The organism is Marinagarivorans algicola (assembly GCF_001292705.1).
Classification (GTDB): Bacteria; Pseudomonadota; Gammaproteobacteria; order Pseudomonadales; family Cellvibrionaceae; genus Marinagarivorans; species Marinagarivorans algicola.
Window position 1 is genome coordinate 1 of sequence record NZ_LGAK01000019.1, and the last position, 99648, is coordinate 99648.

Annotated in this window: 72 protein-coding genes and 1 pseudogene; 50 read left to right on the forward strand and 23 right to left on the reverse strand. The window is 44.9% G+C overall.

The window, feature by feature from the left end; translation table 11 throughout:
- Positions 1–458: 458 nt before the first annotated feature.
- Together AC438_RS07865 and AC438_RS07870 are read left to right on the forward strand one after the other, a co-directional pair.
- On the forward strand, positions 459–2837 hold the full coding sequence (locus AC438_RS07865) for a DUF1592 domain-containing protein (protein WP_053980706.1): 2379 nt from the start codon (positions 459–461) through the stop codon (positions 2835–2837).
- A gap of 22 nt (positions 2838–2859) precedes the next feature.
- Positions 2860–4224: a DUF1552 domain-containing protein gene (locus AC438_RS07870; protein WP_053980707.1), complete on the forward strand. Its 1365-nt coding sequence runs from the start codon at positions 2860–2862 to the stop codon at positions 4222–4224.
- Between the two features lie 162 nt (positions 4225–4386).
- On the opposite strand, the gene AC438_RS07875 is transcribed toward AC438_RS07870, so the two are convergent.
- The 6 genes from AC438_RS07875 to AC438_RS07900 form a co-directional block, all read right to left on the reverse strand.
- Positions 4387–5196 (reverse strand): TrmH family RNA methyltransferase, encoded by an 810-nt coding sequence (locus AC438_RS07875; RefSeq protein WP_053980708.1) that lies wholly within the window; start codon positions 5194–5196, stop codon positions 4387–4389.
- A complete protein-coding gene (locus tag AC438_RS07880) occupies positions 5193–5948 on the reverse strand; it encodes a pyridoxine 5'-phosphate synthase (protein ID WP_053980709.1) in 756 nt (251 codons plus the stop codon). The genes AC438_RS07875 and AC438_RS07880 overlap by 4 nt, the downstream gene beginning before the upstream one ends.
- 89 nt (positions 5949–6037) lie before the next feature.
- A complete protein-coding gene (locus tag AC438_RS07885; protein ID WP_053980710.1) occupies positions 6038–6691 on the reverse strand; it encodes a peptidylprolyl isomerase in 654 nt (217 codons plus the stop codon).
- A gap of 45 nt (positions 6692–6736) precedes the next feature.
- Positions 6737–7423, reverse strand: coding sequence for a TIGR04211 family SH3 domain-containing protein (locus AC438_RS07890; protein ID WP_053980711.1), 687 nt, complete (start codon positions 7421–7423; stop codon positions 6737–6739).
- A 24-nt stretch (positions 7424–7447) separates the two neighbouring features.
- Positions 7448–7744: a YciI family protein gene (locus AC438_RS07895; RefSeq protein WP_053980712.1), complete on the reverse strand. Its 297-nt coding sequence runs from the start codon at positions 7742–7744 to the stop codon at positions 7448–7450.
- A gap of 178 nt (positions 7745–7922) precedes the next feature.
- Positions 7923–8768, reverse strand: a complete 846-nt coding sequence (locus tag AC438_RS07900; RefSeq protein ID WP_238376349.1) for a VC0807 family protein — start codon at positions 8766–8768, stop codon at positions 7923–7925.
- Between the two features lie 59 nt (positions 8769–8827).
- Here AC438_RS07900 and AC438_RS07905 point away from each other — a divergent pair, with 59 nt between their 5' ends.
- The 13 genes from AC438_RS07905 (at position 8828) to AC438_RS07965 (ending at position 28142) form a co-directional block, all read left to right on the forward strand.
- Positions 8828–9664 carry a PHP domain-containing protein gene (locus tag AC438_RS07905; protein ID WP_338011123.1) on the forward strand — a complete coding sequence of 279 codons (837 nt, stop codon included), beginning with the start codon at positions 8828–8830 and terminating at the stop codon, positions 9662–9664.
- Positions 9665–9727: 63 nt separating this feature from the next.
- Positions 9728–10351, forward strand: a complete 624-nt coding sequence (locus AC438_RS07910) for an L-threonylcarbamoyladenylate synthase (RefSeq protein WP_053980714.1) — start codon at positions 9728–9730, stop codon at positions 10349–10351.
- Positions 10352–10429: 78 nt separating this feature from the next.
- Positions 10430–12319, forward strand: a complete 1890-nt coding sequence (gene parE / locus AC438_RS07915) for a DNA topoisomerase IV subunit B (protein ID WP_053980715.1) — start codon at positions 10430–10432, stop codon at positions 12317–12319.
- A gap of 121 nt (positions 12320–12440) precedes the next feature.
- A complete protein-coding gene (locus AC438_RS07920) occupies positions 12441–13073 on the forward strand; it encodes a hypothetical protein (RefSeq protein WP_053980716.1) in 633 nt (210 codons plus the stop codon).
- Positions 13063–14979 (forward strand): Mu transposase C-terminal domain-containing protein, encoded by a 1917-nt coding sequence (locus AC438_RS07925; protein WP_053980717.1) that lies wholly within the window; start codon positions 13063–13065, stop codon positions 14977–14979. The genes AC438_RS07920 and AC438_RS07925 overlap by 11 nt, the downstream gene beginning before the upstream one ends.
- Positions 14979–15980 (forward strand): TniB family NTP-binding protein, encoded by a 1002-nt coding sequence (locus AC438_RS07930; RefSeq protein WP_053980718.1) that lies wholly within the window; start codon positions 14979–14981, stop codon positions 15978–15980. The genes AC438_RS07925 and AC438_RS07930 overlap by 1 nt, the downstream gene beginning before the upstream one ends.
- A 17-nt stretch (positions 15981–15997) precedes the next feature.
- Complete coding sequence (locus tag AC438_RS07935; RefSeq protein WP_053980719.1) at positions 15998–17185, forward strand: TniQ family protein; 1188 nt, start codon at positions 15998–16000, stop codon at positions 17183–17185.
- Between the two features lie 21 nt (positions 17186–17206).
- The gene (locus AC438_RS07940; RefSeq protein ID WP_053980720.1) at positions 17207–18685 is read left to right on the forward strand and encodes a TniQ family protein; all 1479 of its coding nucleotides are present in this window, start codon (positions 17207–17209) and stop codon (positions 18683–18685) included.
- Positions 18686–19234: 549 nt separating this feature from the next.
- Entirely contained in the window at positions 19235–19411 is a 177-nt protein-coding gene (locus AC438_RS07945) for a helix-turn-helix domain-containing protein (protein WP_476638769.1), read from the forward strand.
- A 92-nt stretch (positions 19412–19503) separates the two neighbouring features.
- Positions 19504–22725, forward strand: coding sequence for a hypothetical protein (locus AC438_RS07950; protein WP_053980722.1), 3222 nt, complete (start codon positions 19504–19506; stop codon positions 22723–22725).
- 17 nt (positions 22726–22742) lie between these two features.
- On the forward strand, positions 22743–23660 hold the full coding sequence (locus tag AC438_RS07955; protein ID WP_053980723.1) for a radical SAM protein: 918 nt from the start codon (positions 22743–22745) through the stop codon (positions 23658–23660).
- On the forward strand, positions 23644–24027 hold the full coding sequence (locus AC438_RS07960; protein ID WP_053980724.1) for a DUF6375 family protein: 384 nt from the start codon (positions 23644–23646) through the stop codon (positions 24025–24027). Before AC438_RS07955 ends, AC438_RS07960 begins: the two co-directional genes overlap by 17 nt.
- An 11-nt stretch (positions 24028–24038) precedes the next feature.
- Entirely contained in the window at positions 24039–28142 is a 4104-nt protein-coding gene (locus AC438_RS07965; RefSeq protein WP_053980725.1) for an NACHT domain-containing protein, read from the forward strand.
- A 243-nt stretch (positions 28143–28385) separates the two neighbouring features.
- On the opposite strand, the gene AC438_RS07970 is transcribed toward AC438_RS07965, so the two are convergent.
- The gene (locus tag AC438_RS07970; RefSeq protein ID WP_053980726.1) at positions 28386–28949 is read right to left on the reverse strand and encodes an outer membrane beta-barrel protein; all 564 of its coding nucleotides are present in this window, start codon (positions 28947–28949) and stop codon (positions 28386–28388) included.
- A 202-nt stretch (positions 28950–29151) separates the two neighbouring features.
- Between AC438_RS07970 and AC438_RS07975 the strand changes: the two genes are divergently transcribed.
- The 7 genes from AC438_RS07975 (at position 29152) to AC438_RS08005 (ending at position 40257) form a co-directional block, all read left to right on the forward strand.
- A complete protein-coding gene (locus tag AC438_RS07975) occupies positions 29152–30390 on the forward strand; it encodes a helix-turn-helix domain-containing protein (RefSeq protein WP_053980727.1) in 1239 nt (412 codons plus the stop codon).
- 351 nt (positions 30391–30741) lie between these two features.
- Positions 30742–31950 carry an ROK family transcriptional regulator gene (locus tag AC438_RS07980; protein ID WP_053980728.1) on the forward strand — a complete coding sequence of 403 codons (1209 nt, stop codon included), beginning with the start codon at positions 30742–30744 and terminating at the stop codon, positions 31948–31950.
- Positions 31951–32103: 153 nt separating this feature from the next.
- The gene (locus tag AC438_RS07985) at positions 32104–33321 is read left to right on the forward strand and encodes an AGE family epimerase/isomerase (protein ID WP_238376350.1); all 1218 of its coding nucleotides are present in this window, start codon (positions 32104–32106) and stop codon (positions 33319–33321) included.
- 328 nt (positions 33322–33649) lie between these two features.
- A complete protein-coding gene (locus tag AC438_RS07990; protein ID WP_053980729.1) occupies positions 33650–35509 on the forward strand; it encodes a sodium:solute symporter family protein in 1860 nt (619 codons plus the stop codon).
- A 91-nt stretch (positions 35510–35600) separates the two neighbouring features.
- Entirely contained in the window at positions 35601–36782 is a 1182-nt protein-coding gene (locus tag AC438_RS07995; RefSeq protein WP_053980730.1) for a glycoside hydrolase family 130 protein, read from the forward strand.
- Positions 36775–38019, forward strand: a complete 1245-nt coding sequence (locus tag AC438_RS08000) for an AGE family epimerase/isomerase (RefSeq protein ID WP_238376351.1) — start codon at positions 36775–36777, stop codon at positions 38017–38019. The genes AC438_RS07995 and AC438_RS08000 overlap by 8 nt, the downstream gene beginning before the upstream one ends.
- A gap of 333 nt (positions 38020–38352) precedes the next feature.
- Entirely contained in the window at positions 38353–40257 is a 1905-nt protein-coding gene (locus AC438_RS08005; protein ID WP_082354029.1) for a sialate O-acetylesterase, read from the forward strand.
- 477 nt (positions 40258–40734) lie between these two features.
- On the opposite strand, the gene AC438_RS08010 is transcribed toward AC438_RS08005, so the two are convergent.
- Entirely contained in the window at positions 40735–43008 is a 2274-nt protein-coding gene (locus AC438_RS08010; protein WP_053980731.1) for a glycoside hydrolase family 26 protein, read from the reverse strand.
- Positions 43009–43483: 475 nt separating this feature from the next.
- On the opposite strand from AC438_RS08010, the gene AC438_RS08015 reads away from it, so the two are divergent.
- The 3 genes from AC438_RS08015 (at position 43484) to AC438_RS08025 (ending at position 49529) form a co-directional block, all read left to right on the forward strand.
- Positions 43484–46477, forward strand: a complete 2994-nt coding sequence (locus AC438_RS08015) for a TonB-dependent receptor (protein WP_082354030.1) — start codon at positions 43484–43486, stop codon at positions 46475–46477.
- Positions 46478–46596: 119 nt separating this feature from the next.
- Positions 46597–48324: a cellulase family glycosylhydrolase gene (locus AC438_RS08020; RefSeq protein ID WP_053980733.1), complete on the forward strand. Its 1728-nt coding sequence runs from the start codon at positions 46597–46599 to the stop codon at positions 48322–48324.
- A gap of 269 nt (positions 48325–48593) precedes the next feature.
- Complete coding sequence (locus AC438_RS08025) at positions 48594–49529, forward strand: flagellar protein MotY (protein WP_053980734.1); 936 nt, start codon at positions 48594–48596, stop codon at positions 49527–49529.
- 11 nt (positions 49530–49540) lie between these two features.
- On the opposite strand, the gene AC438_RS08030 is transcribed toward AC438_RS08025, so the two are convergent.
- From AC438_RS08030 to AC438_RS08050, 5 genes are all read right to left on the reverse strand, one after another.
- Complete coding sequence (locus AC438_RS08030) at positions 49541–49783, reverse strand: hypothetical protein (RefSeq protein WP_053980735.1); 243 nt, start codon at positions 49781–49783, stop codon at positions 49541–49543.
- A gap of 369 nt (positions 49784–50152) precedes the next feature.
- The gene (locus tag AC438_RS08035) at positions 50153–50701 is read right to left on the reverse strand and encodes a hypothetical protein (protein ID WP_053980736.1); all 549 of its coding nucleotides are present in this window, start codon (positions 50699–50701) and stop codon (positions 50153–50155) included.
- A gap of 318 nt (positions 50702–51019) precedes the next feature.
- Positions 51020–52168: an ABC transporter permease gene (locus AC438_RS08040; protein ID WP_053980737.1), complete on the reverse strand. Its 1149-nt coding sequence runs from the start codon at positions 52166–52168 to the stop codon at positions 51020–51022.
- Positions 52161–52898 (reverse strand): ABC transporter ATP-binding protein, encoded by a 738-nt coding sequence (locus AC438_RS08045; RefSeq protein WP_053980738.1) that lies wholly within the window; start codon positions 52896–52898, stop codon positions 52161–52163. The genes AC438_RS08040 and AC438_RS08045 overlap by 8 nt, the downstream gene beginning before the upstream one ends.
- Positions 52895–54334 carry an alpha/beta fold hydrolase gene (locus AC438_RS08050; protein WP_053980739.1) on the reverse strand — a complete coding sequence of 480 codons (1440 nt, stop codon included), beginning with the start codon at positions 54332–54334 and terminating at the stop codon, positions 52895–52897. Before AC438_RS08050 ends, AC438_RS08045 begins: the two co-directional genes overlap by 4 nt.
- 473 nt (positions 54335–54807) lie before the next feature.
- Here AC438_RS08050 and AC438_RS08055 point away from each other — a divergent pair, with 473 nt between their 5' ends.
- Positions 54808–55359, forward strand: coding sequence for a DUF3833 domain-containing protein (locus AC438_RS08055; protein ID WP_053980740.1), 552 nt, complete (start codon positions 54808–54810; stop codon positions 55357–55359).
- A 96-nt stretch (positions 55360–55455) separates the two neighbouring features.
- On the opposite strand, the gene moaA is transcribed toward AC438_RS08055, so the two are convergent.
- Positions 55456–56457 carry a GTP 3',8-cyclase MoaA gene (gene moaA, locus AC438_RS08060; RefSeq protein WP_053980741.1) on the reverse strand — a complete coding sequence of 334 codons (1002 nt, stop codon included), beginning with the start codon at positions 56455–56457 and terminating at the stop codon, positions 55456–55458.
- A 128-nt stretch (positions 56458–56585) separates the two neighbouring features.
- On the opposite strand from moaA, the gene AC438_RS08065 reads away from it, so the two are divergent.
- Positions 56586–57278, forward strand: coding sequence for an ion channel (locus tag AC438_RS08065; RefSeq protein ID WP_053980742.1), 693 nt, complete (start codon positions 56586–56588; stop codon positions 57276–57278).
- Positions 57279–57362: 84 nt separating this feature from the next.
- On the opposite strand, the gene AC438_RS08070 is transcribed toward AC438_RS08065, so the two are convergent.
- From AC438_RS08070 to AC438_RS08080, 3 genes are all read right to left on the reverse strand, one after another.
- Entirely contained in the window at positions 57363–58262 is a 900-nt protein-coding gene (locus AC438_RS08070) for a GGDEF domain-containing response regulator (RefSeq protein WP_082354032.1), read from the reverse strand.
- 219 nt (positions 58263–58481) lie between these two features.
- Positions 58482–58685 (reverse strand): hypothetical protein, encoded by a 204-nt coding sequence (locus tag AC438_RS08075; RefSeq protein WP_053980744.1) that lies wholly within the window; start codon positions 58683–58685, stop codon positions 58482–58484.
- Between the two features lie 61 nt (positions 58686–58746).
- The gene (locus tag AC438_RS08080; RefSeq protein WP_053980745.1) at positions 58747–59994 is read right to left on the reverse strand and encodes a ribonucleotide-diphosphate reductase subunit beta; all 1248 of its coding nucleotides are present in this window, start codon (positions 59992–59994) and stop codon (positions 58747–58749) included.
- A 299-nt stretch (positions 59995–60293) separates the two neighbouring features.
- Here AC438_RS08080 and AC438_RS08085 point away from each other — a divergent pair, with 299 nt between their 5' ends.
- Together AC438_RS08085 and AC438_RS08090 are read left to right on the forward strand one after the other, a co-directional pair.
- Positions 60294–60917, forward strand: a complete 624-nt coding sequence (locus tag AC438_RS08085) for a glutathione S-transferase (protein ID WP_053980746.1) — start codon at positions 60294–60296, stop codon at positions 60915–60917.
- A complete protein-coding gene (locus AC438_RS08090) occupies positions 60910–61476 on the forward strand; it encodes a DUF1415 domain-containing protein (RefSeq protein ID WP_053980747.1) in 567 nt (188 codons plus the stop codon). Before AC438_RS08085 ends, AC438_RS08090 begins: the two co-directional genes overlap by 8 nt.
- A gap of 56 nt (positions 61477–61532) precedes the next feature.
- Here AC438_RS08090 and AC438_RS08095 read toward each other — a convergent pair whose 3' ends face one another.
- From AC438_RS08095 to AC438_RS08105, 3 genes are all read right to left on the reverse strand, one after another.
- Positions 61533–64640 carry a phosphorylase b kinase regulatory subunit alpha/beta gene (locus tag AC438_RS08095; RefSeq protein WP_053980748.1) on the reverse strand — a complete coding sequence of 1036 codons (3108 nt, stop codon included), beginning with the start codon at positions 64638–64640 and terminating at the stop codon, positions 61533–61535.
- A 150-nt stretch (positions 64641–64790) separates the two neighbouring features.
- Positions 64791–66671 carry a 1-deoxy-D-xylulose-5-phosphate synthase gene (dxs, locus tag AC438_RS08100; RefSeq protein WP_053980749.1) on the reverse strand — a complete coding sequence of 627 codons (1881 nt, stop codon included), beginning with the start codon at positions 66669–66671 and terminating at the stop codon, positions 64791–64793.
- 265 nt (positions 66672–66936) lie between these two features.
- Positions 66937–68142, reverse strand: coding sequence for a hypothetical protein (locus AC438_RS08105; protein ID WP_053980750.1), 1206 nt, complete (start codon positions 68140–68142; stop codon positions 66937–66939).
- 324 nt (positions 68143–68466) lie between these two features.
- On the opposite strand from AC438_RS08105, the gene AC438_RS08110 reads away from it, so the two are divergent.
- The 7 genes from AC438_RS08110 (at position 68467) to AC438_RS08140 (ending at position 81088) form a co-directional block, all read left to right on the forward strand.
- Complete coding sequence (locus tag AC438_RS08110; protein WP_156317037.1) at positions 68467–71502, forward strand: TonB-dependent receptor; 3036 nt, start codon at positions 68467–68469, stop codon at positions 71500–71502.
- A gap of 322 nt (positions 71503–71824) precedes the next feature.
- Positions 71825–74572 carry a hypothetical protein gene (locus AC438_RS08115; RefSeq protein ID WP_053980752.1) on the forward strand — a complete coding sequence of 916 codons (2748 nt, stop codon included), beginning with the start codon at positions 71825–71827 and terminating at the stop codon, positions 74570–74572.
- Positions 74573–74946: 374 nt separating this feature from the next.
- Positions 74947–75651: a response regulator transcription factor gene (locus tag AC438_RS08120; protein ID WP_053980753.1), complete on the forward strand. Its 705-nt coding sequence runs from the start codon at positions 74947–74949 to the stop codon at positions 75649–75651.
- A complete protein-coding gene (locus AC438_RS08125; protein ID WP_053980754.1) occupies positions 75644–77146 on the forward strand; it encodes a sensor histidine kinase in 1503 nt (500 codons plus the stop codon). Before AC438_RS08120 ends, AC438_RS08125 begins: the two co-directional genes overlap by 8 nt.
- A 120-nt stretch (positions 77147–77266) precedes the next feature.
- Entirely contained in the window at positions 77267–78301 is a 1035-nt protein-coding gene (locus tag AC438_RS08130) for a zinc transporter ZntB (protein ID WP_053980755.1), read from the forward strand.
- Between the two features lie 267 nt (positions 78302–78568).
- Positions 78569–80503 carry an acetate--CoA ligase gene (gene acs, locus AC438_RS08135; protein WP_053980756.1) on the forward strand — a complete coding sequence of 645 codons (1935 nt, stop codon included), beginning with the start codon at positions 78569–78571 and terminating at the stop codon, positions 80501–80503.
- A 105-nt stretch (positions 80504–80608) separates the two neighbouring features.
- Positions 80609–81088 carry an FKBP-type peptidyl-prolyl cis-trans isomerase gene (locus AC438_RS08140; RefSeq protein ID WP_053980757.1) on the forward strand — a complete coding sequence of 160 codons (480 nt, stop codon included), beginning with the start codon at positions 80609–80611 and terminating at the stop codon, positions 81086–81088.
- 167 nt (positions 81089–81255) lie between these two features.
- On the opposite strand, the gene AC438_RS17335 is transcribed toward AC438_RS08140, so the two are convergent.
- Positions 81256–82338, reverse strand: coding sequence for a methyl-accepting chemotaxis protein (locus AC438_RS17335; RefSeq protein ID WP_053980758.1), 1083 nt, complete (start codon positions 82336–82338; stop codon positions 81256–81258).
- A gap of 250 nt (positions 82339–82588) precedes the next feature.
- Between AC438_RS17335 and AC438_RS08150 the strand changes: the two genes are divergently transcribed.
- The 10 genes from AC438_RS08150 to AC438_RS08195 all read left to right on the forward strand — a co-directional run bounded on the left by AC438_RS08150 (position 82589) and on the right by AC438_RS08195 (position 92896).
- Positions 82589–83845 (forward strand): glutamate-5-semialdehyde dehydrogenase, encoded by a 1257-nt coding sequence (locus tag AC438_RS08150; protein ID WP_053980777.1) that lies wholly within the window; start codon positions 82589–82591, stop codon positions 83843–83845.
- Positions 83846–84003: 158 nt separating this feature from the next.
- Positions 84004–84351: a ribosome silencing factor gene (rsfS, locus tag AC438_RS08155; RefSeq protein ID WP_053980759.1), complete on the forward strand. Its 348-nt coding sequence runs from the start codon at positions 84004–84006 to the stop codon at positions 84349–84351.
- Between the two features lie 94 nt (positions 84352–84445).
- Entirely contained in the window at positions 84446–84913 is a 468-nt protein-coding gene (gene rlmH / locus AC438_RS08160) for a 23S rRNA (pseudouridine(1915)-N(3))-methyltransferase RlmH (protein ID WP_053980760.1), read from the forward strand.
- Positions 84914–84973: 60 nt separating this feature from the next.
- Positions 84974–86920, forward strand: a complete 1947-nt coding sequence (gene mrdA / locus AC438_RS08165; RefSeq protein WP_082354033.1) for a penicillin-binding protein 2 — start codon at positions 84974–84976, stop codon at positions 86918–86920.
- The gene (gene rodA, locus AC438_RS08170) at positions 86917–88077 is read left to right on the forward strand and encodes a rod shape-determining protein RodA (protein ID WP_394203308.1); all 1161 of its coding nucleotides are present in this window, start codon (positions 86917–86919) and stop codon (positions 88075–88077) included. The genes mrdA and rodA overlap by 4 nt, the downstream gene beginning before the upstream one ends.
- A 134-nt stretch (positions 88078–88211) precedes the next feature.
- Positions 88212–89216 carry a lytic murein transglycosylase B gene (mltB, locus tag AC438_RS08175; protein WP_053980780.1) on the forward strand — a complete coding sequence of 335 codons (1005 nt, stop codon included), beginning with the start codon at positions 88212–88214 and terminating at the stop codon, positions 89214–89216.
- A gap of 314 nt (positions 89217–89530) precedes the next feature.
- Positions 89531–90406, forward strand: a complete 876-nt coding sequence (locus AC438_RS17340) for a septal ring lytic transglycosylase RlpA family protein (protein ID WP_202904726.1) — start codon at positions 89531–89533, stop codon at positions 90404–90406.
- Between the two features lie 85 nt (positions 90407–90491).
- Positions 90492–91895 carry a sodium-dependent transporter gene (locus AC438_RS08185; protein WP_053980762.1) on the forward strand — a complete coding sequence of 468 codons (1404 nt, stop codon included), beginning with the start codon at positions 90492–90494 and terminating at the stop codon, positions 91893–91895.
- Between the two features lie 4 nt (positions 91896–91899).
- Positions 91900–92331 (forward strand): type II toxin-antitoxin system RatA family toxin, encoded by a 432-nt coding sequence (locus tag AC438_RS08190; protein WP_053980763.1) that lies wholly within the window; start codon positions 91900–91902, stop codon positions 92329–92331.
- A gap of 223 nt (positions 92332–92554) precedes the next feature.
- Positions 92555–92896, forward strand: a complete 342-nt coding sequence (locus tag AC438_RS08195; RefSeq protein ID WP_053980764.1) for an RnfH family protein — start codon at positions 92555–92557, stop codon at positions 92894–92896.
- Positions 92897–92924: 28 nt separating this feature from the next.
- Here the strand turns inward: AC438_RS08195 and AC438_RS08200 are convergent, their stop codons facing one another.
- Together AC438_RS08200 and AC438_RS08205 are read right to left on the reverse strand one after the other, a co-directional pair.
- Entirely contained in the window at positions 92925–94661 is a 1737-nt protein-coding gene (locus AC438_RS08200; RefSeq protein ID WP_053980765.1) for a bifunctional protein-serine/threonine kinase/phosphatase, read from the reverse strand.
- A gap of 136 nt (positions 94662–94797) precedes the next feature.
- Positions 94798–96437, reverse strand: a pseudogene (locus tag AC438_RS08205) (L-lactate permease).
- A gap of 150 nt (positions 96438–96587) precedes the next feature.
- Here AC438_RS08205 and AC438_RS08215 point away from each other — a divergent pair.
- The 4 genes from AC438_RS08215 to AC438_RS08235 all read left to right on the forward strand — a co-directional run bounded on the left by AC438_RS08215 (position 96588) and on the right by AC438_RS08235 (position 99463).
- Complete coding sequence (locus tag AC438_RS08215; protein ID WP_053980768.1) at positions 96588–96890, forward strand: hypothetical protein; 303 nt, start codon at positions 96588–96590, stop codon at positions 96888–96890.
- A gap of 51 nt (positions 96891–96941) precedes the next feature.
- Complete coding sequence (locus tag AC438_RS08220; RefSeq protein ID WP_053980769.1) at positions 96942–97415, forward strand: EVE domain-containing protein; 474 nt, start codon at positions 96942–96944, stop codon at positions 97413–97415.
- 167 nt (positions 97416–97582) lie between these two features.
- A complete protein-coding gene (locus AC438_RS08230; protein ID WP_082354034.1) occupies positions 97583–98938 on the forward strand; it encodes an RHS repeat-associated core domain-containing protein in 1356 nt (451 codons plus the stop codon).
- Entirely contained in the window at positions 98939–99463 is a 525-nt protein-coding gene (locus AC438_RS08235) for a hypothetical protein (RefSeq protein ID WP_053980772.1), read from the forward strand.
- The last annotated feature ends 185 nt before the right edge of the window (positions 99464–99648 follow it).

Genomic DNA, 99648 nt, shown 5'->3' on the forward strand with positions numbered 1-99648 from the left:
CAGCGCATCATGAGAGGATCATATTGATTCGTCCTATTGTAGCCGGCCTTTACCCCTCTAGCGGCATACATCATGCAATCTTGTAGCTCTATTGAAATAGGGCATTATTAAAGTCGCACAATACATTATAAAGGATGCAACATTGCTGTAGTAAAAGCAGGAAGTGGGAAGTTGCAAAACTGGCTTAAAGTCATATGGGATTAACCTTTAACAATAATATGCGGGTAGCGATAAAGGCATTAATGTTCGGTCAGTCATACATTAATAGCTTACTAGCGCATACATAAGTGAGAACTACTTAGCAGCCTTATGACTTTGGTGTGTAATTGGTTGACATAAGAGGCGCGAATTATTAGCTTTAGCTGCATAAATGCAAACGTATTTTTCATTGCATTTGCAATGTTTCACCCCAAATATATTATTTTTAGAGTCCCAACTTCGGTTGGAGAGGACTACCCATGAAGCTAAAATACTTCGTCATAGCCTGCAGCTTAATATTGCTGGCGGCGTGCTCGGCAGAACCCGATGAAAGCTCAAACGGTGGTACGGCGTCGAGCCAAATACCGCAGAGTTCTTCTCAAACTACCTCATCTTCACCGGCTGCACTTGACGGTGCTGCCATTTACGATGCGCAGTGTAAGGTGTGTCATGGTGCCAATGGCACCGACGGGTTCTTCCCGCTAAATAACGATACCTTAAGCTTTGAGCAAATGGTGATCGAAACACGCGATACGATGCCCGATAAAAAACCCGAAGAGTGTGACGAAGCTTGTGCCCGTGCGGTTACAGCCTACATCAAAAATGACTTGTTAGCAGGCGTGACAACGCCGTCATCGAGCCAAGGGCAAAGCTCTTCAGCCGCGACGGTTGATCCAAGCATGCTAACGGGTAAACAGCTGTATGAGATTGACCTAGGTGATGGTTCTTGCGCGTCGTGTCATGGCCTTGATGGCGAAGGCATTGATAGCCGGGGTGGTTCACTGCTTGAACAAGAGTGTGAGTCTTGTCAGGTATCGCCGTCTAATTTGATTGCTGAGGTTGAAGCGACTATGCCTTTGCGCTCAGCGCATTTGTGTGTGGGTGAGTGTGCGACCAAGGTATCACAATATATTTACGAAACGTTTGCGAAAAAGACATGGGCTATTAGCGCATGTACTAATGAAATTAACAAAGCATCGCCGATGCGCCGACTCAATAAAGGCGATATTGCCAACGCGGTGCAAGATGTCTTTGGCACCGGCGCAACCGAAATAAAAGCGGCTTTGCCTAATGAGCAAGAAGTGATTGGTGGTTTTGCGACGGTCGGTAGTGCACTAACAACCTCAACCGATTGGACAAGCGCTTTGGTTAATGGTGCAATCGATGCGGCGGATACAATTGTCGACAGTGGCGCTTTTCCTCAATGTAACGGTGCGGAACCTTCTATGGTCGACACTGGCCCTAAGTTGGGCGAATGCTCAACCACGCCACAGTGCCAACAAATGTATGCCGGAGCCACAGATTGCAGCAATAGCCAAGGTGGCGTGTGCTTATGCGGTAATGGGCTGTGCTCTGCCAGTGGTGGTACACCGTCTACAGGTGCTTGTTTTGATGAGGCTTTAGCCACGGCGGGTAAGTTGTTGTTCCGTCGCACGCTAAGTGCCCCTGAAATGACGCGCTTTAAAACGATCCGTGACAATATCCGCAGCAAAACAGGCTCTGAAGCCGATGGCCATAAAGCGGTGGTCGTTGCACTATTGAGCTCACCTAAGTTTGTGTTTTCTTTGGCGGCCGATAAAAAGACGGCGGCGCGGGCTTTAACGGGCAGTGAATTAGCAGATCGCTTAGCGTTAACATTGTGGGGTTCGGTGCCCGATGAAACGCTCATTGATGTGGCGAGTCGCAACGAGCTTAAAGGTGCGCAACTGGATGCACAAATTGATCGCATGATTGCGGATGCGCGTTTTGATCGCTTTGCAGAATTTTTTGGTGATGCTTGGTTAGGGTTGGACGGTTACTTGATAAAAGGTGCCGATGTGAATAAAACCGACGCTCAGTGGCGCGCATTATTGGCCGATATGAAAACCGAGACGCGTACCTTTTTACAGCACATTATTAAAAATAACCTTCCGGTTAATGAAATTTATACGGCTGAATACTCTTTTTTGAATGCACGCTTAAAAGAGCATTATGGTTTTACCGTTAGCGGTAATAACACGAAATTTGTAAAAACCAATTACCCTAATAACAGCTCGCGTCGCGGTTTGATGACTCAAGCGGCTATTTTGGCAAAGGCCTTTGACGGCTCAAAAACATCGGTTGTTAAGCGCGGTGTATTACCGCTAGAAGCCTTTACATGTACTGCACCTAGGCCACCGACAGATAATGCCGATGTAGAAGAGGCCATTAATGAGCAAGCTAACTCTAATGCCACCGAAAAATCTAAAGTTGCCGATCGCGCCAGCAAAAATGCTTGTGCCAGCTGCCATGCTGTGATCGACCCACTCGGTTGGGTATTTACCGAATACGGTAATGCCGGTGAATCGGTCAACTTAGATCCTGATGGTGACGCGTTAAATACCTCGGGTTCGCTGTATAACCAAAACTTTGCTAATGCACACGGCATGGTCGACATCGTGGTAGAGGAAGATAAGTTTGCAAGCTGTTTTTCGAATAAGTTCTTGATTCATTCGTTAGGTCGTAAGGTGAGCTATACCAGTAGCTTCGAAGACCAATGCGCGATTGACCAAGCCATTAAATCTGTAACGGTAGATGGCAATGTGGGTGCACGTGATTTAATCAAATCACTACTGCGCAGCAATATTGCTACCCTGACCGGTACCGTTGAAGACCTTTAACCTGCGAAGAAGAGCCTTAATTATGAAACGTGATCTTAACCGCCGTACGTTTTTGCGCTCTAGCGCAACCGGCATTAGCACAGCTGTTGGCCTTCCATTACTGGAAGCTATGTTTAACTCATCTAGCGCCTTTGCTGATGCGCCAGGTAAGTATCCACGGTTTTTTGCGATGTATGTGCCTAACGGTATTATCGAAGAAAAGTGGTTTCCAAGACGTAATAGCAAAACAGACTTTAACCTTGCGGCCTCTTCATTAAAGAAATTCGATGAATACGGCCTTAAAAATGACATCAGCCTTTATCGCGGCATGCAAAACGTGTGTCGCTCTGATGGCAGTAACGGCAATGCGCATATGATTGGCATTTCGAGCTGGCTTACGGGTGTAGGCATCAAAAAAGATTCATCACAAACCCATCGCCCATCACTCGATCAAGAGCTTGCCGATGCTATGCAGGCCGAATATGGACGCACTAAAGTGCACTCGTTACAATTGGCCGGTAATTCGGAACTCGATAAACCCAATAATAACAATTATTTCAACCCGCAAAAAAATGCTTTGAACTGGGGCTCAAATAACCGTTTATTACCACTCAAGTCAGCGCTTAAAAATGAGTTTGATAAGTTGTACGCCGGTGGTGGCTCAACCCCAGGTGCGGGTGTAGATCGTCGCTTCGAGACCAAAATTAGTGTTCTAGATGACATCAAAGAAGATCGCCAGGCAATGCTTAAGCAATTGGGCGCCTCTGACCGTGCACGCTTAGATCAATACTTTGAAAGCTTGCGTGACTTAGAAGAAAGCCTGAATGCGCAAATTGATATTGGTGACAATACGCAAGAATGTGCTCAGCCGGCAGGTGTTAATAATATACCTAACCCGACTAATGGTGCGCGCAACAACCGTTTTGGTGATCATGCGCGTATCGCCGCTAAGATCACAGCGCAAGCGTTTGCCTGCGGGCTAACGCATGCTGTGACTTACTGTACCCAAGGTGAGGCTGCAGGGTGTCACTATGAAGATATCGGTATTAATACGCATTTCCATAACAGTATTAGTCACAATCGTGGTGGCCGCCTGAATGATTGGGTCAAGATTGACACCTTCCATGCCGACTTGTGTGCTGAATTTATGTACCAAATGAAAAACACACCACACGGTACGGGTACTTTGCTCGATGGTACGGGCATTCTATTTGGCTCGGGCCTAGGAAATGGGACTAACCACTCACATGATGATTTAGCATTAATGGTAGGTGGGCATTTTGGCAATTGGAAGCACGGTAATTATCATACCTTTAATGGTAATCGTAGCCACGGTGATTTGGTCGATACCCTTCGTGCCGAAATGGGATTACCTGATTTAGGTAAAAATAAAGTGCCTATTCAGTAGTGATAGATCAGTAACCTTTTGGTTAGTTAAGTGAACACAAAAACGGGCTCCTAGGGCCCGTTTTTGTGTTTTATCGGGGGTGCTTATCAAGCTGCTAGCTGCGTTAATATCAGCTGCCAGCCAAGGCTAAAGATGAAGCCATGAGAGGCTTAAGGCGGTTTATTAGGGGGTGCGGTATAAGCGATGAAAAGCCACCAGGCTACCGGCAATGCTGACATTCAGTGATTCAACGTCATTGGCCATGGGAATGCCCAAGGTGTGTTGGCAGGTTTTGATGATCTGCGCGCTTACCCCGTGAGTTTCGTTGCCTAAAACATAAATATTGCGGCCTGTTAAGGGTAAATTTTGCAGTGTATATTCGCCGCCGCCGGCGAGTGCAAAGGCTTGGGCGCCGCTGTTTTGTAAGCGTTCGATGGCGTCGTTTAAATCGGGGCAACGAATAATATTGGCTTTAAATAAGGTACCAGCACTGGCTTTTATCACTAAAGCGTCCAGCTTGGCGCAGCCTTGTTCGGGGAGTAAAAGTGCGGTGCACGGTGAAGCGCATACGGAGCGAATAATCATACCGAGATTTTGCGGATTGGTGACGGCATCTACGGCAATAATATCAAAATGCTCGGGTAAATGATGTTCAAACTCGCTCAGTGTTTGAAAACCTTGGCACTGAATATCTAAGGCCACCCCTTGATCTTGTTTGCTGTTTTTTGAAATGCGACTGAGGGCCGCGCGCGAGTGGTAAAGGACGTCGGCGCCTTTGTCTTTGGCTTGCTCGATCATGGTGTTAATGAGGCCTGCGGGCTTATTGCTGTCGGCAAGGTGCAGGCGGTAGGGTGCAATGGTATTTTGCTCTAGAGCTTCGGCGACCGGTTTACGACCGTAAATGGTTAAAATTTTGGCAAAGGCGGCTTTTTTTTGTAAATACTTGGCGCTGTCTTGTTTAGGGTTATTGTTGTACTTTGGGTTCTCACTCATGCGCAAATATCCAAGTAGGCTTTTAAGGTGTGCTCAATACCCATTAATAGGGAGTCTACGGTAAAGGCGTGGCCTATCGAAACCTCTGCTAAATGTGGCACTTGTTTAAACATGGGCATGTTGTTTAAATTTAAGTCGTGTCCAGCGTTAACTCCCAGGCCTAAGGCATGCGCGGCTTTTGCTGCTTGCTGGTAGGTTTCGAGCAGGCTATTTAGGGTTGTGCTTTGTGCTTGGTGGGCGGCGGCAAAAGGCCCTGTGTATAGCTCTATGCGGTCACCACCGATATCCGCACACAAGGCGATTTGTTCAATCACCGGGTCCATAAACAAGCTGCTGCGCACCGAGAGGGCTTTTAGCTTGGCGACAATAGGTTGTATTTGCTGGCGGTGCTGCGTTAGATCAAAGCCATGATCCGAGGTGAGCTGGCTGTCACTGTCGGGTACTAAGGTACACTGATGTGGACGCGTGTGTTCTACCAAGGCTAAAAGCCCTGGGTAGTCACCTTGGGCGGGAGCAAACGGGTTACCCTCAATGTTAAATTCGGTACCAGGGTAGTCGCTGACCAATGTGCGTAAGGCGTGAATATCGTGCGGTCGGATATGGCGGCCATCGGGGCGCGGGTGCACGGTTAAGCCTTGGGCACCGCCGTCTAGGCAGCGTTTGCCAAAGTCGACCACATTGGGGTAGTTACCCTCGCGAGAGTTACGGATAAGGGCAATTTTGTTTAAATTCACCGAAAGGGCGATGGTCATTGATAACAACCTATAATCTGTGTGTGTATAAATACAAAAACGTATGGGTAACAACCCATACGGTGAGTAGCCCTGCAAGGCTTTATTGCTTACTTAGAGGGGGGCGGTAGCGGCGTGTCAAAAACCAAAGGTGCGCGTGGCTTGAGACGCTTAGCCGAGGTAATTATCACGGAGGCGTTCGGTGCGTTGCGATAGCCCAGTTGTGCATGCTGACCTTGCGGTAGTTGAGTGATTTTAGGCGCGACCTCTTGGCCTTCTATAACGGTGCCAAACACGGTGTAACCGGGTTGGCCGTTGCGGGCGTTTAAATTAGCATTGTTAGCCACATTAATATAAAACTGCGACGATGCACTATCGGGTGCGCTGGTGCGCGCCATTGCTACCGAGCCCTTAATATTGGGTAGCCCGCCAACCGATTCATTCACGACCGTACCTAATGGCTCTTTGCGGATAAAGCCTTCATTAAAACCACCTGTCTGTGCCATAAAATTAGGAATGACCCGATGAAAAATAATATTGTCATAAAAGCCAGCGTCGACATGTTTTAAAAACAACGCGACAGTTTTTGGGGCATAGTTTGGGTGTAGCTGTATCACAATGGTGCCCTGGTTAGTGATCAATTCAATAACAGGCTCGCTTGGCTGCTGTTTACATGCGAGTAAGCTGGTGCTGCTCAAGGCCAATACGGCGGTAATACTTAGGGCTTTGGCGGTTTTTTGGAGTAATGTGCGGCGTAAAAGCATCAAAAATATCCTTCGTTATTTTTATCGGTTTTATCGGTGATCGCGTTATAAAATTTGATTACTGTGGCGTTTAGGTGGGCGCAATGCAGGAATAATGAGCGTGAGTACTACGCCGGCAATGATTAATAAAAAGGCGTAAATCCAGTGTTTCACAGTTTGGTCGCTACGCAGCATGTCGTTTTCGGCTTTTAAAGCGTCTTGTTGAGTCATTAGCACCTCGTGTTCAGCCAGCAAGTTGCGGTAGCGTGTATTGAGGTTGACAGCATCTTCTGACAGCATTTTAAGGTTTTGAAAGCGCGCACTTAAATCGGCAAATTGCTTATCAGTACTGCCGCTATTTTTTTGTAAATCACGGTGTTGCGATTGCAATTGGTTAAGTAATGCGGTGTATTTAACCAGCTGTTCTTCGGCTGCCCTTTGAGCACTTAACGCAGCATTTAGCTGCATTTTTGCGGTGGGCCCATTTAAAATATATTGTTTGCGCATCCAGCCTTGCGTGCCCCCTGGCAATTGTATTTTTGCCCAATCACCCGGCGGGCTCTCTAAGATAATCAGCTTAGTCCCACTGCGGATGCGGCTATTGGTAATGCGAAAGTCGTTGCCCGCACCCGAGCGAAGCGGCACAAAAAAATTATCGGTCACGTAGTTATCGACGGCCTGGCTATTGAGGCTTACAGCGCTTAACATCAAAGTGCACAGTGCAAATAGGGTGCTTTTTAGTGGTGGTATCATGTGTGTTCCTAAAGGGTTGAGCGTTTATGGCAACACTTGTTTAAAAGGCTTAACCGTGACTTTAGCGTAAACACCTGCGCTCACATAAGGGTCGGCATTAGCCCATTGTTGCGCAGCTTGTAAAGACTCAAACTCAGCCACCACTAAGCTCCCCGTAAAAGCGGGCTCGGCATCGACCGCATCAGAGGCCGGATGCGGGCCAGCCAGCAATAGGCGTTGCTGTGCGTTCAGCGTCTCTAGGCGGGCTAAATGTGCTGGGCGTGCACCTTGTCGCAAAGGTAAACTATTGGCAACGTCTTCACTAATAATGGCGTAATACATAGGTATCCTTAATGGTGTATCTTAATTTTGCTGTGTCAGTGTTGTGGTCACTATGATAGCGATACTGTTTTTGGCAGTGCAAGTCGCAAAAATACTTTATCAGCCCTTAGCGTTCGGGGTATCGGCATCACGTAATAGCCACAGTGTATGTGTGTCGTTTTGGTATTTATTCGGTGTGCTATGACTTTGGTTCATCGGGGTTGATGAGTATGTCATCTAGGCCTAAGCCAGTGTGTTTTTTGATTTGGCTAAATAAATAAAACATCGCAATAAAAAATACGATCAGTGTGGGTACAGTAATGACAGGGAAGCTCATGGCGGTCATTTTACCTAGTTCGGCATTAAACGCTTCGCTACCCGGTTCGCTCACAAGGAGGTATTTGGCTAAAAAATAGTTTAAAAAAGACGATAAAAAGAATGAGCTAGCGAGCATAAGAGAAGCGTTGGTCAAGGTGCGCTCAAAGCGTGCTTGGCTTTGGCGTTGTTCTAGTGCATGTTGAATTTTATCGACGTGCATCATTTTGGGGTTGAGCATAAATGTTTTGACCAGCGGATAACGCGTTTTTAGCGAGCCTAACACGGCTAGCCCAAATAATGCCGGAATGGCCGCTTCTTTGATGGCAATGTATTGCGGTGGCAGTTTGAGTAGCGTCATGCCGCCTGTTAGCATGACACTGACAACGCCTAGCGCAGAAAAAAAGTTAAGCTTACGTGTTTTAAGGTAATCTAGTAGGCCATAACCCACCGGAAAAGCGAGCGCCAGCACTAACGCTATTGTCGGCCCCAATTTATCTTCACCGCTAAGCTTCATTAAGATCAGCGTGGGAATCAATACATTCACAATAATATTGACCCACATGTTCTCTTTAGGCGCTTGTGCCTGAGGGGGGGGAGGGGGTGGCGTAGCATCACCTTGCGCATTGCCCAGCTGAGCGCTATGAGGCTCAGAGCGGCTAGGTTGAGAGCCACTAGGTTGATTCGATTGAGAGGTGTTAGATTGAGAGTTGGGAGAAGCGTCGGTCATTATTGGCTCGTAAGCGCCTATATTAAGGCGAAGTTATTCGTGATATTGAGGATTTATTGGTGATTGCAGACTTACACACCCATAGCACCGCGTCAGATGGTATTTTACGGCCCTCTGAGCTGGTGTCGAGAGCAAAATTGCATGGCGTTGATTTACTAGCCCTTACTGACCACGATACTTTGGCTGGGTTCGCTGAGGCACAGGTCGCTGCGGCGAGTGAAGGCATTCGTTTAGTGAGTGGCTTAGAGTTATCAACGCTGTGGCACGGCCGCAGCATTCACATTGTGGGCCTAAATGTTGATGTTGCAAACCCTCAATTGCTAGCGGCCATCGCCAGCCAAGCGTCGGTACGACAAAAGCGCGCGGTAATTATTGGCGAGCGCTTAGAAAAAGCAGGTTTCAAAGGGGCTTATGAGGGTGCCAAGGCTTGTGCGGGCGAAGCTGAAATAGGACGCCCACACTTTGGACATTTTATGGTTGAAGCGGGTTATGTCAAGTCGATTGATCAGGCGTTTAAGCGTTATTTGGGCGCAGGTAAAATTGGTGACGTCAAACAAGATTGGCCCGAAGTGAGCCAAGCTGTGGGCTGGATTAAGGCCGCAGGTGGGCGAGCGGTGGTAGCGCACCCTGTAAAATACAAGTTAACACGTACTAAATTGCGCGAACTCCTTAAAGACTTTAAAAGTTATGGCGGTGATGCCATTGAGGTAATTAGCGGCTTGCAAACACCGAATATCACGCGCGATTTAACCTTATTGTGCAAGCAATTTGAGCTTATGGCCAGTTGCGGTAGCGACTTTCATACGCCGGCTGCTGGCTGGCAAGCACTCGGGAGTTTTGGCAAACTAGCCCCCGAACTCACGCCAGTATGGCATGATTGGGCACAAGCGAGCTAACCGCAGCAGTGCTCAAACCAAAAAGCATACAAAGGCTGCATATTGTTTATTAAGTAGGCGACTATGACAAAAATATTGACGATCCACCCCGAAAACCCACAGCAGCGCTTAATTGACCAAGCCGTAGAGGTTATACGTAAAGGGGGGCTTATCGCCTACCCTACTGATTCTGCCTATGCATTGGGTTGCCATATTGGTGATAAAATGGCGCTTGATCGCATCCGTGCTATTAGGCAGCTCGATAAGCATAAAAATTTCACTTTAATGTGCCGTGATTTATCGGAACTTGCGACCTACGCCAAAGTAAATAATAGTGACTTCAGGCTGCTCAAGAGCCATACGCCAGGTGCGTATACGTTTATTCTGAATGCCACGCCAGAAGTGCCTCGTCGCTTAATGCACCCTAAGCGTAAGACTATTGGTATGCGGGTACCGAATAACCCCATTGCTTTGGCTATTATGAGCACACTGGGTGAACCGTTGATGTCAAGCTCGTTAATTTTACCGGGCGATAGCGCGCCTTTAACTGAGCCGTATGACATTAAAGAGGCTTTAGATCATCAGATTGAGCTTGTTATTGATGGCGGCTTTTGTGGTTTTGATGCCACCAGTGTGATCGATATGACCGGCGATGAACCCGATATTATGCGTCGGGGTTGCGGTGATGTCAGCGCCTTTGAAAGCTAACCAGTGCTCGTGCTGAACCAGCCAGAGTGCGCATCGCCCCGTATTTAACCATTAATATTTGCAATAAAAAATACTCCTATGAGCAATTACAACGCACAAGATATTGAAGTGTTAACAGGCTTAGATCCTGTTAAAAAACGCCCAGGTATGTATACCGATACACAGCGCCCCAATCACCTAGCTCAAGAAGTGATCGACAATAGTGTGGATGAGGCACTAGCCGGTCATGCAACGAGTATCGACGTGGTACTGCATAAAAATCACTCGCTCACTGTGTCTGATGATGGCCGTGGTATGCCTGTTGATATTCACCCCGAGCAAGGCCTGCCAGGGGTAGAGGTGATACTTTCTACTTTGCATGCTGGTGGTAAGTTTTCGAATAAAAACTATCAGTTTTCGGGCGGTTTGCACGGCGTGGGTATTTCGGTAGTGAATGCCCTAACCGATCAGTTATTAGTTGAAATTAAACGCGATGGCCAAGTGCATCAAATTACTTTTAGCAATGGTGAAAAAACCAGTGATTTGACGGTGGTCGGTACCTGCGGTAAGCGCAATACTGGCACTAAAGTCACGTTTTTACCTAACCCGACTTACTTTGATAGCCCTAAGTTTTCGGTGTCGCGTATGCGCCATGTATTGCGCGCTAAGGCGGTTTTATGCCCCGGGCTGAAAGTCACATTCAAAGATGAAGCAAGTGGTGACAAAGACGAATGGTACTACGAAGACGGCCTTAAAGACTATTTAGCCGCGACCACTCAAGGCTTTGAATGTGTACCGGCCTCGCCTTTTGTCGGTCAATTCACGGGTAAAACCGAAGCGGTAGATTGGGCTGTACAATGGTTATTAGAAGGGGGGGAATGTGTTCAAGAAAGCTATGTGAATTTGATTCCTACTGCCCAAGGCGGTACTCATGTGAACGGTTTGCGTACTGGCCTGCTCGATGCGATGCGAGAATTTTGTGAAATACGTACGCTATTGCCTAGGGGGGTCAAGCTTGCGCCAGATGATATTTGGACCGGCTGTGCTTTTGTCTTGTCGTCTAAATTAGCCGATCCGCAGTTTTCCGGTCAAACCAAAGAGCGTTTATCATCACGTGAGGCAGCGGCATTTGTTGCCGGCGTTGCTAAAGATGCCTTTAGTTTGTGGTTGAATCAGCATACCGGCGAAGCTGATCAGTTGGCTGAGTTTTGTATTAATAATGCCCAAAAGCGTGTGCGTAGCGCTAAAAAAGTGGCCCGTAAAAAAATTACCCAAGGCCCAGCCTTACCCGGTAAATTGGCTGATTGCTCGAGTGATGATCCTGTGCGTGGTGAGCTATTTTTGGTCGAAGGGGACTCTGCTGGTGGTAGCGCCAAACAGGCGCGCGATCGCGAAAATCAAGCCATTATGCCGCTGCGCGGTAAAATTTTAAATACTTGGGAGGTTGATAGCCAAGAAGTACTCGCTAGCCAAGAGGTGCACGATATATCGGTGGCGCTGGGCATTGACCCTGGCAATCCTAATATATCGGCATTGCGGTATCACAAAATTTGTATTTTGGCCGATGCGGATTCAGACGGTTTACACATTGCCACGTTATTATGCGCGTTGTTTTTTCAGCACTTTCCCGCCTTGGTTAAGGCAGGGCATGTTTATGTGGCTATGCCACCTTTGTATCGTATTGATATTGGCCAAGATGTGTATTACGCCTTAGATGAAAGTGAAAAGCAGGGCATTTTAGATCGTATTGTGGCCGAAAAGAAAAAGGGTAAGGTCAATGTGCAGCGCTTTAAAGGGCTGGGTGAAATGAACCCATTGCAATTGCGCGAAACCACGATGAGCGCTGATACACGTCGATTGGTGCAGCTAAGTGCTGACGACGACTATGAAGCCCGTCAAATGCTGGACATGCTGCTCGCCAAAAAACGCGCTTCTGATCGAAAAGCGTGGCTAGAGGGTAAAGGTGATTTGGCCGAAGTGGCCAGTTAGTATGCCTTTTGTCGATTTAACTAAAAGCCTATAAAGTTTAACCATAATATTATAAATTCTTTACCATAAGCTTATAAAAAGGCGTATAGTCCGAGCTAAACCGCTCGGATATCGCCTGAAAATGAGAAACCCTGCGCGAAAGCTCAAAAAATCACGTGTTAAAAACATAGTCCGCTTTCCCACGATCAAGGCGAATGGCGGAAAAACGATTCTTGTCGAATCGCTTCTTGAGTCCCACTACTGTATTCACCTGGAATTTGATCCTAATGTAGCGACCTACTTTCCTCAGCCAAGAACGTTCCAGATTCCCGGTGAGGATGGAGAGTCGACCTACACGCCGGATTTCGAAGTCCATTCTGTTGGCGGTGATCGTTGTTACGTGGAGGTTAAACCGCTAAAGCGATCTTTATCGGAGCATTATTGCCAGCTTTTTGATCGTTTCGAATCCGCTCTGGTTAATACCAATTACACATTTCTATTGGTTGACGAGCTGGAGGTATATCAGCAGCCACTTTTTTCCAATTATGAAAAGCTGTATCGATATCGAAAGCGCCCTTCGCTAGACATGAGAAACCTCCATCGCTGTGCTGCATCAATTCTTGGTCCGGTACCACTCTCTTGGCTAATCGCCAAATTAGATAATCGAGTTTCACTAAGGGAGATTTATTCCTGGATTGCATTGGGGTATTTGAGCTTCGATATCGCAGCAATTTCGCTGGATATGACCACAGAGGTTACATTTCATGTTGACTGAGTTATGGGTTGAAGGTGTTATCGTTGAATTTAAAGATGGAATGCCGTGTGAAAGAGCCATTATCCGGCAGGTAGGTAAAAGTGAAATAGTACTCGCAAATATTTTAAACGGTACGATATGCAGGATGGAGCGAACTGCTCTTGATGAAATGAAGGAAGCCGGAGGTACCAAGTTCCTGGCAGAGTCTCGTGACTTTGGTGATTTGAAATTCTTTGACCTTTCTGAGGTTGAGCAACTTGAGGTAAACCGTCGATATAAATATATAAAGGTTCTTCTCGAAAAAGGAATTAGCAAGATAACCGAGAAAAGTGCCGTAGCGATAATTCGGGATACGGCGAATGTGCTGGGAGAAAAACCTCCACACTGGCAATCGGTAAGAGGTTGGCATCGTAATTACATTGAGGCGGGAGAGAGGCTTCGTGGCCTCTACCCAAAGCACCGATTTAAAGGGCGTCGCGAAGCAAGGCTGGATAGTCGTGTAATCGACATTATCCAAAAGGAGGCCAAGTCATTTTTTAAACAGAGTCAGCCGACGATGGCCTCCATCGAAAGAAATATAGAGGCAAAAATAATAGCCCATAATTTGGATCATCCAAATGATCTATTGGAGATGCCTTCGTATTTAACGATCCAGCGCCGGGTATTAAATGCGTCTTATCAGGTTAAGCAAAAATCCAGAATAGGAGTTCGAGCTTTTCAGGCTGAACTTGCGAAAGCTGAAAGTGGTATAAAAACAAGCCGGATATTAGAACGAGTTGAAATTGATCATACCTTGCTCGATATCCATGTTCTCCATGATGACCATAAAACCTTATTGGGCAGGCCAAACATAACAGTCTTAATTGACCACTATTCACATATGGTTCTTGGTTTTCAGCTTTCTTTCGAAAAACCTTCTTTTGCCTCTGTTTGCATGGCGTGTATGAATGCTTTTTTACCGAAAGAGACCTTTTTAGAAGATATGGATTGTGGTGCTTCCTGGCCGGCTCATGGGATTCCGGAGACGCTTGTGACCGATAATGGCAATGAGTTTTGGGGGAAAGATTTTATTGCTATCGCTGACGAGATTGGTTCAATTTTTCAGTATTGTCCGATTAGAAAGGGTAATTACAAAAGCAGGGTGGAACGTTTTTTTGGGATAGTAAATTCCCTGGTGCTCGATGATTTGCCGGGTGTGGTTCGCAAACCGGGAAAATGTGGAGAAAGTTACGATGCCCGGCAGGAAGCCAAAATGACATACACAGAGTTCAAGCAGTACTTTATTACTTGGTTGACGGAGGTGTATCACAATATGCCACTTGATGATACCGGTATGACACCCAATGAGCTGTGGAGTACATCGGAAGAAGAATTACCTGTGCCGGTGGAAGATGAAGTGGAGTTAACGCCCATACTGATGGCTACCGATACACGAGAACTCAGCAAGGGTGGAATAAGAATTTTCGTATTGGATTACAACTCATCCATATTGAGAGATTTGTACCGGCGAGATGGGCCAAGTACGGTCACCATAAAATATAACAAATTTGACATAGGATATATTCTGGTTCTGGATTCTGTAAACAATGTTTATCTGAAAATTAATTGCGATAATTATTCTTATGCATCGGGCTTGTCGGAGTTTGAACACAACAAGATACGTGCGGAAGTGAAGAAAACTGGCAAGTCAAAGCTGGAAAATTCTGATCTACAAAGAGCGAAGGTTAAACTGGCAAAAGAACGTGAAAATGTCCATGCAAGAAATGGCAGGAGGAGGATACAAACAACCACATCGAATGCGGCCAGATCAGAGAAGGTGGGTGTGAATGATATCAAGCTTGTTATCGATAATTCGAAAAAAGTTGTGCATTTGGATGATGATTCGGAAGAGGATGATATAAATCTGGATGGTTGGAGCGTAGACTAATGGAGAGTTCCTTTATTGAGCGGCCCTTTGTAAAGAATCCATTTATTTCAAACATGCTCGATCTTTTTGATTCGCTACGGTATAAAAAAAAGAATTTTGGCGTAGCTTCTTGCCTGTTACTTACCGGTGAGTCAGGAAGTGGGAAAAGCGAACTCGCGAAATACTATGTTAAAAACAACCCTATTAAAGAGCGGCCTGAGCGTACCCATATTCCGGTTTTGCATTTTGAGCTCAAGTCGATTTCCACTCCTCAAGAATTTCTTAGAGCGTTGCTTGTTGCCATAGGCGACCCTCAACAGGGCCTGGGTGCGCGAAATAAAGGTGAACTGTATGAACGCCTTATTCGGTTGCTCACAACTACCATGGTCGAACTTCTCATTCTTGATGAAGTACAAGTCATTATTGAGAGGCGTAGCGAGAAGGTGGTTACCGGAATCGCGGACCTTTTCAAGGATCTTATCAAAGATACAGAAATGCCTATTGTTTTCATGGGAATGCCGTGGAGTGAATATTTAGTGGATTCTAATCGTCAGCTCAGGGGACGAATTTCTTATAGGTATATCATTCCACCCTATCGTATTAGCACTAGGGAATATCGGGCTGATTATCGCCGGTTGCTAAAGCTACTTGCGAGCGCTTATGGGCTTTCGGGGAAAGTGAAAATTGATGACCTGTCATTTGCACTAAGATTTTTTAGCGCAACTAGCGGAAATCTCAGGGCGACAGCGAATTTAATCTGCGATGCTTATATGGCTTCCAAAATGAAAAACAAAAGCGTTGATAGAGATTTGTTTGCTAGCGTGCTAAAGGACTACGGTGTTCATGATGATTTTAATTCATTTGTTTTGCCTTTGGAAAAGATAGAGCTCAAGGAGCTCATCGTACATTCGGATTGGCACTTTGGGTATAGGGCGAATAAAAATGCCATCATTGATGCGGAGTATGCGGTTTTTGGTGTTACCAAAGATAAAAAGGTTTATTCAGCTAGTAGCGTTGCGTAGTAATAAGAGAATTGGGCGTGAAGTTACTTTATCGATCGGAGCAGTATGTTGATGAAAGTTTTTCTGGTTATTTAGCTCGTTTATCATATTGGAACGGGTTCAATAGCGAAAATATCTTTATATCTTGGCTGCATCGCATCTATAAAGAACTTTTTTACTGTTGTGAGATGAATAATGATGAGAGCTTGTTAGCTGAAATAAATAGAGAGCGTAATATTTCCAGGTGGCATAAGTGTAGGATTTCTCTAGAGGCAATTTTGGGGAGGTCTTTTAGTTGGTCTGAAATGAATCTGGGTGAAGCAACGAGGACGAATTTTAGGATAGCAGGGAAGATATGCTCATTGTGTTGGGATGAAACTCCGTATATGAGATTTTATTGGGAGGACAACCGATATACTGTGTGCCATAAACATGATGTTTTATTATTGCCAATGAGGAATATATCTTATAGCCCAAAGTTTAATATTGATAATTCTGTTGACAAATACGAAAAAATTAATCGAAAGAGCAACTGTGAAATTACACGAATATTTTTGAAGGGGCTACGTGGGCAGAATTGCAATAAAAATATTCTAAGGACTGAAAAATCGGTGGCTAGTAATGAATTTCATTTGTGGAAGCATGTGATACGATTTCTTAAGGAAAGATTTTTTATTTCATTCGAATTTGAAAATATTTTTGAATCGATTGATCGTGAAAGTTTATTCGGGCTTCCTGTTGTCGAGAGAATAGAAAAAGTGAGGAAGCTCCTAGTCTTTCAAAGGCCAGAATACGAGAAGTTAATTAATATCGTCATTATATTGTATGTGCGAAAGTCTGGCCTACTTTTTCCCAAATCTAAGAAGAATTGGGTGGCGTCAGAAGCATATTCGCTTAATCCGGTATTTTATTCATACATTTTTGGCGTTGGTCAGCATCTATTTGCAGGTGATGGTGGAAATTCCTCAAAAGTAATGCCGCCAATACCTTTTTTGAAGTTTTCAGATCGGATGTTATGTAAATTTATACTTGAATCATCAATATTGAGTCATTCTGATTTGTTGTCAATACAACATACAGGTAAGAACTTTAATACAGGGCGGTGTGAAGCTCTTGGGGTTTTTGATGATCAGGTGTATGACTATGGGTCCTATATCGAGGCGGCGGGTAACAATATATTTGACAGGAAGCTATGTCGAAGATCGGAGCTGCCTGAGTTGAGCTAAACAGAACGAGTCAAACTATGAATGGGAAAATTACTATCGAGGCCTTATTTTTACTCAGGTGAATGCCAGATTAGCTATTTGATTCGCGTATCTGAGCAAAACGGCTTTAAACATATTGGCCATCTCTTGCATCACGCGGGGCTGGATTGGAAAAATAATCGTGCCCCTATACATCAAATACTAACAGGCGAATTCGACTTGGCGCCTTATTTGTTGGCTCTCAATTTACCTGAGACTCAATCCGAAATTACACCAATTTTCCAGAAATTTAAACGTGTAGTTGATACGCCTTATCTTCTCGTAAAGTATCCAAAGGTGTGCCCTGAATGCTTGAAAGAGCTGGGATACTGTAAATATGAATGGAATATTCTACCGGTTTTGGCTTGCATTAAGCACCGCAAAATTCTAGTAGATATTCATCCTGATTCCGGAAATCGGTTGAGCTGGTATCGTCAGTACCTTAACAAATTTGATAACGATTCTGGTGTTGTCAGAGCGATAAATCATCCAATTCAGCCGGCTGTAATTCAGCTTTGTAAATATGTTGAGTCGCTATTAACTGGCCGCAAGAAAAGTGCAAGCATCCCGGTTATTCTGCATGGCTTGGAAATCAATGAATCACTCAGTTTGATTCATTTTATCGCACATTATCAGGCTAGACTATTGGCTTGCTCGTTTAAGCCAGTGGGGATGGACAATAAAGAACTCGGTCAACATTATCAGAAGGTCTGGGAAATGCTTCATGCTTGGCCAGACAGTTTTTATGCACTTCTAGGTCAATATATTGATAGACCAATGAGCAGCAAGGGCGTTGGCGGGCTCAATAAGCACTACCGAGATCTCTACGAGCGTTTGCACCGGCAGCAGGAGAATCGCGGTATTGCCAGGATCAAAGCCGAATTCGACCGGTACATCGAGCAATATTGGCCGGGCGTGTTGGCTCCGGAACGGCTCACCAGGATAAAGTTAACCAGTCCGAACCGTAATATTATCTCAAAAAAGGAAACAGCCAGGATTCTCGGTTCTCGCCTTGAAAGGGTGGATAAACTGGTTCAACAGGAAAAATTGATCCCAGTGGTTTTTAAAGGAAAGGCGCACTACCTCCGGAATCAGGTGGAAGCATTTGCAAATGAAATAACATCAAACTGGACGATGGCAGAGGCTTGCGAAGCGTTTCAGCTTACGCGATACCAACTCAAACAGCTTCTGGATGCTGACGTTATTTCAGTGCTCCAGAAGCCGGACAGTTTGAATCGTGACTGGGTAATTGATAAGTCTCAAAGTCAGGCATTGATCGATAGTTTGCGAGAAAAGGCTCACAGGACCCTACCGCCTTCAGGGGTTGTCTCTCTGGTAGGCATTCAACGGCAAGGGTATTCAATCGTTCGGTTGATATTGGCCATGCAATCTGGAGAGCTTCAATATTGGTTTGTTCCGGATATCGACCACCCCTCAAGTATTAAGCAATTCACATCCTTTAAAGTCAAAAGGATCGGCTAGCTCTATCGAAACCTTAGCCGTCAGGTGTTGTTTAAGAGCGAATGAACGTGTACTCAAAAGCAATTCTTAATGAGTTAAAGCCGTTTTGGCAATAGGTGGAGCCGAAATCAAAAAGTAGATGACCTGCTGCTCTCAGGCTCAGTAGGCTATTTGCTCTTATCGCAGGCCGCCTCGGGCGCTTCGCAGATCCCATTGCTGTTTAATGACGGAGGAGACTCATACCCAGTCAATCTTTATTTTAGGCGTAGGAACCTGGGGGGTCAATTTCCATTTTACATGCCGCTATGTCACTTTAGCTTGTTTCGAGCCCCGCATGGTCAGAATGTTGCCAATAGCTATGCCGAGTAGTCATGATGAGCGTAATTGCGCATATTCAAGGTAATTACGCGTAAAGCGCATAAATTGAACAACAATTTTAAGTCAACCCTGCATATTTTAAGCTAAACTTGCAAAATGCCGCGCAAATCGAAAAGCCGCAGTATCTTCTTTAGTTATTCTTAGAGCTAACAGTTTGAGGTAGAAACCATGATTCGTTGTCATCTTGCCCGAATGATGGGTGAGCACAAGATGCGTGTTGCCGACGTTTCCAGAGAAGCGGGCCTTAGTCGAGCCACGGTGACTATGCTCTATAAAGAGACTGCACGGAAAGTGGATCTGGAGGCCATTGAAAAGCTCTGCCTACTTTTTGAATGCCGGGTAGGTGATCTCTTTGAGTTGACCCAATGATAAGTGGTGAACGTGATGACGTTCAACGAATACAACTTCAAGCAACTCATATCAGTAGTTGCAAGTGCAACGAGTGTTGAAGGAGGTCAATAATGAGCTATGAACCCGCATTTGATGGATGGGACTCGCTAACCGTTGAAGACCTGCTCGTAGCTTATCGCAAAGCCAAGGCTGATTGCTTCTTTGAAAACACTTTCCCAGCTGCCATCAAGTTCGCTGAATATGAGCAGGACCTGCTGGCTAACTTAAAGATATTACTAAAATGCTTGAAGCGCGACTCAGGCTTTGAGTCGAATAATGACTTACTGGGCGAATATCGACTACTCCCAAAGAAGCTTTCCACAGAGAAGAAGGCAGACGGCGTAGAAAAAGGTCACGTACACTTCTCCAAGCCCGAACGCGCAGTTGAGAGCCTATTTGAGAATTACAGCATTACACCAGAGTTCCGAATTGTTGGTGATTTCCCGGTAGATAGTCATGTGATATCCGCCCTTTGGATCAATATGATTGGTCACAAATTCGATGTAAAGCTTGATAAGTGCTGCTATGGAGCAAGACTAAAACGCATTAGAAATGACGAGCTTTTCAGTGTCGATGATGACAAACCGTTCCACATAAGCTCTATAGGATCATTCGTTCCTTATTTTCAGCCGTATCAAAAGTGGCGTAATGATGGTTTAAAAGCCATACGCGATGAACTTGAGAAGGATCGCGATATCATTGCCGTTTCGTTAGATCTTAAGAGTTATTATCACTTTATCGACCCGACCGCTCTGGCTAATGAAGATCTATTAGAGTCACTTGGGCTGGAACTTAGTGCGTCTGAGATGGCATTTACAAATCAGCTTGCTCGCTTTCTTAACAAATGGGCTGAAGGAGCGTCGGCGTTTGGCAAGTTGGTTGGTGGTAAAAGAGCCAATATTAGTGGCGGTTTGGTTATAGGTCTGACGTGCAGTCGAATCATTTCCAATGCCTTACTTTATAACTGGGATAGACTTGTCCTCGAAAACCTCTCCCCCATCCACTACGGCCGATACGTCGACGATATGTTCCTCGTGCTACGTGATACGGGCACTATCAGTAATAGTGTTGATTTAATGCATATGCTTCAAGCGAGGATAGGCAAAGATTACGTTTCGCAAGATCCCAAAAGTGAAAAGGTTTGGGAGATCCACCAGGGAGCGGATATTCAAGGCGCTACAAAAATATCTCTTCAGTCAGACAAACAGAAGTTATTCATATTGCAAGGCCGAGCCGGCCTTGATCTGTTGGATAGTATTGAGAAAGAGATTTACGAGCTTTCCAGTGAGCATCGACTCATGCCATCGCCGGATCAGCTAGAGCACTCAACGGCTGCCAAGGTACTTTCTGCTGCTGGCAGTGTGGGAGAAAGTGCTGACACCTTGCGAAGAGCAGATGGCCTTACTATTCGTCGCCTGGGTTGGTCACTGCAACTTCGTCACGTGGAAACTCTCGCGCGGGATTTGCCGTCTAATCAGTGGAAAGAGCAGCGCGAAGAGTTTTATCAATTTGCGAACAATCATATATTACGGGCAGACAACCTGTTTGCGCACTTTAGCTACTTGCCACGGTTGCTAGGCTTCGCGATTAGCATGAACGAATGGGAGCAAGCCGAGCGAATCGCGGTTAAGTCCTATCAGGCCATTGATACTTTGGCCTCTGAAGTTGGCAAGGGTAAAAAGGTTAGAGTTAACGGATGTGATGCGAAAGTTCTGAAAGATCTTTGGGGCTATATCAAAGGGACGCTGACTTGGTTATTTATTGACGCAGCAACCCGTTACTACGACCCAAACAGACTATTCCTGGGCGAGCGTTCAACGAAGAAGAAGCGGCTAGCAGATCTATTTCTGAATCAAATTTTTACTAATCTGAACGACTTTGAAGCATTGCTTGACCTTCGCTTTGATGTTGCAGATTTTGAAACTAAAGCTCCTCTAGTCGCGTTAGCTGATCTTGCAAAAGAGTCATACAAGCACATTGTGAATAGTAGCTCGGCTGAGGAATTGGTTGGCAGGCGTGATGCTAAAAAGGAGAAACAAATACTAAAACTGCTTGGCAGCTCTGGACTGGTAGATGTTGATACGTTTGAACAGTTTATTAGCTCTACCCGTAATACGCGGTTGGGCAAGGTGGTAAAGGGGGCGCGAAAGAATGACAGCTACCTACCCTATCTCTTTCCGACCAGGCCTCTATCCCCAGCTGAGATATCGGAGTTAGCTCCGGAGTGTGTGGGCTTGCCCTCAGCATCTAGCAAGCCCCCAAAGTATGGACCTGCTATCACTTGGGCCAAGTACACTCAAGCACTACGTGGCGTTTGGATAAAGCCTACACTTCTTGCAACCGAGCAAGACGCCAACGACAAGCCATCGAACAAAAGAAAGAAATACCTGAGAATTGGAACTAACCAAAAAGAAAAAGTGGTTATTGCATTAACTAATATCCGCACCGAAGACAGTGATTGGTCAGCCGCAGCATGTAACAAGCCAAATTTAAGCCGCAAACGCTACCAAAAAATATCCAAGTTAGTAAACGATACCCTCCAGCTTAAACCAAGACCTGATTATGTCTTGTTCCCTGAGTTGTCAATTCCATTGCGCTGGCTTAATAGTATCGCAGCCAGATTAAGCGCAGCTGGAATTAGTTTAATTGCTGGAACAGAGTATCGGCACTTCGATGGAAACAAAATTCTGAGCGAAGCAGCATTGGTGCTTGCCGATAACAGGCTTGGCTACCCAACCTTTGTGAAGGTCTGGCAACCAAAGCTCGGGCCGGCTGTTGGTGAGGACAAAGATCTCATGGCGAAATTCGGCAGGGAGTGGGCGATATCGGAAAAGGACGCCAGCTCCAGAAAGTTTAACAAGCCTATCTACATCCATAACGGTGTCAATTTTGGTGTCATGATTTGTTCAGAGCTTCAAAACAGTAAAGCGAGAGTACGCTTTCAGGGTGCCGTTGATGCACTAATGGTTTTGAGCTGGAACAGAGACTTAGATACTTTTGCTTCTCTGATCGAATCAGCTGCGCTGGATGTTCACGCCTATACCATCTTGGTTAATAACCGAAAGTACGGTGATAGCAGAGTCCGCTCTCCAGCGAAAGAGTCTTTCTTGCGGGATATTGCTCGTTTACGGGGTGGTGACAATGACTTTGTAGTAGCTGCCACGCTGGATATTTCCACACTCAGAGCTTTCCAGAGCCGAGCAAAACGCTGGCCAGAGGATGGCGACAAATTTAAGCCAGTGCCTGAAGGTTTCAGGTTGTTGGGCGACAGGAAAAAACTACCGCCGAAGTAATCACATATGGATTTTAGATGTCAAAAGTAAGATTAGGGCCCGATGGTGTACACATTTTTGATCGAGATTCAGGCAGTAATGTCCTGTTAGACGAGATTGTTCCACCAAGAGACCGTTGGACTTTTAGTCCAAGGCAAGTTTCGATCGCATTAACTAATGCTTGTGATCTCGAGTGTACCCACTGCTATGCTGCGAAAACGCCGGCAACGTTGAGCTTCGAATCTCTAAAACAGTGGATGCTTGAGCTGGATAGCGCAGGCTGTTTTGGAGTTGGTTTTGGTGGGGGAGAGCCAATGCTCTACCCAAAAATTCGAGAGCTTTGCCAGTTTGGAAGAGCCAATACTAATCTCGCGATAACAATGACGTCACATGGTCATAGGCTTAGTGCCTCGTTAGTAGATTCACTTAAATCATCGATTAATTTCCTCAGAATAAGTATGGACGGCGTTCACCGTAATTATGAAAATATAAGGGGTCGCCCTTTTCCTACATTGCTCGAAAAACTAAGACTGATCAAAGGGGAGATTCCTTTTGGAATTAACTATGTTGTCAATGAGATAACTGTTAATGATTTAACAAAGGCTGCGGAGATTGCGGAAGAGTTTCAAGCTAGAGAGTTCCTGCTTCTCCCGGAGGAGGCTCATGGTCGAGGGAGTGTGGTTGCGGAAAAAACACTCAATACACTTTCGAATTGGGTCGATTCTTATAGAGGCAGCTTGCAGCTATCGATAAGCTCTTTGCATTCTGAGCTAATAAGGCACGAACCTCCGTTACCAAACGAAGTAGAAGAAATTGCATTTGCGCACATTGATGCCAATGGCATCTTGAAGAGATGCTCTTTTGATTTTTCTGGGCAGTTAATAGATGACGAAGGTGTAATTAGTGCATTTAAAAAATTAGTCAATCGGAGGGGGCGGCATGAAAATTTGGAATAGCTATGGGGCTGAGCATTCTCTAAATCTAGTAATTATTGGGCGTTTTAAGGAGAAGCATGAAGCTGAGGAGTTTGAAACCCTAACTAATAAAATAACAGGCTTTTTGCACGAAAACTCGGAGTTTGATGTAGAGGCTGATAGATTTGATAAAAAAACTCTCGATTTTCTTGGTAAAGAGAACCTATTTTCACTGAGTCCTCAGCAGCTAGGACATCTACTATATGACGTCCATCTTACTCGTGATGGCAACGAGGTTCGAATTGGCTCAGATGACGATGTGAACGCATTTATCAGTCTACTGATTCATAAAGGGGCAAAAGTTGAAGTTTTTTCGGCTCATGAATACCCAGAAAACGAAAAAGATTAGGGTTTAGCCATATGCTTCATTGGAGCCGTTTTAAAGAATTACCTGGTGCTGATACGGATAACTTTGAAAAACTATGCCGGGGAGTCGTTAGGCGAAATTTTGGCAGCTTAGGGCCTCTGCGTGAATTGAAGAATCAGCCTGGAGTAGAATTCTTTTTAACTCTAAATGAAGACCACCCACGAATAGGAAGAAAAGGTGAGACCGTTGGCTGGCAGAATAAATGGTTCACTTACAAGGCAAATGGAGAACTGACAAGTTCGGCGAAAAAGCAAATTCTACATTCTTTAGATAAAACTAAGGAACACGTATCTCAAGTTAATCATTGGTTTTTGTGGACTCACAAAACCCTAGCCAAATGTGATCAAGATTGGTTTAGTGGGCTCCAACAAAATTATGGTTTTATTTTGCATCTTTGGAATCAGGATGACTTGGATGATTTGTTATCTGGTCCCGCGTTAGATTTGCGGAACTCATATTTTGGTGAGTTAGCACTGACTGGTGAAATGTTATCTGACCAGCATGAGCGATCAATAGCGCCTATAAGAAGCCGCTGGCTTCACGAGGTTCATCAACGGATGGATGCTGAGCTCCAAGTAAGAAAAGTGCTGGGAGAAAATGAAGCTTGGGGCTCGTTTAAAAACATTGCTATGTATCTAGAGGAGGCCTCCGATGAAATCAATTCTAGTTTTAATATTCAAACGTACCAGCGTTGGCGAGATGAGCTAAGAGTTTTTCACGAATACTGCGCTAATTTGATTCTGAGTTGTAAGATATTTGATAAAGATATTTGTGGCGATGATATTCAAGGCGTAATGGCCATGCTTGACGAAGTTGGTTCAAGCTCAAGGTCGGATATTCACAAAACCTTAATGCAACTTCGTTCAAACAATCTGCCATTATCTTTGACGATAACTAATACCTTGGCATACATAAAAGATGTAAAAAATTTGTTTAAATCTGCTATTGAGCTTCTTTCACAGCAGTTGATTGCCGTTGTGGCAGATGCCGGAGGCGGGAAAACTCAATTAAGTGTTGAACTAACCGCGCCAACTCCAAATAGATCAGCTGGAGTTTTTATTCTGGGAAGAAGCCTTAAAAAGGGTATGACGCTCGATGATATTGCAAGTAAGTTTGTTTTTTATCAGAAGCAGGTTAATAATTTTGAAGCATTAGTATCAGCAGTAAACTCGGTTGGAGAAAGGGAAAATAGACGGATTCCAATTGTTATTGACGGGCTAAACGAAGCACAAGATCCTAGGGAGTGGAAGGGTTTGTTGGAGTCTGCACTTCCTGTTATAAAAAAATACCAAAATGTGGTAGTGGTGTGTACTTTAAGGACGGCAGAAAGAATATCTAAACGGCATTATGGTGGAGCTGTCAGAAGAGCGGGGAGTAATGATAGAGAAAGTAATGCACGTCAGGCTTTGCCCGAATCGACTTACGAAATTTTATCACAAGGTTATAGTGAGAGTTTAACATTCCAAGCGATAAGTGATTATTTCAATCTCTATAAGATTAAAGCTGATCCAATCAGCGCGCCCTTAAGGTTTTTTTCTCACCCGTTGAATCTTAAGATATTTTGTGAAGTTACGAATCGATCAGCGCAAAGTGAAGTTCGTGTTTCGAATTTTCCTTCATCTATCTATAGCCTCTTCAGGGAACAGGTGGATCATACTGCAAGCTCAATTGCTAGTTTTACAAACCTTTCTAAAAAATATCAGTTTGAAGATGTCAAAAAAGCAATCTACTTATTAGGTGAATGTGGTTGGCAGCAAAACGCTAGATCCATATCAGAAGATGGGTTTAGGATTAAATTTAATAATCAGGCGGATGACTGGGATTCAGATATTGTTAATCTCTTGGCGCAAGAAGGGATTATTTTCAGAGATGAAGGGCAGGAAAAATATACGTATGAACTAACGCCTGTTTATGATCGATTGGGTGGGTTTATTATTGCTGAGTATCTTTTAGAAAGAAGCTCGGGAAAACAATTAGACGAATGGATCACTGGGCCAGAGGTTATTGAAAAATTATTTGGAGAGGTGTCAAATCAACACCCACTTGCTCAAGATATTCTACACGCCCTAGTTGTATTGATACCAAAAACACTATTTCAGCAGCAATTATGGAAGGCTCTTCCCGAAGATTATCAACCCATTGCCTTAGCACTTACACCGTTGATTGATACTGGTGACATCTGTACTGAAACATTAGATAGTTACAAGTCTCTAATAACCGATAATGGGCTATCGATAAAGGATATTGAACAGTTATTGGCTTTAAGATATGCGGTAGGACACCCACTAAATGCAGAGTTTCTCAATGATATATTGCTGAATTTACCTGTGGCTGACAGAGATCTTTCTTGGACTGAATATATTCGAAGTCACAACCAGGAAATTGTTGATGCAGTTAATGAGCATTTAAAAAATGTAAAGTCCGGGGCCAAATTTAACCCCGAAACCATACGCCTAAGGATGATTTTTTTATCCTGGCATCTGACATCGACAGTGATCGATTTGAGAGATCGTGTTACGGAGCTGCTGTATTACTTAGGTCTACAGGAGCCTAGCGCATTATTTTCGTTAACTATCGAGTTGCTAGGTGTAAATGATCCTTATGTTTCGGAGCGACTGTTGGCTTCTGGTTATGCGCTTTCGACAGTTCTTATCAATTCATGTGACCACAAGGAAGCGGTCATTGACTACGCGAGAAGTCTGTTGCAGCAAATATTTGCTAACGGTGCTTCTCACGCAACGACACATTTATTAGCAAGAGAATATGCTAGTTGCACTATAAAACTAGTTGCGTTCCGTCACTTAGATAGCATTCAAGACCTAGATCTGAATGCCGTCTGCCACCCCTTTCCGGAGATACCAAGACGAAAGTGGGGATGTGTTGACGTTAGTAAGGAGGAATACTCCCGTTATAATTCTCCTTTAGGAATGGATTTTGAGAATTACACAATCGGGCATCTTATTAAAGACTGCGGAAACTATGATTATTCTCATCAAGGATATAATACTGCAAGGGGAAATATTCTATGGAGAATAAATGATCTTGGGTGGTCTTATGAAAAATTTGAAAAAACTGAAGGGCTAATCGAATCTCAGCGGTATAGATACTCGCGCACTAGTCGATCGCCAGTTGAACGGTATGGGAAAAAATATTCGTGGATTGCGTATTATGAGCTAGCTGGACAGCTCAGCGATGAAAGTAAGTTGGAATACTACGACGAAGAGCGATTCGCTACTGATATAGATCCATTTTTTCCTGAAGTTGTCGAAAAACAGGAAGTTCATACCAATGAATTTCTCTTGGATGAATCTGTGGCGACAAAAGAATGGATTTTGGATGCCGCTCTTCCGGATTTGGCTGGAATTCTAGAAGTTCATCAAGATGGAAGCGATTGGATTCTTTTGCATGGGTATGTTTCTGAGCAGTCTAAAAAGTTAGACCGAAATTTCTATTGCTCTATAGATACAGCGTTTATTTCAAATCAACTTTTTGGCCAGCTTCAAGAGTACGTTGCTGACAAGAAAAATGTAGTTTGGCCACATAGATATAGTAGCTCTTGGGTTTACTCCGGTGAGTTATATTGTGATGTGTTGAATGAGTTCGACGGAGAAGCCGAGCTTCGAGTTCAGTTAGGCACTGAAATCAAAACGTATGAACAAGCTGAAGTAGTTCTTAATGATGAAATATTTATAAAAGGTGGCTTTTTTGAGCGCGAAGTTCCAATTGAGAGCAACTTGAACATTCTTTCAACGGTCTTTAACTACTACTGGGAAAACTCCGGTAGTTCGACGGATAGTGTTAACCGACAGGCGCTGACACCCCGTGTCGTAAAAGAACTAGAGCTTGGATTCAATCCTTCACAATTTGTCTATCTTGATAAAAATGGTGAAAAAGCGGTACTAAATATCAACTTGCAAGGTGATACACACAGTAATTACCGTGACCTCATATATCTTAGAAAGGACTTGCTCGAAGAATTGGGTAAAAAGTTGGATGTGAAGCTTATTAAACATATAGCTGGTGAAAAAAGGTACGCTAGGACCGAAAGCATCTCAGGAAAGGATTCGTATCGCCAATTTGAGATAATCAGTTTCTGATTCAAGCCAATCAAAGACTGGTTATTATTTGATCGCTGCGCCGTGCGAAGCGTTTCAGGGCATATTTTTATAAACTTATGGTAAAAATAGACTTATAAACTTGTGGTTAAATTAAGCTCTGACGTGCCAAAAAAGGCGGCATGTTTATAATCTTTTGGTAAAATCGACACCTTTTATGGATGAAATATTAATAACCAGCCGCTTATACAGCGGCTGGTTATTAATGTATGCCTTATATGGCCGTTAAAATTCAAATAAAAGGCCAACTTGCACTGCTTGAGTGCGGCCAAAATCAGCCTCAGTAATCGCGTAAGAAAGCGACATCATCGTCAGTGAATCAAAGGCAAGATTAAGCCTTAGTTTGTAGGCCACATCGATACCATCGAAGTTTTCTTCGGCCTCGGGGCCTGAATTCAATAGCGCCCCTTCTTTAGTGTCCAAATCCCATTTTGAGAACCCAATCATCGGTACAAGGGTCAAAGCCTGATTTAGCGTAAACGAATACCCAACGAGCCCTTTTAATTCGTAGAGACTATAGCGGTCAAATGCATTTAAAATGTTTATATTTGAGCTGTAAACAAGATTAGCTTCAGCGACTATATCGTTTGCAAAGTGGTAGCCAGCTACATAGCTGAGCGAAAAGGCCGTATGATTACCGTCTTCAGTGTCAGCAACGATAAAATCGTCCTCAAATCTCATTTTATTTTGACCGATATCAAAACCGAGTATCACCTCGCCTTGATCGGCCTGTACGTTAAAGCTGCTTAATAACAATGCGAGGATGCTAAAGGTGAGATGTTTTTTCATGGTTATTCCTGTAGTTATTGGCCTGAGAATACGACGTATCGCGTTGCTCCCAGTGGATACTGGATGTACCATAACAGGATATTTCCTGTAATCTATGGACATCACGGGACATATTTTTGTACCACATTGTGTTTTTATGCACACTGTAGGGCAGTGCTGTCCCAATAAGGGCTTTTTATTATTTTGGATGTAAGAGTGAGATGTGAGTCATTTAAAAACAGTGCTTTTAAATAGAGCACAGCTTAAGCAAATGGTTACTGAGCAAGCGATCAAGCATATTTGGCTGGCTAACGAGATTGGCGTTAGTGAAAAAACACTTACACGCTGGCTTAAAGGCGATGTGATACGGATAAGAATTCATAACTTAAATAAATTAGCACTGGCTTTAAAATGCCCAAAAGAAGATTTGATTGCGACCTCAGAAACGGATGCTTACCCTAGTGAAAAAAATCGCGACTTATTGATTGATGAGCTCAGCAGTGACGGCTTTTTGTATGAACTGATGATGAGTAGTAAAATTAATCTGACGGTTTCTTTAATTAAGTCGACATTTCATCCGCGCCTGCCTAGTGCGATTATGGCTGATTTTTATATTAAGCTAGGGTATGCCTCACTGATTCATCGACAATACAAAAAAGCTATACACTATTTAACTAAAGGTTTGAACAAGGCCACGAGTGTGGCTGATCATACATTAATGTTTTCGGCGAACTTAGGTTTGGCTATTACTTGGTTCTTTCATAGCGAATTGACTAAAGCGCATGTGCATTTGACTTTGTGCAAAAAAACTATCGAGTACGCAGGGCAAGAAAAAGCGCATTTTTACAGTACGTTTGCATTGTATGAATTGTATTGTGGCCACTTTGATGACGCTATGGAAGCGGCTAATGCATGTTTAAATGAATGTCTACCGGGCAAGCCTGCGATCGAAAAAAACGTATTTAAAAGCACTGCGTTACAAGTGTTGGCGGCCTGCTATGTATTTCAGGGTGATCTTGATGCGGCTCATCATGTATGCATTGAGTCGTTGAGCGTCGCCAATCAATCGGGCTATAAGCGTAGCGTGGCTGTTTCTAAGGGGTACCTAGCGGCTATTTACTGCGTGAGAGGTGATTTTGAGTATGCCGAGCAACTCATTGAGCAGAGCTTGTTGCTAGTTAACCCTGAAGATATTTCTATGCCGAGCTTACTGGGTATTGCGGCATATATTACTCATAGTACTAACAACGTCACTCAGTACCATGCCTATCAGGCTGAGATAAATACCATATGCCCAGCTAATACTGTTATCCATGTCTTTGCCTCCTATCTTATGTTTGCTCGTTGCCAAGAGCAAGGTAGTGCGCAGGTAACCACTGTACCCCTTAGTGATCTTGATCAGGCACTGGATCGATTAGGGTTAACTTATTGGCAGCGCTGGCTTCACAAAAGGTATGCTTAGTAGGATTATTGTTGCTGTGTCTTTATCTTGGGCAGTAAGCAGTGAGCCTTAAGTTGTAGGGCGCAAACTTTATAAAAGGCGTATCCGCTGATCAAGCGCAATGATTAATATGAAGGGTAAGTGCTGAGATCATGGTTAATCCTTGCATAATAATCCAACTACTTGCTGGATTATTGCCAAGAAGTGCTGTTTTATTTGGCTAATCGTATGATTTTGTGCTGCACATTGTGCTGCATGCCTTACAATACTGCTAAAAATCATTAACATTAGGTATAAGCCTTACGAGCCGTGTGTGTTTTGGGCTTGCGTGGTCGCTTATGTGTTAAGTGTTGGATTCGTCTGAGCTGAAATATGATACCAATTAGAAATTTTTTAGGGGCTAACCCCATTAATCATTGTCGTTACAATGAAAAGTATTTGTTACATCTATTACGTCTTAAACAGCGCGGTAGTAAGGCGAGCCTTGCGCGCCAAACAGGCTTAACGGCAGCTGCTGTGGGCGGTATTATTAAGTCCTTGCAAGAAAAAGGCTTAGTTGAAACCGTGGGTAAAGTACAGGGTGACATGGGACAGCCAGCTACGCTGTTTTCACTGTCAAAAGGTGGTGCCTACGGTTTAGGTGTGAGTATTAATCGCGGCCATATTGAGACAGTACTGATTAACTTTGTCGGTGATGTGGTGGCGAGTAACAAACATGAAATTATTTTGCCCAGTCCGCAAGAAGCCCTAGCACTGGTTTTAAAGGATATTGACTCGCTGGTGTCCTCGGTGGCGTCAAATATCAGTAGTCGCATTGCGGGTATTGGTGTGGCACAGCCTTATAATATCGGTAGCTGGAAGCAAGATAACGCTGATTGGAGCGCATGGGACAGCTTCAATCTGGCAGCCATGTTGAGCTCTGGCACCGGTATAGCGGCCTATAGCCAAAACGATGTCAATGCGGCGGCTATTGCTGAGATGATTTATGGCGCTAATACGGGGCATGATGATTTTGTGTATGCTTTTTTTGGTGGTTCACAGGTGCAGAGTTTTGGTGGCGGGCTTATTCTTAATGGTGAATGCCATAATGGCGCTTCGAATAATGCCGGTGATATTGGCTTGATTCCTGTTCCTGTGGGTGTGATTCCAACCAGCGCGTCTAAAGATGGCCATTCGACAACTTTCTTGACTAATCGCTGTTCGCTGCATTCGCTAGTACGTCATTTGCGTAGCGAAGGGGCTGTAATTCACAATGCTGAAGAATTCCACTTAGCGATCAACCAGCATCCCAAGGCAACAACCGCTTGGATCAATGATTGTGTAAATGCCCTAGAAAGTGCGGTTTATGCTATCCAGGCAATTGTCGACATTCCTGAGCTAGTTATTGACTGTGAAGACAGTGATTTGCCTATTGTGAAGCGGATTATTCAGCAGTTAGGCATTAAAATCGCTGGTTTTCATCACCGTGGGTTAATTATGCCGTCAGTGCGCAAAGGGACTTTTGGAAGCGCGGCGTCAGCGATTGGTGCGGCCACTTTACCATTGGACTCAAGTTTTTCACCTAAGGCAACAGCGCCTTAATGCACACAAGCCCCTGTATTTTCAGGGGCTTGTGTGAGTGATCCCCTTTTTTTTGCGCTTTAGCCAAAAAAGAGTTGTGGGCAGCGGTCATGTCATCGCATAATTACTAAATCAATTTTAATTAGTTAGTCATTTCCTTGGGATGATTTTATTGTGCGCTTTGCCCTGTGGGTGCAAGGCCTCAGTTTTACAGAGCATTTGGACTCTAAGCGAGAGATTATGGTCAACAACACACTTATTACGGCAAGCCTACGTTTTCAGCGCTGGATGACGAATGAGGCACTCCCCTTATGGATGAGCCGCGGCATAGTGCCCCACAAGCAATGCCACTACGAGCGTTTAAAGGCAAATGGTGAGCCCGATCTAGAGACGAATACGCGTGTGCGCGTGCAGGCGCGCCAAGCATTTGCTTTTGCATCGGCTTATCGTCGGGGCTGGGCACCCGAGGGGCGCTCACTGGCCGTTCAATTATGCGAGTTTATCGAAAAAAATGCGCGCCACCCTCGTGCATCAGGCGGCTATGTTCACCTGATGGACAGCGAGTGGAATATTGCCGATTACAAACAAGATCTCTATGACCACGCATTTTATCTCTTGGCGTTCGCATGGCTTTATACCATCACAGGTGATGCTATTTACTTAGATCGCGCCGAGAGTTTACAGCGCTGGTTGGACGACAGCTTTGCTTCGCCAGTAGGTGGTTGGCGAGAGGGTGATTATGAGGTCGGTGCCCGTCGCCAAAACCCCCATATGCATTTATTTGAATCGTATATGAGTCTTTATGAGGCAACCGAGCAGGCGCATTGGTTAGCCCGTGCAGGCGAGATATTTGCACTTTTCCAAACACGTTTTTTTGATGCCGAGCATCGTGTGCTGCGTGAGTTTTTTGATGATAACTGGCAGCCCCACCCAGATGCAGGCAATATTATTGAGCCCGGTCATATGGTCGAGTGGGTGTGGTTACTGCATTGGTATGGGCGTTTAAGTGGTCGTAATGTTTCTATATGGGCCGATGCGTTGTATGAAAAAGCTTATCAAATAGGCTTCGCATCATCAGGGTTAATGTTTGATGATATGAATATCGATGGCTCTGCACGAGGCAGCACCAAGCGATCATGGCCTATGACCGAGGTCATTAAAGCTAACATTGCACAAGCGAAAGCGGGGCATAAAGATGGCGAAGAGCGTGCGGCTGAAGCGATTGATCTGTTATTCACTTACTATCTTGATTGTGCAAAAGTGGCGGGTAGCTGGGTTGATCAACGCGGTGCCAATGATGAGGTTGTGAATGACTTTGCACCTGCTAGCACGCTGTATCATCTGATGGTTGCGTGTACAGAGGTTCTTGATTACTGCAACGCTAATACGTAATTTGGAATTTTGGAATATAAAGGGTGTTAAGTCGCGCAGTTTTAGAGGGGATTTAATCAGTATTGTTTAACCAGCTGATTAACAAAAAGGGTTACTGTTCAGTCAAACTGAAAAACCTGCCTGATAGGGCGTTGTTGAATTGTTGTCTGGATGTTTAAGGATCGGGAGTGGACAGCGTTTAGCCCAGTATAGGTGTGTGGAGTAAACGCTGTATACGTGCAACATCGCCGATGGCCTGAGCAGTACAGGCAGTGAAATTTAGGCTTTTATCTGGCTAGCGCTGAACAGTGACTAAAAATATAACAATAACATTTAATGGTGCAAATATATGCAATTGGCGATGCTCGATGTAAGTATTATTCTTATTTACATCATAGGTACTTTAGTGATTGGTTTTTGGATTGCTAAACGTGCTTCTAAAAACATGAGTAGCTATTTTTTAGGGGGAAATAAATTATCTTGGTGGACGTTAGGTTTATCGAATGCATCGGGCCAATTTGATATTAGCGGTACCATGCTAATGGTTTTTTGGCTATTCGTTTACGGTATGAAAAGTATTTATATACCTTGGCTATGGCCTGCTTTCAACCAAATATTTTTGATGGTGTTTTTAAGTATTTGGTTGCGGCGCTCAGGTGTAATGACCGGTGCAGAATGGATTCGCTTTCGTTTTGGCGAGAGTCGAGGCGCGACTTTATCTAATATTATTGTGATTGCGTTTGCACTGTGTTTGGTGTTGGGCTTTTTGGCATATGGTTTTATTGGTATTGGTAAATTTGCGGCTGTCTTTTTACCTTGGCAGCTCAGTGCTGATGCTTATTGGAATGAAGTATATTACGGTGTGATTATTACAGCTATTACCACCTTATACGTAGTAAAAGGTGGTATGTATTCAGTTGTTTTTACCGAAGTCTTACAGTTTTTTATGATGACAATTGCGTGTATTGCAGTTGGTGTGATCGCTATTAATTCTGTTAGTCCCGAGATGATCAGAGCCGCTGTGCCAGAAGGGTGGTTTGATGCAGGTATCGCATGGGAGTTAGGACATGATTGGTCGTCGTTATTACCTGCTGCGCAAAATAAAGTGATTGAAGAAGGAATGAACCTATTCGGCATTTTTGTCTCAATGGTTTTATTGCGTGGTATTTTAGTGAGCTTAGCGGGGCCTGCGCCTAATTATGATATGCAGCGAATCTTATCAGCCCGCTCACCGAAAGAAGCAGCCATGATGAGTGGTTTTGTGAATGTTGCTTTATTGATTCCGCGTTACATGCTTATTGCTGGTTTAACGGTTTTAGCGGTAGTGTTTTTTATGCCTGAACTAAAAGCCATGGGACCGGATATTGACTTTGAAAAAATCCTTCCCTTTGCGATCCGTAATTATATTCCGACAGGTTTAGCGGGCTTGTTGATTGCAGGTCTTATTGCGGCGTATATGTCTACTTTCGCAGCGACCACCAACGCAGCACCTGCGTATGTGGTGAATGATATTTACAAGCGCTACTTTAACCCCAATGCCCAAGACAAAACCTATGTAAGGTTGAGTTATTTAGTGTCTATCGCTTTTGTTGTGGCGGGGTCATTAATTGGCTTACTGATTCCGTCTTTAAATGTCATTGTTTTGTGGATTGTGGGTGCGTTGTACGGTGGTTATACCGCAGCCAATGTCCTTAAGTGGTACTGGTGGCGTTTCAATGGTTATGGTTATTTCTTTGGTATGTTGGCCGGTATTTTAGTCGCTATTCCTTTAATGTTTTTAGACATTAATGAATTACACGCCTTTCCTATTATTTTAGGTTTTTGCTTAGCGGCTTGTGTTGTTGGTTCGTTGTTAACCCCTCCCGATGATATGACGGTATTGAAGAAATTTTATTACCGTGTGCGCCCTTGGGGTTTTTGGGGGCCGGTTTATAAAGCGTTACAACAAGATTGTCCAGAAGTGGCTAAGAATAAAGACTTTTTGCGTGATGCATTGAATGTTGTGCTAGGTATTGTTTGGCATAGCTGCTTGACAAGTATCGGCATATTATTGGTTTTACAGCAGTGGAATGCCTTGGTTTTTGTTGTTGGCGTTACGGGATTGATTAGCTTTTTATTAAAGAAAAATTGGTATGACAATCTCGAAAATTATCCGGCGGATTATTCGGAAGATAAATTTCAACATCATATAAATGCACGTCAGCGATAGTATGACGAGGAAATAATAGTAAATATTTTAATATAATTAAAAATTGACGCCGATATTGCTGTCGGCGAATTAGACTGAATGGGTAAATATAATGAGTGATTTTAAAGCAAGACTTAAGCAAATCGTTTCAGAGCATGAAGTATTAATTCAACAGCGCAATAAGCCCAGTGCATCGAGTAATGGTATTTTTCAACGCTGGGAAAACCCTGTCGTCACTGCTGCACATGCCCCAATTATTTGGCGCTACGATTTAGACGAAAAAACGAATCCATTATTGATGGAGCGTATTGGTGTGAATGCGGCACTTAACCCTGGTGCGATTAAATTTAACGATAAGTATGTATTAGTGGTTCGTGTTGAAGGTCACGATCGGAAATCCTTTTTTGCAGTGGCCGAAAGTGATAACGGTATTGATAACTTTAAATTCCGTGACTACCCGATTGTGATGCCAGAAACCTCCGAGCCTGATACCAATGTTTATGATATGCGTTTAACGCAGCATCAAGATGGCTGGATTTATGGTTTGTTTTGTACTGAGCGTAAAGATAAAACACGAATGGAAGATACCTCCGCGGCTGAAGCGCAGTGTGGTATTGCCCGTACGAAAGATTTAGTGACTTGGGAGCGCTTACCTGATTTGATTACCCACAGTGGCCAGCAGCGCAACGTTGTCTTGCATCCTGAGTTTTTTGAGGGTAAATATGCACTTTATACACGTCCACAAGATGGCTTTATTAGTGTGGGTGGCGGTGGCGGTATTGGTTGGGGCTTGTGCGATGACATGACCAACGCCGAAGTTAAAAGCGAAGTGATTGTTGATGGAAAAATTTATCACACCATTAAAGAAATTAAAAATGGCCAAGGTCCTGCCCCCATTAAAACCGATGAGGGTTGGTTGCATTTAGCTCATGGCGTTCGCAACACAGCTGCCGGCTTACGCTATGTGCTTTATATGTTCATGACAGCGCTTAACGAGCCTTGGAAAGTCACCCACGCACCGGGCGGCCATTTAATTGCTCCCGAAGGTAAAGAACGTGTGGGTGATGTGAGCAATGTTTGCTTTAGTAATGGTTGGATACAAGAGGGGAATGACGTTAATATTTATTATGCTTCATCGGATACCCGTATTCATGTTGCTACAACAACAGTTGAGCAATTGGTTGATTATGTTAAAAACACTCCAGAAGATGGCTTGCGTTCTGCTTTATCGGTAGAGACGCGTTGTGCCCTTATTGAAAAAAACTTACGTATTTTAAGTGAAGCCTGTGAATAATTTAATGAGTGAGCAGCTGCTTTCTGACATTCAGCGATTTAAAAAAGAGTTGTTGTCAGAATTTAGCGCTATTAATAACTATTGGCTATCCACGGTTTTAAATGATCAGGGTTTTTTGGGTGAAATTAGCGCCGTTGGTGAAGCAAAAGCCGATGCCGATAAAGGTATTATCTTAACAACACGCATGCTGTGGTATTTTAGTGAAGCGGCGCTTTATGCGCCTGAGCCTTCATTAGTGGCAGCGGCTCATAAAATGTATGACTTTATTGCGCAGCATTTTATTGATCAAGAGCACGGTGGTGTTTTTTGGTCGCTTGATGCGAATGGTGATGTTGTTAACGGGCGTAAACAAACCTACGCTCAGGCTTTTGCGGTGTATGCACTGAGTGCATATTATCGATTATCACGCAATATGGTCGCATTAACATCAGCACGCTCTATTTATGGTTTTATCGAAAAGCATGCCTATGACAGTGTTCACGGTGGCTATTTTGAGGCTTTTGACCGTGATTGGGGTGCGTTAGATGATATTCGTTTAAGTGAAAAAGATTTGCCCAGCGCTAAAACAATGAATACTCACTTACATATGCTAGAGGCCTTTACCGGTTTGCTGCAAGCTGAGCGAGTTGCGGCCAATGTTGCGGCTGCAACCAATGTTGAAAATAGCTTAAAGCGTTTACTGGAAACCTATGAGAACAATTTTATTGACTATAGCAACGGTCATTTAAAAATGTTTTTAAGCCGAGATTGGACAGACGAAAGTATAGAGCTAAGCTACGGTCATGATATAGAAAGCAGTTGGTTAGTGTGGGAGGCTCTGGAGGTATTGGCTGTTCCCGCGCTAACGAAGCGCTATCAATCTCAGGTTGAAACATTGTTTTCAACTTGCTTTAAAGAAGGCATAGCGAAAGACGGCTCTGCTCTTGAGGTGTTTGACCTTGAGAGCGGAAAAGCCATTCATGAGCGCATTTGGTGGGTCCAAGCCGAGGCAATGGTGGGGTATTTTAATGCATGGCAAATGACCGCCGACGATAAATACTGGCAAGCGGTGCTAGCGGTGTGGCATTTTATTAAAGAGCAGGTCATCGATAGCGCGCACGGGGAATGGCATTGGGTAGCGCAGTGCGATCAACAGGCGCAGCAGTCATTTTATAAGGTTGGCTTTTGGAAGGGCCCCTATCACAATGGCCGGTCATTGATTGAATTGTGTCGCCGTATAGAGTCGTTAAAGAAATAATAACCAAGTGCCCTACTTATACCAGAGGGTATTCAATTAATGCTCGCAGTGTCATTAAGGGTCACAATGTATGCAATATTAAAGTGTTTATCATTAAATATTCTATATTTAATTGCTGCCTTTGCGCTGCTGTGTGTTAATTGAAAGATAAAAATAATAGACCTCTGTTGGTTATATTTCCCGCGTGGACTGACAATCAAGAGGGTACGATCTTCCAAATCGATAATATTATCTATTCGCAATAATGACGACAATCAATTAATGTACGTGTAAATTAAAAGCCAGCCAACGATTTTCGTCATTGGTTGGCTTTTGACGTCTAGGGAGCATATCTTGAAAAATACGGTTATTACTTTAATGATGATGTTGCTATCGGCAACGACTTTGGCTGAACCACTGTCGTTTTCTTCTTTATTTGCCGACCATATGGTATTGCAGCGTGAGCAAGCTATAGCTGTTTGGGGGAGCGGTACTCGCAATACCACTGTTACAGTGTCGCTCGGTAGCGTGAGCCAAGTGGGTAAGGTGGATGATCAGGGGCGCTGGAAAGTACACCTACCTCCACAAGCTGCCGGTGGCCCGTTCAAGCTAACGGTGAGCTCTGGAAGTGACACAATTATATTGACCGATGTATTGATAGGTGATGTTTGGTTGGCTTCAGGGCAATCGAATATGGAGTGGAAGGTTGATTGGAAAATTAACAATTTAGAAGCCGAGAAAAAAGATAGCCACTTCCCTAAAATACGCTTTTTTAGTGTCAATACCGATGTGAAATTAGACAAGCAACAAGATGTTTATGGATCTCGTTGGCAAGTTGCAAGCGAGCAAACGGTGGGTAATTTTTCGGCGGCGGCATGGTTTTTTGCTAAAGCGGGTTTTAAAGAGAAGGGCGTGCCTATTGGTATTATCGATAGTACCGTCGGAGGAACCCCCGCCCAAGGGTGGACCCCACTCGAAAACTTACTGACACTCGATGGCTATAAAGCAGTTGCTCAGGATATGAAAAATAATCCGGACATCTGGGAAAAGCGCATTGAGATCCGGGCGCGCAACGAAGAAAATAAACGGAATATTATTCGCAATGACAAGCTGACCCAGAAATTTGGGTTTCATAGGTTATCGTTTGATGATACGCCCTGGAAGGTTGTGAATATTCCTTTGGCCGAACCGTTGAGTGATATTGTTTGGTTGCGAAAAACGATCGAGTTAAACCATATGCCCAAACAGGCACAATTATCGCTGGGCAGTATTACTCAATTAGCAAAGTTTTATGTTAATGGCATACTGGTAGAAGAAAAAACCTGGAAGGATAAAACCAAAGTAATCACTTTGCCTAGTAACCTGCTTAAAAAAGGTCAAAATATCATAGCGCTGCGTGTGGCTAATGATTGGGATAATAAAGTTCAAGTGGGTAAAGATAATGAAGTGTGGTTAAGCCATGACGGTCAAAAAATGAGCCTTGCAGGGCAATGGAAGTACAACAATACGGTTGAGCCGCCATTGCCTGAGGTTGAGCGCATTAGCTCATGGCCTACGGGTCTCTATAACGCAATGATACATCCATTGACGCCGGCCTCTATTAAAGGCGTTATTTGGTATCAAGGCGAGGCTAATGTCGATAGGGCGCAAGAATATCAGACGCTATTTACCGCTTTAATTAACGGTTGGCGCACCCGCTTTGAAAGACCGGATCTTCCCTTTGTTTTTGTACAATTGGCTGGGTACTTGCCCAAAAAAAATGAACCTTCAGAAAGCGATTGGGCACTTTTACGAGAGCAGCAAGCCAAAACACTTGCGCTACCTTATACCGCCATGGCAGTGACTATCGATATTGGTGAGGCGCATGATATTCACCCCAGAAATAAACAAGATGTAGGCCGCCGTCTTTGGTTGGCGGCTAAAACGGTGGCTTATGGTGATGAGGTTGATTATAGCGGTCCGACTTATCAGTCGCTAAATGTCGATGCCGACAAAGCTTCAATACAGCTCACCTTTAAGGCGAATACGCCTTTAGTGATGAAAGGCGATACCCTTAAAGGTTTTGAAATTGCCGGTCAAGACGGTCGTTATTACCGTGCGCAGGCACGTATAACGGGCGATAAAACGGTGTCTATTTCATCGCCCAACGTATTAAAGCCTTTATTTGTGCGCTATGCGTGGGCTGATAATTCGTCGGCCAATTTATACGATGGCTATCGTTTGCCAGCTGTTCCCTTTAGAAGTGATGCGTCGCACTAGATGAAAGCTAGCTCCCTAGCGCTTGAAAGCGATTGGGGGGTGAGTCGTGCTGTGAGCGTGTATTTTCTTAATTGAACTGATATTTGAGTGAGGGCTTAGCGTTCGAGCCGGGCATATCTTTTAGCGTCACAGTGTTATCGGCATTGTCGTGAGAGGTTAGACTTGTCATTTTTTATCATTATGCACGCCAACAACCGTTTTTTGCCTTGTATTGCATATAAATAAGCCAGTGGTTGTACGCGAGCTGCAGAGCTTTTTGATACGTTGGTAATATGAGTGTCGTTGGTGTCGTTTACGGATTGACAGCTTGCTGTTATCAGGCATAAACCGCCGATAAAACTATAAAGTCATAGGGTTTTCATCGTGTCCTATTCTTTTAAGTATAAAAAAACCTTATTAGCTAAAGTAGGCTAATAAGGTTTTAAGGGTCGTGTCAGCGGAGAGCTGACGATAATGTCATGGTTGCAGGTCTAGTACTTACTCTGTGACGCCGGCTTTCACGTAGCGAATGTTATCGAGCTGAAATTTACTGCCTTTTTGGCTGTCGCCCCAAGCCGGTAAAATCACAAGAGGCGAGCTCACCTTTGTAATATCTAAATTGCTAGCGTTTGCTGTGCCGTTAGCGACTTCAGAGTTTTCATGTGCAATTAAATCGTCAACATTAAAGGTGTAGGACTGCCATTGATCAAGTTCTGGAACGGTCATGTCAACATTATCTTGCAGGTTGATATCGCCCGTTGTGCAAGGCCATTGACAATCTACTTTAATAAACCAGCTATCTTCAAGCCCTGCAGGCGCTTCAATGATTTTTAAATCAAACTTTAATTGACCACCAATATAGGCGCTTAAATCTATGCTGCTGGTACCTAAAAGCTCACTGGTTGTTTGGTTTTCGATGTATTCATGCTGCAGTACATCGCCACGGTCGGTATCGCTCTCTACGGTTTCGACAATCTTATTGTTATCGGCTTTTAGCTTCCAGCGCTTAATGGCATCATCAAAGACAAAAAATACATCATCGCCTAGCTCACCGGTACTTGGCGCTGGTGTGCTGGGTTCATCAGTGCCGGGTATATATTTAACATTATCTAGTCTAAACTCGGCGCCAATTTGATTGGGGCCATAAGCCGGAAAAATCACTAAGGGGCTGGTAACTTTTGTAATATCTAAAGAATCGTTGCCATTATCTTTGGCAATAAGATCTTTAACATTGAACTTGTAGATTTGCCATTCGCCCACTGTGGGAGCTATGCCATCGATATTATCTTTTATCGGTACATCGCCGGTACCACAAGGCCAGCCGCAATCGACTTTAATTGACCAGTTACCATCGATGTTGGCAGGTTCGTTAATGATTTTGAGGTCAAACTCTAAGGTGCCTGTTGAGTAACCCGATAAATCAACAGAAGAGCCCTCTGTGATTAACTCAACGGTGGCTTCAGCACCGGTATATTTATAATTGAGTACCTTGCCTTTTGTTGTATCTTCATCGTCGACAATGGACTCTGTAATTTTTGATACGCTACCGGCTTTGAGTCTAAATTGTGTGAAGTCATCTTCAAAAACAATAAAGGGCTCGGTGGGTAAGGCGGGTTCGGGGTCGGGGTCTGTACCTGTACTGCCACCTGGGATTTCGAGAATAAGATGATCGTCGCCGTCATAGTTAGACCACGGTGCTTTCTCGTCGAGTGTCACAATACGGGGGCTATTATAAAGGGCGATAATTTCGGCATCAGTATTTTTTTCGAAGGTTTCTTCTGCCCACGTCATAATGAAAGTCCAAAGCGGTTGCTGCTCTAGGATCTCGGGGGTGGGGAGTTGGTTGACTTCACCTAAAGCAATAGGTTTGCCGTTGGCTTTAGCGACCATAAGGTCGTATTTTTCTTGAGAGAATCCTGTGCCGTCAGTGTTGTAGTTATCGAGCGTTAAAATATCATAATACTCGGGGCCAGGATCATAGGCGTCTAAGTCTTCGGCGAGTGTTGCAAAGTCTTGTAGGTTCCATACAAAAGTTAGGTTGGTGAGCTCTTGCTCTTGCACAAGGTAGTCATGTGTCAGTCTGTAAAGGCGGGCGGTATATTCTGGCGAGCCTTCCTTAGACCACCAAAAAATGGTCTGATTCATTTCGTGAAATGGGCGGAAAAGTACACGCACACCATCATCACTGATCATTTTTAAAAGAAAGGCCATGTTGTCTAGGCGTTTTTTCCAAGCGAGGTTAAGCGGTTCGCCGTCAGTGAGTAAGCTAGACCACTCGGCGTCACTCAGGTTACCTTGTATCGAGGCGATATTTTCTGTTTGCCCGCTTTGGTTTTCCCACGCGCAAGACTCACCGGTTGTGGGGGGGCATACGTGCGCCATGACCTGTACAAGCATACCTTGACGCCAGCGTTTTTGGGCTTCAAAAATCATGTTTAAGCGATTATCGACATCTTCGCCACTGAATAAAAAGTCACCGCTCCAAAGACTAGGCCATTTGCCAACAAGCTTAGCCATTTTGTCTGTTTGTAGGCCTGGCTCGGCATTGGGTTCGCGATTGTGTATACCAATCACGGTTTTTTCACCTTTAATGCTGTTTAAATAATTGAGCATTTCAGGCACGAGTAGTGGCTCAGCGCTCGGTGCGGCACTGCTGGAGCTCTTAGATTCACCGTGCGTAGTTGTGGTGACGCTGACATCGTCACTGCCACAGGCCGCTAAGGCTAGACTGGTAGCGACGGCGATCGCTAGTGGTTTAATATTGATCATCATTTGTTACCTTTATTATTGTTTTGAGCAGCTGCTTTCTGGGGCAATAGCAATTGGGATGACCCGTCGGTGGGCCGCTCAACGGCGATTTATGCGATAATAAAACTAAATTAATTTTATTTAGTTACTTGTTTGATGAGTTAGGCGACAACAGTTCTATGGTAGACAAGAAAAAAAATAATAGCAATTGCCGATTGATACTTTCATGGTAACAGTATTTATTTTTTATAAGCAGCTGATTATTATGTTTATTACTGGTCTTTAGTCCGAATTTACTTGTCTCTACGGATATTTTAGGGCTAAGGTTGTTATCTAGACGGGGAAAATGTAAACTTAAGTTGACTTTATAAATTAAGTTTAATTAGTATGTCGATATATTCTATTGTGAGCTTTAGGCGGCGCGCTGTTGAATGGAGGCATGTGTCAATGTACTCATACCTTCCCAATCCAATAATGAATAATAAAAGAGTTGTGGGATATGATGTTTAAACGATCTAAATTGGCAGCCAGTATATCGGTCTGTTTGGTCACTCTGACGGCCCCTTATATGGCGCCCGGTGCACTGGCGCAAGAGTCGGTGGTTGAAGAGGTGCTCGTACTGGGTATTCGCGGTGCTGCTAAAAAGTCGATTGATCAAAAATGGGAAGCCAATTCGGTTATTGAATCTATAACCGCAGAAGATATTGGCAAGCTCCCTGATGCCACCATTGCTGACTCGTTACAGCGTGTGACGGGTGTGCAAATTAAGCGTGCCGCGGGCGAAGGCTCCAATGTTAATATTCGCGGTTTGTCGCAAGTGACTAGCCTAATCAATGGCGAGCAATTTATTAGTGCTGCGTCGATCACAGGCTTACAAGCTAATTTTAGTGATATCCCTGCCGAGCTACTAAGCGGTGTCGATGTTTATAAATCGACCGATGCAGGGCTTATTGCCGGTGGTATTTCGGGTACGGTTAACCTAAAAACACGACAGCCTTTAGATCTTGATGAAGGTGCCACCGGTGTTGCCAGAATTGAAGCGGCAAACGGGACTTATACTGACCAGTCGGGCGAAAAACTCACGGGTTTTTTTGGCTATAATGCCGGCGATATGGGTGTGGTCGTGACGGTTTCGGCCTCGGATGCGACGTTAGCGAACTACCGCTACGGTATGTATGGCGACTTTATTTATCAAGGTTTTGCCGATGACATCTTAAATTCAACATTTGAGACTGATGCCGACGGCAATAAAGTGATTGTGAGTCAAGAGCCTGGCCAAGATGGCATTGACGAAATTGTATTTGGTAACATTGATTATGGTGTAACCAATAAAATTGCAAACCGTGAGCGTTTAGGCGTTTCGAGTAGTTTCCAGTACCAGCCCAGCAGCAGTATTGAGTTTTTGGCTGATGTCTTTTATACCAAAATGGATAACGAAGATCTTGCTAGCGGTATCGTGAGTGATAGCGCGTGGACTAAAACGCGAGGCTATGTAGTACCGCAAGCGGGTCACTTGATTAATCGCGGTGAAGGTAATTCTGATGAGGGTTTTTCGTTATATACCACGGATAATTTCACCTTAAGCGCCCCGCGCGTACTGTCTAAATCGGCCGCCACCGCGACCAGCACTGAATCGGTGAATATTAATTTACAAGCGAACCTTGTGTTTAATGAATCGCTTGAGGGCTCTGTGCGTTATGTGCACGGCAGTGCCGAGAGCCGTGTCACCAATAATGTGGTCGATGCACACTTAACTAACGGCCGCCAGCATGGCTTGTATCGCCGTGTTGATGGCGTACGTGAGGCGGCCAACCCTAATGGCTATGAGGGCGCTGTTCCCGTTGGCGTTGACTACCGTGGCAAACACCCAACCTTTACATTGCCAGCAGGTTTTGGAACTGACCTCTCAGCGTATGCATTGACATCGACTTTCTCAGAAGGAAACGCCATCGATGAAGCCAGATTAGATGCCGTACGTTTTGATGGCACTTTTTTACCCAGTAATACATGGGTTTTTGATGAAGCGTCTATTGACTTTGGTGTACGTGTTGCCCAGCGCGAAGTGGAGTCTATGAATTATGATTTAGTGGCTCCTTTTACGCGTTTTTTAAATGATGGCCAAGGCGGTATCGAAACCTCTTATGCTAAATGGAAAGACAGCGGCATACCTGTATCGGGTGATGGCAGTGATACGATTGGGCGCTTGATTACTTTTGAAGAGCTACAAGAAAGAGGTTTTATCTCAGAAATTTCTGACTTTGGCCCCGCGAGTGATGGCAACAGTTATTTCTTTATTGACCCTAAAACGATGGTTGATGCTGAAGGGTTTCAAAATGCCATTTACCCAGGTAATGTCCGCGCGCCTAATTGGTTTAACTCGTATAAAGTTGAAGAAGATAACGTCAATCTTTATGTGCAAGCCAATTTTGAAGGTCAGCTAGGCATATTCCCTTACAGTGGTAATGTGGGTGTGCAAGGGGTTGGTAGCGAAATTGCTGTGACCGGTTACGGGAGCGGCTTAACGTCAACGCTGGATATTGCAGGGCAAGATATTAAAGCGATCAGTGGTGCGCCAGGGCCTTTAGTGTCTACTACCGTCACCACCAAAAAAACCTACGACTATTTACCGCGATTAAACTTTTCGATTGATTTACTCGATAGCTTAAAAGCGCGAGTGTCTTATACTAAAAACTTGACGCAGCTTGATGCGAGATTGCTGGGTGCGGGTGCTCAATTAACTCAAATCGCTTATACGCAGCCTGAGCTAGCGGGTGTTTTTGGTGTGAGGCAAATTACTGAAAACGGCAATCCTTTACTTGACCCTTGGAGCTCTACTAACTTAGATATTAGCCTTGAGTGGTATTTTAATGATAATGGCTTATTCAATGTAGGCTTGTATCAAATTGATATTGATAGCTTCCCGACGACAGTTACCGGTACGGTAAAAGGTGTTGCAGATACCGATGGTGTTGTACGCAATAATGGTATTCCTTCAATTACTCAAGAAAATGGTCGCGGTGGTCAGTTAACGGGTATTGAAATAGGTTATCAGCAGGCGTATGACTTTTTGCCTGGCATCTTAAGCGGCTTAGGCTCTAATATTAATGTTACCCTCGCCGATGGTGATGGCGGTACGCCAGACTTTTATGGTAACGAAAATATATTGCCTGATAATTCTAAAGAGCAATTTAACTTTATTTTATGGTATCAAAAAGGCCCTATTCAAGCGCGTATTGCTTACAACTATCGAAGTGATATTTATAACGGTAATGCTGGCGTTACTGGGAACCACCAATTAGCGAGCTTTAATGCGCCGACCGAGTATGTTGATGCTTCTTTTAACTACACTATTAACGATAACTTTGAGGTGTATGTACAAGGGCAAAACATTACTGAAGAGTATGAAGAGTCTTATTTACAGTGGGAAGGTAATCGCGCTAGCCAAAATATTTTTGAAGCACGTTACACTTTAGGGGTGATTGGCCGCTTTTAATCGCACGTAGTTGTTATGAATAACCCCCTTTATTGAGGCTGATATGAAGGGGGTTTTTGTCACTCAATATTAAAATATTGCTCTTTAGTCGAGTACTTTTATTTTTCAAATGGTTTTTTATGATGCAGAATATCAAGTGGCTGATCGCGGCGACGATAGCTTTAAGCCTTTGTGCTTGCGCAACGCAAGGCTCTAAACACAAACACTCTGAGCGCGATGCAAAAATAGTATCATTCAGTTCGTTAGCCTTTAAAGAGAGTCCGCATCAATTTGATGTGGTGGATATCGATGTTCATTTGGTTGCGCAGTGGCAAGATCCTTATGTATCGAGTGATGTCGCATTAGATTTAGAAATAACAACGCCCTCGGGTGAGCAAAAATTATTGCCAGGTTATTACCTTAACGGTAAAAGCCAAGCACCTTCGCACTGGAAGGTGAAGATAGCCCCTCACGAGCCGGGCCTTTACAAAGTGCGCGCAAAACTCACAGATAATAATGTTGTGGTATACGGCGAGTACAAAAATTTAACGGTTACACCATCACCTAAAAAAGGTTTTATTCGCAATTATGATGGTTGGTCATTCGTTTATGATAACGGTGATTTATTTCGCAGCATAGGCCAAAACTTTGGCTGGGAAGCGCGACATAATGATGACTCTAGGTATTTTAAAGCACTGCATGAAGATAAGCGCTTTAGTTATGACGAAATGATTCCAAAATTGCGTGCCAGTGGCGCCAATACTATTCGCACATGGATGATTTACTGGAACTTACCGGTAGACTGGAAAAACACCGCCAACTCTGAGCGATATACCAATACCACCGATCGCTTTAACCAAAGCGGCATTGCACGTCTAGATCAAATGCTAGAAATTGCACAAGCACAAGATATGAAAGTGATCTTATCACTCGATAGCCACGCGGGTTTTATTGGCGAAGGCTGGGCACTCAATAATTACAATACGGCCAATGGCGGCCCCGTGAGTGACCCTGCAGCGTTTTTTACCGATAGCAGCGCCAAGCAGCTTTATAAAGATAAGTTGCGTTATGTTGTGGCGCGCTGGAGCTACTCTTCAGCCATATTGGCGTGGGAGTTTTTTAATGAAATCGATAATATCATCTACTCTGGACCAGAGCATACCGCTATTGTGAGCGATGAAGCCGTTGTGCAATGGCAAAATGAAGTGGGTGAATACCTGAAGGCGATTGATTTCCATGAGCATATTACGACAACCAGTATTTCACACCGCGATGTGAAAGGTTTGTTTGAGTTACCGTCGATCGATTTGTCTCAAACCCATCTGTATAAAGTGACCGACCGCATTCCTGAGATTATTAGTGAAAAAAATGCCGCCTATGCACAGCCTTATTTTGTAGGTGAGTACAGTGCAGAGTGGGATTGGTCGGTTAATTTTGATGAGATTAGCGACACAATGATTACCGATTTTAAACGAGGCTTGTGGTATGGCTTGTTTGCTGAGACACCGATTTTACCCTTGACGTGGTGGTGGGAGTATTTTGATAAGCACGATGTCTCTCGTTACATGAGACACGTTGAAGTGATCAATCGTCTCATGCTCGCCGGTGGCAATTTGCAGCGCTACCCTACACCGGCGGTAGCCGAAGGCATTTATACGGCAGCGGTCGCGAATACCGATAAGGCCTTTATTTACCTGCTGAATAAAACGGATCAAGCGCAGAGCGTGAACCTGAGTCAATTTGTACCTGCTAAACGAGATTACCAAATTTTTGATGGCGATAGTGGGGTTTATTTAAGCGATCATGACCGTCAAAATCTTACACTGAATGCACAAGGTAATTACATTGTGATATTTAGTAAAAATTAGTCTTCCCTTGGGTTAGTTTGTTTAACCTTTACCCCTAGCAATAGGGGTTTTTTTTGCCTGTTATTTGCTGATACGCTGCATAGATCAGGTGCCAATAGGTTGAACCGAGTCTGCGCAAGGGGTTATAGGGTTATTCTTTGATCTGGCATGAGTGCTCTCTATGTGTCAGGCTAGATGGGTTGACCACTACAGTTTTTAATCGCGAATTTACCTTAATACCTAGCACGGCCTGCCGATAACCTATGAAACTGTCCTGAAACGGGTTAACTATGCAGCGCTTTTGTTTTTCCAATCCGCATCGTCAAGCGTTTACCCTGTTGTGGCTAGGGGTTTTGATGGCTGCGATACCGTTGTTTGCAGCATATGCTAATGGGTTTAACTACACCCAAGGTATCGAGACCAGTAGTTGGCGCTTTGAAGGGTCGGTTTTTGAATGCAGTATTGTGCATACTATGCCTTTTTACGGTGATGCGGTTTTCACAGCGCGGGCAGGTGAAACCGCGACTTTTGCACTACAAGCGAAGACTTCACGACTCAAAACAGGTAAAGCGTTACTGCGCATGGAGCCTCCTAAGTGGCGACATAATTTGCAGCGTATTGACTTGGGCTACGTAGGTGTTAGGCAAGGATTAGAACCGGTACACTTGGGCGCACGTTATGCTGAGCGCATATTGACCGAGCTCAATACAGGCTATGAAATGCAGTTAACGCGAATGCCTTGGTATGGTGCAGAAGCTTCCAGTCATATCCACGTTAGCCCTATTGGGTTTAAAGAGGTTTATCAGCGTTATTTAGGCTGCTTGAGTGATTTACTGCCTGTTAATTTTGACCAAATACGGCGCACAGCTATTTACTTTGGCATGGGAACTTTTGAGCCGCTCTCTCAAAGCCAAAAAACGCAACTCGACCATATTGTTACCTACTACCAAGCAGACCCATCGATTACTGAGTTTTATATTGACGGTCATACCGATAGTATTGATACCAGGGCAAACAATTATACGTTAGCTGAAAACCGCGCCAAAGAGGTGAGTGCCTACTTGGTGAGCCAAGGCTTACCAGAAGATCAAATGGTTGTACGTTGGCATGGCGAGCGTTACCCGGCTGCGAGCAACCATACTAAACAGGGCAGGGCGAAAAATCGTCGGGTAACGATTCGGTTAGAGCGATCAGCGACACCGCCTGCCGGTGCTACAGCAAAATAGACGTATTATGTTTACAGTCCAAAAAGTGTAGCAATGGTATAGTAGGTAAAAGCATTGAGTGTTAGTAAGACCACTAGTGCACATGCACGGTTGCGAATGAGACGTTGTCGACTAGCCGGTGGGTTAAGGCCCAAAACTTTAATGTGATGTTGCTTTTGCTCCTGAAGTCCTTGAATGCCTGAATGCTGCTGTGCGGCTACACGCTGAATGAGTTCTATATTGTCTAAGTTAAAATGTCCATCGTATACCAACATGGCGGTTCCTTATTGATTAACTGTAACAAAAGTGAAGCTATGGCTCACACTGTATAGTCATCTTAAGTATTCATGCGGATATTGACTAGATGAAGTTGCCGAGTGAGTGTGTAGGACATTGACCATTGCCAACCGATGGCATAGCTAAGACTGCATGCTATTGGATTGTTTTGAGTATTTAGTTATAGCTCGTCAGTTAAAGACCTTGCATGCTCGATCTTGCATGCTATGTCAGGCTGGATGATTTTAGAGGCGCTGGAGGCAAGTAGGGGAGTTAGGGCGTTAGGCCTATAGGCCGAAGTCAGTGGCCGTGCGCATAAATAATGGTCGCAACCACAATATAAGGCCTAAAACTAGTGAGCATAATGATTAAGAGGGTTTAGTAAAAAACTGGAAGGCGCGGCTCATAAGTGATGCCCTTCTAGGAAACACTGTTTTATAGTGCCTTACTTGATGTTGTTTGGGGTTAACATGGCAATGTACTCTAGCTTCTTCATAGTCATCAAGTGTACCGATATGTGCCACTAAAAACATTTTATACATCCCTGTGCGGGTTTCAAAGCGACTAGAGTGACTATCGAGATAGCTCATGACTAATTGGCTACCATGGACACTTTCGGTTTTTAATTGGCAGATTTTTTGTGCGTCAATTTCATCGAAGGGTGTTAGTGCATAATTGCGCGACAGATTAAACTGGGTAATTGTGCTATTACTGTGAGTAATGTAAAGCTTATTAAAGGTCAGCACGAGTAAGCTCAGTGTTATGCACAGTGAGCCCCCTAGTATGATAGGTTTTAATAGCGCCTTATGAGCAGGCGCTTGCTTGTTATGGGGGCTAATGTGGGTACTGGTGCTGGCTGTACTGTCTTGTGTTGGGATTGCTAATGATGGAAAGTCAGGTTCATTGGTTGTTGCCATGCTGCTGCCTATCGTCGATCGTGTTGTTAAGGGCTCTTCAGTATTATGCGACTGCAAAATCTCATCTTTTAGTCCTTATATCCCTTGCTCGGCCACGGGCTTAACTTGTGCCATCCTTTACGTCGAGTTTTACAGTCCAATAGGTAGTGCATATGTACTCATTTAGTGACTTGCCAAGAGGTTTTTCAAACTGGCCCAACAATGACAGTTATAGTAGATAAAATACACGAATAGCGCTATCGGCTTGTTATACCGTTTTATGCATATCATTGTCATTGTTAGAGGCTGCTAAATGGGTTGACTTGATCGTACGCTGTATTAACGTAATTTGAACGCCATTAAGCCGCCTTTAGCCAGCAGGCTGGCAATGATCAAACAACCCGTCGCATTTAAGATCATGTGTATAGGTGCAATAGCGATACCACTGAGCGCATCGGTAATTAACGCCTGGTTACCCAGCAGAGGAATACTGGCAATCAGCAGTGTTGTTTTTTGACTGGCCAGTAAAACATACAGCCCAGTGGCCGTAGGCAATAGTGTCACTAGTTGCGTATAGGTCTGCGAGTCTTTTAGTGAGCGTGCTCTCAAAGAGATAAACAAGAGTAGCGAGTTAGCCATGAGAATTAAAGGTAATAGCAAAATAAAAACAATCATATAATCACTGATGCTTAGATCAAGCCGAAGGCCCAGTGCTGATGCGGGTGCTAGTGCGATGGCCAGTGCTTGACCAGCTAAAGCCATAAGCATCACAATGAGTGATAAACTACAGGCCATAAGCCATTTACCGGCAAACAATATCGGCTTGGCAACAGGGGTGAGTAGGAGTGTCTCAAGGGTTCTACCTTCGCGCTCGCCGGCAGCCATTTCGGTGGCAATTCCGGCGCAAGCAATAAAAGCAACCAGCACTAAAAATAGCGGAACCGACCCTAAAACTCGCATGGCCATTTGCTGTGCTTGCGCCGTATTGACATCAATAATTTGGCCGACATGTACCGCTTGCGGGCTAACGCCGCGCAAGATTAAGCGCTGTGCGCCAAGTGTTTTAAACCAGCGATTAGCAATGTGTTTAACACGACTGGCGGTGGCGTGTTGTTCGCTGCGTGATAGATCCCATATTAGTTCGATATTGGCAGTGCGTTGCGCGTTAAAGTGTCTTTCAAAGTGTTCAGGAATATGCAATACCATAGGAACTTTGCCAATACGTACTTGCTGGTGAGCATCGCCTTCGAATGTCTTTGTTTGAATACCGTTGGCATGCAGCTGTGCAATGAGCGGCGCGGCGTTCTGAGGGTTAATCACCGGCAGTGTAAACTCGGCAGGCTTTTGTTGTAGAATGACAACAAAATTTAATACGCCATAGCTCGTCAAGGCAAATAAAAGCGGCATAAGTAAAATGGGCAACACGCCTTTAAGGTCTCGGCGGGTATCTAGCCATTCTTTTTTAAAAACAACCCAGAGTTCACGCATGCCGAGCCTCCTGTGCGGCTTGGCAATAATGCGCGAAGGCGCTTTCTAAGTCGTCGCTTGGTGTGCTGGCGATAATGGCTTGCGGTGAGCCGTGAATGGCCACGCGTCCGTGAGTGATAATGGTAATATTTTGGCACAGGTGATTAACCTCGTGCATTAGGTGGCTTGAGAAAATAAGCCCTGTTCCTTGATTCAATTGTTGTTGTAATAGGTGGCGCACGGCACGTGTTGTGAGTACGTCGAGGCCGTTAGTCGGTTCATCCAATATCAAATACGGAGGTTCGTGCACCAAGGCGCGGGCAAGGGCAACTTTCATGCGCTCGCCCTGGGAAAAGCCTAAGGTTTTACGGTGCAAAATATCATCCATATCTAACTGTGCTGCTAGTTCTGAAATGCGCTGTCGAGTGTGTGCGCTTTTAAGGCCATATAAGTGTGCAAAATATTGAATGTTTTCGGCAGCCGTAAGACGAGTATATAAGCCACAGTTATCGGGCAGTACGCCTAGTTTTTTTTGTGCAGCAACAGGGCTCTTAAGCACATTAATACCATCAATACTGAGGCGGCCGGCATCGGGCGCTATCAGCCCGCACAGCATGCGTAAACTACTGGTTTTACCTGCTCCGTTGGGGCCGAGTAAGCCAAGGCTGGTACCAGGCTGTAAGCTGAAGCTCACATCTTTAACGGCCTGCGTTGTACCAAAACTTTTTTGTAGGCTCTGTACTTCAATCATGGTTGGGCCTTTTGATAGCTCGAGCCCGATCGTAGGGCTGGCCCTGCGGCGTTAATAAAAAAGTGTACGGGTTTGATCGTTTGCGCGCAGCGGGTATCGAGTGCTGTGTGTGATCCGAGTTCAATAAAGCGCGCCATCAACTCAGGTATGCAGCCTAAACTCGAAACCCCATGATGACCGCCCTCTACTATGATGTGTCGGCTATTAGACATTTGCTGGCTAGCCCACTCGCCCCAAAATGCGGGGGTCACTGGATCAAAGTGACCGGATAGCACTAATGTGGGTATGGCGCTATTAATTGGGGCAAATAGATCGGGCGGGGGCGAGATGGTTTGTAGGGTGTGACAGATAGGGCTTAAATCGTTAAGAGCAGCAAAGGGCATGTGAGTTAGTGATGATATGTTCTGTCTGGCGATAGGGGGAGCGTGCCGATCTTCGGCACATAAAATAGCGGCGTGCATACCGTAATGCATACCGCTTTGGACACTGTCACTAGCTGCTTGAGCTAAATTAGCCAAATAGGTGAAGTGACCTTCGCCCGCTTGCTGTATCGCTAAAGGCAGTAGTGCGGCTAGCTCTCGACTATAAAGTGCAAAACGTACCCAGTTAGCCACTCGTGCAGCAGTCACGGTGACAGGGGTTACTTTTGTGGTACGCGGGTGGCTGAACGAGGCCTGTACAGGCTTGCCGGTGAGGTCTTTGAGTAGTTGCTGCCAGACAGAAGTTAAATCGCCAAACGCATGCGAGCATTGAGGCTGCTTGGTGCACGCTTCAAAAAGGTTTTTTAAGGCAATGCCGGCATCGTATTCAGCATAGCGAGGCAGTGCGATAGCCGCCGGTGCAACCCCGTCCAAGATCACTGTACGTGCGGTGGCAGGATATTGGTGCTGATAGGCCATGGCGACGCGCGTTCCGTAAGAGCTACCCCACAGGTTGAGGCTGTCATAACCCAGAGCTTGGCGTACGGCTTCTATATCATGGGCCGCTTGCATTGTGTTGATGTGTATCAGAGCTTGGGCTGAATACTCTTTTGCGCATTGCTCCAGTGTACTGTGGATGTGAGCGATTTGTTGCTGTTGAGGCCATTGTGGATGGCTGTCGCCGGCGGCAGCACAGGTAAAGGGTTGTGTTTTACCTGTACCGCGCTGATCAATAAAAAGAATATCACGTTCTTTTTGTACATCACTAAAAAAGCCTAAATATTGCCAGGCGAGACTGACAGCTGAAGTGCCTGGACCGCCAGTAATCACAATCAGCGGGTTATTTTGAGGCGTGCTCAGCGCACGAGCTCTTAAGATATTTAATGTTGTGCTGCCTGAAGGAGATTGAAGGGTGATTTGGGCGCATTGTGCGCCATAAAAGGCGGTACCGTGAATACTGCTGTTGCAGCGAGTAAAGTGTGGCAAGGTTGAGGCGGGCTTTTTGGCCGGAGCCATTGCTAAAGACGCTCCACTGCTACTTAATTGCAGGAGTACGATGAGCCAAAGGAGTAAACGCCTGATGATTGAGAGTTGAAGTACGAAGAGTTTCAATACAAAGGGCCCGATTACGTTTTTCCAAAAGGCAGTTCTTCTGAGTGCCGTTCTTTTTATAGCTGTAGTATTTATCATTAAGTCAGGATACTGTAAAAGTGACGGTTTTTAGTGTGCAGCTGTTTGATGTGTTCTTTTGCCTGCGCCTCAACAGCGATGTTTAATGGCAATGTTTAATGGCGATATTGATCATTAGTATAAACGCCACCCAAGAGAATGCGAAGAGGCGTGTTGAGTCTGTATTGAAAGAGGGCATGAGATCAGTGGCGTTGACCCCCTATCTGGGTAATGTACTTATAACGTATTTATAGCACTCATACATTTGAGTGAACGGGTCGTACACTCTGCTTAACGATCGATAACTGGAACTAAAGAATATGTTGTGTCAAATCGTAAAAGTGGCGCCATGGTGTGTGGCGAGCATCGCCTTTGTTGTCTTGTTAGGGGCGTGCTCGCCTATCACGGTGAATGATTACAAAGATAAAACACCGAAGCTAAATGTCGAAACCTTCTTTGAGGGGCGTTTATCAGCTCATGGGGTTGTGAAAAATCGTTCAGGTAAAGTCATTAGGCACTTTAATGCAAAAATTCATGCCCGTTGGGATAACGGTATAGGCACGCTGGATGAGTACTTTGTGTTTGATGATGGTGAGCAACAACAGCGCATATGGACGCTAACCCCCGATGGTGCGCAGCGTTATATTGCCACTGCCGGTGACGTTGTTGGCCCCAGTACCATGCGCATTGCTGGTAACAGCCTGTTCTTAAATTATGTTTTACAGGTGCCTTATAATGGCAAAATCATTGATGTTGCGGTCGATGATCGTATGTACCTCGTAGATGCTGTGACATTGCTGAATGAATCGGTTATGACGAAGTGGGGATTTAAAGTAGGCGAGGTGCTATTGGTCATTAAGAAGTTACCGTAGCCAATGCGCCAAAAACCAGTGTAAATAAACGACTAACAAGGTCGTTCACATACGCCGCGGTTTTTCGTTGACGTTGCACTGGTTCATGATGCACAGCTAACCTCCGGTACTATTCATAAAGCGAATAATCTGAGGGGCTTCGGGGTCATTAAAGTGGTGCTTTTCTGGCTTTAAATGCAAGGATGCGGTGATGAAGTCTTTAAGCCGTTTCGTATCATTGGGGTACTCTCGTATGGCTTGTCGTAAATCAATACTGTGTTCATTACCCAAGCAAAAGAGTAAACGTCCCTCAGCGGTTAACCTGACTCTATTGCAATCGGCGCAAAAATTATTGCTGTGAGGCGAAATAAACCCCACTTTTGAGTGTGACCCTAGAATGGACCAGTACCGTGAGGGGCCACCCGTACGGTGAGATGATGGCGCCAGCGTGAACTCTTCTTCAATCATGCGCTTAATGGTAGCGCTGCTCATAAACGCGTCGGCTCTGTTGTGTGCCGTTGTATTACCTAGGGGCATTTCTTCAATAAAGCTAATATCAAGACCTTTGCTAACGGCATAGTGCGTCAGAGGTAAGACGGCATTATCATTTTGGCCCTGTAAAATAACTGCGTTTAGTTTAATTTTTTTGAAATTTTGAGCGATGGCGCAATCAATACCGCGAAGTACGTTGTGGAGTGTTCCTGTCCGAGTTAGGGTTTTAAACGCCGCGCTATCTAGGGTATCTAGGCTGATATTAATTCTTTGAATGCCCGCTGTTTTTAACGTGTGCGCAAAGTGCTCGAGGCGGTTGCCGTTGGTGGTTATGGTATAGTCTTCGAGCAATTTTTGACGATTAATTTTCAGTAACAGTTTATCTATATCTTTTCTGATTAAGGGTTCGCCACCGGTTATACGCAGCTTTTTAACTCCCAGAGCTAAAAATGTTTCAATAATAAAGTGCGTCTCTTCAAGGGTCAGTAATTGCGATTTTGGCACAAAGGTCATATCCTCTGCCATGCAATAGGTGCATCTGAAATCACAACGATCAGTCACCGACACTCTAAGGTAGTCGATTTTGCGGCCAAAGGGGTCTATAAGTTCGGAGGGTGTTATATGCATATCGTTATTATCCCCTAGTTTGAGGCTTTGACCAATGAGTATTTCTGAGTCTTTATGATGGGTTTTACTGCTTAGGCGGATTTTTCTACGCTATCAAGGTGTTATCTTCAAGATTTTAGGAGCTGAATGTGTTTGTAGGGATCGGAGTAAGTAAAGAGACCCATGAGTTTAAGTTTGGTTTATTGCTCGCATGTTTATTCGGCGCAATTTTAATACCCCCTTACTTTGAGGGCCAAGCCTTATTTGATGTGGCTTGGAAAGTGGTTTTTTCGTTGGTTTTATTGGCCGCAATGTATTCGGTGACAGGGCGTCATACTTACCTGATACCATCGGCCTTTTTACTGGTGCCCACTGTCTCAACGGTTTGGTTTGACCACTTCAGTGTCGATAATCACACAGCCTTTTACTTGGATAACATAACATCCATCGCGTTCTTAGGCTTTATTTGTTTTCATTTACTTCGCCATATTCTGAATGCTAAAACAGTCACGACTAATGTTATTTACGCGTCAATGTGCGTGTACTTAATGCTTGGACTGATTTGGGCGGCGATTTATGCCAATATCCATCTTTTTTATGGGGAGGCTTTTGTGTCGATGTCAGGCTTAGATATGAACAGTATTGCCAGCTATAAAGTAATGGGCTTTTTTACTTATTACAGCATGATCACTATGTCGACACTGGGGTATGGTGATATTGTGCCAGTCAATAAAGTGGCTCAAGCTTGGGCCTCGGTACAAGCGATGGTAGGGCAGTTTTATATCGCTGTCATTATGGCGCGATTAGTCAGCTTACATGCTCGTGATAGTACCGACACCTAATAAAAGCCCACTGGGTACTCAATAGCGATACCCAGTGGGCTTTAGGTGTATCTGCAAGTCGTATGTGCAAGGTCTGTTTCTGAGTTAGCCTATAACGGCGCAGTTACGGCCCTGTCTTTTAGCGTTGTATAGCAGCTTGTCAGCCTTTTGTATTAATGATTCAAAGTGGTTTTCACAAGAGAGCTGTGCGACACCTAAGCTAACCGTAATGCGGAAAGAATACTCTTGGTAAAACAGGCGCGTTTGCTCACATTGTTGACGAATGCGCTCTGCAATAATTTTGGCACCTTGAATGTCTGCTTCAGGGCAGCAAACGGCAAACTCTTCACCGCCTAAGCGGCCTACAATATCTGATTCTCTCACAATACTTCTACAGCATTCAGCAAGGCTCACCAGTGCGATATCGCCTGCGGCATGGCCAAATTGATCGTTGACACATTTAAACTCATCAATATCTAACATGATCACTGACAGTTCGCGGTCATAGCGTTGGGCGCGTGCAAATTCGGCATGGCTTTGAGAGAAGAAATGCCGGCGATTGTAAACATGTGTGAGGGAGTCGGTAGAGGCCAGTTGTTGCAGCTCGGTATTAGAGCGTTCAAGTGCAAGTTCGCGGCGACTAATCGTCAGCACCGATCTGATCCGAGCAGCAAGAATAGTCGGGTTGATCGGCTCAAGTACACATTCATGAGCGCCTAAATCTAGGCTGTAGATCAAGGTTTTAGGGTCACTGCATGAAGCCAAAACAATTACCGGTATGCTTTTTGTTTTGGTGGCAGACTTGAGTTCAATCAGTGTATTAATTGTCTGATCTTGCCAGTTATCGACCATCAATAAAATAATATTGGGTGTCTGAGCTTGGCAGTTGGCCATGCAGGGGCGGCCAGGTTTAGTTGTTGCGGCGTGATAGCCTTCTTGCTGCAGATAAAACTCCGTATTTTTGGCGCGCTCTACATTTTGATCAACCACTAGTGCCCTTGTCATAGCATTTCCTGCTGATTTAATTTTGGCCCAATTTGATTATAGGAACTATTAAGGATTCTGCTGTTTTTTTTAGACTTTTTTTGACACTTATTGACGATTTAAAAAAAAGGCTTTTAACTCGTTGAGTTAAAAGCCTTTTTAGGTATTTCTATAGTCAATCTATAATCAAATTTGGTAGCGAATAAGATAGCGATCATGCGCTATCGAGCAAAAATTTGCTCAGTGTAAAACCCGAGAGGGTGAGGCGTCGGCTAGCAATGTTTTTTTTGCGGCCTCTTGAGCGGCTACTTTATCAATCATTTTGTTAAGTTTGGTAATGGTTTGATGCAAAGCTGTAATCGCGTGCTCTAAATCATTGTTTGGAGCGGGTATGCTTTGCTCCCGTCTTTCTACCGCTTTATGGTTGTTTTTATAGCGACCCATACTCGTTCCCCCTCTCGTTACTTTTGCCAATTAGCGCCAACCATTTGGACCCGACTGTTACTTAATCCCAGCTTAGCGCACCGCCTGTTTGGTATTCGATGACGCGCGTTTCAAAAAAGTTCTTTTCTTTGCGTAAATCCATAATTTCACTCATCCAAGGGAATGGATTCTTGGCGCCAGGATAGGCTTCGGGTAGGCCAATCTGTGCCAATCTACGGTTTGCAATAAAGTGCAGGTATTCTTCCATGATGCTGGCATTCATGCCGAGTACGCCGCGCGGCATTGTGTCACGTGCATAGTTAATTTCGAGCTCGGTACCTTCTAAAATCATCTGGGTGATCTCGGTGACAAATTCAGGCGTCCAGAGGTGTGGGTTTTCTAATTTAATCTGGTTAATGACGTCAATACCAAAATTTAAATGCATCGATTCATCGCGCAAAATATACTGGAACTGCTCGGCAACACCAGTCATTTTGTTGCGTCGACCCATAGACAGAATTTGGGTGAAACCGCAGTAGAAGAATATTCCCTCGGTAACTACATAAAATCCAATTAAATTACGCAGTAATTCTTGATCGGTTTCAGGGGTGCCGGTTTTAAAGGTGGGCTCACTGATGCCGCTGGTATGGGCGATGCTCCACGCGGCTTTTTTGGCGATGGAGGGTACTTCGCGGTACATATTAAACACTTCGCCCTCATCCATACCCAGCGATTCAATACAATATTGGTAGGCGTGTGTATGAATCGCCTCTTCAAAGGCTTGGCGCAATAAGTATTGACGCGCTTCGGGGCAGGTAATATGACGATAAATAGCTAATACTAAATTATTGGCGACCAATGAGTCGGCTGTTGAAAAGTAACCCAGTGAACGCATAACAATTCGACGCTCGTCATCACTCAGACCTTCTGGGTTTTTCCAAGTGGCGACATCTTGCGTCATGTTGATTTCTTGTGGCATCCAGTGATTGGCGCAGCCATCGAGATATTTTTGCCAAGCCCATTCATATTTGAAGGGCACCAGCTGGTTGAGGTCAGCGCGGCAGTTGATCATACGCTTATCATCAACTTGAATGCGTTGTGATCCTAGGTTGAGTTCCTCAATGCCCGGCGTAGGGTCGAGATTGGCAATGGCTGCTTTGGCCGCTTTTACCGCGTCGGTCAGGGGCGCGGCATTAGCAGGTTCTGGGGCCTGCTTTGCTAATTCTGGGTTCTCATGTACTTTGGGCGCAGCGTGTGCGGTAGCTTGTCTTGGTGCGCTTGGTTGTTCTATGGTGGTGACATCTTCGTCGTATTCGTCCCAGCTTAGCATAATGGTTACCCGTGTTGACCTAATGTATTAAATTTCTTATACGTGACTCAGATGAAAAGGTGTCAATTTTTTTACTAAAAACGCGATGATCACTGGCTGCGTCACTGTTAGTTGATGATACAGTCAGCAATATAGTCATCTGCGCAATAAAACACAATATATAGTGTGTAAAAAAAAACAAAGCACTAGATGTGCACTTTGAGCGCACAGGTTATCCACAGACCTACCATTTTAAATGATTGCTAGCGCGTATGAGTGAGAGGATTATGCAATAATGCCTGCTGTTATGGGGGAGTGAAATGGTACCAATTTTATATTCATTTAGGCGTTGCCCTTATGCCATGCGCGCGCGCCTTTCTTTGCTGCATTGCAATATGCCTTATGAGCATCGTGAAATTTTGTTAAAGGCTAAACCTGCCGCGCTACTTGCGGCATCACCAAAAGGTACTGTGCCTGTGTTGCTGACACACGATGCAGATACGGGGGTAATCGACGAAAGTATTGATATTATGCGCTGGGTTTATTGTCAGCAAGGCATAGCAACCATGTGCGGTCAGGCGTGCGAGGCTTTGATTACTCGTAATGACCAAGAATTTAAATATTGGCTCGATCGCTATAAGTATGCTGAGCGCCATCCTGAATTAACGCTCGAGCAATCGCGAGCCAAAGCGGTATGTTTTATCGAGGCGCTTGAGGCGCGGTTGGCGCAGAATGATTTTTTGAGTGGTGATGTTGAGGGCTTTGTGGATTATGCCATTATGCCTTTTGTTCGACAGTTTGCCGCCGTCGACAGTGTATGGTTTGACGCGCAGCATTGGCCGCGAACGCAATACTGGTTAGCCCGTTTGTGCGCTAGTACATTGTTTGAGCGTGTAATGACTAAACACCCGCTATGGAAGCCAGAAGATACCGTAAATGATTGATATCGATAAAATACAAAAGCAAACCCAGCAGTGGTTTGAGCAGGTAGTACTAGGGCTCAATTTATGCCCTTTTGCGCATGTACCGGCAAAAGAGGGGCGCGTGCGTTTTTGCGTATTAGAAGTGCCTGATGAGCGGGGTTTGTTGATGCTATTAGAGCGTGAGCTCAATCGCTTACGGTGTGTACCAGCGACAGAGCTTGAAACCACTATTATTATTGCTCCTAAAGGCTTTGATGACTTTTTTTATTATATGACAGTCATTGAGTATTTGGCGCAATGGCTCGCCCAAGAGGGCTGGGAAGGTGAGGTGCAAATTGCGAGTTTTCACCCGGAATATCAGTTTGCTCATACACAGCCAGGGGATAGAGAAAACCTCACGAATTGCTCGCCCTACCCTTTGTTTCATTTGATTCGAGAGGCGAGCTTAACGCGCGTGATTGACCAAGGTGCTGATACCGCGGCAATCCCCGAACGTAACATTGCCACCATCGAGGCATTGCCACAGCAAGAATGTCTTAAGCTTTTCCCTTATGTCGAAGCTCTGTTGTGTAAACGTTAATCGTTAAACTGGGCTATGACACATCTATTGCGTGATTCTAATAGCCCATATATTCGTCATTCATTTTGTTGAGCGGCCAGCTTTGCAATGGCTTTTGCTGTGTAGTGTTGTAATACCAGGGGCGACTCGCGGAGCAAGGCATCGAGGTTGCGCGTTGAGCTTTGAGTATCTTCTGGCTCTTTTGCTTGTTTATCACGTACCAGTTCGGTAGCAGCATCTTCGACGATATGGGCAATAATCACGGGTTTGTTGAACTTTACGTCCTTATTTTGGCTGCAAAAATGTGTAAAACTATACAGTGTTTCAATTACAGCGCTTTTGAAGTATGCCGGGTGTATGTGGTATGTGAGGCTGTCAATATGTTGAGCAAAGCTTGCTTCGCCGGGGGTCATAGAGTTTCTGGCGAGCTCACAATCTAGCGTAAAGTCTTGCATGTCTTTGCCGCCAAAGACGATATAGCGGGCTTGGTGTAGGCTTTGCCAAATATCGAGTAAAAAGTCTTCGTCAAAGTTGGTGATTAGCCCACGTTCAACGCGCCATTCAAACCAATCAGTATCGATTGCTTGCGCGGTTTCGGCATCACTATTAGCAATACCCGAATAGCTTGCGTGTTTGTTATTGTACGCTTGCGTGACACCAATAGAGAATAGGTTGTGCTGCGACTCTAAAATACCTTCAATACGATTGAGTATATAAGAGGGTGCATGAGCACTTAAAAGCTCCAAGCTCATAGTGTCACCGTTTTCGCCTTTACAGCACAGCGAGAGCAAATTATGTAGCTGTACCGAGCCCAGACCTTTAAACAGGTTGGGGCGAGTGCGCATTAATGCGCCAATACCTGAGAGCATTTCTTGGAGCAGGGTGTGCTCGAGTTTGCAGTGGCTAACTGCGGTGATGTCTTGGTAAATTTCGGCATTGGGTTTGGCTTGAGTAAGAGAGATACGGTTGTCGCGATCTTTACCGATGTTAATGGAGAGGTGCCTGGCCGCTAGCATGGTAAGCGCATCGCCAAGGTCTCTATGGGTTTCTTCGAGTATGGCAAAACAATAGCGGGCACTTAACCAGTAATTATTGATTTGAGCGGTATAGTAAATGTTCTGGATCACCGTTTTAAGCGGAGTAGGCTCTTGAATATCGAGTGACACATTGTTGACGTTGTCGGTGAGTGTGCGACCCTCAATAAAATGTTGAAGGGCTTGATACAGTGCGTTATCGGTGTCGGCGCTAAATAGCGCTTGACCGGTTTCGATAATATCTTCGATGTTCATTGTTGGCGCGTAGTCACCGATTGATCGTGTGCGACTATTAAAGGGTGTTAAGCACAAGCTCGGTAATTGTAAGCGGTTATTGCGTGCAGCCCTGACAGCAAGATGGGCCGAGGCGTAGCCAACATGGTCGTGCTGGCTGCGCAGTTGCAATTGCCACAAAGCATCAAAAAACTTCTCGGCGCCTGGTGCTTCGCAAAAGCGCTGATCGACCATCCACGTGAAGACGGCGACCTCTTGATTGAGCCAGTGATTGTGGATGTGTGCAATTTCGCGTTCAATATTTTGAGTGGCTAAGGCCATATCGAAGCTGCGATAACCATTTTGTTCGCTCTGCAGCCAAGAGAGGCATAAACATTTATTGCCGTTAATGGTGTAGGTCTGGCTAGTCGCTAAGCTCTGTAAGCGGCGGTTTGGGCGACCGGTTAGCCCCATGGTTTCATTGGCACCTACCTGTGAGTAAGCTTGTACCAAGTGAGGCGCTGAAATGACTTTAATCGGCTTGATTTCATCGATGGTCTCTGCGATGACACCATGTTTCGATAAAATCTCTTTGATATCTTCGTTTTCGGCGAGCACCGTGAGTGCTATTTGGGTTTTGTTAAAGCGCCGTGAGCGTCGACGCATGATGAGCGGGTCGAGATCATCTTTGGTTACATAGCCCTCATCGAGTAACAAACCTGTAATATACAAGCTTTGCGCCCAGACAAGAGGGACATTTTCGTTAGCGACACGTTTTTGGCTACGTGGTTTTTGACGTTCGGCTTCTACGCTCTCTTGGGGCACATAGTAAAGCTCGGGGAGTAAGCCAAAGCCATCGACATTGATCATGAGTGATTCAAGTTTTTTGCGATAAGCGGCAGCTTGCTCTGTTTCGTCATCAAATTGTGCTTGAATGTAGAGGTAAGTATAAAACAGTGGCCACTCTGACTCTAAGTGCTCAAAGTTGGCCAGTTCAGAGTGCTCGTAGTGAATGCGCGAACTTTCCTCTACTGGTGTTTGATGACCGTCCCACAAAAAGCGTTTACAGCCGTACTCACCACCCAGTTTGCTTAGAATTTCGTTACGTGTTGTTTCTATTTGCTTTTTATTACCCACGGCAAAGGCGGGAAAACCAATAATACTGAGTAAAGCGCTATCGACCTCTTTGGATAACGACTCGCGCGGAAGTAAGCTGGCCAGTGTGTTGCGTGCGAGTGAAACGGCATCGGCAATGGTGTGAATAACCGCGCGATCACACGCGTCTTTGCCAAAAACATTAAAGCCATCAAGCGCTTGCAAGGCTGCTTTTGCCATGCCGACCGAGCTCGCGTTGATTTCTGGTTTACCATTATTGATTTTATTGCCGCGCTCCCAAATGCCAAAATCGGGAATACGGTAAGCGCTAGAAATGTAATATACCAAGTTCTGAATAAAATCGACTTCGCCAAAGGTTCGGATAATACGTAGGCCCGAGGCCGTCATTTGTGCCATCATTAACAAAAACAGCGAGGTTGCATCAATTTGTAAATGGCCCCAAGCGTCATCAGCTACGACCGGTAAGCCGGTGGCCGTGTCATATTTGGCATGCAGAGCATCGAGAGGATGTAGCGTATGCTTGAACTTCTCGACTTTATCGGCTTGACGCATCATAGAGAGCAATAAGCCACGCATTAGTTTAATGGTTGTTTGCTCAAGCTGATCGGCACGCTCGCTTTCGTGTTGGCGTCGGTAGGCAAGACCTAATGCCCAGATACTCATAATGGAATACACGTTATCGCGCACCCAAGCATCGGTGTAGTCGCCATGAGTGGTGACAGCGGTGCTCGCAGGCATTAAGCCGGTCACAGGGTGTTGGCGGCTCATAATAACCGTTTCAACTTGCTGGAATATTTGGTCGAGTTTTTCGCGATGATTCATAGAGTATCGGCTTGAAATTAGTCAGGTAAGCGAGAGGGTGCGATGAGCCACGCCGAATACCGGCGCTAGCGTATTTTCACCGCATATTATTCATGTACAGTCAATATTAGCAAGTTAAACATCAGGTTGCTTGATCTTGATGATACATCGCTACAGCGTGCCCTCATTCAGTTCGGCTAGGCGCGTTAAAATGGAGTGCGTGACACCTGTAACATCTAAGCCAATTTGACTTAATTGTTCAGTGCGTTTGGCGTGCTCGATATAATCGTCAGGTAGTCCTAAGGTGAGTATCGGTGTGTTGATATTACGTCGGCTGAGTAGTGCGCACACTGCGCTGCCCGCGCCCCCTTGTACGGTATTTTCTTCGAGGGTCACAATGAGTGCGTGCTCGGCGCACGCTGTGACAATGGCGGTTTCATCTAAGGGTTTGGCCCAGCGCATATCGATCACGGTAAAGTGATGAGCTTGGGCAATAGTGACTGCAAGCGGTAGTAATACGCCGAAATTTAAAATACAGACTTTGGTGCCTGTTATTGATGTATGGCTTTTGCCAATCGTATAACGTGGTTGTTCGGGGGTGATGCTGGCCCCGGGGCCTGTGCCTCGGGGGTAGCGTACGGCAGCAGGGCCCGGGTAGTGATAGGCTGCATCAAGTAGGTGATAACATTCATTTTCATCACTCGGTGTTGCGATGATCATCTCGGGAATACAGCTCAAAAAGGATAAGTCAAAGTTGCCGCCATGGGTGGGACCGTCTTCACCTACCAAGCCCGCACGGTCAATAGCAAAGGTGACGTCAAGTTTTTGAATCGCCACATCATGGATGAGTTGATCATAGGCGCGTTGTAAAAAAGTGGAGTAAATTGCAACAACAGGCTTTTGGCCTTCGCAGGCGAGGCCAGCGGCTAGAGTAACGGCGTGTTGTTCGGCAATGGCGACATCAAAGTAGCGCTCTTTAAAGCGTTGGGCAAACTCTACCATACCGGAGCCTTCGCACATCGCCGGCGTTATACCAATTAAGCGTGGGTCTTGTGCTGCTGTGGTGCATAACCAGCGCCCAAAGATATCTTGATATTTAGGGCCGGCAGGTGTCCTGGGTTTGGGTTCAATTTTATTCAGAGCATGGTAGCCCACAGGGTCCTTTTCAGCAGGGGTAAAGCCTTTGCCTTTTTGAGTGATGATATGAAGCAGTTTTGGTCCAGGTATCTCGCTCAAGTTTTTAAGATCGTGTGTTAGTCGAGGCAGGTCATGGCCATCAATGGGGCCTACATAGTAAAAGCCTAGCTCTTCAAACAATGTGCTCGGTGATACCATGCCTTTCATGTGCTCTTCGGTTTTGCGGACGAGCTCTGAAGCTTGCGGTAGGCGTTTGAGGACTTTTTTACCGCCTTCACGGAAGCTAGTGTAGGCTTTAGAGGCCCAGAGCTTTGAAAAGTAAGTGGCAAGACCGCCCACGTTAGGTGAGATGGACATATTGTTATCGTTAAGCACGACAAGTAAGTCGGCTTTGGTGTGTGCCGCATGATTCAGTGCTTCAAAGGCCATGCCAGCGGTCATGGCACCATCGCCAATCACCGCAACACTTTTTTGTTTCTTGCCGCCCATTTTTGAGCCTAAAGCCATGCCCAGTGCGGCGCTGATTGAGGTGCTCGAATGACCAACGCCAAAGGTGTCGTAGGGGCTTTCAGCTCTTTTGGGAAATCCAGATAAACCGCCTTGCTGACGAATACTGCCCATGTGCTTGCGTCGCCCGGTCAGTATTTTGTGGGGGTAGGTTTGGTGGCCAACATCCCAAACTATTTTGTCATCGGGAGTGTTTAAGGCGTAATGGAGGGCGATTGTCAGTTCGACGACACCGAGTCCTGCACCAAAGTGCCCGCCAGAACGCCCTACGCTAAACAATAAAAAAGCACGCACTTCTTTTGCCAGTTGGGGTAGAAGTTTTTCATCCAGTGCGCGAATGTCAGCTGCCGAGTCAATGGTATCTAGCAGCGGTGTATGGGGTTGAGTGGCTGGTATTTCATCAAACATGCGTACAGCTTATTTAGTAGAAGGAGGCAGGCATTGTATTGCGAGTTGTAGGGGATTTAAAGCGACAGCGTCTATTTGGCGGCGATTGAGAAGTTTAAGCGCCTCTCGATGGCGCTTAATGCCTTGTGCTGGTTAAAAAGTATGCGCTTTTGTGCAGGGCTGCGCAGTATCAGTACTTAAATACCTTATTAAAAACCATTTTGAGTGCTGTGGTGCACTGTGGTACACAGTCTTATTATCGGTTGTTGTTCTGTGCTGCATCGCTTTATTGCGTGGCTTTAAAGCTGATATCGTCCCAAAACGCGGCATACACGCCGACCCCTAATATAGCCTGAGTTAAGCTAATGGTTGCGCTGCGTGCTTTTAGTGTGTTGTTGACTGAAACTTGGAGTTGTTGCCAATGTGCGCTGTCACTACTTTTGGTGCTGCCCGCCACGCGTTGAAGGCCTTGGCAGTTCACCTCTTGATGCCATACGATTCTTAGCTCGCCATACCCTCGCTGAGATGATAATGCATCTTTTTTAAAGGCCGCACGGGCCTCAAAGTGTGTATGAGTACCAATGTTGACGCATTGATTTAAGGCTTCCCCTTGCAGTGTGTGACTCACATTAGAGTTTGCGGTAATGAGTGCGCCGCCACTGAGGCTTTGTCCGCCATATTCTACCCACTGGCCTGGCCACGCTAGATTCCAGCCTGCTAAATGTTGATCAAGAGAGGGGTTTGATAAATAGTTAACACCCAGCGGTGGGGTATTCAGGGTTTCGGCGGAGAGGTTGCTGGCCGTGTTATCCAGTGCGGTGACGGTGAGTGTAATGTGATCCCAGAGAGCAGAAGTTGCCTCGCTGTTCGTTTTGTCGAGATGCTTAATTTCTACCATGATTGATTGCGCACCGAGCGTAGGTTTAATGTTTTCATGACTTAGTTTTTGCCAGCCCGAGATTTCGGTAGGGGTGAGTTTGGCACTATATTGGCCGCCACTGGTGCAATCGTTAGAGGTAAATGATACAACTCGTAATTCACTAGTGTCTGCTGTTCCACCTTCTTTCTTAACAAAAGCGTCGATGCGCGCTCGAGTCATACCCTGAACGGGTAAGCATTGACGTACAAGGTGTTCGTTGTCTGTTGAACCATCTGCTTTTAATACTAGGGCGTTTGTGCTGGCAATACCTTCTTTAGGTTGTATGTCCATCGAGCCTTTCATGGTTACCCAAGCGGTGGCGCCTTGCTCAAAGTCACCGTTGATAATCACTTGCTTACCGACGCTTAATGTTTGTGCAGTATAAGGGGCAAAACCGATAGGGCTGATTGCACGCAGCGTTTGTTTGTTTGCGCTCAGTGCATTTAAGGGGCACCGTGTTTGAAATAAAATTTGGCCATCGGGCAGAACGCATTTATAAATATCCGCATAACTGATGTTTATAGCGCTTGCGAGCGAGATCACTAAAGCGACGAGCAATAAAAATTGGGTCATAGTGGTTTACCATGATTCGACAAAAATATTGATGATAGTGAGGCTCATTAAACGTGAAAATATCTCACAACTCAATGTATAGCTTCGCGACTTATGATCTTCATAGCGTTATAGCAAAAAGGTGTGCACTTATCCTTGTGTTTGTGACGTGACACCGATGTATTGGTGGGTACTTGATGGCATGTTCAAGGCAGCGATTGTATACCCAAGAGTTAGAGTTTAATAAATATGTCATGAACTAGAAATACTATGCGCCTCATCATTTTATAAATAGTGCTTTTAAGTGCCAATTGGCAATTATTTAAGTACTCACTTGAGGGCAATATGAAAAAAAAGTTACTGTCATTGTGCATTACATCGTTGACGCTAAATTTAGCGTCACACAATACCGCTGCTGAAGAGGCTGTCATTTATGTTGCAGGTGCTGATGTGAATACACTCAGCGCGACCATTAATGACGAGTTGTACTTTTTTGATGAAAGCGGCATTGCGGTATTGGATTTACCTGCGGGTCAATATAATGCTTTTCTAAAAGAGGGAAATAAAGCCTTAGGTCAAATCACGTTGGATATTGCCCAATTTAAACATTCAGAGGTCAAAATACAGCATTCAGCCGATGGCCTACAAGTGGAGCAAGAGCAGTTTTCGCCCGACACAGATGCGCAGACAGGTCAATTAATAGGGCGTATTTTTAGTGCTGGGGGTGAGTCAGAATTAGCGGGTGCAAAAGTGCGTGTCGAAGGCTTTGATGCTATGGCTGTGACTGATGCCTCAGGTGCATATGCATTAAATTTACCGCGCGGACGCTATACCGTAATGGTTGCACACCCAGAATATGCTGAAAGAAAAATTGAAGATCTACGTATTATATCCGGTGTTGCTACTGAGGCGAGCTTGAGTTTAGCGAAAGTTTCTGCAGGTGTTATGGAGGAGGTTTTAATTTTAGGTGTACGCGGTACTGTGAATGAATCGGCTTTAGCTATTGAACGCGATGCCTCCTCGATCGTATCGGCGATTACCGCGGAAGATTTTAAAAAATTTGGTGACTCGTCAGCTTCTGATGTCCTTAAGCGTGTAACAGGCGTCTCGGTTGTGGGAGGAAAGTTTGCCGTCGTTCGTGGACTTGACGGTCGCTATGTCTCGACAACGTTGGATGGTGGCATACTGCCCAGTACTGATCCATTGCGTCGTGATGTGCCCCTAGATTTATTCCCTTCGAGTGTTTTGCAGGGTATTAATATTGGCAAAAGCTATGCGCCTAAACTACCAGGCACCTCCACCGGCGGGCATGTTGGTATGGCGCTAAAAAATCAGCCCACAGCGTATATTAATACATTGTCTTTTGATGTTAAGTACAATACAGAGACAACCGGTGAAGAGGTTTTAACTTATCAAGGGGGGGGAGCTGATTGGACTGGCTTTGATGATGGTGCTCGTGCATTACCCGCTGTAATTAATACAGTGACTCGATTTGGCGCTGATGAATTAAGTGAATGTAACCCTCCTCCATTTAGAACACCAGACTGCGATGAACCTGAATATTTGGCTGAGCTAGGCAAGGCAATGCCAACAGATTTTTCGGTTCAAGATAAAACTGCTCAGCCAGCCTATAAGCTAGCTTATACCTTGGGTAATGCCTTTGATTTACCTTTTGCTGAATTCGGTGTGCAAGGAACGCTTGATTACGAACAGCAGTGGGAGCATCGAGATGAATTTCGGTTATCCTATCAAAGTGATGATGGCTCCAATTTTACTGAAGCAGAGAAAACGCGCGTGATGCAGTCTGATTTTAATGTGGACCTCACGGGTTTTGTGGTTGCGGGTTTAACATGGGATGCCGGCCATACACTGACGAGTAAAACGCTGCTGTTAAGAAAAACACAAGATACAACACGCGTCACTCATAAAAACGATATTCAAGATGAAAAACAATTCATCGATACGACGTTGCAATGGGTCGAGCGTCAATTATTTAATCAATCGTTTGACGGCCTTGTTGCTTTAGATGCGATAAATGGTGAGTTGAATTACCGTTTGAGTTATGGCAATACTCAGCGTTCAGAGCCTGATCGACGCACATATTCTTATGAAAATGGCAGTGTACCTGATAGTCAGATATTCAGGACCTATTCAGAACTCGATGAAGACAGCTTGAGTGCTAGTTTCGATTATCAACAAGAAGCAACAGGTGTTTTGGGCTCTGAAGCCGTGTATCGAATGGGGGCGTTAGTATCCGCCAAAGAGCGCGACGTTAAAATTGGACGTTTTGGCTATCGATTCAATGATCCCGATTTAGACCGTACTCAGCGATTAGAAGATTTGTTGAGTGTACAAAATTTTGATAGTCATGCGGTTAAAATTACAACATCTAACTTGAAAAATGATTGGTATAAAGCAACTGATGATGTCATGGCGGCTTATGCTAGTGCGGAATTTAATTGGGCTGATCAATGGATTCTTGCGCTGGGTGGCCGGCAAGAATCACTGGATATTTATTTGGAAAGCACGGGTCCAGACGCGGATGCACCAGCGGTAAAAAAAGAAGAAAATGTTTTTTTACCGGCTATGAATGTGACCTGGTTGCAAAGCGATGAGCTGCAATGGCGATTGGGCCTGAGTCAAACAGTTTTGGCACCAGGGCTTGTAGAAATTAACAGCTCGTCTCAGTTTTCATCTGATGGGATTTTAATTATTGGTAATGCTGATCTTGAGTTTTCTGATATTCAAAATGCAGATTTTAGAGGTCAGTATTATTGGGATGATGAGCAGAGCTTTTCTTTGGGGGTGTTTTATAAAAATATTGAAGCGCCTATCGAAAAGTCGATTGTTGATGGCATTCCTATTGACCGGGCTTACACGTTTAGGCAGTCAACCAGTGCTGAAGTGCTCGGGCTTGAAATTGATATATTACGCAATATTGCTGATACCTCTGATTTCATGTTTTCTTACGGTATTAATTTTTCATATATCGATTCACAGGTGTCTCTCAATGCCGATTCGGCGCGTTTGGAAGGGCGAAACGAAAGGCCGCTTCAGGGGCAGTCTGAATATTTAGGTAATTTTAGAGTGCAGGCAGAGCATCTAAATACCCATCAAAAAATTTCATTAGTGGGTAATTATTTTGATGATCGTATTGATGTCGTTAATAGTGCTGCCAGTGGCGACCGCATTGAGCAAGGACGCATGGTGCTGGATCTTATTTACAGCTGGGAAGCAACAGATCATTTAGATGTTGGTATTAAAATACAAAATATTCTCGATGAATCAGTCGTATACAGTATGAATGGCGATTTACAAAATGCCCAAGAAAGTTATAAAAAAGGTATCGATATTAAAGTGAATGCAAGTTATCGATTCTAATGCATTAATAAGGTGTTAGTGGTTGAATATCTAAGCTTTGGGTATCTAGATTTTGTGTTTTTCAGTGCAATCTCTTTAAATGCGAAGTTTTTAATTATTGAGTACTCGACATGTTTAGTTTTCCAGCAGTGGGATTAGGCTGCGCACCTATATGTAGAATGAAGCATTCGAAGATAATCGTTGATTTCCAATTAATGCCTTAATTAGTTTTAAATTTTTATGCCCTTGGGTTATGGCGAATACTTTTGTCATCTGGGTGTCATAAAGCAGCCTGATAATAGTGTGACTTGGTTGTTAATTGTTTGATCTTAGAGGAAGAGAAATGAAGTTTTTAAATGCAACATTGGCGGCATCAGTTGCTGCTTCAATGCTAGCTCTAGCTGGCTGTGGCAGTAGTAACAGCGGTAGCCCTTCTCAGCAAAGTTCTGGCGCTAGTTCATCGGCGGCAAATGTCACAGTACATCCTAATGTGAGTTGTCTTGATGATGTTTGTACGATTGCAGCGACGGATTCGCATAAAACAATTATGCAAGACTTGCATTTGACTGCCGATAAAAAATGGTTATTGCAAGGCTTGGTAGTTGTGGGTGATGGTCACGGCCAGGTAACCGAAGAAACAAAATCGACAGTCGCAGCTGTAACATTAACCGTAGATCCTGGCGTGCATGTACGTGCTGATGATAGCGGAACGCTGTTGATTTCACGCGGCTCTAAAATACTCGCCGAAGGCACGCTCGATTCACCTATTACATTCAGCTCTGTTAAAGATGACGACTTTGACGGTGAGGGTGAGTGGGGTGGTATTGTTGTGCAAGGTTTTGCGCCACAATATGATTTAGGCAATAAAGCAGTTTGTCACGGTGATACAGGTACAGTATGTAATGTTGCGGGTGAAGGCTTTGGCGATGGTAAATATTACTACGGTGGTGATAATGCAGCCGATAATAGCGGTATTTTAAAATATGTGCGCATTGCTGAAGGCGGCTTAGTTGCTGCGGCTAATTCTGAAATTAATGGCTTAACACTAATGGGTGTGGGGCATGAGACGGAACTTGAATATATTCAGGTGCATGGCAACAAAGATGACGGCATAGAATGGTTTGGCGGCACAGTTAACTTAAAGCATGCGGTATTAACTAACAACGACGATGACGATATTGACTTTGATCAAGGCTATAAAGGTAATATCCAGCATGTTATTGTGCGCAAGCACCCTACTAAAATGGCTCCGACAGGCAGTAATGACCCACGTGGTATTGAGGCAAACAGTAGTGGCGATGAAGCGGTTAAAGAAACAGAAGCTGTTTTAGCGAATATTACTATTATTGGTAGTCAAGTAAATCGATCAGTTAACGCAGAAGGCGGTGGCGGCAATGAGCCAGGCATTCGTTTACGTGGTGATGTTACCACGCAAATTTGGAACTCGGCGGTAACTAATTTTTATGATTGCGTTAGAACTGATAGCGGTAGCAACACATTAAAAAACTTTTTAGGTGACTGCGATGGCAGCTTACATAAAGATAAAAGTGATGGCTCAGCATTAACGCCTATCAATTTTAAAGCATCTGTGATTTCGTTTGATGATGCGTGGGCGATTACCGATGCCAACGCAAAACTGGACAGCGCGATTGAAGATATTAATGCCGTTGATAATGGTTCTGCATTTGTTTTTGATAAAACCGATTATATCGGCGCGGTCAATCCTGATGAAAATGCAGCGGATCGTAACTGGCACGAAGGTTGGACGCTACCAGGTACATTAAGTGAGGCTATGCCTACACTGGATCGTAATAATTTACCTGATTTTGTTTCGTGCACAGATGCGGTGTGTACCATTTCGGGTATGGTGAATACCGACTTTACTTTAACCGCTGATGTCCAATGGGCACTAGATGGCTTAACAATTGTAGGCAATGGTCACACAGCACTACAAACAGCTGAAGCTGTGGCGGCGGTGCAAAATGTTACTTTGACAATCCAGCCCGGTGTGAATGTTGGTGCGTTTGATGACGCCACTCTCTTGGTGACTCGCGGCTCTAAATTAATGGCTAAAGGTACGCGTGCTAAACCCATTACTTTTAGTTCGGCTGCCGATGCTGATTTTGATGGTAACGGTGAGTGGGGCGGTATTGTAATACAAGGCTTTGCCCCGCAAGTCGGTAAAGGATCGGTGCCATGCAGTAATGCAGACGGATTTTGTAACGTAGCTGGTGAAGGTTTTGGTGATGAAACTTATTACTACGGTGGTAACGATGTCGCTGATAATAGTGGTGTGCTCAACTATGTGCGTATAGCTGAAGGTGGTAAATCAACAGCCGCTAACTCTGAAATTAATGGCTTGACATTAATGGGGGTAGGTTATAAAACACATTTGGAATACATTCAAGTACATGGCAATCTCGATGATGGTATCGAATGGTTTGGCGGCACTGCAAACTTAAAGCATGCTGTATTAACGAATAATGACGATGACGATATCGACTTTGATGAGGGCTATCAGGGGAATATCCAATTTGCGATTGTTCGTAAAGACCCTAACAAAACGGGACCTAATGGCTCTAATGATCCGCGTGGTATAGAGGCTAACAGTAGTGGTGATAGCGCTATCAAAGAAACCAGTGCTGTGTTGTCAAATATTACCATTATAGGTAGTGAAGTGAATAAAGCTAAAAACGCGCAAGGTGAAGGTGGTAATGAGCCGGGTATGCGTTTGCGGGGTAATGTGACGACTAAAATTTGGAACTCAGCGGTGTCGAACTTTACTCATTGTGTGCGTACCGATAGTGGTTCTAATACCATGACTAACTTTTTAGGCGATTGCGATGATAAGCTTAAAGACGAGCGTACAGCAGGTTCTTTAACGGATTCAAATTTTAATGCCGTGAGTCTTATGTTCGGTGAGTACTATGAAATCATGAATGCTGAGGCTGTGTTAGCAAGCCCTGTAGCAGCTATTGATTCAGTCAACGACTCTGGTTTTGAGTTTGAATTGACGGATTATATTGGTGCTGTTGACCCTTCTGCTGACAGTGCTTGGTGGTCAGGTTGGATCATTGAAGGATCGCTATAATCTTTGCATTTAATATATTAGGTGCTTGAGTGTCTTAATTTCTCAATGCCTTTATATTAAGACAGACACAAAAAAGGGTAGCTTAGCTACCCTTTTTTGTGTCTGCTAGTATGCGTTTATCGATTGCTTCAGTTTGTTTTGTGGATTTAATGTGATAAAAATGTGATGAATGTGTGACAGTATTGTGAGGATGAGCGGGTAAGCTAAGAGTATAAAAAGCTGTTAAGCTAGCTGTGCGCAAACAGATATGTTTGGTGGGGGCTTTTATCGTAATGCGTTGATTATCGTACGCATAATGATATTTTTGAGCGCTATTTTCATCCGCCTTAAGGTGACTCTATACACCTTAAAGCTCAGTATGCAAAGAATTTTATATGAGTGATAAACCTAAAATCCTGCTCGTCGAAGACGATAAAGACATTAATCAATTGATTTGTTTAAATTTAGAGGCGCTCGATTACGCTGTGACAAGTGTTGCCGACGGTGCAGAGGGGTTTGCCTTAGCGAAAGCTCAGCCGTTTGATTTGATTGTATTGGATATTATGCTGCCAGGGCTCGATGGCTTAACGGTCTGTAAGTGCTTGCGTCAAGAACATATCTTTACGCCTATACTGATGTTAACTGCCAAAAACACTGAAGCCGATCGGGTTATAGGGCTTGAAGTTGGCGCCGATGATTATTTGACCAAGCCCTTTAGTATTTTGGAATTGCGCGCAAGAGTTAAGGCTATTTTAAGGCGTGTTAAGTTTAATCATAATGCACAGGTGGTTAGCACTGGCGAGTGCGACACGTTTGGCGAGTTAATCATTGATCGCAATAAGCGCACAGTTGATTTGGCGGGTAAGGCGGTGCGTTTAACGGCGAAAGAATTTGATCTGTTGCTGTACTTGGCTAGCTCACCCGGAAGGGTTTATAGTCGTAACGATTTGCTCGATGCGGTGTGGGGGTACAAGCATAGCGGTTATGAGCATACAGTGAATTCGCATATTAATCGTCTGCGCTCAAAGTTAGAAAAAGACCCAGCAAATCCTATTTATGTATTAACTGTTTGGGGTGTGGGGTATAAATTTAATGATTAAAGCGAGTAAAACATTGTATACCCGCCTTGCGCTCTGTCTTACGGTGATCTTTTTGGCCATTGGTTTTTTTAGTGCCAATATGTTGTTTCAAGCTTCTAATTCTCATCAGCGTTTAGTGACGCAGCATTTGCATTGTGATTTGGCAAAGTTAGTGGTGAAAGATTATTTACTCTTTGATGATAATGGTTTGGACCTGAATGCCGCGAAAATGATTTTTATGAAACTCATGGTGCTAGGTCCTGATTTTGAATTTTATATCCTCGATGCCAAAGGGAATATTATGACCTATTCGGCAGAACCTGGGGTTGTTAAGCGTAAGAATGTCAGTTTAAAGCCGATTACCGACTTTATTCGAACGAAAAAAATAGACTCGCCTATTCTGGGAGATAATCCTCGTGAATATGGACAGCAAAAGATATTCTCTGCATCACCTATCGATCAAAATGGCCAAACGATTGGCTATTTGTATGTCATTTTAGGTAGCGATATTTTCGATGCCTTTTATGACTCATTGGCGCAAAGTAAAATGTTACGCTCAGGTTTTTGGTTAGTAATTGCGAGCTTGTGCTTTGGTTTATTAGCCAGCTTGGTCGTTATTGCGCTTATTACAAAACCTTTGCGTAACTTGTCAGCGTCGATCCAAAAAGTGCGCGATGAAGGCTTTTCTAAAGAAGGCGGTAAAAAAGCATCACGGGCATTGGCACATTGGGATAGTCAAAATAATAATGAGATTCATGTGTTAGGAAGTAGCTTCAAAGCCTTGCTCGACCGACTAGAAGAGCAATACCAGCAAGTTATTACCGTGGATGAGCTGCGCAAAGAGCTACTCACGCATATTTCTCATGACTTAAGAACGCCTTTGGCGTCATTGTTAGGGTACCTTGAAACGTGGCAGTTAAACGAAGGTAGTGTGGCAAAGGCCGACAGTGATCAGTACATTGAGGTGGCCGCGCGCAACGCTAAAAAGATAGCCAATCTTATCGAGCAGCTATTTGAATTGGCGCATTTGGATTCTGGTAGTGTACGAGTCAATCGTGAGTCTTTTTCGGTGGCTGAATTAGTACAAGACGTATTGCAAAAATTCACTATTGAGGCCAATAAATTAAATATAACACTCAAAGTTGAGCCTAAGGATACCTCTATCTTAGTAAAAGGCGATATTGAAAAGCTTGAACGTGTATTTTCAAATCTCATCGAAAACGCATTACGTCATACACAATCCGGCGGTAGCATTACAGTACGGTTGTCAACAAGTGGGCATTTTGTAGCAATTGATGTGAGCGATACGGGTATTGGTATTCCTGAAAAAGATTTACCTCATATCTTTGATGCTCATTTTAAAGCCGGTAACAGTATACGAGGGAATAGTGCTCACGGAGGAATCGGCTTAGCAATCACTAAAAAAATCATCGACCTGCATCACAGTAAAATCTCTGTGATAAGTGAAGTGAATCGTGGGACCACGTTTAGCTTTTTATTACCCTATGCGAGCTAAAAAACAAGCAGCAATCGTCTTTCTCATAAGTGTCAATCTTGCGTAGTATCATTATGAATGGTTCAGCTGGTGCAATGTCATGGGGCGGGTTAAAGTAGGGTTTTTTAGTGAGGTTAGCTCATGTTAGGTGCTGAGAGCCATTCAGGCACTACTAGTCAGGCTATTAATCAAGAGTTCTCTTCTGATGCGCGTCCATATGGTCTAGTTTGTGGCTATATTTTTAAGGAGGGGCAAGCGAAGGCTATAACTCTGGAGGACTATGCTCGCTGGCAAGCAGGAGATGGCTTGATTTGGCTGCATTTTGATATTCGCAATGCGCGTGCGCGCCAATGGTTGAGTGAGCATAGCGGCCTATCAGAAACTGCGGTACACACACTGTTAAGCGAAGAGACTCGGCCTCATGTTTGGCGTGAAGACGACTCGCTGATTATGGCGCTACGCAGTATTAATTTTCATCCTAATGCTGAGCCTGAAGATATGGTTGCGGTAAGGGCCTATGCAGATAAGCATAAAATGATCACAGCGCGCCGGCGCTCTTTAACTAGTTTACGTGATTTGGCCGGCTCGATGGCTGACGGTGTGGGTCCGGCATCGATTGCCCATATGCTTATTCACTTAACCGGTTCGCTGACGATGCAGTTAGTGAGCGCCATAGATTCTTTAGAAGATAAGATGGATGCGCTGGAGGCCGGAGTGCTTGATGACTTTCAGCAACAGCGGCGTGTACATGTTATGGAGTTGCGACGTAAATGTATTTTGTTACGACGCTATCTGGCACCGCAACGCGAAGCGCTTGCGCGGATTTATATTGAGCCTATTAGCTGGATTGATGAGCGAGTGCGAATGCAACAGCGCCATATTGCAGATCAATTAGTGCGCTATGTTGAGTCGTTGGATGCAGTCAAAGATCGCGCGGCGGTTGTGCAAGAAGAGTTGGCTAGTCGCGTTGCAGACCAATTAAATACCCGTATGTATATTTTGTCTGTGGTTGCAGCGCTGTTTTTACCGTTAGGCTTTATTCTGAGTGTTTTTCAATTGAAAGTGCTGGGTAAACCACTGGTTGAATACCCCTTAGGGTTACCCGCGTTAGTCTTAGCGATAATTATTGCCGTGAGTGCACAAGTGATTATTTTTAAACGCAAAGGCTGGCTGTAAATCAAGTGTAGAACCGAGTATTTATTCGATGTTTTCATCGAGGTGCGATGCGATGACCATTATTTGGTTAACACCGTATGTATTTACAGCTATAGTGGTCTCTAATAATGATCCGGTGATGTATGGGGTGTGCTCTTTAGTCATTTCGACTTGAGTTATGTTTGAACAACAAGCCACCATTTATAGCCGATGCTTCAAAGTTTAACATAACAATAATAAATGCACTGGCGGTCTAATACTGCGCCTCTTTCATGTATAGGATTCTTTATGTCTCAGTCTCTTTATCCCGTGCCCGATATTTTCGCAGCTTCTGCGCTTATCACTCAATCTCAATATCAAGTATTGTATGAGCAATCCATTAACGAACCTGAGGCCTTCTGGGCGGCGCAAGCCCAGCGCTTTTTAAGCTGGACTAAGCCCTTTGCGAAAGTGTGCGACGCGGATTTTACTGAGGGGCGGGCCGAGTGGTTTGCTGATGGCCAGCTCAACGCTTGCGTTAACTGTATAGACCGCCATTTGCTAACTAAAGGGCAAGAGACAGCCTTTATTGTCGAGGGCGATGAGCCAGAGCAAAGTGTGGAAATTACTTATCGGCAATTGCATCATAACGTGTGTAAGTTGGCTAATGTCCTCAAGGCGCAAGGGGTTAAAAAGGGCGACCGGGTATGTATTTATATGCCGATGATCGCTGAGGCTGCTTATGCCATGCTCGCGTGCGCGCGTATTGGTGCGGTGCACAGTGTTGTCTTTGGTGGCTTTTCGCCCGAAGCGCTAAAAGACCGTATTTTAGATGCCGATTGCCGACTTGTGATTACGGCTAACGAAGGGGTGCGTGGTGGTAAAACGGTTCCTCTAAAGGCGAATGTTGATCAGGCATTAGAAGGCTGTCCTAACGTGACAGCAGTCATTGTGCTGGCCTACACCGCCGCGGCATTTAAGCCGCAGCCGCGTGATATTGATTACGCGCAAGCGATAGCGCAGGCCAGTGCCGAGTGTGAGCCTGAGCCTATGAATGCGGAAGATCCGTTATTTATTTTGTATACCAGCGGTTCGACGGGTAAACCTAAAGGGGTATTGCACACGACCGGTGGCTATTTATTACAAGCGGCCATGACGTTTAAATATGTGTTTGATTACCGTGAAGGTGAGGTGTTTTGGTGCACGGCCGATGTGGGCTGGATTACTGGTCACAGTTACTGCGTATATGGGCCATTAGCGATAGGCGGCACGAGTGTTTTATTTGAGGGGGTACCGACCTACCCTACGCCGTCGCGTTGTTGGGAGGTTGTCGACACTCATAAAGTCAGTATTTTTTACACCGCGCCGACGGTATTAAGAGCTTTGATGGCTCAGGGCGATGATTTTGTGACTGCATCATCGCGTAATACGTTGCGTGTGTTGGGTACTGTCGGTGAGCCAATCAATCCAGAAGCTTGGCATTGGTTTTACCGTGTGGTGGGTGAGCAGCGCTGCCCCATTGTAGATACATGGTGGCAAACTGAAACCGGCGCACATATGTTGGTCCCATTGCCTGGTGCCACAGGGCTTAAGCCCGGCTCGGCAGCATTACCTTTTTTTGGTGTTGAACCGGCTATTATGGATGCCGAAGGCAATGAGTTAACGGGTGAATGTGAAGGTAATTTGGTGATTAAGCGCTCTTGGCCTAGCCAGATACGTACTATTTATGGCGATCATCAGCGCTTAATCGACACCTACTTTAGTACTTACAAAGGGCATTATTTTACTGGTGACGGCGCGCGCCGAGATGCAGATGGGTATTATTGGATTACAGGTCGGGTTGATGATGTATTGAATGTGAGTGGCCATCGCTTAGGGACGGCCGAAATAGAAAGTGCATTGGTGTTGCATCCGCAGGTTGCGGAAGCGGCAGTGGTTGGGTACCCGCACGCTATCAAGGGGCAGGGGGTTTATGCTTATATCACTTTAATGTGTGGCGTTGCGCCTGAGGATGTTGATAGAAAAACGTTAATTCAATTATGTCATCAAGAAATAGGGGCTATTGCTAAGCCCGATATTATTCAATGGGCGCCAGCGCTGCCCAAAACACGTAGCGGTAAAATCATGCGCCGTATATTGCGCAAAATCGCAGAGGGTGAGCTAGACACGCTTGGCGATACCTCTACTTTAGCAGATCCCAGTACGGTGGATGCACTTATTGCTAATCGCGAAGGTGGCGAGTAAGGGCAGTTCTTAGATGTAACTCTTTCAAGTCTAGACAGGGGTACGAGCTTGCTTTAGGGTGCGCGCTTAATTAATGATTGCTGTTATTACAGCTGGAGTATTCTTGTGAAAATTGCTAACGATCTCGCCGTGGGTATCCACTACACATTAACCGATGACAAAGGTGAAACCCTTGATAGTTCGATTGGTGCTGAGCCGCTAACCTACCTGCAGGGGCACTCTAATATTATTCCCGGTCTTGAGTCTGAGTTGACGGGCTTAGTGGTAGGTGATAAAAAATCGGTCCAAGTTCAGCCTGCCGAAGGCTATGGTGAATTTGATGAATCATTGGTTCAAGATGTGCCGCGTGAGATGTTTACTGGCGTAGACAGTATTGAAGTCGGCATGGCCTTTGAAGTAGATGGTCCCGATGGTCATCACTTAGTTGAAGTCACAAAAGTTGCGCCAGACACCATTACAATTGATGGTAATCATGTGCTTGCAGGTAAAGTACTCAACTTTGATGTGGAAGTGGTTGAGGTACGTACTGCCACGGTAGACGAAATAGAGAGCGGCCATATCCATAGTGAAGCGTGTAACCACTAAATTGACTCGCGGCCCACTTTATCACTCTTAAACTGAGCACACGTGCTGAGGTGACAGTTTTATAGGGTGCAAGTGTGCTGCTTGTTGTGTTTTACAACTCCCTTTAAAAGGTTTTTAAAGGGAGTTGCAATTTTTTTGCGATAATTGTTAAGGGCTTTAATAAATCCTTAGCGCATACTCTCAGCGAGGCGGTCCAACTGTGCTGTAACGTGTTGGCTTGCACTTTCCATTTTTTGGGCGCAGGCGAGGGCTTCTTTAATATCATCGCGATGATAGGCACTAACGGCGTTTTTACCCTGTGAATGCACTTCGTTATGCGGTGACTCTATGGCTCGAAATGCACTATTGCTGGCATACTTTTGGGCTCCTTCGCCATGTGAGCACCACTGCCCTAAGCGGCATTGATCGGCATTGATAAGATCATTGGCATTCGCTTGAGATTGCCCAATCAATACCTTGTAGACTTCGAGCTTCCAAGCCATATGATCCATTTTAACGGTTTGAATAAAGGCATCGTCAGTCGAGGCATCAATAACAGCAAACATTTTTTTCGCCAATCCGACTAGATTGCCCGTGGTATCTTCAATATCTTGCGTATTACTACTAACGGTATGCGATTTTTCACCCACGCGGTCAATGCCTCCCACTACATTATCCATTTCGGTATTGACTTTATTAATAAGCGCGGCAATTTCGTTGGTGGCCTCGGCAGACCGTTGCGCTAGGCTGCGTACTTCGTCAGCGACTACGGCAAACCCGCGACCTTGTTCGCCAGCTCTTGCCGCTTCAATTGCAGCGTTGAGTGCCAGCAAGTTGGTTTGCTCTGAAATGCCCTGAATCATTGATACAAAACCATTGATTCCTTCGGTGACACTTTTTAGGTTGCTGACGGCGCTAGCGACTTCAGAGGTGTCTTTACTGATAGTGCTGGTTGTGCGAGTTGTGGTCCCTAAAAGCCCCATGATCTGATCAAACATGGCTTGTGACTGCTCAAATTCATTACGGCTTTCTGTCAGTGTGGCGGCAGAACGAGCCAAATCTTGCTGCACGGTATTGATGGCGTCACTCGATTGCAGCCATAGCTGATTTAGAGTATTTTGTTGGTTATTGTCTTCGGCTTTGGGGGCGCTTTGTAGAGCGTCTTGTGTTTGCTTCAGCTCGTGCTGGAGGTCACTTAAGCGCTCTTTGAGTTGACGATTCTCATGCTCTAGCTCGTTGAGTGCTTCATCATCGCGGCGGGCAAAAAACATACAGTATTCTCCATAAAAAGCTATATGGGCTTAAGCGCCATCAATATAGTAGGTTCGAGCAGCCCCTTTAAGGGCGTATCAAGGTGGTTCCTGCTTTTAGATCGTTAATCGTTGTCAATCTTGTAGCGTTATCCCTCATAACTATAGATCGTATATTTCACTTCGCTAAGATTATTGTGCGTTTAGGGTATAGCAAGCGTGAAGCTCTGTTATAATGCAAGGCTTTGCCCAACACCTATCAAGTATTGCTATGAATATTACAGAGTATATGCGCCAAGTTGGCGAGCAAGCCCGTTTAGCGTCACGCGCTTTAGCGCGTGCAACGACCCAGCAAAAAAATGCTGCCCTAGAGGCTATAGCGAATGCCCTAGAGGCTGCCCGTGATGAGTTAATGACGCAAAATGCATTAGACATGGCTGCCGGCAAAAAAAATGGCTTAGATGCCGCTTTATTGGATCGCTTAGCGCTTACGCCGACACGTATAGACAGTATGATCGAAGGGCTACAGCAAGTGGCTGCGCTGCCAGACCCGTGTGGTGAAATGACGGATATGCAATATCGCCCCAGTGGCATTCAATTGGGCAAAATGCGAGTGCCCTTAGGAGTGGTGGGCATTATTTACGAGTCGCGCCCTAACGTGACCATTGACGCCGCTAGCTTATGCTTAAAATCAGGTAATGCCGCTATTTTACGCGGAGGAAGTGAGGCGATTCATTCCAATCAAGCGATTGCTAAGGCGGTAGCCACTGGGTTGGCCAGCACCGGGTTACCGACAGCTGCTGTGCAAGTCATTGAAACCACTGACCGTGCGGCAGTGGGTGCGTTAATTACCAGTAGTACTTATGTTGATGTGATTGTACCGCGTGGCGGTAAAGGTTTGATTGAGCGTATTTCTCAAGAAGCTACTGTACCTGTTATCAAGCACCTAGACGGTATTTGCCATGTGTATATTGATGACCATGCTGATCTCGATAAAGCATTTGATGTAGCCTTGAATTCAAAAACACACCGTTATGGTGTTTGTAATGCCATGGAAACACTGCTTGTTGCGCGCTCGGTTGCATCAGCAATACTACCGCGTTTAGGCAAGGCTTATATGCAAAAGCAAGTCGCGCTAAGAGGGTGTCAAGAAACCTGCGCTATTTTAAGTCAAGCCAGTGCCGCCACGCAGAATGATTGGTCAACCGAGTACCTAGCGCCGATATTAGCCATCAAAATTGTCTCTGATATTGATGAGGCAATGGCACATATTGCTACCTTTAGCTCACAGCATACAGAATCGATTGTTACTGAAAATTATACCTTAGCACGGCGCTTTCTTCGCGAAGTTGATTCTAGCTCTGTCATGGTTAATGCATCAACGCGGTTTGCCGATGGTTATGAGTATGGCTTAGGTGCCGAAATTGGTATCTCAACCGATAAAATTCATGCGCGGGGACCTGTAGGTCTTGAGGGGTTGACCTCTCAAAAATGGGTAGTGCTAGGTGATGGGCATATCCGTGCTTAATTCATGACGATATAACAGGCAAAAGACTAAACGGTGAAAGCCCTATTTATAGGCTTACCGATGTTAAGTCAATTTGATGAGCATTCAATGAGGCTTATCGTATTAACAAGCACTGCCTTTAGGGTGCTTTTATTTTTATCAAAACTGGCAAAATATTCATGACCATAGAATTAAAAGAAATTGTTAAACGTGCACTCGCTGATATTAAAGGCGAAAATATTGTAGAGTTAGATGTTGTTGGTATTTCAGATGTTGCGGATACACTTGTACTCTGTACAGGGGTGTCTAGTCGTCAGGTTAAATCATTAGCGAATAATGTCTTAGATGAGGCAAAAAAAGTCAATATTCGCCCCATCGGTGTAGAGGGAATGGATGCGGGTGACTGGGTGTTAGTGGATTATGGTAGTGTCGTTGTGCATGTTATGCTGCCAGCTTCGCGGGCTTTTTATGAGCTTGAAAAATTATGGTCAAGTAAACCGGTTAACCAGATTCCTGACCTCGACTAGTTATTGTTGAGTCACCTCAGTAGGCTGAATAGATCTATTGGGGTGAATCGATATTTTCATTTATGGGTTTTTAATGGATGAGTAAGGTTAACGCATGAAAGTGCAACTTATCGCGGTCGGCACTAAAATGCCTGACTGGATTCAAAAAGGTTATGGCGAATATTGTAAACGACTGCCTAAAGAGCTAGCGCCAAAACTGATTGAGCTTGCGCCAGGACATCGAGGTAAAAATGCTTCGGTGAGCACTGCGATTGAGACCGAAGGCAAAGAGATTCTTAATGCGATTGCTAGCAATGACTTTGTGATTGCACTTGAGGTTTTGGGTAAGCCTTGGGCTACAGAGCAATTGGCTGGTCATCTGACGGATTGGCGCATGGAAGGGCAAAATTTATGTTTTATTATTGGTGGGCCTGACGGTTTAAGTGCATCAGTATTAGCACGCGCTAATGCCAAATGGTCAATGTCTAATTTAACCTTGCCGCATCCGCTTGTGCGAGTTGTCTTTATCGAACAGTTATATCGTGCGTGGACTATTTTAAATAATCACCCATACCATAAATAGCGATGTTAAATCGCCGTTAACACACCCGATACATTCCGCGGTTTTGCTTGGAGCTCAATCATGCCAGCATTAGGCAAACATCACCGGCATTCAACCATTGCTAACGAAGGTCATCAGCGACGCATCATTCAATGGCGTTTATTGGTAGCCTTTTTGGGTGTGGTAGTGTTATTGGGTGTTTTGGTGACCCGCTTTTACTTACTGCAAATAAAGCAGCATCAAAATTTTGTCACATTGTCTGATCGTAATAGAATACAGGTGCAGCCGGTCGCCCCTACGCGGGGATTGATTTATGACCGCAATGGTATCTTATTGGCCGATAATCGTCCGAGTTATCGCTTGAGTGTTATCCCTGAGCGTGTTAAGAATCTAGATGCGTTATTTATAGAGTTAAATAAAATTATTGATGTCAGCCCGTCGGATATTGATCGCTTTAAAAAACTCAAAAACCGCGCGCGTGCGCCATATCAGCCTACCCCGCTAAAACTCGATTTAAGCCCCGAAGAAATTGCCAAAATCAGTGTCAACGAATACCGTCTGCCAGGGGTTGAGGTTGAAGCAGAATTGGTGCGTTACTATCCTTATGGTGAGCTCTTAGCGCATACCATTGGCTATGTAGGGCGTATTAACGAGCGAGAGCTAAAAGCCTTTGATGAAGACACCAAAAAAGATTACAGCGCTACTTTTAGTATCGGAAAAATAGGGCTTGAAAAACAATATGAGCGAGCACTATTGGGTGCCGTTGGGAGCCGGTTCTTAGAAACGAATGCCCATGGGCGAGCACTGCGAGAGCTTGAACGTGAAGCGCCCGAGCCAGGTCGAGATTTACATCTACACCTCGACTTGCATTTACAAAAAGCGGCCTATGAGGCATTGACTGGCTGGCGTGGTGCGGTTGTAGCTATTGATGTAAAGACAGGGGGGGTGTTGGCGATGGCAAGCTCGCCGAGTTTTGACCCTAATTTATTTGTGACAGGTATTAGTTATACCGATTATAACGCACTGAATAGTTCTAAAGACTTGCCTTTGTATAATCGTACTATTCAAGCGCAATATCCACCAGGGTCAACGCTCAAGCCTATTTTAGGTTTAGGCGGATTGGAGACAGGCTTAATATCAGCGCACACGCGGATTAATGACCCCGGTTTTTATCAGCTGGCTGAAGGTGAGCGCTTATACCGCGACTGGAAAAAGTGGGGGCACGGTAAACATGTTGATCTTCATCAAGCGATTACTGAGTCGTGCGATACCTTTTTTTATGAGCTCGCGGTACGCTTAGGTATTGATAACATGCACCCTATAGGCGCGCACTTTGGGTTGGGGCAGCACACGGGGATTGATGTGCCCAATGAGCGAAGTGGTTTATGGCCCTCTCGACAATGGAAGAAAAAACATCGACGCCAGCCTTGGTACCCTGGTGATAGTTTGAACGTCAGCATTGGACAGGGAGATGTATTAACAACGCCTCTTCAGTTAGCTGTTATGACAGCCACCTTTGCAAGCCAAGGACAGCGCTTTGAGCCTCATTTAGTCAAGCAGCTAGGCAAACAAAAAATTGAAAAAAAAGGTGTTGATATTGTATCAGCATCTAGAGAAAATTGGGCCTATGTTAATAAAGCAATGGAGTCGGTTGTGCACGGTTTACGTGGTACTGCTAAAGGAATTAACAAGGGGTTGTCTTATCGTGTGGCAGGTAAAACGGGTACTGCTCAAGTGGTTGGTATCGCGCAAGATACTGATTATGACCGAGATAAAATATCTCAGCGCAACTGGGATCATGCTTTATTTATTGCCTTTGCGCCTGCCGATGCACCGGAAATAGCCTTGGCGGTTGTGATCGAAAATGGCGAGCATGGATCGAGCGCGGCGGCGCCTGTGGCGAGAAGTGTTTTTGATAGTTGGTTTGATATTGAAGCGGCGCGTAAAGCCAAAATGCATTCATCGCAGAAGATATCGACGCGTCACCCCGCGAAAGCTGATTTTATGGTCAGCGAGGTTAACCAATGAAAATGCACGGTGGTCGAGATTTTGTAAGGCATATGCCAGGTTCGACGCAAACGTTTAAAAAAGGCGAAAGCTTTTGGCGTATTGTGCATGTTGATCCTTGGTTATTGTTAGCATTGCTCATATTAACAGGGACTGGTCTCTCTATTTTGTACAGTGCCAGTGGTACGAGTGAGTTTATGATAAAGCGCCAAATTATCTTTTTCTCTATTGCTTATATTGGTATGTTTGCTATTGCGCAATGCCCTGTTAATTTTTTAGAGCGCAGTGGTAAGTGGTTATATGTTTTTGGCATTGTACTATTGATTTTGGTGCTATTAATTGGTGTCGGTGCAAAAGGGGCGCAGCGCTGGTTAAGCTTAGGGTTTATTCGTTTTCAACCCGCTGAAATTTTAAAGTTAGCTATGCCGTTATGCGTAGCGGCCTATTTGGGCTCAAGAGCATTACCGCCTAAGCTCAAGCATATTGGTGGCTGCTTAGCGTTAGTGGCTTTACCTGCTTTACTTATTTTTAAGCAGCCGGATCTTGGCACCGCTATTTTAGTGACCGCATCGGGGTTGATTGCTTTATTTTTGGCGGGACTGAGTTGGCGTTATATTTTGGGAAGCTTATTGTTAGTGGTAGTTGCCAGCTGGCCAATGTGGAATTTTGTGATGCATGACTATCAAAAGCAGCGTGTCTTAACTTTATTAAACCCCGAAGCTGACCGATTAGGTTCTGGTTGGAATATTATTCAATCCAAAACAGCGATTGGCTCTGGAGGGCTGGAGGGCAAAGGCTGGATGCAAGGCACCCAATCGCAACTTGATTTTCTACCAGAAAGCCACACAGATTTTATTATTGCTGTACTCGCAGAAGAGTTTGGCCTTAAGGGTGTTGTGCTTTTGCTGAGCTTGTATGGCATTATTGTTGCGCGTGGATTAATGATTGCTTGGCGTGCGCAAAACCATTTTGGTCGTCTTTTAGCCGGCAGTGTTACGCTGACCTTTTTTGTTTACGTGTTTGTTAATGTGGGTATGGTATCCGGTATATTACCTGTAGTGGGGGTCCCTTTGCCGCTGGTGAGCTTAGGTGGTACGTCGCTAGTGACGTTAATGGCCGGTTTTGGTTTGTTGATGGCTGTGGCGACCGAGCCTAAAAAAACTCAAACTCAGACTTAATTTATGTGCTTGTGATTATATGATTTATCAATGTCACTTTTTCAATGCCTTAGTGCACTGAATTCCAAGAGGAATGTATGCATCATCTCTTTAATACTTTAATATCTGCACGCTGGCTGCTGATCGTGTTGTGTATGCTAATAGGCTCGGCAGTCTGGGCTGAGTCGACCCCAATGAAAAAGGGTTATGAGACACATAAAAATGCCCAAGCTTTTATTGATACCATGGTGAACAAACACGGTTTTGAACGTGAATACGTAGTAGGTTTATTAAAAAAAGCCGAAAAAAAACCTTCGATATTAGCCGCTATTGCGCGACCGGCTGAAAAAACTAAGCCGTGGCACGAGTATCGAAATATTTTTCTAAAAGAAAAACGGATTCAAGATGGCGTAGATTTCTGGTTGGCACATCAAGATATCTTAGCCGCTGTACAGAAAGAAACGGGTATCCCCGCTAATATAATTGTCGCCATTATTGGTGTTGAAACGCGTTATGGTCAGTATATGGGCAGCTACCGCGTACTTGATGCACTCACAACACTGGGCTTTGACTATCCTAAGCGCGGGGCTTTTTTTACGCGACAGCTCGAAGCATTTTTGCTGTTGACGCGAGAGCAGCATCAAGACCCGCTAACGCTCAAAGGGTCATATGCCGGCGCGATGGGCTATGGGCAGTTTATTCCGAGTAGTTATCGCAGCTTTGCTGTTGACTTTGATGGTGATGGCTTTGCAGATATCTGGAATAACAAAAAAGATGCCATTGCTAGCGTAGCTAATTACTTTAAAGCACATGGTTGGCAAAACGGTGAGCCTGTTGCGGAGCGCGCCTCAAAAGCCGCGCAATTTCCGCGTCAATTATTGAATATAGGGAGTCGGCCTAAAACGCCGGCGAATGAGCTAGCCACTTTAGGTTTTGCGCCATTATCTCGTCAACCTGTTAGCCTAAAGCCTGCTATGGCACTAGAGTTTACAGGTGTTAATGGTCCTGAATATTGGTTGGGCTACAATAATTTTTATGTAATTACACGGTACAATCGCAATAAAATGTATGCGTTAGCGGTGTATCAATTAAGTGAAGAGATTTCCAGTGCAAAGCGCGCTGCCGAAGCAGCTGTGGCTGCCCAACCTAAAAGGCAATAATTCATAGCTGCTTATTTGGGTGTCGCACTCTAACTGGCCTGGCGGTAAAGTGACGTATGCTGAGCTTTAGATGGTACAACTTGCTCGTTTGCAATGGCTGGTGAATCGGGGAGTTAATAGCTCAGCGGCCGTTAACTATGGTCGTCAGTCATAAAATAAACGCGTTATCTTGTTGTTAAAAAATTCAAAACCGATAACCGATAACGATGATTAGCGGTTTTTACTACTCACAATTATATGCATAAGAATATACCTTGATTAATCTAAAAAAGGCAATCGCTCCACCCGTAATCAGAATGTTCAGCAGCGCACTCTTGTTTTTTTTTACTGTGATTTTTTTTACGTTGATGACGGGGTGTCAAAGTCATCGTATCCGTTATGAAATACCGGTTGATATTGACGTAAAAGACAGCGGCCCAGCTGCACCACTGGATGTGGAGCATATTCCAGATGCCGATCCAGTAAAAGAACCTCGTACTAAAGCGGGTAATAAATCACCATATACCGTTTTAGGGAAAACATATCATTTGATGAATGATTCAACCGGTTTTACTCAAAAAGGGTATGCCTCGTGGTATGGGAAAAAATTTCACGGTAAAAAAACATCAAATGGCGAAATTTACAATATGTACGGTATGACCGCAGCACATAAAACGCTACCCATTCCCACATTTGTACGTGTGACAAATATCGCCAATGGTAAAAACGTTATTGTGAGAGTGAATGACCGAGGACCATTTCACGGCGATCGTATTATTGACTTGACCTATACCGCTGCCCGTAAGTTGGGGTTTGCTGGGCAAGGAACAGCTCGCGTTATGCTAGAGGTTGTTGAGGCTCAAGACCAGAGTCATTTTAAAGGCTTTGACGACTCGGCCCTCAAGCCCCATACAGCATCGACTCGCGTTGCTCCAAAACCAAGAAACTCCGGTGGCTATGAAGTTCCTGAGGGCACTTACCTACAAATGGGTGCTTTTGGACAGCCAGCCGGTGCTAGCGCATTCGCGCAAAAGGTCAAAGCACTGACAACATACCCCGTTATTATAGAAACAGTGGCTGAACGTAATATCCAGCGTGTTTTGCTTGGGCCGCTCAAAGATAATTGGGATCTCGTCAATTTGCAGCAATTCTTTAAGCAAGAAGGTTATCAAGAGCCCAAAGTTGTCTATAAAACGTTCAATCTCAATTAGAACAGCATAGCGATTGATTATAATGCCTTATTATAATCAGCACACTTTGATATTATGCGCGCTCAAATAAATTTGGAGATTCGGCGTGGATAATCAAAATTCCCACACACCTAAAAGTATACACGGCACTTGGAGTAGTCGGTGGACGTTTATTCTTGCCGCAACGGGCTCTGCTGTTGGCTTGGGTAATATTTGGAAGTTCCCTTACATTGCAGGCGAAAATGGTGGTGGTGCTTTTGTTTTGGTCTATTTGTTATGCATTGTCATTGTGGGTATCCCCATTATGATGGCTGAGGTTTTTTTAGGTCGTAATGCGCGGCGTAACCCAGTTAATGCGGTAGAGGTTTTTACTCGACAATCTGGCGCCAGTCATAATTGGCGCTATATTGGGGTCATGGGCGTAATCGCAGGCCTGTTGATTATGTCTTTTTACAGTGTGGTAGCAGGCTGGGCTTTGCACTATGTTTTTGCCAGTATCAGCGGTACATTTACCGATATTTCTGCGGCAGGATCTGATGCTTTCTTTGGGGGCTTATTGGGTGACCCCAAAGCTTTGCTCGGCTGGCATTCAACGTTTACCCTAATGACTTTTATTATTGTGGCCAGTGGTGTCAGTAAGGGTCTAGGGGCTGTTGCTAAATATATGATGCCATTTTTGTTTTTGGCATTAGCGGTGCTATTGGTCTATGGCTTTTTGGCCGGAAACTTTAAGGCCGGCGTTATGTTTTTGTTTACGCCTAATTTCTCTGCACTCACCGGAGACAGTATATTAATCGCTATGGGGCATGCCTTTTTTACGTTAAGTTTAGGTATGGGTGCGATCATGGCTTATGGCGCTTACATGCCAAGTAGTGCAAATATAGGTAAAACAATATTGACAGTGGGGATTCTTGATACGCTAGTTGCGTTGGTGGCTGGCCTTGCTATTTTCCCGATTGTGTTTGCGAACCCTACAATTGAAGTGGGTGCGGGGCCAGGGTTGTTATTTGTGAGCCTGCCGATTGCCTTTGGTTCTATGCCTTTAGGTCTCTTGATTGGGACTCTATTTTTTGCCTTAGTGGCGGTGGCTGCATGGAGTTCGGCGGTTTCCTTAATTGAGCCTGCTATTGCTTGGTTAATAGAGAACAAAGGCTGGAAGCGTATAAAGGCTGCAGGTATTGTAGCTGGTTGTTGTTGGTTACTAGGCCTTTTAACCGTGGCATCGTTTGGTCCATTGGCAGAGTTTAAACCGGCTTGGCTCTTGTATTTTACGCCTTTTGATTTCTTTGATTTTTTAACTAGCCAAATCATGTTGCCTTTAGGCGGCGTGCTGATTGCCCTGTTGGTGGCTTGGAAGGCGCCCGCTGCGCTGTTGCAAAAAGAGTTTGGCTTTAAAAGTCAAAAGACGCAAACCCTACTACTATTCTTATTACGTTTTGTTTCGCCGACCTTGGTCTTATTGATTATGGCCATTAAGCTTTTTGAAACCCTTTCGCAATTAGGAGCTTAAAACGGTGTCACGCAGTTTGAATCGTAGTGCGCATGTTGTGTATTCAGCAGAACAAATGTTTGATTTGGTTAATGATATTGAATCTTATCCGCAGTTTTTACCGAATTGTGTGGGGGCCCGAGTCACATCGAGAACGGCAACGTGCGTTGAAGCCGAGCTCACGCTCTCTAAAGCAGGCACCCACCATCGTTTTGCGACCCGCAATACCTTAAGTTTCCCGCACAAAATGACTTTACAGTTATTGAGTGGTCCTTTTAAAGAGTTTGACGGATGTTGGGAATTTAAGGATATTACTGGTGGTTGTGAGGTGTCTTTCACACTGAAATTTGAGTTTTCTAACTTTTTACTCAATATGGCTGCAGGTAAGTGGATGGAAGATACCGCGAGTCAGCAAGTCGATGTTGTATGTCAGCGAGCTAGGGCGTTGTATGGCTAGCATCACTGCAACCAGCCAAGCACAAGCCTCACTTTAGGTGTTTGGATATTGTCTGGGCATTTAGCCGAGAGCGACTTATACGCCGACCCCAGACAATGTCCATTCATACCCAATCTGGGGTCTTGAATAGTTACTAAGCAGGTCTGTTGGATAGCCTGTATAGATGAGGGGTCAGTATGTTGAATATAAAACTCACTGGCAGCAACTTAAAGAGTAATAATACATGACAGATATAGAGCCAATTGCTGTTGAGGTGGCTTATGCGTTACCTAAAAAACAAAAATTATTGAGTGTGTTGGTTAAGCCCGGCACAACAGCATTACAGGCTGCTCAGCAATCGGGTATTACGCAGTTTTTTTCTGAGCTGGATTTAACCACTGCTTCAATGGGTATTTTTGGTCAAACGCTTGGCGTTAAGGGCTTAGCCCCCCCTGAAAGTTATGCTATGCAAGCGGGAGAACGCGTTGAAATATATCGCCCGCTAATCTCGGACCCCAAAGAAGTACGCAAGCGTGTTGCTGCTAGGCAAAAAGCGGCAGCTGAAAAAGCAGGCGTCGATAAGTAAAATGCTCATCCAGTGCCATAACCCAATATCACAGCGAGATTGCCTTAGGAGCGGTGCTTAGCAATAGCATCAAGGCTATGAACCAACCCATAGCCGCTAATACTTGCCAAAATCTCAGCGGGTGACGCTGTAGTAGTGGTTGGGTTTCGGGGTTTTGCCAAAGCGGATTGGGGCGCTTCAAATCGAGTAAAAACTCTGAAAATGACTCATAGCGTTGCTCGGGGTGGATCGATACTGCTTTGGCAATCGCTTTGTCTATCCAATAAGGTACTAGGGGGTTATAGGTTGCTGCGGGCCGATAGCGGAGCTTTTGAAACGCTTTTAAATGCATGGCTTTACCGTATGCCTCGCCGTAAGGGCGCTTGTGCGTAAGCATTTCATACATAAGGATAGCCACACTGAATTGATCGGATCGACTTGAGGCCTTGGCGCCATAGCGATACTCAGGTGCTGAATAATCTAGCGTCCCTAAAACGTGATCGCGCTCAAAAGCGACACCCACCTCGCTAATACCCGCCACCCAGCTTGAACCAAAATCAATAATCACAGGCCCACGGCTTGTCACAATAATATTGTCTGGCTTAATATCTTGGTGCAGTGTGTCTTTGCGGTGAAAGGCGCGTACACCTTTGATAATGCCAGTGATTAGGTCAATGGCATCAGGGATATCCAGCGGTGCTCGCTCTTTTATTAAGTGGGTTAAGGTGGGTCCTTTGAGGTACTCGGTTAAATAATATAAAAAGGTGCGAGGCTTAGGCGGCGTGACCACTTTGACAATACAATCGCTGTTCAAGCGTATGCCAATCCAGCTTTCCATAACAAAGCGTTCAATGTAAGCGATATCATCACTGTAATGACTGGAGGGGGTTTTCATGACGAGGCTATTACCGTCTGCATCTTCGACACGGTATACCTGACTTCGCTCAGACTCTTGTAATATGGCTTTGACGCATAGGCCATCAAGGGTTTGGCCAATACTCAAAAGTGGCGCAAAAGGAAGGCGCGAGAGTACGCTGACGGTATCGCTTTGCGAGGCGGCACCAATATTGTTGACTCTACAAATTTGAATGCTTAGATTATCCTGGCTGTTGTTTTCGAGTGCTTGGTTGAGTAGCCGAGAGCAGGCATCCTCGAGATTATCGCTATAAGCATTAAGCAGCGATTCGATAGACTTGTGTTGAATGTTGTCGTGAATACCATCAGTGGTGAGAATAAACGTGTCCCCAATCATAAGTTCATGGGTTTGCATATCGATTTCTAAAATATCATCGGCCCCGAGCGCACGGGTCAAGTAGGTTGTTTTTTTGTCGATTTTTTGAGTATGGTCACGGGTGAGCTGCTCGAGTTGACCATGGCGTAAACGATAGATACGGCTATCGCCAACATGAAAGCAAAATACCTGATTACTTTTTAAAATAATGGCCGAAAAAGTCGTGAGTAAGCCTTCTTGACGCGGACTATTGGCCCCTAAGCCCCACAGATACCGGTTTAATGATTGAATCACACGCGTAGCGCTTTGTTGGGTACGCCATGTGTCGGGTGTTGCATAGTAGTCGCCCAAAAAACCCGTAATGGCGCTTTGGCTGGCCTGTTTTGCTGCTGCCGATGTACTAACGCCATCGGCAATCGCAATCGCAATGCCTTTGTACGTTAATAGTGTGCCATCAGGGATGCGTGCACCAATAGTGTCTTGGTTTTCGCTTTTGGCACCTGCTTGAGAAAGCTGGGCAAAGGTAATATCGAGGGAGGATTTTAAATGTTCCATGAGCACTCTGCCAAGTATTTAATTGATTAAATAAAAAGCCACGATCGCGTCAAGCAGATAAACATGATCAAAGTGGCTTGGCCAATGACCTACCCGTGCCGCTGTTAGGCTATCTCTTAGGCGTGACAATAATACGTCAAGCCAAAATAGTGAGCGCAAAACCCACGGTGCCAAGGGCTAAAAGATACAGCGCCATAGGGCCTGCGGTATAGCGAATGATTTGGCCTTCACTACCGCTGAGTTTAACCACAGAGGCAGCGGCAACAACATTGGCAACGCAAATCATATTACCGGCATTGGAGCCTAACAGTTGCAGCCCCAACATACCTGTGACAGGCAGTGATAGATCTTGAGCGACGACCATCTGTAAGTTGCTAAACATCATATTTGAAAAGGTTGCCGAGCCGGCGATAAAAGAGCCCAGCGCACCAATCAGCGGGGCAATAAAAGGCCAGTTGTGGGTAAATGCCGCAGCGGCCTGCTCGGCCAGTAATAGCGGCATAGCCGGTACAGGGAGTGCATCGATGCTTAAGGCATTGACATCGGAGTAAATAAAGAGCCGTACCATAGGTACTGAGGCGGCTAGAGCCATAGCGGTTGGTAGCAGCGTTTTGAGGGCATTAAGCCAAGCCTTTCTACAGGATTGCATATGCGTAGCGCCAGGGTTAAGCGCTATCGATATGCCGCAAACCCCGCATGCAACAGCAATAAAAATAGCGCCTGGCGAGTACAGTACAGAAAAGGTAGCTTGTATAGGTGTGCTAAACAGCAAGCCAGTACTCAATGATAGGCTATTGAGTATGGGCTTAATGCCTAAAAACTCAACACGCGTTAAAAGGAGTAATAACACTACGCTAAGGTAGGGTAGCCATGCGTAAAACAGTGTTTTATAGGTGGGGCTGCTTGAAGGCGCGAGTGTTTGCGTGATGGGCTCATCATTAGGGAACCGCCAATATACTGCGGGCATAAGCCATTGTTTTTTAATCAGCACTAGCGCCACTAATAAGCCAGTAAGCCCACCCACTATTGATGGAAACTCTGGACCTAAAAATTTAGCCACTAGCCAAGCGGTGACGGTAAAGCTTAAGCCCATCACTAAGGCAAATGGCCATACCGCTAAGCCTTCGCGAAAGGACGCGTTTTGCCCCCAGAAGCGAGTCAACATGGCGCACAGCAATAGCGGTATAAAACTGGCAACAAGAATGTCCATAGCCGCTGCCTGTATGGCGATAGCGCGGATATGCGCGTACTCTAGGCTGGGGGCACCTTGCACTAAACCCACCAGCACGGGCGTACCTACAGCGCCAAAGGTCACGGGTGCTGAATCGGCAACGAGAGGCATAACAACAGCAGCTAACGCAGGGAAACCCAGCGACAGCAACAGTGGGGCAGCAATGGCTGCTGGCGTACCAAAGCCTGAAGTACCCTCTAAAAACGCACCGAACAACCATGCAATAACCACAGTTTGAATACGGCGATCGGTGAAAGGGCGGTAAAACCTTGTTGAATATATTCAATGGTACCCACGGCCTTTAGCACATTTAATAATGCAATAGCGCCAAATACAATCCATAAAATACTCAGGGCAATGACCAAGCCTTCTACGATGGCCGCGGCCATATACGGCAGTGGTATTTCCCATATCAACGCACAAATAGCAGTCGTGAGTGCAAAGCTCAAAGGCATAGCGCGACTTGCCGGTAAGCGTAAAATAACCAGTAAAAAAATAACACTGAGTACGGGTGTTAAAGCCGACAAGACAATTATGAGAGTCATAGGTTAAAGTCTCAGTGAATTTTAGCTATTGTGCTCGGTTTTGAATAGAAGAGCAAACAGTGCTCACGGACTTAGCGCTTTCAGCGTGATTGGCTTTCATTTTGCGTGTTTTAAAGCTAAGGTAGTAGGGTTTTCTTACTGCAAAAGCCTATGAAACCCATTATTACAAAAGCGCAAATACGTGCCCAGTTAGAGCAAGCGATGGCCGAGTACCATACCAAAGGTGGTGAAGTAAAGGACGTGCCTCGTGGCCTCAGTGGCCTGACGGACAATGTTAATATCTTTGCACAAGGGTTCTCGCGTAGCCATCAGCAGGCGCGTACATCTGTGAGCGACGAAGTAAAAGCCTTAGAGGCGCGCAAGCATCCCGAAAAGCCGAAAAACCGCCGCCCCAAGCGAGTATTAATTAAAGATGATTTTGGCGAACCTTTACGCTGGGTATGGGAAGATTAAAAAAACTCAACCTTATACCATCCCCGAAAATCTAATACATATTATTAAACTATGCCTCGTTATTGGTTATTCAAGACAGAACCCGATGAATTTAGTATTAACGACCTGCGCAGCCAAGGTACGGTCTGCTGGGATGGCGTACGCAATTATTCGGCGCGCAACTTTTTACGCGATGAGCTAGAGCAGGGCGATAGGGTGCTTATTTATCACAGCAGCTGCAAAACCATCGGCGTCGCCGGTATTGCGCAGGTTACCCAAGCTGCTTATCCCGATCCTACACAATTTGATTCCTCAAGCGCTTATTATGACCCGAAAGCTTCACGTAATTCACCCAAGTGGTTTTGTGTCACGCTTGGCTTTAGCGCATGCTTTGGCAAAGTGATCACTCTAGGTCAACTGAAAAACACGCCAGCGCTTAGCGCCATGACGCTGTTTAAACAGCCGCGCTTATCCGTACAGCCGGTGACCGCCGATGAATTTCAGTGCATTAAGCAGTTAGCACGAATTATGACTTGCGTTGAATAACGGTGGGTGATGTACCACTGGGTGAGTGGCGCATAATGCTATTAGATTTACATTTTTATCTCTAGACGTTGTTAGGGTAGTGTATATCCTCGCTATGCTTTTTATAGAAAGACCCTCTAGGCTCTATTACGGCTATTACCAATAGCGCCGGTGTCATCGAAAAACGTATGGCCTTTGACCCTTGGGGTGCGCGGCGCAAGCTCAACAACCCAACCAGCAATAGTGCCCGTTGGACGATCAGCGCAATGGCGCCTACCAGTGTATTGGCCGAGTTCGCCAAAACCCATAAAAATGTCGCCACAAACCGCGGCTTTACCGGCCACGAAATGCTCGACGAAGTGGGCATTATTCATATGAATGGGCGGATTTACGATGCCTCTATTGGGCGCTTTTTGCAGGCAGACCCGCATATTGATGGGGCTGGGAGTGTTGGAGGGTATAATCGGTATTCGTATCTTAAGAATAACCCGCTGAATGGAACGGATCCTACGGGGTATTTTAGCCTCAAGAAGGAGCTGAAAAATGGGTGGAATAAGGTTAGGCCGTTGGTAGGGGCAATCGTTGGGATTGCTCTCGCTGTTTGGATGCCTTGGGATGGTGGCTTTGGGGCAATGGTTGCCTATGGTGCTATTGCAGGCGGAGCCGGAGCGGCGGCTAATGGAGGAAACTTAAGTGATGTCATTCGGGGTGCCGCGATTGGTGGTGCTTCTGCGGCTGCTTTTTTTGGTGTAGCAAAAGCTATTCCTAGTGCAGCGAGTGCAGCAGAAGCCGGTAAAAACGCATTTCGAATAGGAAAAAACGCGTGGATGACCGCTGGAAATTTTGCCAAGCTTGTTGTTGCACAAGGCATGGTCGGAGGAGTGATGTCAGTGCTTCAAGGTGGCAAGTTTGGGCATGGTTTTGCGAGTGCCGGCATTTCGAAACTAGCGACCCCTGGCATTTTATCGATGGATAATGTGGTTGCAGAAAGCATTGCCAGTGGCATGGTTGATGGTACAGTATCTAAGGCTACTGGCGGGAAGTTTGCAAATGGTGCGACTACAGCTGCGTTTTTGTATGCGTTTAATGCTGGTAGTACGGCTGTAAAAGATGCACAAAAGGGGCAAGTTGCTGTTGATAAAGCTTTAGATCGTCTTCGTTCTGAGGTGTTACGAATGGATGGCAAGGATTCTGAAAGTTATAAAAATGCTTTGAAAATGACGGGTACTTTTGATGAGTCTTATTCCGGTGTTGCAGTTATAGATGGAAAATCGGGTAAAGCTATTTTTGGACGTCAGTTTTTGAATCCTTCCGCTTCTGATGAAATGAGTGTAGATGCAACAAAATATTTTAATTCGCTATCTACTTCTGACAGACAGCTATTTGTAGTCCGGCATGAGTTAGAGCATATGAGTGCTCATAATTTGTCAATTCAGAGGAATTACCAAATGCAAGGTATTGATACTGATCGGTTGCCGCGTTATAGAAACCAATTTGAAATTGATGCGACTAATAAAACGTACAATTGGATGAAGGGTCGATAAATGAATAAAAAATGGCTTTTGATTTTCTGTATGATGATGTCCAATTTCGTTGCAGCGGATAAAATGCCGTCCTCAATTGCGCATATATATGTTACGGACACATTTTACAAAAACACTAACAAGATAAGCCTTCTTTCTGATGGAAGATATATCAATACTAATACGGATATTTTTAAAAACTATCAAATAGAGATTACCGATGAGGTATATCGTTTGATATTAAATGAGAGGGAGTTTTTTGAATTTTCTTATGCAAGGGCAAGGAGTGGGGAAGGCTGGGCTACCAAGTCAAAGGATTACAGGGTAGTTTCACGCAAAAGTTCTAATGGTTTATATACTATATCTGCTACGGACTCGGTGCAGAGTAGCTGTATCGATGGTGTAACATTAGATCACCATTTTTTTACTTTTGATGTGAATATTGGTCTTATATCTTCAGTCTCTTTGGTTGGAAACTGTAAGACGTCTGAGGTAGCTGGAGCACTCACCTATTCATTTGACTGGGCGCAAAGTGGAAAGCCTTAAACTGTTGTTATTTGTGCAGAAAATTTAGTTCCATGGTCGAGTATTTAGCCGCTATTAGCGGGCCTTAGATCATCAATAAAAGCCCGCTTGGCGTTGTGCTTGAGAATCAGAACCAGTAATCGGGGACACCCAAAACAAAAAACTGTTAAATCAATAGGTTAGTAAACTTGCAGGGACGCTCACTC

Excerpts from the sequence above, each read along its gene's own strand:
- AC438_RS08105 (WP_053980750.1), bottom strand. The coding sequence starts at position 68,142 with ATGACCCAATTTTTATTGCTCGTCGCTTTAGTGATCTCGCTCGCAAGC.
- mltB (WP_053980780.1), top strand. The coding sequence starts at position 88,212 with ATGCTAATAGGCTCGGCAGTCTGGGCTGAGTCGACCCCAATGAAAAAG.
- AC438_RS08045 (WP_053980738.1), bottom strand. The coding sequence starts at position 52,898 with ATGATTGAAGTACAGAGCCTACAAAAAAGTTTTGGTACAACGCAGGCC.
- mrdA (WP_082354033.1), top strand. The coding sequence starts at position 84,974 with ATGCCAGCATTAGGCAAACATCACCGGCATTCAACCATTGCTAACGAA.
- AC438_RS08115 (WP_053980752.1), top strand. The coding sequence starts at position 71,825 with ATGAAGTTTTTAAATGCAACATTGGCGGCATCAGTTGCTGCTTCAATG.
- AC438_RS08120 (WP_053980753.1), top strand. The coding sequence starts at position 74,947 with ATGAGTGATAAACCTAAAATCCTGCTCGTCGAAGACGATAAAGACATT.
- AC438_RS08130 (WP_053980755.1), top strand. The coding sequence starts at position 77,267 with ATGTTAGGTGCTGAGAGCCATTCAGGCACTACTAGTCAGGCTATTAAT.
- AC438_RS08075 (WP_053980744.1), bottom strand. The coding sequence starts at position 58,685 with ATGGGTCGCTATAAAAACAACCATAAAGCGGTAGAAAGACGGGAGCAA.
- moaA (WP_053980741.1), bottom strand. The coding sequence starts at position 56,457 with ATGCATATAACACCCTCCGAACTTATAGACCCCTTTGGCCGCAAAATC.
- AC438_RS07955 (WP_053980723.1), top strand. The coding sequence starts at position 22,743 with ATGTCAAAAGTAAGATTAGGGCCCGATGGTGTACACATTTTTGATCGA.
- AC438_RS08040 (WP_053980737.1), bottom strand. The coding sequence starts at position 52,168 with ATGCGTGAACTCTGGGTTGTTTTTAAAAAAGAATGGCTAGATACCCGC.
- AC438_RS08110 (WP_156317037.1), top strand. The coding sequence starts at position 68,467 with ATGAAAAAAAAGTTACTGTCATTGTGCATTACATCGTTGACGCTAAAT.
- acs (WP_053980756.1), top strand. The coding sequence starts at position 78,569 with ATGTCTCAGTCTCTTTATCCCGTGCCCGATATTTTCGCAGCTTCTGCG.
- AC438_RS08055 (WP_053980740.1), top strand. The coding sequence starts at position 54,808 with ATGTTGTGTCAAATCGTAAAAGTGGCGCCATGGTGTGTGGCGAGCATC.
- dxs (WP_053980749.1), bottom strand. The coding sequence starts at position 66,671 with ATGTTTGATGAAATACCAGCCACTCAACCCCATACACCGCTGCTAGAT.
- AC438_RS08085 (WP_053980746.1), top strand. The coding sequence starts at position 60,294 with ATGGTACCAATTTTATATTCATTTAGGCGTTGCCCTTATGCCATGCGC.
- AC438_RS08200 (WP_053980765.1), bottom strand. The coding sequence starts at position 94,661 with ATGGAACATTTAAAATCCTCCCTCGATATTACCTTTGCCCAGCTTTCT.
- AC438_RS07970 (WP_053980726.1), bottom strand. The coding sequence starts at position 28,949 with ATGAAAAAACATCTCACCTTTAGCATCCTCGCATTGTTATTAAGCAGC.
- AC438_RS08090 (WP_053980747.1), top strand. The coding sequence starts at position 60,910 with ATGATTGATATCGATAAAATACAAAAGCAAACCCAGCAGTGGTTTGAG.
- AC438_RS07895 (WP_053980712.1), bottom strand. The coding sequence starts at position 7,744 with ATGTATTACGCCATTATTAGTGAAGACGTTGCCAATAGTTTACCTTTG.
- AC438_RS07885 (WP_053980710.1), bottom strand. The coding sequence starts at position 6,691 with ATGCTTTTACGCCGCACATTACTCCAAAAAACCGCCAAAGCCCTAAGT.
- AC438_RS08220 (WP_053980769.1), top strand. The coding sequence starts at position 96,942 with ATGCCTCGTTATTGGTTATTCAAGACAGAACCCGATGAATTTAGTATT.
- AC438_RS08020 (WP_053980733.1), top strand. The coding sequence starts at position 46,597 with ATGATGCAGAATATCAAGTGGCTGATCGCGGCGACGATAGCTTTAAGC.
- AC438_RS07965 (WP_053980725.1), top strand. The coding sequence starts at position 24,039 with ATGCTTCATTGGAGCCGTTTTAAAGAATTACCTGGTGCTGATACGGAT.
- AC438_RS07910 (WP_053980714.1), top strand. The coding sequence starts at position 9,728 with ATGACAAAAATATTGACGATCCACCCCGAAAACCCACAGCAGCGCTTA.
- AC438_RS07875 (WP_053980708.1), bottom strand. The coding sequence starts at position 5,196 with ATGAGTGAGAACCCAAAGTACAACAATAACCCTAAACAAGACAGCGCC.
- AC438_RS08035 (WP_053980736.1), bottom strand. The coding sequence starts at position 50,701 with ATGGCAACAACCAATGAACCTGACTTTCCATCATTAGCAATCCCAACA.
- AC438_RS07945 (WP_476638769.1), top strand. The coding sequence starts at position 19,235 with ATGATGGGTGAGCACAAGATGCGTGTTGCCGACGTTTCCAGAGAAGCG.
- rlmH (WP_053980760.1), top strand. The coding sequence starts at position 84,446 with ATGAAAGTGCAACTTATCGCGGTCGGCACTAAAATGCCTGACTGGATT.
- AC438_RS07930 (WP_053980718.1), top strand. The coding sequence starts at position 14,979 with ATGGAGAGTTCCTTTATTGAGCGGCCCTTTGTAAAGAATCCATTTATT.
- AC438_RS07890 (WP_053980711.1), bottom strand. The coding sequence starts at position 7,423 with ATGATACCACCACTAAAAAGCACCCTATTTGCACTGTGCACTTTGATG.
- AC438_RS07900 (WP_238376349.1), bottom strand. The coding sequence starts at position 8,768 with ATGACCGACGCTTCTCCCAACTCTCAATCTAACACCTCTCAATCGAAT.
- AC438_RS07960 (WP_053980724.1), top strand. The coding sequence starts at position 23,644 with ATGAAAATTTGGAATAGCTATGGGGCTGAGCATTCTCTAAATCTAGTA.
- AC438_RS08150 (WP_053980777.1), top strand. The coding sequence starts at position 82,589 with ATGAATATTACAGAGTATATGCGCCAAGTTGGCGAGCAAGCCCGTTTA.
- AC438_RS08125 (WP_053980754.1), top strand. The coding sequence starts at position 75,644 with ATGATTAAAGCGAGTAAAACATTGTATACCCGCCTTGCGCTCTGTCTT.
- AC438_RS07990 (WP_053980729.1), top strand. The coding sequence starts at position 33,650 with ATGCAATTGGCGATGCTCGATGTAAGTATTATTCTTATTTACATCATA.
- AC438_RS08230 (WP_082354034.1), top strand. The coding sequence starts at position 97,583 with ATGGCCTTTGACCCTTGGGGTGCGCGGCGCAAGCTCAACAACCCAACC.
- rodA (WP_394203308.1), top strand. The coding sequence starts at position 86,917 with ATGAAAATGCACGGTGGTCGAGATTTTGTAAGGCATATGCCAGGTTCG.
- AC438_RS07925 (WP_053980717.1), top strand. The coding sequence starts at position 13,063 with ATGTTGACTGAGTTATGGGTTGAAGGTGTTATCGTTGAATTTAAAGAT.
- parE (WP_053980715.1), top strand. The coding sequence starts at position 10,430 with ATGAGCAATTACAACGCACAAGATATTGAAGTGTTAACAGGCTTAGAT.
- AC438_RS08050 (WP_053980739.1), bottom strand. The coding sequence starts at position 54,334 with ATGGCTCCGGCCAAAAAGCCCGCCTCAACCTTGCCACACTTTACTCGC.
- AC438_RS08010 (WP_053980731.1), bottom strand. The coding sequence starts at position 43,008 with ATGATGATCAATATTAAACCACTAGCGATCGCCGTCGCTACCAGTCTA.
- AC438_RS07980 (WP_053980728.1), top strand. The coding sequence starts at position 30,742 with ATGATACCAATTAGAAATTTTTTAGGGGCTAACCCCATTAATCATTGT.
- rsfS (WP_053980759.1), top strand. The coding sequence starts at position 84,004 with ATGACCATAGAATTAAAAGAAATTGTTAAACGTGCACTCGCTGATATT.
- AC438_RS08215 (WP_053980768.1), top strand. The coding sequence starts at position 96,588 with ATGAAACCCATTATTACAAAAGCGCAAATACGTGCCCAGTTAGAGCAA.
- AC438_RS07950 (WP_053980722.1), top strand. The coding sequence starts at position 19,504 with ATGAGCTATGAACCCGCATTTGATGGATGGGACTCGCTAACCGTTGAA.
- AC438_RS08070 (WP_082354032.1), bottom strand. The coding sequence starts at position 58,262 with ATGACAAGGGCACTAGTGGTTGATCAAAATGTAGAGCGCGCCAAAAAT.
- AC438_RS07880 (WP_053980709.1), bottom strand. The coding sequence starts at position 5,948 with ATGACCATCGCCCTTTCGGTGAATTTAAACAAAATTGCCCTTATCCGT.
- AC438_RS07940 (WP_053980720.1), top strand. The coding sequence starts at position 17,207 with ATGGGAAAATTACTATCGAGGCCTTATTTTTACTCAGGTGAATGCCAG.
- AC438_RS07995 (WP_053980730.1), top strand. The coding sequence starts at position 35,601 with ATGAGTGATTTTAAAGCAAGACTTAAGCAAATCGTTTCAGAGCATGAA.
- AC438_RS08015 (WP_082354030.1), top strand. The coding sequence starts at position 43,484 with ATGATGTTTAAACGATCTAAATTGGCAGCCAGTATATCGGTCTGTTTG.
- AC438_RS08235 (WP_053980772.1), top strand. The coding sequence starts at position 98,939 with ATGAATAAAAAATGGCTTTTGATTTTCTGTATGATGATGTCCAATTTC.
- AC438_RS08030 (WP_053980735.1), bottom strand. The coding sequence starts at position 49,783 with ATGTTGGTATACGATGGACATTTTAACTTAGACAATATAGAACTCATT.
- AC438_RS17335 (WP_053980758.1), bottom strand. The coding sequence starts at position 82,338 with ATGTTTTTTGCCCGCCGCGATGATGAAGCACTCAACGAGCTAGAGCAT.
- AC438_RS07870 (WP_053980707.1), top strand. The coding sequence starts at position 2,860 with ATGAAACGTGATCTTAACCGCCGTACGTTTTTGCGCTCTAGCGCAACC.
- AC438_RS08195 (WP_053980764.1), top strand. The coding sequence starts at position 92,555 with ATGACAGATATAGAGCCAATTGCTGTTGAGGTGGCTTATGCGTTACCT.
- AC438_RS08095 (WP_053980748.1), bottom strand. The coding sequence starts at position 64,640 with ATGAATCATCGCGAAAAACTCGACCAAATATTCCAGCAAGTTGAAACG.
- AC438_RS08025 (WP_053980734.1), top strand. The coding sequence starts at position 48,594 with ATGCAGCGCTTTTGTTTTTCCAATCCGCATCGTCAAGCGTTTACCCTG.
- AC438_RS08080 (WP_053980745.1), bottom strand. The coding sequence starts at position 59,994 with ATGCTAAGCTGGGACGAATACGACGAAGATGTCACCACCATAGAACAA.
- AC438_RS07920 (WP_053980716.1), top strand. The coding sequence starts at position 12,441 with ATGAGAAACCCTGCGCGAAAGCTCAAAAAATCACGTGTTAAAAACATA.
- AC438_RS07865 (WP_053980706.1), top strand. The coding sequence starts at position 459 with ATGAAGCTAAAATACTTCGTCATAGCCTGCAGCTTAATATTGCTGGCG.